This is a genomic window from Martelella mediterranea (assembly GCF_004342225.1).
GTDB classification, from domain to species: domain Bacteria; phylum Pseudomonadota; class Alphaproteobacteria; order Rhizobiales; family Rhizobiaceae; genus Martelella; species Martelella mediterranea_B.
In genome coordinates, this window is the sequence record NZ_SMAR01000001.1 from 1 (window position 1) to 115,343 (window position 115,343).

General features: G+C 55.7%; 103 protein-coding genes and 1 tRNA gene (1 of these 104 running past the window's edge). 57 read left to right on the forward strand and 47 right to left on the reverse strand.

All coding sequences use genetic code 11. The annotated features are described in order from the left end of the window. Positions 1–569, forward strand: a 569-nt coding sequence (locus EDC90_RS00005; protein ID WP_132307224.1) for an IS630 family transposase, incomplete at its 5' end; no start/stop codon positions are given. 12 nt (positions 570–581) lie between these two features. On the opposite strand, the gene EDC90_RS00010 is transcribed toward EDC90_RS00005, so the two are convergent. After that, positions 582–1,094, reverse strand: coding sequence for a MarR family winged helix-turn-helix transcriptional regulator (locus tag EDC90_RS00010; protein ID WP_132307226.1), 513 nt, complete (start codon positions 1,092–1,094; stop codon positions 582–584). Positions 1,095–1,319: 225 nt separating this feature from the next. Here EDC90_RS00010 and ectA point away from each other — a divergent pair, with 225 nt between their 5' ends. From ectA to EDC90_RS00030, 4 genes are read left to right on the forward strand one after another with little or no spacing between them, the layout of a single operon-like run. Continuing rightward, positions 1,320–1,853, forward strand: a complete 534-nt coding sequence (gene ectA / locus EDC90_RS00015) for a diaminobutyrate acetyltransferase (RefSeq protein WP_132307228.1) — start codon at positions 1,320–1,322, stop codon at positions 1,851–1,853. Between the two features lie 55 nt (positions 1,854–1,908). Further along, positions 1,909–3,195, forward strand: a complete 1,287-nt coding sequence (gene ectB / locus EDC90_RS00020) for a diaminobutyrate--2-oxoglutarate transaminase (protein ID WP_207903809.1) — start codon at positions 1,909–1,911, stop codon at positions 3,193–3,195. A gap of 5 nt (positions 3,196–3,200) precedes the next feature. Further along, positions 3,201–3,599 (forward strand): ectoine synthase, encoded by a 399-nt coding sequence (locus tag EDC90_RS00025; protein ID WP_132307230.1) that lies wholly within the window; start codon positions 3,201–3,203, stop codon positions 3,597–3,599. Between the two features lie 4 nt (positions 3,600–3,603). Then, complete coding sequence (locus EDC90_RS00030; RefSeq protein ID WP_132307232.1) at positions 3,604–5,028, forward strand: aspartate kinase; 1,425 nt, start codon at positions 3,604–3,606, stop codon at positions 5,026–5,028. Between the two features lie 281 nt (positions 5,029–5,309). Here EDC90_RS00030 and EDC90_RS00035 read toward each other — a convergent pair whose 3' ends face one another. The 5 genes from EDC90_RS00035 to EDC90_RS00055 all read right to left on the reverse strand — a co-directional run bounded on the left by EDC90_RS00035 (position 5,310) and on the right by EDC90_RS00055 (position 9,173). After that, positions 5,310–6,368 carry a porin gene (locus EDC90_RS00035; protein ID WP_165972692.1) on the reverse strand — a complete coding sequence of 353 codons (1,059 nt, stop codon included), beginning with the start codon at positions 6,366–6,368 and terminating at the stop codon, positions 5,310–5,312. A 419-nt stretch (positions 6,369–6,787) separates the two neighbouring features. After that, on the reverse strand, positions 6,788–7,216 hold the full coding sequence (locus EDC90_RS00040) for a DUF1178 family protein (RefSeq protein WP_132307236.1): 429 nt from the start codon (positions 7,214–7,216) through the stop codon (positions 6,788–6,790). After that, the gene (locus tag EDC90_RS00045) at positions 7,216–8,076 is read right to left on the reverse strand and encodes a carbon-nitrogen hydrolase family protein (protein WP_132307238.1); all 861 of its coding nucleotides are present in this window, start codon (positions 8,074–8,076) and stop codon (positions 7,216–7,218) included. The genes EDC90_RS00040 and EDC90_RS00045 overlap by 1 nt, the downstream gene beginning before the upstream one ends. A 2-nt stretch (positions 8,077–8,078) precedes the next feature. After that, positions 8,079–8,342, reverse strand: a complete 264-nt coding sequence (gene grxC, locus EDC90_RS00050; RefSeq protein WP_132307240.1) for a glutaredoxin 3 — start codon at positions 8,340–8,342, stop codon at positions 8,079–8,081. Positions 8,343–8,387: 45 nt separating this feature from the next. Further along, entirely contained in the window at positions 8,388–9,173 is a 786-nt protein-coding gene (locus tag EDC90_RS00055; protein WP_132307242.1) for a ComF family protein, read from the reverse strand. A gap of 80 nt (positions 9,174–9,253) precedes the next feature. Between EDC90_RS00055 and EDC90_RS00060 the strand changes: the two genes are divergently transcribed. Next, on the forward strand, positions 9,254–10,138 hold the full coding sequence (locus tag EDC90_RS00060) for a methyltransferase domain-containing protein (RefSeq protein ID WP_132307244.1): 885 nt from the start codon (positions 9,254–9,256) through the stop codon (positions 10,136–10,138). A gap of 13 nt (positions 10,139–10,151) precedes the next feature. Here the strand turns inward: EDC90_RS00060 and mutT are convergent, their stop codons facing one another. The 5 genes from mutT to EDC90_RS00085 all read right to left on the reverse strand — a co-directional run bounded on the left by mutT (position 10,152) and on the right by EDC90_RS00085 (position 14,723). Continuing rightward, on the reverse strand, positions 10,152–10,565 hold the full coding sequence (mutT, locus tag EDC90_RS00065) for an 8-oxo-dGTP diphosphatase MutT (protein WP_132307246.1): 414 nt from the start codon (positions 10,563–10,565) through the stop codon (positions 10,152–10,154). Continuing rightward, the gene (locus tag EDC90_RS00070; protein WP_132307248.1) at positions 10,562–11,371 is read right to left on the reverse strand and encodes a GNAT family N-acetyltransferase; all 810 of its coding nucleotides are present in this window, start codon (positions 11,369–11,371) and stop codon (positions 10,562–10,564) included. Before EDC90_RS00070 ends, mutT begins: the two co-directional genes overlap by 4 nt. A gap of 137 nt (positions 11,372–11,508) precedes the next feature. After that, positions 11,509–12,750, reverse strand: a complete 1,242-nt coding sequence (argJ, locus tag EDC90_RS00075) for a bifunctional glutamate N-acetyltransferase/amino-acid acetyltransferase ArgJ (protein ID WP_132307250.1) — start codon at positions 12,748–12,750, stop codon at positions 11,509–11,511. 56 nt (positions 12,751–12,806) lie between these two features. Further along, positions 12,807–13,667 (reverse strand): peptidylprolyl isomerase, encoded by an 861-nt coding sequence (locus tag EDC90_RS00080; protein ID WP_132307252.1) that lies wholly within the window; start codon positions 13,665–13,667, stop codon positions 12,807–12,809. A 189-nt stretch (positions 13,668–13,856) separates the two neighbouring features. Beyond that, entirely contained in the window at positions 13,857–14,723 is an 867-nt protein-coding gene (locus EDC90_RS00085; RefSeq protein ID WP_132307254.1) for a peptidylprolyl isomerase, read from the reverse strand. A gap of 272 nt (positions 14,724–14,995) precedes the next feature. Between EDC90_RS00085 and secA the strand changes: the two genes are divergently transcribed. Next, a complete protein-coding gene (gene secA / locus EDC90_RS00090; protein WP_132307256.1) occupies positions 14,996–17,782 on the forward strand; it encodes a preprotein translocase subunit SecA in 2,787 nt (928 codons plus the stop codon). Positions 17,783–17,883: 101 nt separating this feature from the next. On the opposite strand, the gene EDC90_RS00095 is transcribed toward secA, so the two are convergent. Continuing rightward, on the reverse strand, positions 17,884–19,575 hold the full coding sequence (locus EDC90_RS00095; protein WP_207903811.1) for an alpha-glucosidase: 1,692 nt from the start codon (positions 19,573–19,575) through the stop codon (positions 17,884–17,886). 399 nt (positions 19,576–19,974) lie between these two features. On the opposite strand from EDC90_RS00095, the gene EDC90_RS00100 reads away from it, so the two are divergent. The 5 genes from EDC90_RS00100 (at position 19,975) to leuA (ending at position 27,242) form a co-directional block, all read left to right on the forward strand. Then, on the forward strand, positions 19,975–22,182 hold the full coding sequence (locus tag EDC90_RS00100) for an anthranilate synthase (RefSeq protein WP_132307260.1): 2,208 nt from the start codon (positions 19,975–19,977) through the stop codon (positions 22,180–22,182). A 115-nt stretch (positions 22,183–22,297) separates the two neighbouring features. Continuing rightward, positions 22,298–23,212, forward strand: coding sequence for a cation diffusion facilitator family transporter (locus tag EDC90_RS00105; protein ID WP_245510874.1), 915 nt, complete (start codon positions 22,298–22,300; stop codon positions 23,210–23,212). A gap of 99 nt (positions 23,213–23,311) precedes the next feature. Beyond that, entirely contained in the window at positions 23,312–23,893 is a 582-nt protein-coding gene (locus EDC90_RS00110; protein WP_132307262.1) for an ATP-dependent Clp protease proteolytic subunit, read from the forward strand. A 117-nt stretch (positions 23,894–24,010) separates the two neighbouring features. Beyond that, on the forward strand, positions 24,011–25,204 hold the full coding sequence (locus EDC90_RS00115) for a benzoate/H(+) symporter BenE family transporter (protein WP_132307264.1): 1,194 nt from the start codon (positions 24,011–24,013) through the stop codon (positions 25,202–25,204). A gap of 331 nt (positions 25,205–25,535) precedes the next feature. Continuing rightward, entirely contained in the window at positions 25,536–27,242 is a 1,707-nt protein-coding gene (gene leuA / locus EDC90_RS00120) for a 2-isopropylmalate synthase (protein WP_132307266.1), read from the forward strand. A 65-nt stretch (positions 27,243–27,307) separates the two neighbouring features. Here the strand turns inward: leuA and EDC90_RS00125 are convergent, their stop codons facing one another. Next, entirely contained in the window at positions 27,308–27,883 is a 576-nt protein-coding gene (locus tag EDC90_RS00125) for a hypothetical protein (protein ID WP_132307268.1), read from the reverse strand. A 369-nt stretch (positions 27,884–28,252) separates the two neighbouring features. Here EDC90_RS00125 and EDC90_RS00130 point away from each other — a divergent pair, with 369 nt between their 5' ends. After that, positions 28,253–28,912 carry a CerR family C-terminal domain-containing protein gene (locus tag EDC90_RS00130; RefSeq protein WP_132307270.1) on the forward strand — a complete coding sequence of 220 codons (660 nt, stop codon included), beginning with the start codon at positions 28,253–28,255 and terminating at the stop codon, positions 28,910–28,912. Between the two features lie 14 nt (positions 28,913–28,926). Here the strand turns inward: EDC90_RS00130 and EDC90_RS00135 are convergent, their stop codons facing one another. Then, positions 28,927–29,844 carry a metallophosphoesterase family protein gene (locus EDC90_RS00135; protein ID WP_132307272.1) on the reverse strand — a complete coding sequence of 306 codons (918 nt, stop codon included), beginning with the start codon at positions 29,842–29,844 and terminating at the stop codon, positions 28,927–28,929. Positions 29,845–29,942: 98 nt separating this feature from the next. Beyond that, positions 29,943–30,920 (reverse strand): glutathione S-transferase family protein, encoded by a 978-nt coding sequence (locus EDC90_RS00140; RefSeq protein WP_132307274.1) that lies wholly within the window; start codon positions 30,918–30,920, stop codon positions 29,943–29,945. Positions 30,921–31,206: 286 nt separating this feature from the next. Between EDC90_RS00140 and EDC90_RS00145 the strand changes: the two genes are divergently transcribed. Continuing rightward, the gene (locus EDC90_RS00145) at positions 31,207–31,704 is read left to right on the forward strand and encodes a GNAT family N-acetyltransferase (protein WP_132307276.1); all 498 of its coding nucleotides are present in this window, start codon (positions 31,207–31,209) and stop codon (positions 31,702–31,704) included. 43 nt (positions 31,705–31,747) lie between these two features. Here the strand turns inward: EDC90_RS00145 and EDC90_RS00150 are convergent, their stop codons facing one another. Genes EDC90_RS00150 through EDC90_RS00165 form a run of 4 tightly spaced genes read right to left on the reverse strand, consistent with a single transcriptional unit; the run spans position 31,748 to position 38,561 of the window. Then, positions 31,748–33,820, reverse strand: coding sequence for a hypothetical protein (locus EDC90_RS00150; protein WP_132307278.1), 2,073 nt, complete (start codon positions 33,818–33,820; stop codon positions 31,748–31,750). Then, on the reverse strand, positions 33,820–36,621 hold the full coding sequence (locus EDC90_RS00155) for a DUF4159 domain-containing protein (protein ID WP_132307280.1): 2,802 nt from the start codon (positions 36,619–36,621) through the stop codon (positions 33,820–33,822). Before EDC90_RS00155 ends, EDC90_RS00150 begins: the two co-directional genes overlap by 1 nt. Further along, positions 36,621–37,535: a DUF58 domain-containing protein gene (locus tag EDC90_RS00160; protein WP_132307282.1), complete on the reverse strand. Its 915-nt coding sequence runs from the start codon at positions 37,533–37,535 to the stop codon at positions 36,621–36,623. Before EDC90_RS00160 ends, EDC90_RS00155 begins: the two co-directional genes overlap by 1 nt. 12 nt (positions 37,536–37,547) lie before the next feature. Continuing rightward, a complete protein-coding gene (locus EDC90_RS00165; RefSeq protein ID WP_132307284.1) occupies positions 37,548–38,561 on the reverse strand; it encodes an AAA family ATPase in 1,014 nt (337 codons plus the stop codon). 163 nt (positions 38,562–38,724) lie between these two features. On the opposite strand from EDC90_RS00165, the gene EDC90_RS00170 reads away from it, so the two are divergent. From EDC90_RS00170 to EDC90_RS00180, 3 genes are read left to right on the forward strand one after another with little or no spacing between them, the layout of a single operon-like run. After that, positions 38,725–39,345 (forward strand): DUF1285 domain-containing protein, encoded by a 621-nt coding sequence (locus EDC90_RS00170; RefSeq protein WP_132307286.1) that lies wholly within the window; start codon positions 38,725–38,727, stop codon positions 39,343–39,345. After that, on the forward strand, positions 39,342–39,980 hold the full coding sequence (locus tag EDC90_RS00175) for a CoA pyrophosphatase (RefSeq protein ID WP_132307288.1): 639 nt from the start codon (positions 39,342–39,344) through the stop codon (positions 39,978–39,980). The genes EDC90_RS00170 and EDC90_RS00175 overlap by 4 nt, the downstream gene beginning before the upstream one ends. Then, a complete protein-coding gene (locus EDC90_RS00180) occupies positions 39,977–41,242 on the forward strand; it encodes a CCA tRNA nucleotidyltransferase (protein WP_132307290.1) in 1,266 nt (421 codons plus the stop codon). The genes EDC90_RS00175 and EDC90_RS00180 overlap by 4 nt, the downstream gene beginning before the upstream one ends. Positions 41,243–41,364: 122 nt before the next feature. Here the strand turns inward: EDC90_RS00180 and EDC90_RS00185 are convergent, their stop codons facing one another. Beyond that, positions 41,365–41,550, reverse strand: a complete 186-nt coding sequence (locus EDC90_RS00185; protein WP_132307292.1) for a DUF1059 domain-containing protein — start codon at positions 41,548–41,550, stop codon at positions 41,365–41,367. Positions 41,551–42,209: 659 nt separating this feature from the next. Continuing rightward, a complete protein-coding gene (gene hemF / locus EDC90_RS00190; protein WP_132307294.1) occupies positions 42,210–43,121 on the reverse strand; it encodes an oxygen-dependent coproporphyrinogen oxidase in 912 nt (303 codons plus the stop codon). A gap of 112 nt (positions 43,122–43,233) precedes the next feature. Between hemF and EDC90_RS00195 the strand changes: the two genes are divergently transcribed. Next, positions 43,234–43,485: a hypothetical protein gene (locus EDC90_RS00195; protein WP_132307296.1), complete on the forward strand. Its 252-nt coding sequence runs from the start codon at positions 43,234–43,236 to the stop codon at positions 43,483–43,485. Here EDC90_RS00195 and EDC90_RS00200 read toward each other — a convergent pair whose 3' ends face one another. Next, complete coding sequence (locus EDC90_RS00200) at positions 43,486–43,980, reverse strand: tRNA (cytidine(34)-2'-O)-methyltransferase (protein WP_132307298.1); 495 nt, start codon at positions 43,978–43,980, stop codon at positions 43,486–43,488. It abuts the gene before it with no gap. 156 nt (positions 43,981–44,136) lie between these two features. Here EDC90_RS00200 and EDC90_RS00205 point away from each other — a divergent pair, with 156 nt between their 5' ends. After that, positions 44,137–44,961, forward strand: a complete 825-nt coding sequence (locus EDC90_RS00205) for an AraC family transcriptional regulator (protein ID WP_132307300.1) — start codon at positions 44,137–44,139, stop codon at positions 44,959–44,961. A 53-nt stretch (positions 44,962–45,014) separates the two neighbouring features. Here EDC90_RS00205 and EDC90_RS00210 read toward each other — a convergent pair whose 3' ends face one another. The 6 genes from EDC90_RS00210 to EDC90_RS00235 all read right to left on the reverse strand — a co-directional run bounded on the left by EDC90_RS00210 (position 45,015) and on the right by EDC90_RS00235 (position 52,010). Further along, on the reverse strand, positions 45,015–47,027 hold the full coding sequence (locus EDC90_RS00210; RefSeq protein WP_132307302.1) for an FUSC family protein: 2,013 nt from the start codon (positions 47,025–47,027) through the stop codon (positions 45,015–45,017). A 132-nt stretch (positions 47,028–47,159) separates the two neighbouring features. Continuing rightward, the gene (locus tag EDC90_RS00215) at positions 47,160–47,675 is read right to left on the reverse strand and encodes a gluconokinase (protein ID WP_207903813.1); all 516 of its coding nucleotides are present in this window, start codon (positions 47,673–47,675) and stop codon (positions 47,160–47,162) included. An 828-nt stretch (positions 47,676–48,503) separates the two neighbouring features. Further along, the gene (locus tag EDC90_RS00220) at positions 48,504–49,739 is read right to left on the reverse strand and encodes a cysteine desulfurase-like protein (protein WP_132307304.1); all 1,236 of its coding nucleotides are present in this window, start codon (positions 49,737–49,739) and stop codon (positions 48,504–48,506) included. Between the two features lie 22 nt (positions 49,740–49,761). Beyond that, positions 49,762–50,511 carry an amino acid ABC transporter ATP-binding protein gene (locus tag EDC90_RS00225; RefSeq protein WP_132307307.1) on the reverse strand — a complete coding sequence of 250 codons (750 nt, stop codon included), beginning with the start codon at positions 50,509–50,511 and terminating at the stop codon, positions 49,762–49,764. 2 nt (positions 50,512–50,513) lie between these two features. After that, positions 50,514–51,182: an amino acid ABC transporter permease gene (locus tag EDC90_RS00230; RefSeq protein WP_132307309.1), complete on the reverse strand. Its 669-nt coding sequence runs from the start codon at positions 51,180–51,182 to the stop codon at positions 50,514–50,516. Between the two features lie 87 nt (positions 51,183–51,269). Continuing rightward, positions 51,270–52,010: a transporter substrate-binding domain-containing protein gene (locus EDC90_RS00235; RefSeq protein ID WP_132307768.1), complete on the reverse strand. Its 741-nt coding sequence runs from the start codon at positions 52,008–52,010 to the stop codon at positions 51,270–51,272. A 316-nt stretch (positions 52,011–52,326) separates the two neighbouring features. Here EDC90_RS00235 and EDC90_RS00240 point away from each other — a divergent pair, with 316 nt between their 5' ends. Continuing rightward, complete coding sequence (locus EDC90_RS00240; protein ID WP_132307312.1) at positions 52,327–53,016, forward strand: FadR/GntR family transcriptional regulator; 690 nt, start codon at positions 52,327–52,329, stop codon at positions 53,014–53,016. Between the two features lie 207 nt (positions 53,017–53,223). Here EDC90_RS00240 and glyA read toward each other — a convergent pair whose 3' ends face one another. Genes glyA through EDC90_RS00265 form a run of 5 tightly spaced genes read right to left on the reverse strand, consistent with a single transcriptional unit; the run spans position 53,224 to position 59,655 of the window. Continuing rightward, positions 53,224–54,498 (reverse strand): serine hydroxymethyltransferase, encoded by a 1,275-nt coding sequence (glyA, locus tag EDC90_RS00245; RefSeq protein WP_132307314.1) that lies wholly within the window; start codon positions 54,496–54,498, stop codon positions 53,224–53,226. A 27-nt stretch (positions 54,499–54,525) separates the two neighbouring features. After that, complete coding sequence (locus EDC90_RS00250; protein ID WP_132307316.1) at positions 54,526–55,086, reverse strand: sarcosine oxidase subunit gamma; 561 nt, start codon at positions 55,084–55,086, stop codon at positions 54,526–54,528. Position 55,087: 1 nt separating this feature from the next. Continuing rightward, the gene (locus EDC90_RS00255; protein WP_132307318.1) at positions 55,088–58,090 is read right to left on the reverse strand and encodes a sarcosine oxidase subunit alpha; all 3,003 of its coding nucleotides are present in this window, start codon (positions 58,088–58,090) and stop codon (positions 55,088–55,090) included. Then, a complete protein-coding gene (locus EDC90_RS00260; protein WP_132307320.1) occupies positions 58,087–58,389 on the reverse strand; it encodes a sarcosine oxidase subunit delta in 303 nt (100 codons plus the stop codon). The genes EDC90_RS00255 and EDC90_RS00260 overlap by 4 nt, the downstream gene beginning before the upstream one ends. 12 nt (positions 58,390–58,401) lie before the next feature. Further along, positions 58,402–59,655, reverse strand: a complete 1,254-nt coding sequence (locus tag EDC90_RS00265; RefSeq protein WP_132307322.1) for a sarcosine oxidase subunit beta family protein — start codon at positions 59,653–59,655, stop codon at positions 58,402–58,404. Positions 59,656–59,752: 97 nt separating this feature from the next. On the opposite strand from EDC90_RS00265, the gene EDC90_RS00270 reads away from it, so the two are divergent. After that, on the forward strand, positions 59,753–60,793 hold the full coding sequence (locus EDC90_RS00270; RefSeq protein WP_132307770.1) for a GlxA family transcriptional regulator: 1,041 nt from the start codon (positions 59,753–59,755) through the stop codon (positions 60,791–60,793). Between the two features lie 8 nt (positions 60,794–60,801). Here the strand turns inward: EDC90_RS00270 and EDC90_RS00275 are convergent, their stop codons facing one another. Then, entirely contained in the window at positions 60,802–61,425 is a 624-nt protein-coding gene (locus EDC90_RS00275; protein WP_132307324.1) for a TetR/AcrR family transcriptional regulator, read from the reverse strand. Between the two features lie 115 nt (positions 61,426–61,540). Between EDC90_RS00275 and EDC90_RS00280 the strand changes: the two genes are divergently transcribed. The 3 genes from EDC90_RS00280 (at position 61,541) to EDC90_RS00290 (ending at position 64,417) form a co-directional block, all read left to right on the forward strand. Continuing rightward, positions 61,541–63,577 (forward strand): NADH:flavin oxidoreductase, encoded by a 2,037-nt coding sequence (locus EDC90_RS00280; protein ID WP_132307326.1) that lies wholly within the window; start codon positions 61,541–61,543, stop codon positions 63,575–63,577. A gap of 250 nt (positions 63,578–63,827) precedes the next feature. Further along, on the forward strand, positions 63,828–64,016 hold the full coding sequence (locus tag EDC90_RS00285) for a hypothetical protein (RefSeq protein ID WP_132307328.1): 189 nt from the start codon (positions 63,828–63,830) through the stop codon (positions 64,014–64,016). A gap of 158 nt (positions 64,017–64,174) precedes the next feature. Further along, on the forward strand, positions 64,175–64,417 hold the full coding sequence (locus tag EDC90_RS00290; protein ID WP_132307330.1) for a hypothetical protein: 243 nt from the start codon (positions 64,175–64,177) through the stop codon (positions 64,415–64,417). Here EDC90_RS00290 and EDC90_RS20785 read toward each other — a convergent pair. Further along, entirely contained in the window at positions 64,414–64,563 is a 150-nt protein-coding gene (locus EDC90_RS20785; RefSeq protein ID WP_165972694.1) for a hypothetical protein, read from the reverse strand. The two genes, EDC90_RS00290 and EDC90_RS20785, sit on opposite strands and share 4 nt — an antisense overlap. Positions 64,564–65,319: 756 nt before the next feature. On the opposite strand from EDC90_RS20785, the gene EDC90_RS00295 reads away from it, so the two are divergent. From EDC90_RS00295 to EDC90_RS00320, 6 genes are all read left to right on the forward strand, one after another. Further along, positions 65,320–66,558, forward strand: coding sequence for an ABC transporter substrate-binding protein (locus tag EDC90_RS00295; RefSeq protein WP_132307332.1), 1,239 nt, complete (start codon positions 65,320–65,322; stop codon positions 66,556–66,558). A 104-nt stretch (positions 66,559–66,662) separates the two neighbouring features. Next, positions 66,663–67,556: a carbohydrate ABC transporter permease gene (locus tag EDC90_RS00300; protein WP_132307334.1), complete on the forward strand. Its 894-nt coding sequence runs from the start codon at positions 66,663–66,665 to the stop codon at positions 67,554–67,556. A 9-nt stretch (positions 67,557–67,565) separates the two neighbouring features. Next, positions 67,566–68,462 carry a carbohydrate ABC transporter permease gene (locus tag EDC90_RS00305; protein ID WP_132307336.1) on the forward strand — a complete coding sequence of 299 codons (897 nt, stop codon included), beginning with the start codon at positions 67,566–67,568 and terminating at the stop codon, positions 68,460–68,462. A 4-nt stretch (positions 68,463–68,466) separates the two neighbouring features. Beyond that, positions 68,467–69,573 carry an ABC transporter ATP-binding protein gene (locus EDC90_RS00310; protein WP_132307338.1) on the forward strand — a complete coding sequence of 369 codons (1,107 nt, stop codon included), beginning with the start codon at positions 68,467–68,469 and terminating at the stop codon, positions 69,571–69,573. A gap of 203 nt (positions 69,574–69,776) precedes the next feature. Next, positions 69,777–70,541, forward strand: coding sequence for an electron transfer flavoprotein subunit beta/FixA family protein (locus tag EDC90_RS00315; RefSeq protein ID WP_132307340.1), 765 nt, complete (start codon positions 69,777–69,779; stop codon positions 70,539–70,541). After that, positions 70,538–71,464, forward strand: coding sequence for an electron transfer flavoprotein subunit alpha/FixB family protein (locus tag EDC90_RS00320; RefSeq protein WP_132307342.1), 927 nt, complete (start codon positions 70,538–70,540; stop codon positions 71,462–71,464). The genes EDC90_RS00315 and EDC90_RS00320 overlap by 4 nt, the downstream gene beginning before the upstream one ends. 69 nt (positions 71,465–71,533) lie before the next feature. Here EDC90_RS00320 and EDC90_RS00325 read toward each other — a convergent pair whose 3' ends face one another. Together EDC90_RS00325 and EDC90_RS00330 are read right to left on the reverse strand one after the other, a co-directional pair. Continuing rightward, positions 71,534–72,466: an NAD(P)H-dependent flavin oxidoreductase gene (locus EDC90_RS00325; RefSeq protein ID WP_132307344.1), complete on the reverse strand. Its 933-nt coding sequence runs from the start codon at positions 72,464–72,466 to the stop codon at positions 71,534–71,536. A gap of 29 nt (positions 72,467–72,495) precedes the next feature. Next, positions 72,496–73,092, reverse strand: a complete 597-nt coding sequence (locus EDC90_RS00330) for an acyl-CoA thioesterase (protein WP_132307346.1) — start codon at positions 73,090–73,092, stop codon at positions 72,496–72,498. Positions 73,093–73,276: 184 nt separating this feature from the next. On the opposite strand from EDC90_RS00330, the gene EDC90_RS00335 reads away from it, so the two are divergent. The 6 genes from EDC90_RS00335 to EDC90_RS00360 all read left to right on the forward strand — a co-directional run bounded on the left by EDC90_RS00335 (position 73,277) and on the right by EDC90_RS00360 (position 81,382). Next, positions 73,277–75,058, forward strand: coding sequence for a long-chain-fatty-acid--CoA ligase (locus EDC90_RS00335; protein ID WP_245510875.1), 1,782 nt, complete (start codon positions 73,277–73,279; stop codon positions 75,056–75,058). Positions 75,059–75,072: 14 nt separating this feature from the next. Continuing rightward, positions 75,073–75,501 carry a MerR family transcriptional regulator gene (locus EDC90_RS00340; protein WP_132307348.1) on the forward strand — a complete coding sequence of 143 codons (429 nt, stop codon included), beginning with the start codon at positions 75,073–75,075 and terminating at the stop codon, positions 75,499–75,501. Between the two features lie 211 nt (positions 75,502–75,712). Then, entirely contained in the window at positions 75,713–76,849 is a 1,137-nt protein-coding gene (locus tag EDC90_RS00345; RefSeq protein ID WP_132307350.1) for a thiolase family protein, read from the forward strand. Next, complete coding sequence (locus EDC90_RS00350) at positions 76,849–79,170, forward strand: 3-hydroxyacyl-CoA dehydrogenase/enoyl-CoA hydratase family protein (protein WP_132307352.1); 2,322 nt, start codon at positions 76,849–76,851, stop codon at positions 79,168–79,170. The genes EDC90_RS00345 and EDC90_RS00350 overlap by 1 nt, the downstream gene beginning before the upstream one ends. A gap of 17 nt (positions 79,171–79,187) precedes the next feature. Next, positions 79,188–80,978: an acyl-CoA dehydrogenase C-terminal domain-containing protein gene (locus EDC90_RS00355; RefSeq protein ID WP_132307354.1), complete on the forward strand. Its 1,791-nt coding sequence runs from the start codon at positions 79,188–79,190 to the stop codon at positions 80,976–80,978. An 86-nt stretch (positions 80,979–81,064) separates the two neighbouring features. Further along, the gene (locus EDC90_RS00360) at positions 81,065–81,382 is read left to right on the forward strand and encodes an SCP2 sterol-binding domain-containing protein (protein ID WP_132307356.1); all 318 of its coding nucleotides are present in this window, start codon (positions 81,065–81,067) and stop codon (positions 81,380–81,382) included. 265 nt (positions 81,383–81,647) lie between these two features. Here the strand turns inward: EDC90_RS00360 and EDC90_RS00365 are convergent, their stop codons facing one another. The 3 genes from EDC90_RS00365 to EDC90_RS00375 form a co-directional block, all read right to left on the reverse strand. Beyond that, positions 81,648–82,064: a DUF2147 domain-containing protein gene (locus EDC90_RS00365; protein ID WP_132307358.1), complete on the reverse strand. Its 417-nt coding sequence runs from the start codon at positions 82,062–82,064 to the stop codon at positions 81,648–81,650. 114 nt (positions 82,065–82,178) lie between these two features. After that, a complete protein-coding gene (locus EDC90_RS00370; protein ID WP_132307360.1) occupies positions 82,179–83,480 on the reverse strand; it encodes an OmpP1/FadL family transporter in 1,302 nt (433 codons plus the stop codon). Positions 83,481–83,740: 260 nt separating this feature from the next. Next, the gene (locus tag EDC90_RS00375) at positions 83,741–84,793 is read right to left on the reverse strand and encodes a LacI family DNA-binding transcriptional regulator (protein ID WP_132307362.1); all 1,053 of its coding nucleotides are present in this window, start codon (positions 84,791–84,793) and stop codon (positions 83,741–83,743) included. A gap of 213 nt (positions 84,794–85,006) precedes the next feature. Between EDC90_RS00375 and EDC90_RS00380 the strand changes: the two genes are divergently transcribed. The 5 genes from EDC90_RS00380 (at position 85,007) to yicI (ending at position 91,534) form a co-directional block, all read left to right on the forward strand. After that, positions 85,007–86,233, forward strand: a complete 1,227-nt coding sequence (locus EDC90_RS00380) for an ABC transporter substrate-binding protein (protein ID WP_132307364.1) — start codon at positions 85,007–85,009, stop codon at positions 86,231–86,233. A gap of 99 nt (positions 86,234–86,332) precedes the next feature. Next, complete coding sequence (locus EDC90_RS00385; protein ID WP_132307366.1) at positions 86,333–87,235, forward strand: carbohydrate ABC transporter permease; 903 nt, start codon at positions 86,333–86,335, stop codon at positions 87,233–87,235. Continuing rightward, on the forward strand, positions 87,232–88,062 hold the full coding sequence (locus EDC90_RS00390; protein WP_132307368.1) for a carbohydrate ABC transporter permease: 831 nt from the start codon (positions 87,232–87,234) through the stop codon (positions 88,060–88,062). Before EDC90_RS00385 ends, EDC90_RS00390 begins: the two co-directional genes overlap by 4 nt. Then, entirely contained in the window at positions 88,059–89,126 is a 1,068-nt protein-coding gene (locus EDC90_RS00395; protein ID WP_132307370.1) for an ABC transporter ATP-binding protein, read from the forward strand. The genes EDC90_RS00390 and EDC90_RS00395 overlap by 4 nt, the downstream gene beginning before the upstream one ends. An 86-nt stretch (positions 89,127–89,212) precedes the next feature. Next, on the forward strand, positions 89,213–91,534 hold the full coding sequence (gene yicI / locus EDC90_RS00400) for an alpha-xylosidase (RefSeq protein ID WP_132307372.1): 2,322 nt from the start codon (positions 89,213–89,215) through the stop codon (positions 91,532–91,534). Positions 91,535–91,592: 58 nt separating this feature from the next. Here yicI and EDC90_RS00405 read toward each other — a convergent pair whose 3' ends face one another. Further along, complete coding sequence (locus EDC90_RS00405) at positions 91,593–92,789, reverse strand: PQQ-dependent sugar dehydrogenase (RefSeq protein ID WP_132307374.1); 1,197 nt, start codon at positions 92,787–92,789, stop codon at positions 91,593–91,595. A gap of 371 nt (positions 92,790–93,160) precedes the next feature. Here EDC90_RS00405 and dnaK point away from each other — a divergent pair, with 371 nt between their 5' ends. The 3 genes from dnaK (at position 93,161) to recF (ending at position 97,631) form a co-directional block, all read left to right on the forward strand. After that, a complete protein-coding gene (dnaK, locus tag EDC90_RS00410; protein ID WP_132307376.1) occupies positions 93,161–95,089 on the forward strand; it encodes a molecular chaperone DnaK in 1,929 nt (642 codons plus the stop codon). 91 nt (positions 95,090–95,180) lie between these two features. Beyond that, the gene (dnaJ, locus tag EDC90_RS00415; protein WP_132307378.1) at positions 95,181–96,329 is read left to right on the forward strand and encodes a molecular chaperone DnaJ; all 1,149 of its coding nucleotides are present in this window, start codon (positions 95,181–95,183) and stop codon (positions 96,327–96,329) included. A 177-nt stretch (positions 96,330–96,506) separates the two neighbouring features. Next, positions 96,507–97,631 (forward strand): DNA replication/repair protein RecF, encoded by a 1,125-nt coding sequence (gene recF / locus EDC90_RS00420; RefSeq protein ID WP_132307380.1) that lies wholly within the window; start codon positions 96,507–96,509, stop codon positions 97,629–97,631. Positions 97,632–97,648: 17 nt separating this feature from the next. Here recF and EDC90_RS00425 read toward each other — a convergent pair whose 3' ends face one another. After that, positions 97,649–97,852: a SlyX family protein gene (locus tag EDC90_RS00425; protein WP_132307382.1), complete on the reverse strand. Its 204-nt coding sequence runs from the start codon at positions 97,850–97,852 to the stop codon at positions 97,649–97,651. A gap of 104 nt (positions 97,853–97,956) precedes the next feature. On the opposite strand from EDC90_RS00425, the gene moeB reads away from it, so the two are divergent. Next, positions 97,957–98,718: a molybdopterin-synthase adenylyltransferase MoeB gene (moeB, locus tag EDC90_RS00430; RefSeq protein WP_132307384.1), complete on the forward strand. Its 762-nt coding sequence runs from the start codon at positions 97,957–97,959 to the stop codon at positions 98,716–98,718. Between the two features lie 226 nt (positions 98,719–98,944). Here the strand turns inward: moeB and EDC90_RS00435 are convergent, their stop codons facing one another. The 4 genes from EDC90_RS00435 to EDC90_RS00450 all read right to left on the reverse strand — a co-directional run bounded on the left by EDC90_RS00435 (position 98,945) and on the right by EDC90_RS00450 (position 104,197). Continuing rightward, the gene (locus tag EDC90_RS00435) at positions 98,945–100,840 is read right to left on the reverse strand and encodes a PhoX family protein (RefSeq protein ID WP_132307386.1); all 1,896 of its coding nucleotides are present in this window, start codon (positions 100,838–100,840) and stop codon (positions 98,945–98,947) included. A 78-nt stretch (positions 100,841–100,918) separates the two neighbouring features. Beyond that, entirely contained in the window at positions 100,919–101,257 is a 339-nt protein-coding gene (locus EDC90_RS00440) for a beta-lactamase hydrolase domain-containing protein (RefSeq protein WP_132307388.1), read from the reverse strand. A gap of 82 nt (positions 101,258–101,339) precedes the next feature. Beyond that, positions 101,340–102,233: an MBL fold metallo-hydrolase gene (locus EDC90_RS00445; RefSeq protein WP_132307390.1), complete on the reverse strand. Its 894-nt coding sequence runs from the start codon at positions 102,231–102,233 to the stop codon at positions 101,340–101,342. Positions 102,234–102,421: 188 nt separating this feature from the next. Next, positions 102,422–104,197, reverse strand: a complete 1,776-nt coding sequence (locus EDC90_RS00450) for a sugar phosphorylase (RefSeq protein ID WP_132307392.1) — start codon at positions 104,195–104,197, stop codon at positions 102,422–102,424. Positions 104,198–104,915: 718 nt separating this feature from the next. Here EDC90_RS00450 and EDC90_RS00455 point away from each other — a divergent pair. The 3 genes from EDC90_RS00455 (at position 104,916) to EDC90_RS00465 (ending at position 106,118) form a co-directional block, all read left to right on the forward strand. After that, complete coding sequence (locus tag EDC90_RS00455; protein WP_132307394.1) at positions 104,916–105,209, forward strand: ArsR/SmtB family transcription factor; 294 nt, start codon at positions 104,916–104,918, stop codon at positions 105,207–105,209. Between the two features lie 140 nt (positions 105,210–105,349). Continuing rightward, positions 105,350–105,425: transfer RNA gene (locus tag EDC90_RS00460), tRNA-Phe, on the forward strand. Between the two features lie 132 nt (positions 105,426–105,557). Next, positions 105,558–106,118 carry a type 1 glutamine amidotransferase domain-containing protein gene (locus tag EDC90_RS00465; RefSeq protein ID WP_132307396.1) on the forward strand — a complete coding sequence of 187 codons (561 nt, stop codon included), beginning with the start codon at positions 105,558–105,560 and terminating at the stop codon, positions 106,116–106,118. 55 nt (positions 106,119–106,173) lie between these two features. On the opposite strand, the gene EDC90_RS00470 is transcribed toward EDC90_RS00465, so the two are convergent. Beyond that, a complete protein-coding gene (locus EDC90_RS00470; RefSeq protein WP_132307398.1) occupies positions 106,174–106,638 on the reverse strand; it encodes an Lrp/AsnC family transcriptional regulator in 465 nt (154 codons plus the stop codon). Between the two features lie 163 nt (positions 106,639–106,801). On the opposite strand from EDC90_RS00470, the gene EDC90_RS00475 reads away from it, so the two are divergent. The 9 genes from EDC90_RS00475 to EDC90_RS00515 all read left to right on the forward strand — a co-directional run. Continuing rightward, positions 106,802–107,527, forward strand: a complete 726-nt coding sequence (locus EDC90_RS00475; RefSeq protein WP_132307400.1) for an aspartate/glutamate racemase family protein — start codon at positions 106,802–106,804, stop codon at positions 107,525–107,527. A gap of 224 nt (positions 107,528–107,751) precedes the next feature. Continuing rightward, a complete protein-coding gene (locus tag EDC90_RS00480) occupies positions 107,752–108,882 on the forward strand; it encodes an ABC transporter substrate-binding protein (protein ID WP_132307402.1) in 1,131 nt (376 codons plus the stop codon). A 144-nt stretch (positions 108,883–109,026) separates the two neighbouring features. Next, complete coding sequence (locus EDC90_RS00485; RefSeq protein WP_132307404.1) at positions 109,027–109,941, forward strand: branched-chain amino acid ABC transporter permease; 915 nt, start codon at positions 109,027–109,029, stop codon at positions 109,939–109,941. Beyond that, entirely contained in the window at positions 109,934–110,944 is a 1,011-nt protein-coding gene (locus EDC90_RS00490; RefSeq protein WP_245510877.1) for a branched-chain amino acid ABC transporter permease, read from the forward strand. Before EDC90_RS00485 ends, EDC90_RS00490 begins: the two co-directional genes overlap by 8 nt. Then, positions 110,941–111,696, forward strand: a complete 756-nt coding sequence (locus EDC90_RS00495) for an ABC transporter ATP-binding protein (protein WP_132307406.1) — start codon at positions 110,941–110,943, stop codon at positions 111,694–111,696. The genes EDC90_RS00490 and EDC90_RS00495 overlap by 4 nt, the downstream gene beginning before the upstream one ends. Further along, complete coding sequence (locus tag EDC90_RS00500; protein ID WP_132307409.1) at positions 111,693–112,403, forward strand: ABC transporter ATP-binding protein; 711 nt, start codon at positions 111,693–111,695, stop codon at positions 112,401–112,403. Before EDC90_RS00495 ends, EDC90_RS00500 begins: the two co-directional genes overlap by 4 nt. Continuing rightward, positions 112,396–112,896: an L-2-amino-thiazoline-4-carboxylic acid hydrolase gene (locus EDC90_RS00505; protein ID WP_132307411.1), complete on the forward strand. Its 501-nt coding sequence runs from the start codon at positions 112,396–112,398 to the stop codon at positions 112,894–112,896. The genes EDC90_RS00500 and EDC90_RS00505 overlap by 8 nt, the downstream gene beginning before the upstream one ends. Positions 112,897–112,919: 23 nt before the next feature. After that, positions 112,920–114,392: an NAD(P)-binding domain-containing protein gene (locus EDC90_RS00510; RefSeq protein WP_132307413.1), complete on the forward strand. Its 1,473-nt coding sequence runs from the start codon at positions 112,920–112,922 to the stop codon at positions 114,390–114,392. 169 nt (positions 114,393–114,561) lie between these two features. Next, positions 114,562–115,343, forward strand: partial view of a DUF4422 domain-containing protein gene (locus tag EDC90_RS00515; RefSeq protein WP_132307415.1) — the beginning only. The gene runs 1,000 nt beyond the window's last position; 782 of the gene's 1,782 nt are visible here — the first part of the coding sequence; its start codon is at positions 114,562–114,564; its stop codon lies off the right edge, out of view.

Below are 115,343 nucleotides of genomic sequence, written 5' to 3' on the forward strand. Positions count from 1 at the left end.
CCGAGCGCGATGCATGGCAAAAGCATCGATTGCCGGCTATGCGTGCCGAGCCGGCAAGGCTTGTCTTCATCGACGAGACCAGTGTGAAGACCAACATGACGCCGCTCAGGGGACGCAGCCGGACGGGACAAAGACTTGTTGCCGACGCGCCTTTCGGCAAGTGGAATACCCAGACCTTCATCGCCGGTCTGCGGTGTGACGAACTGATAGCGCCATGGGTGATCGAGGGCGCCATCAACGGCCTGGCTTTCGACACCTATGTCTCAACCCAGCTTGCCCCGACGCTGTCACCCGGAGATGTCGTCATCTGGGACAATCTCAATGTTCACAAGAGCCCACGCGCTGCCGAGGCGATCAGGGCGCGCGGCGCGTGGGTGCTGTTTCTCCCGCGCTATTCACCGGACCTGAACCCCATCGAGAAGGCGTTCTCCAAGCTCAAGGCCCTTCTCAGGAAGGCAAAGGCGCGAACCTATGACGACCTGTGGAGAGCTGTAGGCCACGTGTGCGCACTGTTCTCACCACAGGAATGCTGGAACTACTTCAAATCAACAGCATGCGTTGCAGACTAATCGCCCGATGCTCTAAGGTGCGCCGGGTTGCGCCTTCTTTTCAGGATAAATCTCGCCGGTTGTCAGAACCGGTGAAGCATCAATGGTCTGGGCATCCAGCATGGTGGCAACACGCTCAAGCGATGCGATCAGCTGAGCCTGCTCCCAGTCTTTCAGCTCTTCAAAAGCCTGGACGTAGCGTTGCTGCAGCGCATCCGGCGCGGCTTCCACCATGGCACGGCCTGCATCTGTGACGACGATATTGGTCTGGCGACGGTCGGTAATCGACGGCACCCTGTGAACCATGCCGCGAGCGACGAGCTTGTCGACCAGCGAGGTGACGGAAGCCTGGCGCACGCCCATCTGGGTTGCCAGCGCCTTCGGCGTGGCGCCGCCGCGCTCTTCGACAATCTGGAGGACGCGCAGTTGCGCGGGCGTCAGGCGGGCAGCCTGCGCCAGATCTTTGGCGTAATTTTCTGTTGCACGCAGAATCCGTCTTAACGCAATCAGGCTCTGGTCAACGCGATTCAAAGGTTGTGTCGACATCAACCAATTATTGCATAAAGCATGAAATACCTTCAATGGCCGAATAAAATCAAAAAATAATTAGAAAAGATGAAGCTTTTTTAGGGGTAAAATGCCGTGAAGCCTATGTTTCACAAGGGGTATGGGCCAATATCGTGTCGGTTCTGGATAATTCAATCTAAGGGTTGATGTTCTGAGAGAGCTGAATTATTTAGGAAGCCTAACTAAATTGAACGAGGTCTTAACATGTCGCGGACTGTTACCAAACCCCGAACTCTTGTGCCCCGCCTGCGCAAACCGAATGCGGCGGACGGGGCTGAAATCTGGGCGCTTGTCAAAAGCTGCAAGCCGCTCGATGAAAATTCAATGTATTGCAATCTCATCCAGGCTGAGCATTTTCGCGACACCTGTGTGGTCGCTGAACTGGATGGAAAGATTGTCGGCTGGATTTCCGGTCACCTGATTCCGGCAAAGCAGGAACTTTTCGTCTGGCAGGTTGCTGTCAGCCCGCTTGCACGCGGTCTCGGTCTGGGCAAGAAGATGTTGTCCGATCTGATTGAGCGCGACGTCTGTGAGGATGCAACGCATCTCAAGACGACGATTACAGAAGATAACGACGCCTCATGGGCGCTGTTCAAGAGTTTCGCACGGGCCATTGGCGGTGACATCACCGACAGCCCGCATTATGAGCGCGAAACCCATTTCGACGGGCATCATGATACCGAGCATATGGTGACGATTACGCTGCCTGAAGCGCGCGCGCTGGCACGCGCAGCCTGATCGCGAACGATCCCGAGAATTTTCCCTGAAATCGCTTTAAGCGAAAGGATGACTCATGCCTATGGACATGATGGACCACGACGTTTTCGAACGCCGCGAAAGTGCGGCACGCTCCTATTGCCGCAGCATGCCTGCCATATTTACCCGGGCCAGCGGCTCGGAGCTGATGGATGACGAAGGCAACCGCTGGATCGATTTTCTGGCTGGCTGCTCGTCGCTGAACTACGGTCACAACGATGCGGATATGAAAACCGCTCTGATTGAGCATATCTCTTCCGACGGCGTTGCCCAGGGACTTGATCTGCATACCAATGTGAAAAGTGCCTTTCTGAACGCGTTCGAGAGCTATATTCTGGCACCGCGCAAGATGGACCACCGGGTCATGTTTACCGGCCCGACCGGTGCCAATGCCGTCGAAGCCGCAATGAAAATTGCGCGCAAGTCGACCGGCCGCACGAATGTGATTGCCTTCACCAATGGCTTTCATGGTGTCACTGCCGGCGCCTTGGCTGCGACAGGCAATGGCTATCATCGCGGTGGTGCAGGCATGGACACCAATGGTGTGACCCGTCTTCCCTTCGATGGTTATGCCGATGGTGTCGACAGCGCCGAGCTGCTTGAGCAGATGCTCTCCGATCCATCCAGCGGTGTCGATGCGCCGGCTGCGATCCTGTTTGAAACCGTGCAGGGCGAGGGTGGTCTGAATGCCGCATCGCCTGAATGGGTGCGCCGTATGGCGGACATTGCCCACAAGCACGGTGCGTTGCTGATCATTGACGACATTCAGGCTGGGTCCGGTCGCACGGGTCACTTCTTTTCTTTCGAGGAAATGGGCGTGACGCCGGATATCGTCACCATGGCGAAGTCCGTTTCCGGTTTTGGCCTGCCGATGGCGCTGGTTCTGGTGCGTCCGAAACATGACATCTTCGGCCCTGCCGAGCACAACGGCACGTTTCGCGGCAACACGCATGCCTTCGTAACGGCGCGCGTCGCGATCGAAAAGTTCTGGTCCGATGACAGGTTCGAAAAGGAGCTGGCCGATAAGGCTGAAATGCTGACCAAAGCTTTGAAAAAGGTTGCCGCCGAAGTTCCGGGCGCGACGCTGAAGGGCCGTGGGCTTATGCAGGGCGTCGACGTGGGCACAGGTGAGCTGGCGTCGGAAATCTGCGCGCGTGCCTTTGAGAACGGCCTCATCATTGAGACATCCGGCAATGAAGATCAGGTGGTCAAGGTTCTGGCCCCTCTGACAACGTCGGAAACAACTTTCAGGAAGGGCTTCGATATCCTTCTTTCGGCAACGCGTGAGACGATGGCCGGTAAAACACAGATTGCAGCGGAGTAACCAGAATGATTGTACGTGACCTGAACGAAATCATGAAGAACGACCAGGACCGTGTGGTTGCTGATGCAAAGTGGAAATCGATCCGCATGCTGCTGGCCAATGACGGAATGGGATTTTCCTTCCACATCACAATTCTGGAAGCCGGTTCGGAGCATACGTTCGAATACAAGCACCATTTCGAAAGTGTCTACTGCATGAGCGGAAAAGGCTCGATCACCGACATTGCAACGGGTGAGACCCATGCGATCAAGCCCGGTGTGATGTATGCCCTGAACAAGCATGACCGCCATATTCTGCGTTCGGAAGAAGAGCTTGTCATGGCTTGCTGCTTTAACCCGCCGGTTACAGGAACTGAAGTGCATCGTGAAGACGGTTCTTATGCACCGGCGGAGGAGAATGCCTGACCCGATGGCCCATACTGTTGAAAAGATTGGCGGGACATCGATGTCCCGCATCGATGAACTGCGCGACACGCTGATTATCGGTGGGCGCAAGGAAAAAGACTATTATGGCCGTGTTTTTGTGGTCTCCGCCTTTGGTGGCATTACGAACCTCCTGCTGGAGCACAAGAAGTCCGGGGAGCCTGGTGTCTATGCGGCCTTTGTGAACGATCAGACCGGACACGGCTGGCACGACCGCCTCGATACCGTTGCCACGGCGATGACGGAAGCGCACCACAAGGTGCTCGATAATTCAGCCGATTTGGAGCGCGCCGATGCTTTCGTTCAGGATCGTATTCTGGGGGCCAGAAACTGCCTGATCGATCTTCAGCGTCTGTGTTCCTATGGTCATTTTCGCTTGTCGGAACATATGAGCCAGATCCGCGAGCTGCTTTCAGGGCTGGGCGAGGCGCATTCGGCTTTCGTCACCACATTGCTGCTTCAGCGCTCTGGCGTTAATGCCCGTTTTGTCGACCTTTCCGGCTGGCGCGATGAAGGCAATGTGAGCCTGGAAGAGCGCATTCGCGAAGGCATGAACGGTGTCGACCCTGCCACTGAAATGCCGATCGTAACCGGTTATGCACAATGCGAAGAAGGTCTGATGAATGAATTCGATCGCGGATATTCCGAGGTTACATTCTCGCGGCTTGCGGCTTTGACCGGTGCCAGCGAAGCGATCATTCATAAAGAGTTTCATCTGTCTTCGGCAGATCCGGCGCTGGTGGGGGCGGATGCCGTTCGCAAACTGGGACGCACCAATTACGATGTGGCTGACCAGTTGTCGAACCTCGGCATGGAGGCAATCCATCCGAAAGCGGCCAAGACGCTGCGTCGTGCTGCTGTGCCGTTGCGCGTCACCAATGCGTTTGAACCGGATGATCCGGGCACGCTGATTGACGATCAACCGGCAGAAGCGGCGGGCGTTGAAATCGTCACCGGCCTCGATCTCTACGCGCTTGAGCTGTTTGAGCAGGATATGGTCGGAGTCAAAGGATACGACGCTGCTATCCTTGAAGTGCTGACGCGCCATGGTGTGCGCATCGTGTCCAAGGTGTCGAACGCCAACACGATCACACATTATGTGGACAGTTCTTTGAAGGTGCTGCGCAGGGTCGAGAAAGATCTGAAAGATCGTTATCCTTCGGCGGTCATCTCATCGCGGTCGATTGCTATGGCATCGGTTGTAGGGCGGGACCTTGCAGGCCTTTCGGTGCTGACGCGCGGCTTACAGGCGATTGCCGATGCCGGTCATGAGGCCATTGGTGCCACCCAGGGGCCACGCAATGTCGATGTGCAGTTCATCGTTGACCGCGATGCCCTGAACCCGGTGATTGTCGCACTGCACAGGGCGCTTTCCGAACGCCCGCGGCCGAAATTGTCGCGCGCGGCTTAGAGCGCCGTGCATCCATTCGGATGCACAAAGGTCGCTCTAACTAAATCTACGCATCGTGCTTTCCGAAAATCGATTTCGATTTTCGGGCCGATGCTGTAAGGAACGCCGGCTGAAAAAAAAGAGGCACGCTTTCGGAGGGGAAACGTGTCTGAAAGAAAACCCTTCGTGCTGAATGGCGCGAAGGGTTTTCTTGTTTCTCATGGCAACGACCCGATTGAAAAAAGCCTTGTATCAAAACGGGTCGTCAACTGAAAACTGTCTGATCAGCAGATGTCTATGCTTTAGAAGTCACGTTCAAGACGGAACCAGCCAAAGACGTTCTGCTGATTCCAGTCCTCATCGATAAAGGCATAGTTGAGGTTGGTCCGCAGGTGCAGGTCATCGACCATTTCCCAGTCTGCCGTAAAGCCAGCTTCCCAGAACGCTTTGTCGTTGCTAGCCACATTATATTGTGCCTGAGGCGCGAGAACGAAGTTCTCTGAAAGATTGAAATAGTAGTTGGTCGCGACTGCGTATTCCAGATACGTGCCGGCAATCGGCGAGTCGTTCCAGTTGGCGGCCGTGAAGTTTGGCGCGTAAGCGATCTCATCGCTGGCGTAGAGGCCGGCAATTTCAAATGTACCGCCGAAGATTCCGAACCCGGCCCACGGGCGCAGAGCATAGGCTTCCGTATCGGTATCGTATGCTGCGTCGAGCTTCAGGTAATGGCCGTCATCAACAACATAACCAAGGCGGGCGGAAAGCCCAAGCTTGTTCATCTTGCTGGTTCCGGTGTCGTCGGGGGAAATGGCATCGACGGAGAGCGCTGCCTGAAGGTGGTCGGTTCCGTAATAGCCAAGACGAATGGAATTGAAACGGCTTACATTGTCGATATTGTCCAACTCGCCCCAAAGGTCCTGGTTCCAGTAGCCTTTGACATAACCGGCACGAAGCGCGACCGCCCCTCCGATGTCAATATAGGCTTCATCCAGCGTAAACGAATCGCCACTGCCATCAGAATAGTAATAAAACTCCGGCGTAATGTTGGAGGTTAAAACACCGAGCTCGGTGTCGGTTTTGGCTATGAAGGCGATATTGGCTTTCGTGTAGGGCGACCAGTCGCCGTCAACCGTCGAACCGGTCTGAATGCCGCCGAATTTGGTTTCAAAACGCGCATAGCCGGTGATCGTGAGGCAGGTTTCTGTGCCGGGAATGTAAAAGTAACCAGCGCCGAACGCATCGCAAACTTCAACATAGTTTGGTGCGGTGGGTTCAACCATCACCATGTCAGCTGCTTCAGCGCCGGTTGTTGCCATCACGGCGGCAGCTGCAGTGCTTATAAGCAGATATCTGGAACGCATCAAAATCATCCTCTGGTCGGAATATGAGATCATCAGACCCTACACAATATTGCCGCATGAGTTCTTGATCCGCCCTGCTGGCAATACGAGGAAGGCTATCACGGGCCGTAATTCAAACACAATCATTGATAGTGTTAAAACCAGAACGTGATTTCTCTTTAACCGGAATTGTTGTGATCTGGCAACGGTTTTCGTGGGTCTTCGGCAGCAATATTTTCTATTTAAGTATATGATAGATTTATAATTATTCTATGTTTCACGATTTTTGATCCATAGATAGCGGTCAGGCAAAAGAAAGGCTGTCCACGGCTCTGCGTTGTGTCCGTTGTCTGATGGTATGACATTTGCGATACAATGGGACGTTTTAAGGCGGCCAGGAAGGCCGCTTTGAAACTCTGGTTAAAGACAGGGATGCTTCTTCAGTTCTTGTCTTCTGGCAGGCTGGGCAGCGGCATGATTTCAATGCCCTCTTCAAGAAGGTCAATCACTTCTTCGGCTTTTGCTGACCCGAAAATGCCACGTTCTTGCGTCTCGCCGTAATGGATCTTGCGCGCCTCCTCGGGAAAGCGCTCGCCGACATCCTCAGCATTTGCGCGGATTTCAGCAACGGCTGATTTAAGCTTTTCCAGTGCCGCTTTCCGGGCACCATCCATCATCAGGGCTTTGCGCTCATCCTGCTTTCTGGCTGTTGAAACAGACGGTGCCATCAGCCCCTTGGCGACTTTTGCGGAATTGCAGACGGGACAGGTGAGAAAGCCGCTTTCAAGTTGCCGGTCAAAATCTTCACTGCCGGCGAACCAGCCGTCGAACTCGTGGCCGTTATCGCAGAAGAGCGCATAGTGGATCATTATGCGCTCTTCCCGACAGGAACCCGTGCTTCAACCTCTTCAAAGCGGAATGGCCGGATATTTTTCAGGTTCGGGACTTTTCCGCGGGCCGCTTTGACAGCATCCGTGTCCACATCTGCAAGAACCACCGCGGGGCCTTCGCCACCTGCTTCAGCCAGTACCTTCCCCCAAGGATCTACGATGATCGAGTGACCATAAGTTTCACGACCGTCTTCATGAACGCCGCCCTGTGCCGCAGAGATCATATAGGCGTTGTTCTCGATGGCGCGTGCGCGCTGTAATGCGTGCCAGTGTGCCTCGCCAGTCTGCCGGGTAAATGCTGCCGGTGCAGTCAAAATGTCCGCGCTTGCCAAAGCCTGCTGACGGAACAGGTCAGGAAAGCGAACATCGTAGCAAATGCCCAGACCCAGTGCCGCAAATGGCAGATGCGCCAGAACGGCTTTCTCGCCAGGGCGATAGACGGCGCTTTCGCGCCAGCTTTCACCATTATCCAGGTCAACATCGAACATGTGGATCTTGTCATAGCGCGTGACGATGCTTCCATCGGGCGAAAACAGGAACGCACGATTGGCGATCATGTCCTCTTCGGTTGCGATTGCTGTCGAACCGATATGCAGATAAATACCAAGCTCGGCCGCAAGCCCTGATGCTGCCGAAACAATCAGATCGCAATCTTCGCTTTTCAGCACTGCTGTCAGGCCAGCACGGTCTTTCTGCACTGCCCCTGTCATTTCGGGCGTCTGGATATAATGTGCGCCGCGCGCCGCTGCTTCACGGACAAGACTGTCCAGTGTCTCCGCATTCTTTTCCGGGGAGATGCCGGATAGCATCTGAATGGCGGCAACTTTGGTTACGGTCATGATCAGGCCTGTCCCGAGAGCATTGGGTCCAGCTTTCCAGCACGTTCGAGTGCATAAAGCTCATCGCAGCCACCAATATGGGTTCCATCGATGAAAATCTGCGGAAAGGTTGCGGCGCCATTGGCACGCTGGATCATTTCCGCGCGAACGTCCGGTGTTTCAGTGGCGTTGAACTCTTTGAAATTGACGCCCTTATCCGTCAGGAGTTTTTTGGCGCGGCTGCAAAAGCCACAGAATTCGCGTGTGTAAATATCGACGTTGGCCATTATCCTGCCTTTTCTCCCTCGGTTTTCGTCCTTAAAACATAGAGCTCATATAGTTTCGTCGAGCACGCGTGCAAAGGTTAAAACGCTGACTTCGCTCGCTCCGGCCCGTTTCAGGGCTTTGGCGGCGGCTGAAACTGTTGCGCCGGTCGTATAAACATCGTCAATGAGTACGACTTTCTTCCCGAAAATGCTGTTTTCGCGATTTCTCGCAATCGTAAATGCACCGCGAACGTTATCCTGGCGTGCATTCCGTGTCAGGCCGACCTGTTGCTTTGTCGATCGTGTGCGCAGAAGAAGTCCGGGCAGAAAGGGTTTGCCGGTCAGTTGTGCCAGCCTGCGTGCAAGCTCAGCGGATTGATTGAAACGGCGCGAAAGCCGCCGGTTCCGATGCAGCGGAATGGCAACGATTCCGTCACAGTTTTTCAGCATGTCATCTTCAGCCCGCAACATCCAGCGCGCCATCATGATGGCGAGGTGTGTGTTATCCCGATATTTCAGCGACTGAACCAGATTACGAACCGGTCCGGAATAAAAGGCGGCTGAGCGCAGCCGATCAAATTGAGGCGGATTGGCGATTGCCGCGGCGCTGATAATACCTGGGCCAAGATCATGCGAAAAGGGTGTCCCGAGTACCGGGCAATAGGGCTGTTCGATAAAGCGTATATGCCCCCAGCAAGAGACACAGACCGCTGCATGTGTGCCTGTCTGGCGTCCGCATGCAGCACAAACCGGCGGAAAAAACAGGTTTCCGGTCCGGCCTGCAAGCCAAGCCGCAGCAGCCCGCGATTTTTGCGTCAGGCCTTTCCATCTGAATGAGCCGGTTTCTTCCATGTTCTTGACAGTATCGCGTTCAAGGGTGCATTTCGAGCAACAATTGCAGACCGCGAAGAAACAGAAAAGGCTGTAAGCGCGTGGAGCCTATTTTTGATACGGAACTGGCTGAAACCAACCGACTGAACGCTTTCAAAACCGCCAGGCCGGGTGCTGACTTCCTGCTGAATATTGCGGCAGAAGAGATTGCGGACCGCCTTGCCGTTGTTGAACGTCAGTTTTCAGATGCCGCAGAGCTTTATGGCACGACAGGTGCGAGCGCGCGCGCTGTCATGGCAACAGGTAAGGTCGACCGGATCTACCGGGTCGAAACGGCGGTTGATTTTGGTGCGCCAGCCGAAGATCTTCGTGTCGCGCCACTGGAGTTTCCGGGACTTGAGGACCAGTCACTCAATCTGGTGGTTTCACCGCTTGCGCTGCATCTGATCAACGATACGCCGGGATTCTTCATTCAGGTCCGGCGCGCGCTGAAGCCTGACGGGCTGTTTCTGGCGGCCATTCCGGGATCCGGCACACTTTCTGAACTGCGTGAATGTCTGCTGACGGCTGAAACCGAGATTTATGGCGGCGCCAGCCCGCGTGTTATTCCCTTCGCAGATGTCCGTGATGTCGGTGGATTGTTGCAGCGTGCGGGTTTCGCGCTGCCCGTTGTCGATCAGGAAAACTATACGGTGCGCTATGATACGCTTTTCGATCTGATGGCGGATTTAAAGGCGATGGGCATGGCTAACCCGTTGCTGGGGCGCCCGAAGCGCCCGGTGTCACGCGCGTTTTTCCTGCGCGCTGCCGAGCTTTATGCCGAGCGGTTCTCTGATCCGGACGGGCGCATTCGCGCTACGTTTTCCATCATCTACGTGTCCGGATGGGCGCCGCATGAAAGTCAGCAGAAGCCGTTACGGCCTGGTTCTGCCAAAACCAGGCTGGCCGACGCGCTCAACACAGAAGAAATCAAGCTGAAACGCTGAGCCGCAGGAAGCTTTATAACAGATCCTGAAGGATCGGGATGAGTGGCTCATCTGCAGGCGGCATCGGAAAATCCCGGAGATTGCGGGCAAGTGTCCATTTGATGACCTGACCTTCGCGTCCCTCAGGGATGCCTTCAAACCTGCGGCAAACGTAAAGCGGCATCAGCAGGTGAAAATCATCATAGGTGTGGCTGGCAAATGTCAGCGGTGCAAGGCAGGCCGCTTTGGTGGTGATGCCGAGCTCTTCTTCCATCTCGCGGGTCAGGCACGCCTCTGGTGTTTCGCCTGGTTCCACCTTGCCGCCGGGAAACTCCCAAAGACCGGCGAGCGCCTTGCCTTCAGGTCTCTGGGCCAGAAGAATACGGCCGTCGCTGTCAATCAGGGCACAGGCGGCCACCAGCAGGATTTTGAAATTCTCGTCTGTCATTGTTCTCTTTTCTGCCGCCAGTAACGATAGCGATAGGCTTCTTTAAAGCCGAAGCTTTCGTAGAGTTTAAGCGCGGCTTCGTTGTTCGCAGTAACCTGCAGCCAGGCTGTGCGCGCGCCGCGAGTCTTTGCCCAGCGTAACATGCTGCCGGTGAGGCTGCGGCCATGGCCAGCGCGTCTTGCATTTTCGGCAACAGCCAGCGCCTCGATGCCAGCCATATCGAAATCATGCACGCAAAGCCCCGCCGCCAGCGGGTTTCTGTCATCCGTCTGGCTGATGAAAAAGCCATGGGCCGGTTTAATGGCCGTCACAACTTCTGCCAGTCCGGCTTTTGTCAGGCCTTCGGCCGGGTTCAGCGCAAGCGATGTCTCGACAAAGCGGCCGACATCCTGGCTGGGTAAACGTTCAATGGCGTTGTGTGGCTCAAAACCTTGCAGGTTAAGCGTCATCACAATGGTTTCGTCAAAGGGGGCGGCGCCATTGTCTTTGAGGAAATCCAGCAGGGCAGGTGGCGTCAGCGGCGTTTCGCGCACAGTGACCGGGCGCCCGAAGGCTTCATAACGGCGCGATGCTTTTTCAAACCTGATTTCGATATCGGAAATGTCCGAAAGGTCGAGCACCGTGATGCTGTTCAGTCTTTTGGAGGGGTGCCCTGCTGTCAGGCGCAGCTGCCATGCTCCATCGTAGAGAACATCTCTGGCAGGCCATGCGCGCAAAGCCATTGCTTCCAGCCGGCGCACAAGTGGTAGATCTGTGCTCACAGTAATTCCGATTCCGTCGTGACCCTTAGAGCGCCATGCATCCATGCGGATGCACAGAGCACGATGCTATAGTTTTATGAAAGGGACTATAGTCGGCGGTCCGAGGGTGTAAACACGCCCTGATGTCTTGTTTTGGATGGTGTGGCCGAGCGGCAACGCACATGCTGCCCGGCCGTTTGCATTCAGCTGCGATAATCGCCGTTGATGGCAACATATTCCTTGGTCAGATCGCATGTGTAAATCGTCGCCTGCCCATCACCAAGGCCAATATCAGCGCGGATGGTGATCTCATCCTCACGCATCACCGCAGAGGCATGTTCTTCGGAATAATCCGGATCGCGTTCACCGTTCACGGCCACACGAATATCGCCGAACCATATGGCCAGACGGTCTCGATCCGCCATTTCTCCGGCCTTGCCGACGGCCATGACGACACGACCCCAGTTGGCGTCCTCACCGGCAACAGCGGTTTTAACGAGCGGCGAATTGGCGATGGAACGTGCGATCCGGTCTGCGGCCCGGTTGTCCTCAGCGCCGGTGACCTGAACCTTCACCATTTTGCGGGCGCCTTCACCATCGCGCACGATCTGCAGCGCAAGGTCTGTCATCAGCGCATGAAGGGCGGCTCTGAAATCGTCGAGGCGCGGGTCGCTGGCAGCCGTGACAGGCTCCTGACCGAATTGAGCGGCCTTGCCCGTGGCAAAGGCCAGAACGGTATCAGATGTCGATGTGTCGCTGTCGATGGTGATGGCATTAAAGCTGCTGCCAACGCCTTCTGAAAGCAAGTCCTGCAAAGCCTGAGCGGAAATTGCCGCGTCGGTGGCGATGAAGGAAAGCATAGTGGCCATATCCGGCGCAATCATGCCGGCGCCCTTGGCCATGCCATTGAGCGTTACCGAAACACCGTCAATGGTCGCGCCACGCGTGGCGACCTTCGGATAGGTATCGGTGGTCATGATCGCTTTTGCTGCGGCAAGCCATGCATCGGGCCGCGCATCACGGGCCATGCCGTTCAAGACGCCATCGAATTTCGATGCATCGAGCGGTTCGCCAATCACACCGGTGGAAGCGAGAAAAACGTCAGCCGTATCGCAGTTGGCAGCCTTTGCAGCACTGCGGGCAGTCAAAGCTGTGGCCTCAGCGCCCTTCTTTCCGGTGAAGGCATTGGCGTTTCCGGAGTTGACCACCAGAACGCGCGCACTGCCATTCTCAAGATTGGTGCGGCAGAAATCGACCGGTGCAGACGGGCATTTGGATTTTGTGAAAAGTCCGGCGACGTTCGCATCGCCATCAAAGATCATCATCATGACGTCTGTGCGGCCCTTGTATTTGATGCCAGCCGCAGCGGTCGCAAGGCGGACGCCATCAATAGGCGGCATGGGGGCAAATGATTTGGGCGCGAGCGGCGAAATGGCAGACGACATGAAAACCCCCTGATATGGGTCCGGCCCGCTGAATGTGCGGGCCGGATAGATGTTGCTTACTGCTGCTGTTTATTGATCGCCTGATAGGCGTCTTGCAAGCCCTCATCTTCGATAACGACGGTATCGCCGTCTTTCATGTTACCAAGTACCTCATTGTACTTCTCGCTGATGATGAGCTGACGCAGCTGGTCCTTGATCTGATCGAATGGAACCGGTGCCTTTTCGCGTTTGTCCTCAACCTCGATCACATGAAAGCCGAATTGAGTCTTGACCGGTTCTTCCGTGTGCTGACCGGGTTCGAGAGCGAACGCGACCTCTTCGAATTCAGGAACCATCTGGCCCTTGCCGAAATAGCCGAGGTCCCCGCCTTTCTCGCCGGACGGGCCGGTGGAGTGTTCTTTTGCCAGCTCGGCAAAGTCAGCACCATCATCAAGCTGCTTGATGATGTCTTCGGCTTCTTCCTTGGTGTCGACCAGGATGTGGCGTGCATGGACTTCATCCTGCTTCGGCGCTTTGGCGATTTCCTCGTCATAGCGCGCTTGCAGCATATCGTCGGTGATCTTGTTGCCGATCTCTTCATCGAAATAGGCGTTGTAAAGCTCCTGCTCACGAGCCTGATCCATGCGCTTCTTGAAAGTGTCTGTTTCATCGAGGCCCTTGGCTTCGGCGTCGGCGACGATCAGCTTCATATCGATGAGGCTGGAAAGTGCGACGGCTTTCAGTTGCTCTTCGGAAAGCTGGCCGAACTGACCTTTGAACTGATCAACGGTTTCGTTCAGTTCAGACTGATAAACGGGTTCACCGGCAACCGTGGCAACGACGGTCTGGCTGGCATCCGTGTCCTGCGCAAAAGCCGGCGCGCTGAAGCCAACGACCGTTGCGAGAAATGCTGCCGCCGCAAACTGTCTTTTATGCATATGATCACCTTTATAGCTGAGAATACGTGTTTAAAGTGCAAGTCCGCTGAAAGCGGTAGCACAGGTTACAAGCCGGATGGAACCGCCTTTCGGAACATGTAAGGATTACAGTATTGTAATGAAACACACTTTGGCAGCGCCCCGTCCAGGCAGCTGGCCCGACAGATATGACAGGCCAGCGCTTCGTTTTTACTGCTGCTCTTCATTGACGGTGTCGTAGGCCGTCTGCAGCGTCTTGTCCTTGATCGAAATTGTGCCGTCGTCTTTCAGCGTCTTGAGCTGTTTGACATACTCTTCCCGCAGGAGCATCTGCCGGATTTGCGGTGCGACCTGTTCGAAGCTTGCCGGAGCCTTGTCGCGCACATCTTCCACTTCGATAATATGATAGCCGAATTCTGTTTTTACCGGCTGTTCGGTATATTTGCCGGGTTTCAGGTCAAATGCGGCTTTTTCAAAGGCCGGAACCATCTGACCTTTGGTGAAGTAGCCGAGATCGCCACCGTCTTTGGCGCTGGGGCCGGTTGAATATTCTTTGGCCAACCGGGCGAAGTCAGCGCCATCATCAAGCTGCTTGATGATCTTCTTTGCCTGATCCTCGTCATCGACGAGAATTTGCCGGGCATGAATTTCCTTCTGCTGCGGCATTTTCTTGATGTCCTGATCATAGCGCTCTTTGACCATGTCATCCGTCACCTGGCTGGCAATGTGTTCATCATAGAACTCATTATAAAGCGCCTGCTCGCGGGCTTCGGCCATGCGGGTCTTGAAGTCCGACGTTTCATCCAGTCCTTCCGCTTTTGCAGCCATGCTGACAAGCTTCATGTCGATCAGGCTTGAAAGTGCCAGGGCATCGATCTGCTGTTCCGGCATCTTGCCGAACCGGCCTTTGAACTGTTCGACCGTTGCATCCAGCTCCGACTTGTAAATCGGCTGATCGGCGACGGTTGCGATGACGGTTTTGGTGGTGTCTTCACTGTTTGCCTGAGCAAAAGCCGGGGCACCAGTTGCGATGAATGCAGCCAGAAGCGTGGCTGATGCGAGATGTCTTTTCTGCATGAATAAAGTCCTTCCTTCCTGCCGAAAAGTTGACGAACGACTGTTCGCCAGAGCTAAGCGGGACCACAGGAATGTGGCCAATATGGAGCAGACAGAAACGCGCGTCATTTCTGGCACGTTGACATCCATTGCCCCCCCTCTTATCTGTCTGCCATCTGCCGAAAGGTCTTCACCCGGTAGATGAGACAGAATGCATTCCCTTTGCGTTGCTTTGTCTGAACCGGCAGGCGGCGTGAAACGAACAGGAAAATTTTCAGAAAGAAGCTTTTGAAATGGTCTCTCTCGGTGGCGTAGCCCGCAAGTTGTTCGGATCGGCCAATGATCGCCGGATCCGCTCCTTTAAACCTCGTGTGGCTGCGATCAACGCGCTGGAAGAAAAAATTAAGGCGCTTTCGGATGAAGAGCTGAAAGCAAAAACGGAAGAGTTCAAAAAGCAGCTTGCCGAGGGCAAAAACCTGGACGATCTGCTTGTTGAAGCCTTCGCTGTTGTTCGTGAGGCGTCTCACCGTGTTCTGGGGCTCAGGCCTTTCGATGTGCAGCTGATCGGTGGGATGATCCTGCATGAAAACGCGATCGCCGAGATGAAGACCGGTGAAGGCAAAACACTCGTCGCGACGCTTCCGGTTTATCTGAACGCACTTTCCGGCAAGGGTGTTCATGTGGTGACTGTGAATGACTATCTTGCCCGGCGTGACAGCGAAGGCATGGCGCGGCTTTATGGTTTTCTCGGGCTCACGACGGGCGTCATCCATAATGGCCTCAGTGACGAACAGCGCCGCGAAGCCTATGCCTGCGACATCACCTACGGCACCAACAACGAACTGGGTTTCGACTTTCTGCGCGACAATATGAAAATGCAGCGCACCGAAATGGTGCAGCGCGGTCATAATTACGCAATCGTCGACGAGGTCGACTCCATCCTGATCGACGAGGCGCGTACGCCCCTGATCATTTCCGGCCCGCTGGATGACCGCTCCGACCTTTATGTCGCGATGGACAAGGTTATCCCCACTCTGGATGAAGAGGATTACGAGCTGGATGAAAAGCAGCGCTCGGCCAACTTCTCCGAACAGGGGATGGAAAAGCTTGAGCAGATGCTGACGGCCTCTGGTCAGATGAAGGGCGAGTCACTTTACGACATCGAAAACGTCGCGCTGGTTCACCATCTGAACAATGCCCTGAAGGCGCACAAGCTTTTCACCCGCGACAAGGATTACATCGTCCGCAACGGCGAAGTTGTTATCATTGATGAATTCACAGGCCGGATGATGCCGGGGCGGCGTTATTCCGAAGGTCAGCACCAGGCGCTGGAAGCCAAGGAAAACGTCAAGATCCAGCCAGAGAACCAGACACTGGCATCGATCACCTTCCAGAATTACTTCCGCATGTATGACAAGCTGGCCGGTATGACCGGTACGGCTTCAACGGAAGCCGAAGAATTCGGCAATATCTATGGCCTCGATGTGGTCGAGGTTCCGACCAATCTTCCGATCGCACGTCTCGATGAAGACGATGAAGTCTACATGACCGTGCATGAGAAGTATCTGGCTATCGTTGAAGAGATCAAGGTCGCGAAGGAAAAGGGTCAGCCGGTTCTCGTCGGTACGACATCGATTGAAAAATCCGAGCTTCTGGCCGCAGCCCTGAAGCGCGACGGAATTACCGACTTCAAAATTCTGAATGCGCGCTACCATGAGCAGGAAGCCTTCATTATTTCGCAGGCCGGTGTGCCGGGCGCGCTGACAATCGCTACCAATATGGCCGGTCGCGGTACCGACATTCAGCTTGGCGGCAATGTGGATATGCGTATTCAGGCAGAACTTGGCTATCTCGAACCGGGCACGGATATCGTCACCAATGAGAAGGGCGAACGCGTGGAGGTCGAGCGCAAGTTCACGCCGCCCGGCCCGGAGCGTGATGCAAAAGAAAAGGCGATCCGTGAGGATGTCGCGAAACTGAAGCAGCAGGCTCTTGCAGCCGGCGGACTTTATGTGATCGCAACCGAGCGTCACGAGAGCCGCCGTATTGATAATCAGCTGCGTGGTCGTTCCGGCCGGCAGGGCGATCCGGGGCGTTCTAAATTCTATCTTTCGCTTCAGGACGATCTGATGCGCATTTTCGGTTCCGACCGGATGGAAAGCATGCTGCAGAAGCTTGGTCTGAAAGAAGGCGAAGCGATCGTCCATCCGTGGATCAACAAGGCACTGGAACGGGCGCAGAAGAAGGTCGAAGCACGTAACTTCGATATTCGTAAGAATCTTCTGAAATACGATGATGTCCTGAACGACCAGCGAAAGGTTGTTTTCGACCAGCGCAAGGAGCTGATGGATTCGGATGATATCTCCGATCTGGTCGCCGATATGCGTCAGGATGTGATCGAAAATGCTGTGAAGCGCCGCATTCCGGAACGCGCCTATGCCGAGCAATGGGATGTCGAAGGTCTTAAGGAAGACTGCAGCCAGTTTCTGAACCTTGATCTGCCGATTGAGGCATGGGCTGCCGAGGACGGCATTGCCGAGCCGGAAATCGAGCAGCGCATTTCAGAGGCCGCAGAAAAGGCGGCGGAAGAACGCGCCAGACAGGCAGAGCAGTTTGGTCCCGATGTCATGAAATATGTTGAGCGCCAGATCGTGATGCAGTCGCTCGATAACCTCTGGCGCGAGCATATCGTCAATCTGGACCATCTGCGTTCGGTTGTCGGTTTCCGCGGTTATGCCCAGCGGGATCCGCTTCAGGAGTATAAGGCAGAAGCCTTCGAGCTGTTCCAGCATCTTCTGGGTAATATGCGTGAACTTGCGATCTCGCAACTTTCGCGGGTTCAGCTTGTGCGGGAAAATCCGCCACAGCCGGAACCGGCTGTTGATCCTTCAAAGCTGCAGGCAAGCCATATCGATCCTGAAACCGGTGAAAACGAAGTGGACGGCGCTGCATCACCGCAGGCTGCAACGGCCGCCGGACTGGCAGCCCTGCCTGAAGAGTGGAAGAACACGGGCCGCAACGAGCTTTGCCCCTGTGGTTCGGGTAAAAAGTTCAAGCATTGCCACGGGCGGCTTGCCTGATTTTTGGTTTTGCTTTTTCCTGAATTTGAAAACGGCGCCCGGTGAGGCGCCGTTTCCGTCTAGAACAAGGCCTGTTGACGTGAGGTCGTATCCGCTGCCGGTTATTGAGCCGGACGCAAGACCACCGCTTCCCAAGGCAGAAGCGTCAACTCGACGCCCGGTATGGTTTTATCGCGACGCTGGTCATTGCTGATCAGCACCTCAGCACCCTCGACTGTTTTTTCATCCCACATCACCGGTTCGCCGGAAAAATTGATGATCGTGATCAGGCGTTCATCGCCGAGCACGCGTTCAAAAGCGAAGATCTGTTCGTCTTCGGGGGCGATGTCGCGGTAGCTGCCGTAGACCAGAGCAGGTGTGGCATGGCGTAACGCAATCAGCTTGCGGTAATGATGATAAATCGAGTTTTCATCTGCACATGCGGCTTTCGCGTTGATATCCTTATAGTTGGGATTGACGGCCAGCCAGGCGTTTTCAGCCGTCGTGAAGCCGCCATTTTCGCTTTCATCCCACTGCATTGGCGTGCGTGCGTGATCCCGGCTGGTCTTGTTCAGATGCCAGAGAAGGTCTTCTTCGCTCACCTTGCCGGTGGCAACAAAATCTTCCCGTAGCCCGCGCACTTCAATGTCATCAAACTGATCGAGGCTGGTGAAGGGGAAATTGGTCATGCCGAGCTCTTCACCCTGATAGATGAAAGGTGTGCCGCGCATGGTCAGCATCATGGTTGCCAGTGCCTTGGCTGAAAGTTCGCGGAATGCCAGGCGGGCATCACCGAAATGATTGACCGCACGTGGTTGATCGTGATTGCCGAGAAAAACCGTGTTCCAACCGGTTTCACCGACAGCCTGATCAAGCCGTGCGAACGTTGCCTTCATGTCGGTCAGCCTGCGCTCCTTCCAGCGCCAGCCATCGCGGTCGAGCATGACGACGGCAAAGTTGAAGATCATGTCGAGTTCTTTGCGGGCTTCATCCACGAAAAGCGGCGTCTGCGCTTCAGAAACGCCTGCAGCTTCACCGACAGTCATGCAGTCATAATGGGAAAGAACCTTGCGGTTCATATCCTGCAGATATTCATGCAGGCGCGGGCCGGATGCATAAACAACGGCCGGGTCTTTCAGCTCGTCTTCGCTCAGGTCGGGAAAGTCAAAATTCTTGGAGATGAACGGGATCACATCCATTCGGAACCCGGAAACACCCTTATCGAGCCAGAAGCGCATCAGATCGTAGACTTCGGCACGAACTTCATCATTGTCCCAGTTCAGATCCGGCTGTTTCTTAGCGAAATAATGAAGGTAGTAATCACCGGTTGCCTCATCCTTTTCCCAGGCAGAACCGCCGAAGAAGGAGGTAAAATTATTGGGCACGCCCTTCGCGCCGTTCCGCCAGATATAGTAGTCGCGTTTCGGGTTGTCTCGGGAGGCGCGGCTTTCCACAAACCACTCATGCTCGTCGCTGGAATGATTGACGACCAGATCAATGATCAGACGCATGTTTCGCTGCTTTATCTCTGAAAGCAGGCGGTCAAAGTCAGCCATGGTGCCAAACTCGTTCATGACCTTGCGATAGTCCCGGATATCATAGCCATTATCGGCATTCGGACTGTCGAAATGCGGTGATAACCAGATCACATCGATTCCCATATCTGCAATGTAATCGAGCTTTTCGATAATGCCGGGAATGTCTCCGATGCCATCGCCATTGGAGTCTGCAAAAGAGCGCGGGTAGATCTGGTAGGCGACGGCCTCTTTCCACCAGCGCTTTGTCTGGCCGGCAGTGTCAACGGTTTCCGACATATCGGTCTCCTGTCTCAATTTCAGGTAATGTATTTGAAGCAGCCGAATATAAGTGCGCAGGCAGGCGGACAAGTAACACGGCTGAAAAGGGTATTTCATCCATGGACTGTCCGGTCGTTTTCCCGCTGCGGTTTTTATCTTAACACGCCTTCGTCTTTGCGGCTTGTCAGTAGTTGCGGCTTGCGGTAGAAAGTTTCCATGATCAAGATGATGAACATTGCAAAGTGGTGGTGGGCACGCTGACAGCGGCCACGATCACGTATGTTTTCTGATCTGATGAAGCCGCCCGAAATCTGAGGCGGCTTTTTTATTATAAGGACCGCCTGAGTTGTCGGGCAAGAAAAACCAAAGGTGCATCGCCGGAGGCTTTGCATGAGACGACGGTGGAGCTGAGTTCAAATGAACCTTCATGAACGGTCCGGGGACGGAGAACACTACAAAACCAAGGGTGGCATCGCGATCACACGGACGCGCCGATATGTGCCCTACGATGATTCCGTTACCAGTTACATCGACCGGCTGGACGAGCGTCGCGGTGCTGTTTTTTCTTCCAACTACGAGTATCCGGGCCGCTACACGCGCTGGGATACGGCCGTTATTGATCCGCCCGTCGGCATTTCATGTCATGGCCGCACCATGTGGCTGGAAGCGTTCAATGAACGCGGTGAGGTGCTTCTGTCGCTCATGCTTCCCGTTTTAGAGGATCTCGACGAGGTTTCGATCACAGCGAAAGCGCCTCGTCGCATCGATCTTCAGGTCTGCGAACCACACCGTCAGTTCACCGAGGAAGAGCGCTCAAAAGCGCCGACTGTTTTCACCGTACTGCGCGCCATTGTCGATCTGTTCTATTCCGATGCCGATGCAAGTCTCGGCCTTTACGGCGCTTTTGGTTATGATCTGGCCTTTCAGTTTGATGCGGTCAACCTGAAGCTGAAGCGCCCGGATGACCAGCGCGATATGCTGCTTTATCTGCCTGATGAAGTGCTGATGGTCGATAACCATGCTGCCGAAGCCTGGATTGATCGCTATGACTTCGCACGCGACGGGATGACGACTGAAGGCAAGGCCGGTGACATCGCGCCTGAGCCATTCAGGGCGACGGATCGCGTACCGGAAAAAAGCGACCATAAGCCGGGCGAATATGCCGATCTGGTTGTCAAGGCGAAGGAAAGCTTTGTGCGCGGTGACCTGTTCGAGGTTGTGCCGGGACAGAAGTTTATGGAGCGCTGTGCGACCAGACCGTCGGCCATATCCAAACGGTTGAAATCGACAAATCCGTCGCCCTATTCCTTTTTCATCAATCTGGGTAATCAGGAATATCTGATCGGTGCGTCACCGGAAATGTTTGTGCGTGTGACTGGCAGGCGGATCGAAACTTGCCCGATTTCCGGCACGATCAAGCGTGGTGAAGACCCCATTGCCGACAGTCAGCAGATCCTGAAACTTCTGAATTCGCAAAAGGATGAGTCAGAGCTGACGATGTGTTCCGATGTGGACCGTAACGACAAGAGCCGGGTTTGCGAGCCAGGTTCGGTCAAAGTGATCGGGCGCCGTCAGATCGAGATGTATTCCCGCCTTATCCATACGGTTGACCATATCGAGGGTCGGTTGCGCCCGGACATGGATGCCTTTGACGCTTTCTTGAGCCATGCCTGGGCCGTGACGGTTACCGGCGCGCCAAAGCTCTGGGCAATGCGGTTTATCGAAAACCACGAGAAGAGCCCGCGCGCATGGTATGGCGGCGCAATTGGCATGGTCGGCTTTAACGGTGATATGAACACCGGCCTGACGTTGAGAACCATTCGCGTGAAGGAAGGCATTGCCGAGGTGCGGGCCGGTGCCACGCTGCTTTATGATTCAAACCCGCAGGAAGAAGAGGCAGAGACAGAGTTGAAAGCTTCAGCCATGCTGGCGGCCATTCGCGAAGCGGATGCGGCAAAACTGGAACCGGCAACCCGGGCGGTCTCAAGAATTGGTGCCGGGCTGAAAGTACTTCTGGTCGATCACGAAGACAGCTTCGTGCACACGCTGGCAAACTATTTCCGGCAGACGGGGGCTGAGGTTTCCACCGTGCGTTCGCCGGTTGCCGATGAAACGCTGGATCGGATAGCGCCGGATCTGGTTGTGCTTTCTCCCGGACCGGGTAGCCCAAAGGATTTTGACTGCAAGGCCACCATCCAGAAGGCGCGTAAGCGGGGATTGCCGGTCTTCGGCGTCTGCCTTGGTTTGCAGGCGCTGGCCGAAGCCTATGGCGGAACACTCAGGCAGCTTGCTGTTCCGATGCACGGCAAGCCATCGCGTATCCGGATTCTTGAACATGGCCGTCTTTTTGACGGTCTTCCGGGCGAGATCACCGTTGGCCGTTATCACTCGATCTTTGCAGATGCGGTCGAGCTGCCGCCGGAGTTTATGATTTCCGCCGAGACCGATGATGGTATCGTCATGGGGATCGAACACGTCAGTGAGCCGGTTGGCGCGGTTCAGTTCCATCCAGAGTCGATCATGTCGCTCGGGGGAGATGCCGGAATGCGGATCATCGAGAATGTGGTCGGAAAGCTTGTCGGTTCCGGGGGCGCTGCTGCGTCGGCTAAAAGAGCTGCGGGATAAGCTGCGCCTGTCTTGCCGATGTTGCATCTCTGGCGTAGCAAAGCGCCAACATGATTCTGCGCGCCGGTTCATCCGGTCGGCGTGCTGACCCGCAAGGGAAAAGACGGAGATCCCCATGAGTGCAGGGCATAGCCACGGACATGCGATGCCAAAAAAGCTGGCATTTTATACGATTCCGCTTTCTCTTCTGGTTCTGGCGATCAAGCTTTTTGCCTGGCGCGTCACCGGTTCTGTGGCGCTTTTGTCAGATGCGCTTGAGTCCATCGTCAATGTCGTTGCCTCCGTCGGCGCATTCATCGCGATAGTTTATGCGGCTAAACCGGCGGACCACGATCATCAGTTTGGCCATCACAAGGCTGAATATATCTCAGCTGTGATTGAGGGCGTGGCGATTGTTGTCGCCGCGCTTCTGATCTTCAGAGAGGCCATTGTCGAGCTGTTTCATCCGACGATGCCGAAGGATATTTTCATCGGCCTGGCTGTCAATGTGGTCGCAAGCCTGATCAATGGGGTCTGGGCTTATACGCTGATCAAGGCTGGCCGTGCTGCGCGCTCGCCGGCGCTTGTCGGCGATGGCCAGCATATCCGCACGGACGTCATTACATCGATTGGCGTGGTTATCGGTCTCGGCATCGCGCTCGCCACCGGCTATCCGATCTTCGACCCGCTGCTGGCCTTGCTGGTGGCAGCGCATATCCTCTATGCAGGCTGGCAGCTGATTGCCGAATCTGTTGGTGGGTTAATGGATACGGCGCTGACCGGGGATGAAGAAGAGGCAATCCGCAAGGCGATTTTTGACAATGCCGATGGTTCGACAGGCGTTCATGATCTGAAGACCCGCCGCGCCGGATCCGCCGCCTTTATCGATTTCCATCTGGTGGTGAGGCGGGATATGCCCGTCGGCGAGGCGCATGATATCTGTGACCGGCTGGAAGGGGCCATCAAGAAGGCCATTCCCGGATCCACGCTTGCCATTCACGTTGAGCCTGAAGGTGTCAAACCGCATGGTGTGAGAGTTCGCATCGATTAGCGCATGACGTTTTACCGCTCAGCTTCTGTCTCGGTCATTGTCTTGCGGCTTTAATACCATTAAGTCGGGTATCACGACGTTTGAATTCTGGAGAAGCCGATGAGCGACGAAGACGACGACAAGAAAACAGAAATGCCGCTGGGTAAAGAGGCTGAAACAAGCCTGTTTAAATCGCGCTCGATCTTCATTTACGGGCCGATTACGCAGGAGCTGGCGCAGCGTGTCTGCTCACAGCTCGTTGCCATGTCGGCTGTCAGCGATGATGATATCCGCGTATTTGTGAACTCACCGGGTGGCCATGTCGAATCCGGTGATTCCATTCACGATATGATCAAGTTCATCAAGCCGAACGTGGTGATGATCGGTTCCGGTTGGGTCGCATCTGCAGGTGCGCTGATTTATGCCGCCGCCGACAAGGAACGCCGTGTTTGCCTGCCGAACACCCGCTTTCTGCTGCATCAACCCTCCGGTGGCACGCGTGGCCCTGCTTCTGATATCGAGATTCAGGCCCGTGAAATCATCAAGATGAACGAACGCCTGATCAAGATCTTTGCCGATGCAACTGGCCAGTCGCATGAAAAGATTGCGGCCGATATTGACCGTGATTACTGGCTGTCCGCCGATGAAGCGATTGAATACGGGCTGGTTTCGCGCAAGGTGACATCGCACAGCGATATCTGATCCTTTGCAACCGCAAGACCGAAAAGCCGGACAGGGCACTTGCCTTGTCCGGCTTTTTCATGCTTCCAGTTGAACTCTGTGCGCTTAAACAAACGAATAAAAGGGACACAGAGGGGAATGCTGAAAGATTTTTCGCTGCAGAGCCTGTTTATGGGCCTGCTGGTGGCTTTTGTCGGCTTTGCCAGCTCGTTTTCCGTCGTTCTTCAGGGGCTGGAAGGTGTCGGTGCGACACCCGCTCAGTCCGCTTCCGGGCTGATGGCCCTTTCGGTGGCGATGGGGCTTGCCGGAATTGTCTTATCAGTGGCCACCCGGATGCCTGTTTCGATCGCGTGGTCGACGCCGGGCGCAGCGCTTCTGGCCACTGCAGGCGTGCAGGGTGGAGGCTTCGCTGCTGCTGTCGGCGCGTTTGTGCTCGCCAATATCCTTATTGTCGCGGCCGGACTGATGCGTCCGGTCGGCCGCGCGATTTCCGCCATTCCCGCGCCATTGGCCAACGCTATGCTGGCAGGCGTACTGATGGGGCTTTGTTTTGCGCCGGTTCAGGCCGTTGCCTTCAATCCGTTCCTCGGCCTGCCGATCGTGATCGCCTGGGCTGTTGTCGGCGCCTTTAACAAACTACTGGCCGTCCCTGCCGCTCTGGTCGCATTTGTGCTGGTGCTGATTTTTGGTGTCGATATTGCGCCGGATGCCTGGTCAGGGCTGGGAGAAGCCATCATCCCACGCCTTGAATGGGTGACACCGCATTTCAGCGTTCAGGCTGCGATTTCCATCGCACTGCCGCTTTTCATTGTCACAATGGCATCGCAGAATATACCTGGCGTTGCGATCCTGAACATCAATCATTATCGCCCGAATGCGGGACGGTTGTTTTCCTTAACGGGGCTGTTTTCTCTGCCCGCTGCCTTTTTCGGCGGGCATGGCGTGAACCTTGCAGCGATCACCGCTGCCATGTGCGCGGGTGAAGATGCCCATGCCGATCCGAAGCGTCGATACTGGGCGGCGATCATTGCCGGTATCGGCTATGTTCTTCTTGGCCTTTTGAGCGGTGTTGTCGTTGCGGTGGTAATGCTGGCGCCGCCAATCCTTATCGAAGCTGTGGCGGGGTTGGCTCTGATCGGGGCTTTCACCGGCTCAGCTATGGCAGCGTTCAAGGATGCTGACACGCGCGAGGCGGCAGCTGCGACCTTTCTCGTTTCCGCCTCCGGGGTTTCGTTTTTTGGCATTTCAGGAGCATTCTGGGGATTGCTCTCGGGGCTGGCGATCTTCGGATTTCAGCAATTGTATGCATTCCGAAATTCGAAAGAGAAATAATCGAAATCGATTGCACGTCATTTATTGTTGATTCATGCGCTGAATGTCGCTAAATCGAAACCCATGACACGTTTGGCTGAACACGAAATCAAGACAGATGCACGCGCTTTTGCTGCGCGTCCTGTAGCTGTGTCTGCGCTAAACTCGCTACTTATCCTCGGCCTTAACAGCGGTTGCCGGGTCCTTTAAGGAGCGCCCGGCGGCCGAAAAAAAAGCCGTTTGGCCCAAGCGCTCCTTCACCCTGAAAACTGAAGTAAAACAGATATCCTGCCGCAATCCATCCTCATTCGGGTGAGAGAGGTTGTAGTGCAGGTCGCCAAGGATAAGACAAATGGACGCGAAGAATTCACAGACGAAACCGGGCATGCCGATTGCCGGAACAAAATACCAGCCATACCCGCAGGTTGATCTTTCCGACCGGCAGTGGCCATCAAAGCGCATCGAGAAGGCGCCAATCTGGTGCTCGGTTGACCTGCGCGACGGCAATCAGGCGCTGGTTGATCCGATGGGGCATGATCGCAAGGCCCGGATGTTTCAGCTGTTGCTGGATATGGGTTTTAAAGAGATCGAGATTGGTTTCCCGTCAGCCTCGCAGACAGATTTTGATTTTGCCCGCTGGTGCGTGGAGAACGACCAGCTCGAAGATGATGTCTCCCTGCAGGTGCTGGTGCAGTGCCGTCCGGAGTTGATTACCCGCACATTTGAAGCCTTGAAGGGTTCGCGCCGCCCGATTGTGCATTTTTACAACTCCACCAGCGAGCTTCAGCGCCGCGTTGTGTTTGGCAAGGATGTCGCTGGCGTCAAGCAGATTGCCGTTGATGCGGCCAAGATGATCACGGATATGGCCGAAGCGGCAGGCGGTGGCTATCGCTTCGAGTATTCGCCGGAAAGCTTCACCGGCACTGAGCTGGATGTGGCAGCGGAGATCTGCAATGCCGTCATCGAAGAGATGAAGCCGACTGCGGACAACAAGCTGATCATCAATCTTCCTTCAACCGTGGAAATGTCCACGCCCAATATCTACGCTGATCAGATTGAATGGATGTGCCGTAATCTCGATAACCGCGAGAACCTGATCATCTCCGCACATCCTCACAATGACCGGGGTACAGGGGTTGCCGCTGCCGAAATGAGCGTTATGGCCGGGGCTGACCGGATTGAAGGGACGTTGTTTGGCAATGGTGAACGCACCGGTAATGTTGATCTCGTCACGCTGGCCTTGAATATGTTCACGCAAGGCGTGGACCCTGAGCTGGACTGCTCTGATATCGAGCGGATGAAAGCGGTCTATGAATACTCGAACCAGATGGTGATCCCGGAACGGCATCCTTATGTCGGTGAACTGGTTTATACAGCTTTCTCAGGTTCGCATCAGGACGCGATCAACAAGGGTATGAAGGCCATCCGCGTTGCAAACAAACCGGTCTGGGAAGTGCCTTACCTGCCGATTGATCCGCGCGACGTCGGGCGCAGCTACGAGGCGATCATCCGCATCAATTCGCAGTCCGGCAAGGGTGGCATCGCCTATATCATGCAGAGCGACTACGGCATAAACATGCCACGTGGGCTGCAGGTTGCATTCCGCGAATATATCCAGAAGATCACAGATGATGAAGGCCGCGAACTGCCGTCAAAGCGCATTCATGAGGCTTTCATGGCGCATTACGTTGATCAGCCAGAGGGCCGTATCAAGTTTGTTGATCATCACACATATCCGCAGGGTGATACCAAGGGCGTTCGCGTGGTGACTGCCGAGATTACCGATGGTGGCGAGACAAAGCGAATCGATGCCAAGGGGAATGGTCCGGTTGATGGCTTCACCAATGCTCTGTCGGCCTATCTGGGTACGAAGATCACGGTTGAGAACTATTCAGAGCATTCGCTCTATCAGGGCTCGGATGCCAAGGCGATTGCCTATGTTGAGGTCTCTTATGAAGGCGGGCGCATGTTCGGCGTTGGTATCAACACCAACATCGTGGCTGCTTCGCTGGAAGCCATCGTCTCGGCGGCCAACCAGATCATTGGCAGTCAGAGTTGAGGTTTTGGCTCTGATCTGAACGGGATCGAAGACCGGTTGTTATGAAGACAGCCGGTCTTTTTCGTTCAGAGTTTCAGATAGGCCGACTGGGCCATATCGGTAAGGCTGGCGTTTGATGATGGTCCGACCACGGCAAACAGCGCCTGCTCACCCTGCCACCAGGCAACACTGAGATTGTCGCGGATTGTCTCTGTGACTTCGGTCAGTGGATTGTTGATCGACTGTGGGCGCGCCAGAATAAAGATTGAAACAAGCTCACCGGCGCTTGTGCGGTAGAACAGCTCGACACCGGGGGTGCGGTCGATCACAACAATCCGCGCGCCTTCAAACAATTGCTGCGTTTCAGCGAAGGTCGGAACTTCGACCTGCAATCCTGTTGTACGGTTGATCAGTTCCGAGACCGCCTGAGGATCGTCAGAGCCGATATCGACCAGCGGCTGATACTTGCGTCCGAATACCCTGAACGTCGCGCAAAGATCATCAATCCAGTCGTGGCTTTGTACGAGCGGCAGGTCGACCGTCTCGACATTCGATGCATACTGCCCGCGCGAAAGCGCAAAGCCTGAGGCCATGCCAATACCCACGAGCGCGCAGCCGATGACAGCGACCACAACTGGCCGTTTCTTCAGTCCATGTGACATGGAAGTCTTTTTATTCTTAACGGCGATGTCCATGATCTTACTTAGTATCCGTATACGCGCCTGATCCGGCTCCGGTCAGGTTCTGCGTGAAAATGTGCGCTGGATAATGCCTCTTAAGGATTGCTTAAACAAGGCATGGCGATACACTTTTTCCAGCCATAGAGCGCCATAAAAAGAGATGAAACAATTCGTAAAGAAAAAAATGTGTCAAAAATACGATCTAATTGATTTAGCGGGTTGCGGTCCGGACGCGATCAAAGGAAACTGAAGGCTTGAAGACTACAGCGCCCGTAAAATTAATGCGGGTCTGGCTGCTTTGTTCAGATCGCCAACCCTTTGACAATGAAACTGGATTTTTGACGAAGTAACATGACAGAAACATTAAAAGGGGCAGCGGCGACACGTCAGGCGCTAATCTCAACAGCGCTCAGACTTTTCGGTGAGTATGGTTATAATGCTGTTTCTACCCGCAAGATTGCTGATCTGGCGGACGCAAACATCGGCAGTATAGCCTATCATTTTGGCGGCAAGGTTGGCTTGATGCGCGCTTGTGCCAGATATGCTATCGAATCGATCGAAGATAGTTATGGAAAGTCTATCCTCGCCCCCATGCCACCGGATCTGACGCCGGCTGAAGCGCGTCAGGAGCTCATTCAGGCTGTGCCGATCTTTGTATCACCACTTATTCGCGGGCCGGATGCGGAAGAGGTGCATATCTTCGTGATGCGGCACCTTTCGAATGACAGCGAGGCCTTCGATCTTCTGTATTCAGAGTTCTTTTGTCCGCAGCATCGGCGTGTCCGGCAGTTGTTTGCACGCGCAACCGGGCGTGATCCCGAAAGCGAAGAGACGCGTGTTGTCGCCTTTACCATTCTGGGGCAGTGTCTTTATTTCCGGATCTGGCACAAGGTTGTCAGGCGCAATATGGGTTGGGACGCCGTGAATGACGAGCAGCGCAATCTGGTGGTTTCTGCCTTGCAGATCAGCCTGACAGCGATGCTGGATGCCTATACCCGGCATAACCTCTGATTACGCCCTGTAACTCAGTCATTGCCGTAGCTGAACTGAAATATGCCCTGAGGCACAAAAAGTCCTGATGTGTTGAGTGTGTGGCGTTCGCACTCGATCTGCCACTGGCCGGGACGACCGCTGATTTCGATCATGTTGAAGCCGGATGCGGGCTTTTTGGCTCCCGTTGCCTGTCCGGCTGCTGCGATACCGATTACAGGAACCTTGCCTTTCGGCGTTTCGATGAAATTGATCGTATTGAGGTGGGTGTGCCCATGCAGCACCAGCTCGCAGCCACCTGTCGAAATTGCAGCCTTGAAGCGACGGATGCCAAGCAGCCGCTTGTGCCGGGCGGCTGCATTGCGCACGGGCGGATGGTGAATCATGACCACTCGGAACAGGTCTTGTTCACCGGCTTGGCGAAGAAGTTCGGCGGTGGCGCGGGCCTGTCGTTTTCCGAAATTGCCGATCGCCAGAAAGGGTGGAGAGGCAACGGCTGATGAGCAGCCGACGAGTGCAACACGGTCGCGTTTGCGCAGGTAGGGAAAGCTGTGGATTTCCGCGCCTTTGCTGGGTGGTCGCGGTGTATCGCCCTGCATATAGTCTCGCCAGGCCTTGTTGATCCGCGCATAAGCGCCGCCGACATAGGCATCATGGTTGCCCGGAACCAGAGAGACTTCGCTGGGAGGGCCAACGCTTTCCAGCCACTGGGCTGCGATTTCAATCTCTTTGGCCGTTGCCAGGTTCACGAGGTCGCCCGTTACGGCCAGATGATCCGGTGACTGAGCCGCAATCGCCAGCAACAGTTTATCCAGTGTGTCTGTGCCGATGTGTTTGCTGCGGTTTCGGTGCCAGTTTACAAAACCGGTGATGCGCTTGGAAAAAAGCTCACGCGGCGAAACGCGCGGCAACGGGCCAAGATGAATATCGGAGATATGGGCAAGCCTGAACATAGATCACACATAGCCGCCTGCCGGGTTGTCGGCAAGCGGCCAGCGCATCAGCTTGAAAATCGAAGTTGATTTTCGAAAAAAAGAGCGGCCTTCTTCAATTAGATGGCATCGCGCCCATGTGCTGCGTCGAGGTCCATAAGCGGCCCCTTCGGAACAACACCGGTCGGGTTGATGGTTTTATGGGACCCGTAATAGTGTCGCTTGATGTGATCGAAACTCACGGTCTCGGCTATACCCGGCATCTGATAAAGTTCACGCAGAAAATTCTGAAGGTTCGGATAGTCTGCAATACGTTTCAGGTTGCATTTGAAATGGCCGACATAAACCGGGTCGAATCGCACTAGGGTCGTGAACAGGCGCCAGTCGGCTTCCGTCAGTGTCTCCCCCATCAGATAACGCTTGTCTGATAACCGTTTTTCCAGCTTATCCAGCGTCTCGAACAGGCGAGTCACATGTTCCTCATAGGCTTGTTGCGTGGTTGCGAAGCCGGATTTGTAAACGCCGTTATTGACGTTATCATAAACCAGCGCATTGATCTCATCGATGCCCTCGCGCAGGGCCTCGGGGTAGAAGTCGCGGTGGTTGCCGGTCAGGTCGTCGAAGGCACTGTTGAACATGCGGATGATTTCCGCTGACTCGTTCGAAACGATCGTCGCCTGCTTCTTATCCCACAAGACCGGAACCGTTACGCGGCCGGTATAGTCCGGGTCCGCTTTGGTATAGACCTGCCACAGATAGTCAGCGCCGCTAATCGGATCATCCGTCCCGCCATCCCGATTTTTGAATTCCCAACCGTTCTCCAGCATGAGCGGGTCAACGATCGAGACATCGATGAACTCTTCAAGACCCTTGAGTTTTCGGAAAATCAGCGTGCGATGCGCCCACGGGCACGCGAGCGAGACATAAAGATGATAGCGGTCTTTTTCAGCGGCAAAGCCGCCCACGCCAGTGGGGCCGGCGCTGCCATCTTTCGTCAGCCAGTTTCTGAACTTGGAGCTCTCACGTTTGAAATGCCCCTTCGTCTTGTCGGTGTCATACCAGACATCTTTCCAGACACCGTCGACCAGCATACCCATCGGATGCTCCTTTTTTTTGGCGTTTCCTTTAAATATAGATACGGCAGTTGCAGAGATTTGCCAGCCGTCAATCGCTGAACAGTGTGTTGAAGCCGGAAACGCGTGCTGGTTTTCAGGGGAAGTGACTGGACGGGCTGTATTTTTCCTGCTACTGGCCTTGTCACTGAAAAATTTGGATTTGTTATGCGGACTTTGCGACGACGCTGATTTTGAGACACGATACCGGTCAGGCCCTCCTGTCACCGTCCACTCTCTTTTGCGTTTTCGTTTTACAGGTTCCGACATCATGACATCCGAACTGTGCTACCTTCAGGAAGCCGCCTCTCACGACAGCATCATCGAAGAAATCAATGCCGAAGCGTTCGGTCCTGGCCGGTTTGTGCGCACTGCCAGCCGGATTCGTGAACAGGGGCCACATGATATGGCCTTATCCTTCGTGTGTCTGGATCAGGATCAGGTGATCGCGTCTGTGCGGATGACGCCGGTCTGGGCGGGCAAGGCAGCCGGCCACATGCTCGGGCCGCTGGCTGTCCGGCCGACGCATAAAAACCGCGGCATTGGCCGCCATCTTGTCAGGATTGCGGTTGAAGCGGCGGAGAAAGCCGGTTCGCAGACTGTGATCCTGATTGGCGATGCGCCGTATTACAGCCCTCTTGGTTTCAGACCCATCGTTCCGCCGACGCTGAAGCTGCCCGGGCCGGTGGATCCACGCCGGATACTTGCGCACCCCATCGTCGAAGGTGTGGAAACAAAAATGATTGGCATGATGCGCTGGCGCGGCTGAGGTGCCGCCTGAACAGGCTTTGCGCAATCAACGCAGATAGTCATCAGGAGCGGCCTTCGCGCCACCATGTTGCAGACATTATTGCCAGCAGCACAGCAATCGCAATCAGGCCATTGAAAAGCGGAACCGAACGGATGCTCTGAAGCTCTGTGTCCGCTGTTGCGACGATCGGCATCATACCATTGTTTCCTGTGCGCAGCGGTCCTTCGGATACGCGGACAGGAGGAAGAATGCGCCCGGTATCGGTATTCATACGGGCCACCATTCCGCTTGTTTCAGCGGCCAGCGGCGTCAGCGTTTGATTGGTTGAGATCATCGCCTTGAATTCCGGCGCATTGGGGTCGCCCACATTGACCAGACGTTCCAGCACTCCATTTTCAATGGTGAAAAGCCCCATCTCGTTCACGTCGATAAAACCCCGGAAAAGCCCTGGCTCATCTTCTTCCAGTCCAACGCTTAACGTCTGTCCCGATGGTGTGCGGATCGTGGCTTCTTCCGGCGCATCGCCCATGGTCTGACGGGTAATTTCGATGGTCTGACCATTCGATGAGGCCCGTAAGGCTTCTTCTTCCAGCGCCGGTTCCTTCATCAGCCAGTGTGCAATCCGGCGGTAAAGCGGAACGTAAGGTCCGCCGCCTTCAAACCCGCGGGCCCAGAGCCAGCCCTGATCTGACAGAAACTCTGCCACCCGCCCCTGTCCCTCGCGCGAAAGCACAAGCAGGGGCGCATCGTTGGCCGTCATCACAGCTTCGCCGTTCACGCTGGATACATCAATCGAGCGGAACCAGCGCCCCCAGTCTGCAGGTGTTTGTTCGGAGCCCGGAAGGTCTCGGGTCACGGGGTGCCGTGCGCCGGTCTCAGAGACCTGCGGTTTGAAACCACCTTCGGAAATGTCGCCCGTCGGAAGCGCTGGCAGAACGGCAGAAAGCGGTGTGCTCGCTATGGACTCCGCCCCGGCAATTTCAGGCCCTGCTGCCACCAGCAGCGCGCCGCCATTCAGCACGTACTGGGCGATGTTGTCATAATAGAGCAGAGGCAGAACGCCACGGTTCTGATAGCGATCCAGGATGATCAGATCGAAATCGTCAATCTTTTCGACAAACAGTTCGCGCGTTGGAAATGCGATCAGCGACAGTTCGTTGATCGGGGTTCCATCCTGTTTTTCCGGTGGCCTCAAAATGGTGAAATGCACCAGATCGACAGATGCGTCAGACTTTAAAAGATTACGCCACGTTCGCTCGCCATTGTGAGGCGACCCGGAGACAAGAAGGACGCGCAGATTTTCCCGAACACCTTCGACAATCTGGATGGCCCGGTTGTTCACCTCTGTCAGCTCGCCGGAAACCGGTTCGACGGAAAGAGCGATGATATTTTCGCCGCCGTTTTCAATATCAAACTGGATCGTATTCGAGGTTTCAGGTGAAACCTGCATCTGCTGAACAACTTCGCCATTCAGACGGGCTGTCACCGTTACCGCAGTATTGCCGCCGGGAACCGGTCCGTCATCGATGACGGTGAAGACGACAGGCAGGCTTTCGCCGACAAGACCGAAACGGGGCGCATCTGTGATTTCGATGCGGCGATCATATTCATCTTCACTGCCGGTGATGATCGCGTTCAAAGGTACCTGCGCAGGCAATCCGGATGCCGTATCCGGAATGTCATGTACTTGCCCGTCTGTGATGAAAAACGCTGCGCCAAGCCGGCTTGGCGGGACATCGCGCACGGCATCATTGAGTGCGGCGAAGGCAAGGGTTTCTGCACGACCATCTGCATTCGCGGTCTGAACGTCGACAATGCGCGGCTCGATGCCGGGTTCCGTAGCCAGGCGTGCCTGAAGCGCGGCCAGTGCTGTTTCGGTCTGACTGGTGCGCTCGCCGGTCAATTGGCTCTGGGACCGGTCAACGACGATTGGCACAATGGTGGAAAGTGGCGCGCGTTCTTCGTGGCTGAGAGTGGGGTTCGCGATGGCAGCGATCACCAGAAAGCCGGCAAGGCCGCGCAAAACCGTTCCCCGCATCCGCGTTACAAAACCTGCAACGGACAGAAGAAGAATGGCGGCAAGTGCAGCATAGACCGCCCAGAGCGGCAGAAGTGGAGCAAAACTGATTTCCATTATTGCCCCAGCCTTTCCAGCAGAGCCGGAATATGCACCTGGTCCGCCTTGTAGTTGCCGGTCAGCATATACATCACAATGTTGACGCCGGTGCGGTAGGCAAGCTGCCGCTGGCGTGGGTTTTCAGGTACGGTTGGTAGCATTGGCGTGCTGTCTGCATTGATTGCCCATGCCCCGGCGAAATCATTGCCGGTAATGATAATCGGGGAGACTCCGTCACCGCCGCTCATTTGCAGGGCGGAAACGTCGTCACTTCCCGCCCGCGCCTCGACCCAGAGCGGCGAGCCGTCATACCGCCCCGGGAAATCCGACAGCAGATAAAAAGATCGTGTCAGAACATGGCCTTCTGGAACCGGCTCAAGTGGCGGCACATCAATGCCATTCAAAATGGCTCGCAGGCGTTCTGTGTTGGGGCTGACAGCGCCGCTGCCAAGAGGGGAATACTCATCCCGTGTATCAAAGAGGACAGTGCCGCCATTGCGCATATAAGCTTCGATCCTGGCAATGGCTTCTTGTGAAGGCATGGGCGCTGAGGCCGAGACCGGCCAGTAGATCAGAGGATAAAAGGCCAGTTCGTCTGTTGCCGGGTCAACACCGATCGGATCTCCCGGTTCAAGGGCGGTACGATAGGCGATGAAATTGGAAAGCCCTTTCAGGCCGCGTTCTGAAATGCGGTCTACGTCAGCTTCACCGGTTTCAACATAGGCCAGATGTGTTTCGTAAAGAAGTTCGGCAATTTCGCTGTCGGACATCTGTGCGCGTGCATTTTCCGGTATGATCATCAGCATGGGCAGACTTGCGAGGATTGCCAGCAGAAACATCAATGTTGCACTGCGGCGTAGCCTGAGCCGTGTCAGTGCGCCGTTCATCAAGAGGATAATGATTCCGTCGACGATCAAAAGCACCAGTGCGGCGGCAAGCAACCACGGTTTAAGGCTGATGGCTGCGGTTTGTCCGATTGCCTGCTGGCGGACATTGTTTCCAGGTGCATTGATGTCGAAAGGCGATAGCTGATCGTCAGGCCCGAAAAGGTTCAGGGCGACAAAGCCGTCGGCTGTGCCGTAAAGACCGGGCGGATGTTCGTAATCCGCTGTTCTGCCGTCGCCTGCGCGTTCGGCAAATGGTTTTGCGTCACTCACATCACTTGCCAGCGTACCGCTGGCATCGAGCATTCGGTAGGGCGGCAGCAGGGCCGCACCAACGCCGTTGCCGTTTGAGATTGTGCTGGCACGCGAAAGATTGACGATCCGGCGCAGCATCTCGACGAAATAGCCGGAAATCGGCAGGTTCGACCAGTTGGCATCCGAAGACGTGTGAAACAGCACGAGCTGACCATCACCAAGCCGTGCTTCCGTCACCAGTGGCGTGCCATCGGCAAGGCTTGCCCAGGTATGTTCAGAAAGCGAGACCGAAGGTTCGGCCAGAACCTGACGTGTCACGGCGATATCATCCGGCGCCGGAAGGCCATAAAACGGGCTTTCCGGCGGAAATGGCGCCAGTGATTGCGGTGCACTCCAGCTCATCGCTCCGCCAAAGGCGCGTTCACCCAAACGCAGCCGGACAGGAAGCAGGCTGTCATCGCCTCCGCTTGCAGCAAGGCGAGGGCCGGCAAAGCGGATAAGTGTACCGCCACTTTCTACCCAGCTTTCAATGGCAGCATGGGTCTCTTCAGGCATAGTGCCGACATCGCTCAGCAACAAGACCGATGGGTTTTGCTCAAGCAGTTCGTCCGCTTTTTCCGGCATTGTTTCGGCATCGCTGGTGATGAGGTCGGCATAAGGCGCGATTGCTTTCTCCAGATAGTAAGCAGGCGTCAGAAGCGGCTGGGCTTCATTGTCCGGCGCACCGCCCACAAGTGCCACCCTTCGACGGCGAAAACCATCATCGAGCAGTTGGACAGCGCCTGCATTTTCGGCGCTATCGATTGCGATGCGTGCAAAATCATTGCGCACTTCAAACGGCGCGCGGATTTCAGTTGAGGCTGTGTTTACACCGGTATCAAATCGCAGGGGAGCGCTGGCGATGGCCCGGCCTTCAATATCGTAGGCGTTCACCGTCATATCAGCGGCTCGTCCTGTGTCAGCGCGTGTCGCAAAAATGCGCGTGGCATCGGCATCGTTTTCAACCCGGGTGAGGGCGGCCGGCGGCTCGCCTGGTGCCGTTGAAACTACGATTTCCGGCGCGCCTGAACCGGCCAGCAGGTTCATGGCCTCAGCATCGCCTTCGGAGGTCAGCCCGTCGCTAATCAGTGCCAGTGTGCCCGGCGGCGTCTGTTCAAATGCCTCTGACAGTGCTTCGGCTGCGCGCGCACGCTCCGGTTTCAGTGGTCTGGGCTGGCTGGCCGCCAGGCGCTCGCGGGCCTGACTGACGGAGACAGGCCGGGCGGCATGCGCCTTATCGGCTGTGAAGACCATCATCACCGGCTGGCTGGCTTCGTCTGCTGCATTGATCAGGTTTTCGGCCGCGTGGACACGGTCATCCCAGTCTTCCGCGCTCGCCCATCCATTATCGATCATCAGTGCGAGAGGCTTTCCTGCGACGATCTCGGTGCGGTCCGGATTGATGATCGGGTTGGCAATGGCCAGTATAACCAGAGAAGCAAGCACCATGCGCAGAAGCGTCAGCCACCATGGGCTTCTGGCCGGTGTTTCATCGCGTTTCGTCAGCTTCAGGAGAATGGCAAGCGGTGGAAAAACCTCGCGCTTCGGGCGGGGTGGCGTCAGCTTCAAAAGCCACCAGATCGCCGGAAGCACGACAAGCGCAATCAGCACAAACGGGCTTGCAAAAGCCAGAGCACTCATCAGCGCCGCCCCCCTGCGGCCGTTTCGCCGGAAAGGCGCATGTGAACCGCTGTGAGCGCTTCAGAGGCCGGGCGGTCTGTGTGGTGGGTGACGAAAGACCAGCCGGATTTGACTGCGCGCTCAGAAATGGCGCGGCGTCTTCCCTGATAAAGTTCAAGATAGCGTTCGCGCAAAGCCTCAGCCCGGCCAATCGTCAGTTCCTGGCCTGTTTCGGGATCGCTGAAGGCCGTGCGTCCGGTATAGGGAAAGCTTTCCTCTGCCGGATCGGCAACCTCTACGAGGTGCGCTGTAAGCCCGCGTGCTGAAAGCGGCGCAATCCGATCAAAAAGCGCTTCAGGCCGATCCAGAAAATCGCCAATGACGATCAGTTCTGAGGGGCCGCGCATCATCGCTGTATCCGGAATTTTTGGTAAATCGTCTGGCGCTGCCGCCAGCATATGGGCCAGTGTTTCGGCACCATTACGGCTTGAAACCGGCTCCATCAGGCCGGGATAGCCAACCCTTTCGCCCGAACGCAGCAGCATCTCGGTCAGAGCCAGAAGCAACACCAACGCACGATGCTCTTTGGATACCGGAGCAAGACGGGACTGAAAAAGCATGGAAGAAGAAAGGTCTGCGAACAGCCACACTGTATGCGCGGCCTCCCATTCCATATCCCGCACGTAAGTGTGGTCGTCGCGCGCAGAACGCCGCCAGTCGATCCGCGCCAGCGATTCACCGCTGACATAGGGCCGGAACTGCCAGAAGTTTTCACCCGGCCCGCGCCGTCTGCGTCCATGCCAACCAGCGGTCACCGTGTTGGCAATGCGGCGGGCCTCAACCAGACAGTCCGGCAGAAGCGCTGCGCGGTGCTTGGCGTGCGAAAGCGCCTCATTGCCGGTTGTGCGTAAAATGCTTTCTCCGATTGAAATCAAGGGCAAATTCCGTCAGTTCAGGTTGCGCGACGCGATGGCGGTGATCACGTCTGAAAGCTTAATGCCTTCTGCACGCGCGGAGAAATTCAGCGCCATACGATGCTGGAGAACAGGTCCGGCCAGCGCCCGCACATCGTCAATCGAAGGTGCGAGGCGGCCCTGATAAAGCGCCCGTGCACGCGCGGTCAGCATCAGAGCCTGTCCGGCACGCGGGCCGGGGCCCCAGGAAACATGACGGTCGGTCTTGTCAAAGCCATGCCCCGGACGCGCCGCGCGCACCAGCGAAAGGATTGCTTCAACGACGGTTTCACTCACAGGCATCTTGCGAATCAGCGTTTGAATTTCCATCAGACGTTCAGCGGTGATGACCGGGATTGCCTGTTCTTCTGTGGCACCTGTGGTTTCCAGAAGAATGCGGCGCTCGGCATCGATATCCGGGTAGCCGACATCGACTTCAAGTAAAAAACGGTCAAGCTGTGCTTCGGGCAGCGGATATGTGCCTTCCTGTTCCAGCGGGTTCTGCGTCGCCAGAACGTGAAACGGCTTTGGCAGATCATAATGCTGCCCGGCAATCGTCACCGAATATTCCTGCATAGATTGCAGAAGTGCCGACTGGGTGCGCGGCGATGCGCGGTTGATCTCATCGGCCATCAGAAGCTGGGCAAACACAGGCCCCTTGATAAAGCGAAAGGAACGGCGACCCGTGTCGCTTTCTTCCAGTACTTCCGATCCCAGTATATCGGAAGGCATCAGATCAGGTGTGAACTGAATGCGGTTGCCATCAAGCCCCAAAACGGTGCCGAGTGTTGTGACAAGTTTGGTCTTGGCAAGTCCGGGAACGCCGACCAGCAGGGCATGCCCACCGGACAGGATAGCCAGCAAAACGCTCTCCACCACATCGTCCTGACCATAGATAACCTTGGAGACTTCCGTGCGTATTTTCTGAATGTCTTCCAGCGCTGTTTCAGCCTGAGCGACAATTGCACGTTCATCGGCGCCCGTGTCTTTTGCTTCGGTCAGCCCCATATATGTTGTCTCCGCAGACTTGAAAAAACGTTGATGGCAGATCGGCCGGATTGCGTTCCGGAGTTTCGAGGTGAAGGATAATCACCTGTGGGCGGCTGACAAGCCGGTTTGGAATGACTATTTCGAGAGTGGGCCTAATTCGGACTGAAAACTGGACAGAACGATGGCAGAAAACGGTGAAAGCGGAAAAAATGATGCCTCAGGGCTGGCAGCTTCTATCGCGCGGCAATCGGGCGGAGAGAAGGCGGGCAAACGTGGGCCTGCGCCGGTGGAGAAATGGGATCCGGCCTTTTGTGGCGACATTGATATGGAAATCCGTCGTGATGGCACATGGTTTTACTGTGGTACACCGATCGGCCGTGCGTCGCTCGTTCAATTGTTTGCAACGGTCCTGCGTAAGGACGAAGATGGCGAAACCTATCTCGTGACGCCTGTTGAAAAGGTGCGTATTCGCGTTGAAGATGCGCCTTTTCAGGCCGTTGGCATGACCACGGAAGATCATAACGGCGAACCGGTTTTAGCAGTCAGCACCAATGTCGGAGATACGGTCAGTATTGATGCAGACCATCCGCTGCGCTTTGATGTTGTCGGTGAAAATGCCGAGCTGAAGCCCTATGTTCTTGTGCGTGGCCGGCTGGAAGCACTGTTCTCGCGGGCTCTGACCTATGATCTGATGGCGCTTGGTGAGGCCGCCACGATTAAGGGTGAGGAGATGTTCGTCATTCGCTCTGCAGGTCAGGTCTTCCCCGTGATGGCGATGAGCCAGCTGGAGCAGAACCGTTGAGTGTTGCGGAGCATGTGCTGAGTGCGGCCGATTTTAAGGAAAGGGCGCTTTCTCAAAACGGGCGTTCCCTGGCCGATGCCTGGCGCGATCACGGCGACCACAGGCTCAATCCTGATCTGTTCGCCTATTATGAAGATCTGGATATGCGCGCGGCTGCGGTGCTTGTGCCGGTTGTCGATTATCCGGATGGGGCGAAGGTGATTCTGACCCGCCGCGCCAGCAAACTTCGCAAACACTCCGGGCAGATCGCCTTCCCAGGCGGCTCTGTGGATGCCGATGACATATCGGCAGAAGACACCGCGCTGCGTGAGAGCGAAGAAGAAATCGGCCTTGATCGTTCCTTTGTCGAACCCGTTGCCCGGTTGCCGGTTTACCTTGCCGGAACCGGATTCAGGATTACGCCTGTTCTGGCTGTGGTCAGGCCCGGATTTGAACTGACAGCCAATCCGGATGAGGTCGATCACATTTTCGAGGTGCCGCTCGGTTTCATCATGGACCCCGCGCACCATTTGCGAAAAAGCGCCGAACTGGCTGGCAGGCAGAGGCGTTATTATGAAATCAATTTCGGCGATTACCGGATCTGGGGCATTACTGCCGGGATCGTCAGAACCATTTACGAAAGGCTTTATGCGTGACATCGCTGAAAGAAGAGGACTGGTTCAATGAGAAGCGCTTGCAGAAGGTGCTGGCTCTGCTGAATGGCGGTGGCGGTGAAACCCGGATTGTCGGGGGCGCTGTGCGCAATGCACTGATGGGCATGGCCGTCGGCGATATTGATATGGCAACCACGCTGACGCCTGATGAGGTGAGCAGGCGCGTGAATGAAGCTGGCCTGAAAGCGGTGCCGACAGGCATTGAGCACGGAACAGTCACGGTCGTCTGCGATAAAAAGCCTTTCGAAGTGACGACGTTGCGAAGGGATGTGGAGACTTTCGGGCGTCATGCAACGGTGCAGTTTGGAACCGACTGGGCGGAAGATGCTGCCCGACGCGACCTCACCATCAATGCCCTTTATGCCGGACAGGACGGCGAAGTGGTCGATCTGGTCGACGGTCTTCAGGACATCGATACAAAGACTGTGCGTTTTATCGGTGAAGCAGCGACGCGAATTGAGGAGGACTACCTGAGAATTCTGCGGTTCTTCCGTTTTTTCGCCTGGTATGGCGGTGGAAGACCAGATGCAGAAGGCTTACGCGCAAGTACGAGATTGCGTGACGGATTAAAAACGCTGTCGGCCGAGCGCATCTGGGCAGAGACCCGCAAGCTTTTGGCAGCAGATGATCCATCGCGTGCACTGTTGTGGATGCGTCAGACCGGTGTGCTGACCATCATACTGCCTGAAACGGAAAAATGGGGCATTGATGCTGTTCCGGGTCTCATCGCGGCTGAGCGGGCATTGTCCTGGCAGCCGGATTCTTTCCTGCGGCTGGCAGCAATGGTCCCGCCCGATCAGCAACGGCTTGGCGAGATGGCAAAGCGTCTCAAAATGGCCAATGCCGAACGCGATCAGATGCTGGCATTTGCCCGTGTTCCAGCCATTGCACCGGAGACCACAGGAGCCGAGCTGCGCCGGATGCTCTACTGGAAGGGGCGTGAAGGTGTTTTAATGCGCCTGAGGCTGGATCTGGCGGCAGCAAGAGCCCGCGCCGAAAGTGGGGATCTGAAATCTACCGCAGCATCTGCCAGTCTTAAGCAGCTTGAGGAAATTGCTGTGTCCTGGAATAAACCCGTTTTCCCAATCAAAGGCAGTGACGCGATTGCAGCTGGCCTCAAGTCCGGGCCGCGCGTCGGTGCTGTTCTGTCAAAGCTTGAAGCCTGGTGGGTTGAACGGGAGTTTCAGGCTGAGCGCGCTGCCCTTCTTGGCAAGCTGGACGAGATAGTCCGCTCCGAAGCCTGATCATGGGTGTGCTGTGTGACGGGAGAGTTTGGGGCCGGACCCAGGTTTCAGTACTTCTCGACACAGCAAAATGCCCGGCCAGATGGCCGGGCATTCAAATGGCAAGGAAATCACCGGAGACATCAGTTGACCGGCTCTTCATCCTTGATCCGTTCCTTGATGTTTTTCACCATGTTCTCGCGAATAAAGGTCTCGCCATGTGTGGTTCTCATGTGCTCCACGGCGCGGCGAACAACTTCTGCCTCCTCATCGGCGCTTGTGTGCCAGGGGCATCCGGGAACAAGTGAACCGCATTCAAAACGTTTCATCATTTCCTCCTTTGGTTACTGGACCATCAGACGAATATTAAAAGCCGTCCGATGTTCTGGCTATTTGCCTTGGTGCGCCGGGTTTATCGCAAAGCCGGATTCAGCTTTTCGCCCAACGCTCCGGAGCGTTTCCAGAGCGGCAGATCGCTAAGGATCTGCCTTGACTGCTGTCTAAGTAAAACGCGCCGGAGCGATGATTGTTCATGAAACACCAGCGCATTTCGCTGATCTGTGTGCATACCCGTCAAACGAAGGCCTGCTTTCAGAGTTTCGCGTCAATACGGGTATGCAAGCAAAAGTTCCGAGACATGCGGTTAATGCTGAGCCCAGGCCTCGAACACAGCTGAGGATTCGCATGGCCGTCCATTTCTGTGAGCCATATCAGCTGCATATTTGCTGTCATCTGTCGGTGCGATTTTATGCGGATGCGGTTTAACACGCGCCGAAACAGTTTTCTTTTCCGGGGTATTTACTGTCTGTGCCATTTTCCCGCTCCTCCCGAGCAAGTTCTGGTTTCCAGTGTTACTTCCACTTGGGAAGTGAACCACTGACATGCAAGGAGAACAAGGCGAATCTTAGGAGAAAATTAATTATATCGTTTCAATCGCTGATCGTTGATCAATGAGGAACGTACCCGTTTATTTTGTCCGTGTTTTTGCTTAAGGCCAGCGCACAACAGGTGGCATGGATGAAAGAATAGCATCTACATTTCCGCCCGTTTTAAGCCCGAAAACAGTGCCGCGGTCGTAAAGCAGGTTGAATTCGACGTAGCGCCCGCGCCGGATGAGTTGTTCGTCGCGGTCTTCCGATGTCCACTCGCGATTGAAATTGCTGCGCACAAGGCGGGGATAGACCATGTTAAACGCTCGCCCGACATCCTGAACCAGTGCTAAATCGGCATCAATGCCGCCTTTTTCGTCGGGCGAATGCTGCCAGTCGAAAAAGATGCCGCCGACGCCGCGTGGCTCATTGCGGTGGTGAAGATAAAAATACTCGTCACACCACTTCTTGATGGCCTTGTAATCGATGGTCGCACTATGGCGATTGCACGCGATTTCCATGGCACGGTGAAACAGGATCGTGTCCGGGTCTTCCTGTTTGCGACGGCGCGTCAACACGGGCGTCAGGTCGGCGCCGCCGCCAAACCACCAGGTCGACGTCACAATCATCCGCGTGTTCATGTGAACTGCCGGAACATTCGGGTTCACAGGATGGGCAATCAGCGAAATACCGGAAGCCCAGTAGCGCGCATCCTTGTCTGCGCCGGGCATGTTCTTCGCGAATTCGTCAGAAAACGTGCCTTCGACGGTTGAGGTATGAACCCCGACCTTTTCAAAAACACGGCCATGCATGGTCGACATGCAGCCGCCGCCTTCGCCATTGTCGCGCGTCCAGTTTTCCCGCTGAAACTGGCCGGGTTCATAGTCACTCAGGGGACCGGTGAGTTCCTTTTCGATGGCTTCAAAGCCAGAACAGATGGTATCGCGAAGCGCCTCGAACCAGGCCCTGGCCGCAGCCTTCTTTTCATCGATATCGTCCGGCAGGCCTTCAGGCAGTTGCGGCCGTTCCATTTAGCGCTTCCTCGTCTTTTTTGCCGATCCGGGGCGACCGGTCCGGCATTTGATTTGACTCGCAATTCGTAAGCAAAAACCTTATCTTTTTTAGAAGATGAAGGATAGCGGGATGCCCGATCTTCCAAAGCCGCCTTCGATGGATGGGTTGAAACGCCGCATCGAACATCATCGTAATCGCAAAGGTGATGATGGTTTCGTGCGGGAGCACTATTGCCTTGACCATGAGGATGCGCGGGCCAAAGCGCGCGAATGGTTCAAAAGCTATCCCAAGGCAGCCTACTGGACGACGGTTGAAAGCTGGCGCGTTGTGCCAGACGGTCGCATTGAATTCACGATGCGCCGGCTGTCGACCGCGGACTGATCAGAAATCGGCTGGCGCGCCGCCAAGTGCCTCGAATCCGCCGGTCTGCCGCATTGCTTCGCCCGCAATCATAGCCACAGAGACGGCGAGATTGATGGACCGCTGGCCGTCTGCCATCGGAATGGTGATGCGGTGATCCGCAATTTCATGAACGTTTTCCGGCACGCCGGCACTTTCACGGCCAAAGAGAATGATGTCATCCTTTTCAAACGGAAACTTGGTATAGCCGATATTGGCCTTGGTTGAGGCCAATATGAGGCGTTTGCTGTTTTCCTGGCGCCATTTTTCAAATGCGTCCCAGTCGACATGACGTGTCATGGCAGCTTTGGCGATATAGTCCATACCCGCACGCTTCAGATTCTTGTCTGATAGGGCAAACCCTGCGGGCTCAATAATATCTACTGCAAGACCAAGACATGCGGCGAGCCGCAAAATCGTGCCGGTGTTCCCGGCAATATCGGGCTGATAAAGCGCAATGCGAAATGGGTGTGTCATGCGCTTCACATATGGCTAAGCCGAAATTTCATCAAGTGTTGTGATCGACAGCTGCTGCACCGAAGCGGTCTATGTTTAACCTGTGGTGTCACCCCGATTTGATTTTTGACGTCTGTTATCCTATTGCAGGATTGTTGATTGCAGAATTGCTATACTATGACGAGTGATGTCGAAAATCTGTCAACTTTAGAGCGGGGCAATCCGGGCTGTATCTGCGATCCCCTGAAGCCGGTCCTTGTCCGGTCTCTTGAAACACACGAACCCGGCCTGCGCCGCAATGTGCGTGCGCATCCGCGTGGACAGCTTTTATGGGCTGAGAACGGGATACTGCGTGTTCATGCCTGCGGCGCACACTGGCTGGTGCCGACCAGCCATGCCGTCTGGATCAGGGGCGAGACAGAGCACGAAGTGATAGCAGAATCAGGTGTTTCTGCGTGCTTTATCTATATCGATCCTTCCGTGTTGCGTGGTCGCGCCAGTGCCTGCGAGGTCGTGCATATGACGCCGCTGATGCAGCATCTGGTGCGCCGTTTTCGTCAGATATCAGAGGACGAGCCGGAAAGCGCGCGTGCGCAACGCATGGCGCAAGTCATCATTGATGAGCTGACGACGCTGCCTGAAGCGCCGCTTCGGCTTCCTGCAGGTACGGACCCACGACTTCAGCGCGTCACCAACCGGCTGATGGCCAGACCGGAAGATCGTTCGGGTCTTGAAGAAATGGCGCAGTTCTCCGGCACGGGTGCGCGAACGCTTGAACGATTGTTTCAGCGTGAAACCGGGCTGAAGTTCTCAGAGTGGCGCAGTCGGCTGCGGCTGATGGAAGCCGTCAATCACTTAAGTCATGGCAAGAGCAGTGCCGAGATCGCTGCGCGGCTGGGGTATCGCAGTGCCAGTGCTTTTGTCGCAGCCTTTCGGCGCAGTTTTGGTGTTCCGCCGCAGTCCTATCTGAAGGCAGGCCGCGGCGTACAGGCAGGCGCCTGAGTGCCTGTTTATAAATAGAAGTGTGCAGGTCTGAAAGCCACTTGAAAGCTGCTTCAGCGTGTTTTCGTTCCGAAATTCTCTGAGCTGTTTTCTGTGCTCCGGCGTTCTTTCAGGTAGTCAAAAAGCCAGGCGATTTCGGCTTCCACATCGCCAAACCGGTCATCCTTTTCACGTCCGCCAGCGTTGTGAAACGCGACAGAGCCGCCTTGCTCGTGCCCTGCCAGCCAGGCAAGCGCATTGGCGGCACGTTCGGCCCGCTTTGTATCCGGTGGCGGGTCTCCGAGGCTTCGCCCGCCGGCATAGGCCGCAATCCGGTCACAGAGCCGCTCGGCACCTGCAACGGCAGGAAACCACGATGCCGCTTCACGTCCTGCCGGCGGTGGTTCCGCGACAAGTTTTTGCAGTTGCGTGCGAAGATCGGAAAGGCGGCGGTAAGCGGAAAACTCGCTGTCTACTGCGGTTTTCTGGAATGTGGCTATGGCCGCGTTTTCATCCGGCACAACGCTGGTTGCCGCTTTAAGAAATGTTCCGACAGCATCAATGGCGCGTCCGAAGGATGTATTCAGGTTGGTGCTCTGCGAACGCGGCCAGATCAGGTAGCCAAAAATGAGCGCGATGGCTGCGCCGATCAGTGTGTCAAAGAGCCGTTGTTCGGCATAATTCTCTGCAGCACCCGGCACAGCAAGAGCGATCATCAGCAGGATAACCGGCGTTAACAATGTCACCATAGCGGCATAACTGCGCAGGCCTGCCCACGGGATAAAGGCGCAGAACAGCGTTATCAGGGCAACAATGCCGATATCCTGGTGAACCAGCATCATCACAAAGGCGGCGATGGCAACGCCCGCCAGCGTGCCGATGCTGCGGTGAATTGCGCGCACGAACACAGAGCCAAAATCCGGTTTCAGCACGATCGCGACCGTCATGGGTAGCCAGTAGGAGTGGTTGCCGCTGATAAACTGGCCAGCCACAACGGCAACACCCATTGAGACTGAAAGCCGAATGGCCGACTGGATGACCTCCTGCCCGAGAATCAGGCGCCTGCCAAGGGCTGTGAGCGTGGTTCTGGAAAAAACAGGTGCCCGCTTCTGTGCATCCTGCTCCGGCGGAGGCGTATCCGGGGCTTCTGACCAGATCGTGTCGACAAGCCGTCCGATAAGCCTGAAAATCTCGCTGTTGGCCGTCTGACATGCGCTGTCAGGTAAGTGGTACTTCACACCCTTGCTGTAGCACTCGGCGATGGACTGAATCTGCTGTGCTGCAGTTTTGAGACTGTCACGGTCAGAGGTTGTCGCCATGATGGCCATGTTCAGTTGGTTGATGAGGCTCAGAATGTCGGCTGCGCGCAGACTGTACCGTGTTCTTGCGCGCCCATGGGTCCGTTTCTCGATCAAAGATGCATAGGCTGCTTTTGTCTGATCCGTGACAACCCTGCGCCGGGCCTCCAGTTCTGCACGTTTTTCCGGGTCGCGATTATCCGGCGGCTCTGTCGCCGCCATTGCCAGCGCCGATATGGCTTCAAGAAGCCGCGCGAGCATGCGGCGTTCAGGCCGGTCACGATCGATCAGCGCAGCCAACGCCAGCATGGCGACCACAAGCATCGTCCCTGAAAGAAAGTGCGCGATCATTATCCAGGGAGAGCCGATATGGGTGAAGTGCGATGTAACGACCGCCAGCACCAGCATGTTCATTGCCCCGGTGGAAAAAGCCGCTCCATATCCGCTAATCAGCCCGGAAAACAGACCAAGAGCGGCAAGCATGACCAGTGTCATGACGCCATGACCGGCGACCGCCGGGCCTATGAGGCAGCCAAGCACGCCCACAGAGGTGGAGATGGCGATTTGCCGAAAGCGTTCGCGATAGGGATCAAGACGCACTGTAACGGCTGTCAGAAAAGCCCCGAGCGCAACATAGATCAGTGCTGCGGGGTTTCCGGTCAACACGCCGTAGAGCAGCGGCGCGCCAGTGCCAATTGCAAGGCGCAGCGAATGCCGCCACGGCTTATAGGGTGCGGGCTTGAGCAGAGCGAGATTGTGAAACCATGCTCTGGCATCAACTGTCCGCATCTTGATCCTGCCCCTCAAATGTTTCGCAAAAGTGCCTCAAGAATGATCTAGCCATGTTCGCTGCCGGTGCACAAGATCGGCCTGTGGCTTTCCAGCACCTTGTAAGAGACGACTTAGGGCAGGGGACGGGACTTAATCCTGTTTGATCTGATCAAGGCCTGACACAGCCTTTTCGCAGATTACGTCCAGCGTCGCATCAATATCGATGGTGATGACACCCGGTTCGCCGGTCGGTTCTTCAAGTGTCTCAAGCTGAGTTTTCAGCAGTGAAAGCGGCATGAAGTGCCCTTCGCGCTGGCCCATGCGTGTGTTCAAAAGTTCTGCGCTGCCTTTCAGGTAGATAAAGGCAAGAGGGCCGCCTGTCGTATCTCTTAAACGCTCCCGATAGGTTCTCTTCAAAGCTGAGCATGTGAGGACGACCGGGTTTTTGTTGATTTCCGCGTCATGCAGGACCCGGCCGATCTTATCGAGCCATGGCCAGCGGTCTTCGTCATTCAGCGGAATGCCTCTGGTCATCTTATCGACATTGGCTTGCGGGTGCAGCTCGTCGCCCTCAACGAAGCGGTAGCCGCGCTTTTCCGAGACCGCGCGGGCAACGGAAGACTTTCCGCAACCGCTAACCCCCATAACGATGATGGCGTTGACCATGTATTATGCTCCTCCGCATCCTGGTTTTTCGTTGTTGTGTCAGTCTCCCGGCCTACAGGCAATCGTTTGCCGGTTTCGATTTGCATTTAGTGCGGGAGACAAATTGAGCTTAAAGGCGAAATATACTGTTCCGGCTGCATGAAGATCTGTGCGGTTATGGTTGGCGCATGAGCATATCTGTGCGGTGCCGGATCCATGTACTGACTGATTGCATGACCTCTGGCATTCATCTGGATCATTACCCTGCGAGCCCAAAAATAACTCACCGCATTCGGGGCAGGTGTCGGTTTGTTCTGTCGAAAGCATTGTCCGTTTTCGATGAAGGATGTCATCGCGGTCTTGTCTGTTTCGTGTTTGAAGAATGAGTTTTCAGGCGGGCTGCGCCGTCAGACACCGCAAAGTGGGGTTTGGCGTGAGTGCTTCTGCAAGGGCAGATTCAGGCCGCAGGTGGGGCTGAGTTGACGATTTGCCTGGTGATCTCTGCTGTCGATTTATTGTAAAAGGAAGCGTTTCCAAAAATAACATATAATATCATTCCGGCGCTAGCGCTGGCCAGCTTCATCCCACCTTTGATTTTTGGCATTATGGAGTTCTCATTCAAGTAGCTGTTAATATGTACAAATTTATATCCATAGCGTTAGTGATCGATCTGCTTCGCTCACAAGAGTGACACCGGAGGAGCAAGATATCAAGGGTCTTCTTCTACTATTTGGAACCGATTCCACATTATTGAATGACTTCGTTCGAACGCATCGGTCATTCCTGCAAGAAAAACCCGGCATTCAAAAGAACACCGGGCAGATCAGGCGGGTGAGGATATGAATTGTATCAGAGGATAAGGTCAAACGCGGCTGTCAGCCGATCGATTTCTTCAACCGTGTTGTAGTGCACCATGGATACGCGCAGAACGCCGCCATCTTCGGTCAGATCGAGATACTCGGCCAGTCGACGCGAATGGAAATCTCCGTGCCGTATGGCAATCCGGTGTTCATCTACTGCCTTGCAGATTTCGGTGGAATCGCGCCCGTCGAAGCGGAAAGCGATGGTGGGAACACGAATGGCACTGTCACTGACCGTGGTACCGATAACACGGCAATTGTTGCGTGCCCGCAGATAGCTCAGGAGGCGTTCTGAAAGCTCAGCCTCGTGCGCACTGATGGCTGCAAAAGCAGCTTCGATTTTTGCGCGTGTATCACCGGTTTCGCCGGCCTGTTCACCCAATGTACTCAGATAGTCGACGATGCCGCAGGTCGCATAGGCCAGTTCATAGTTCGGGTTTCCCGGCTCCAGCTTTCCCGGCACTTTGTCCTTGCCGTAGAAGTAATGGTAAAGCGTGTCGAGTTCTTCCAGAAGCTCGTGTTTGCCATACATCAGAGCATAATGTGGCCCGTAGACCTTGTAGAGACTGAAGACGTAGTAATCCGCATCGAAGGCCTGAACGTCGACGGCGCGGTGCGGTGCATAGGCCACGGCATCCACGCAGATCAGCGCATCGCGCGCGTGCACGAAATCGGCAATTGCACGGATGTTGTTCACAGAACCTAGAATATTGGAAACATGCGTGACGCAGACCATTTTTGTCCGTTCGCTCATCAGCGGGGCAAGGTCGTCCAGCTCAAGGTGAAGGGTCTCCTTGTTCAGCGGCCAGAACTTCACATTGACGCCGATGGCCTGCAGCCTATCCCATGGACCGATATTCGATTCATGATCGCTGTTGGTCACGATGATTTCATCGCCGGGTTTAAGCTGGCTCTGCATCGCGCGTGCGAGGTTTTGCAGCAAAGCTGTCGATGAAGCGCCGAAGACGATTTCTTCCGGTCGTCTGGCATTGACCAGATGCATGGCCGCGGTTCTGGCTTCCATCAGTGCGGCGGCTGCAGACTTTGAGAGGTCATAAGAGCCGCCAATCTGGACGTTCTTCTCAAATAAAAACGCGTTGATGCGCTCAACCGCACCTTTGAGGATCTGGGAGCCGCCGGCATTGTCAAACAGCGTCCAGCCCTGTTGAAGGCCGGGAAACTGGCTGCGTACAAACGCAAGGTCAAGGGAAGGGGTTTCGGTCACGGCATCTGCCTCCGCTGGTCTGTCAATGATTGAGGACGGCGCGCAGAAAGCCGCGGGTCCGTTCTTCTTTTGGTGTATCGAAAATTTCGGCTGGTGTTCCCGCTTCGATTATGCGTCCGCCATCCATAAAGATCACGCGGTCAGCCACCTGCCGGGCAAAACCCATTTCATGGGTGACGACGATCATGGTCACCCCGGTCCCGGCAAGATCCCGCATCACATCCAGCACCTCGCCGACCATTTCCGGATCAAGGGCCGAAGTCGGCTCATCAAACAGCATCACCCGCGGTTCCATGGCGAGTGCACGGGCTATGGCCACGCGCTGTTGCTGTCCGCCTGAAAGTTTGCTCGGATATTTATCCGCCTGCGCGACAATACCCACTCTGTCGAGCAGTTTAAGGGCCTGTTCGCGTGCCTTTGTCTCCGGTGTTTTGCGCACCCGCATCGGCGCCAGCATCACATTGCGAACGACACTCATATGGGGAAACAGGTTGAAATTCTGAAATACCATACCGACTTCGGCGCGCACCTGTGCCAGTTCCGGACCACGCTGAACCGTCAGGCCGTCGATCTCAATGGTGCTGTTTTCAGAAAAATCCTCCAGCCGGTTGATGCAGCGGATCAACGTCGATTTGCCAGAGCCGGACGGGCCGACGACACATACGACCTCACCTTCAGCGATATCGAGGTCGATGCCATGCAGAACTGTGAAGTCACCATATGCCTTGACGAGGTCACGAATGGTGATCAGCGAACGTTTTTTTTCTGCCATCATTATCTCCCCTTGCTGTAGTGACGCTCAAGCCTGGAAACGACGGCAACCATCGGCCACAGCATGACGATATAGATAATCGCGGCACCGATCAGCGGTGTCGGGTTTGCAGAAAGAGCCTGAGCCTGGGTCGCCTGTTTGAGCAGGTCCGGCATGGCGACAACGGAGGCGAGCGCGGTATCTTTCAGCACGTTGATGCAGTTGTTGGTGAGCGGGGGAATAACGATCCGGACGGCCTGCGGCAAAACGATGTCGACCATGGTGTACCGGTCGGAAAGCCCAAGGGCGGCAGAGGCTTCAAACTGGCCGCGCGGGATGGCTTCGATCCCGGCACGGAAGATTTCAGCCGTATAGGCAGCAGAAACCAGTGACAGGGCCGTTACCGCAGAGAGAAAGGCTGAAAGCCGTATGCCAACAAACGGAAGTGCGTAGTATACAACGATCAGCAGAACCAGCAGCGGGATTGAGCGGAAGATATCAATATAAAAACGGATGAACAGTTTGATGGCCGCTGGCGCATAAAGTCTGGTGACGGCCAGAAACAGTCCGCCTGCAAGGCCAATCACGATGCTGGATATGCCGATTTCAATGGTTACCAGCAAGCCGCGCAGAAGCTGCGGCAGACTGTCGAGGAAAACCCCGACGTTTAGAAATGTATTGATCAGATCCATGGGAAAGACACGGCTCCGGTGCCGGGTCAGCAAGGCCTGAATATCAGCCTGCTGACCCTGAAGCTTCAGAAAAACTGGTCGTAAAGTTTACTTGGCCGTTGGCATGTCCAGAACTTCAACGGTGGAAGTCCCGGCCTCCGGGGCTGCGCCGAACCAGTTTTCATAGATTTCAGCCAGAGTTCCGTCTTCCTTCAACGTCGAGATGACATCGTTCACTTCGCTGGCCAGTGGCGCGCCTTTGTCGAACATGATCGAATATTTTTCACCGGTGGGAATGCGTTCGACGACATGCAGTGCTGGCTTGTCTTTTACATAGTAAAGAACGGCAGGAATGTCGGAGATATAGCCGTCAATGCGCCCGGCCTGCAGGTCGAGCATGGCCGGTGCCAGTCCTTCATAGCGGCGGATGTCGGAAAAGCCGTATTCATCCTTATTGGCTTCAGACCACATGTCACCGGTTGAGCCGGTATCAACACCGACGATCTTGCCCTTCATGTCTGAAAGGCCTTCAACACCGGATGACGTCGCGGAAGACAAAGACTGGTCGCTGTCATAGTAGGGCTGGGCGAATGATACGGATTCCAGGCGCTTGTCGGTGATGGTGATTGAAGAGACGGCCATATCAATACGCCCGGACTGCACCGCCGGAAACAGGCCGTTAAAAGGCGTGTTGACAAATTCGACCGTCTTTCCCATGCGGTCAGCGATCTCTTCAACGAGGTCGACTTCAAAGCCGGTTACCTTGCCATCGGCGTCTTCAAATTCCCACGGAACATTGCCGATATTGGCTCCGACGGTCCAGTCGGCAGCGTGGGCGCTCAAGGCCATGAAAGAAGCAGCGGCCGAAAGAAGTGTGATTTTTAGAACATGTTTCAATGTGGTTCCCCTTGTGTTTTTTTCAGAACTGGGACTAGATGGACTGTCGGTCCAACTGGTCAGACCAGTTAGACCGATGATGCACGGGTTTTTCCACTTTGCAAGTGCCATTGTGAAAAATACACTGAGGTGCGTTGGAGCGCCGTGCATCCATTCGGATGCACAAAGGACGCTTTAACCTATTGAATCTACGCATCGTGCCTTCCGAAAGTCGATTCCGATTTTCGGGCCGATGCTGTAGCTCCAATCGGAGAGGGGACACGATTACATGCTGAATAAAACGCTTCTTCCGCACTCGGTTGCGCGGCAGCTGCAAGCCATGATTCAGACGGGCGATTGGAAGGAGGGGCAAAAGATTCCTTCACAGCGTGATCTGTCTCACACGTTCGGCATCAGCCGTGCATCCCTGCGCGAAGCATTGCTGACACTGGAATCGCTTGGTCTGGTGAAGACCGAACCCGGACGCGGAACATTTGTCACAAAACCGGGCAGCGTGGCGAAGGATGATGCCGGGAGCTGGCGCTATGCTGACAGCTATTCCGTGTTTGATGTGTTTCAGACCCGCGTGCTTCTTGAAGGGGAGATTGCCCGGCTGGCCGCTGGCCGCCTGACTCACTATCAGTTTGATGAGATGGAACAGGCCAATGTGGCGATGGAGGAAAGCTGGGCGAAGCAGGATCTTGTTGCCAATGTCGAGGCTGATCTTGCCTTTCACGCGACAATTGTTTCAGCATGTTCCAATGCGGTTTTGCGTGATCTTTATGATGCTGTGCGGGACAAACTCACAGAAACACAGCGCCAGCCCATCCCCAGAACGGACCCTGAGCGCATGAAAGCCTCTGTTGGCGAGCACAGAAAGATTGTGGCGGCGCTGAGGGCAGGTGATGCAAAGGCTGCGAGAGAGGCCATGGAGGAGCACATTCGCAACACTGCGCAATGCGCCGGGCTTGAGCCATAAGGCATCTCCTGCCTGATGAGGGACAGCAACGCGTCGATGCGCCAGCGATAAAGCAGGCTATTGAGGCGCCACAACATCCGGCTTCGGCCAAATGATCCGAATCCGCGCGGCGGCGATCATCGGCCCCATCATATCAGAAGAGGATGGTGCCGATGCCGATCTTGGACACATCGAAGACGCAGAGAAACATGGCCGTTTGCCTTCAGATCAGACGACCGCGCCATAAAGCGGATAGGTCCTGCAAAGCGCCATCACCTCTTCATGAACGTCCGCCTCGACGGCCCGGTCGCCTTCCGGGTTGGTTGCCAGCGCATCGATGACCTTCAGGATCAGCGAACCGATCTTTTCAAACTCGGTCTCACGGAAGCCGCGCGTGGTGCCGGCGGATGTGCCGAGGCGAACGCCGGATGTGACGAAGGGCTTTTGCGGGTCGTTGGGAATGGCATTCTTGTTGCAGGTCAGGCCGGCGCGTTCCATTGCGATTTCGGCGGCCTTGCCGGTGACGGACTTCGGCTGAAGATCGACGAGGACGATATGCGAATCCGTGCCGCCGGAGACGATGCCAAGACCGCCGACTAGAAGCACATCGGCAAGCGCCTTCGCATTGTCGACAACCTGACGGGCATAGTCGGAAAATTCCGGCTTCAGGGCCTCGCCGAAGGCCACGGCCTTGGCCGCGATCACATGCATCAGCGGGCCGCCCTGATTGCCGGGGAAAACGGCGGAGTTCAGCTTTTTCGCCAAAGCCTCGTCATTGGTCAGTATGACGCCGCCGCGCGGGCCGCGCAGTGTCTTGTGGGTGGTCGAGGTCACGACATGGGCATGGGGCACGGGGTTTGGATACTGGCCGCCCGCTACGAGCCCGGCATAATGGGCCATATCGACCATCAGATAGGCGCCCACCTCATCCGCTATCGCGCGGAAGCCTTCAAAATCAATCCGGCGCGGATAGGCGGAGGCGCCGGCCAGAATGAGCTTCGGCTTCGTTTCCAGCGCCTGCTGGCGCACATTGTCCATATCGATCAGATGGGTCTTGGCATCCACCTCATAGGAAACGACATCGAACCATTTGCCGGACATGGTCACCGGCGAGCCGTGGGTAAGGTGACCACCATGGGCCAGCGACATTCCCATGATCCTGTCGCCGGGCTGAAGCAGCGCCAGAAACACGGCCTGATTGGCCTGCGCACCCGAATGCGGCTGAACATTGACAAAGGATGCGCCGAAAAGCTGCTTCAGGCGATCAATGGCGATGGCCTCGACCTTGTCGACGAATTCGCAACCGCCGTAATAGCGTTTGCCGGGATAGCCCTCGGCATATTTATTGGTCAGGACCGAGCCTTGCGCGGCCATCACATCCGGCGAAACGATATTCTCCGACGCGATCAGTTCGATCTGGGTTTTCTGGCGGTGAAGCTCCTCGGCAATGGCATCGGCAATCGCGCTGTCGGAAATCGGCATGGTATTAAGATTGTCGTACATCGTTCAGTCCTCGAAAAATGAAGGGCGTCAGAGGCTGGCTTCGGCTGCTATTTCGGCAGCGCCCGTTGCCAGAAGCGATAGCGCGAAAGGCGCAAAGGAGTGCCACATATCCATGGCAAAACGGTTTGCTTCCTCGCGGCGGATGACGACGGAGACGCCGTCGAAAACGGTGCGTCTGCCTTCACCGATAGCGATGGTCTCCGGGTCACGCGGGCAGCCAAGCGTCAGAAGATCGGTGGCTTTTTCACCTGAAATCTCCACCGTGATTTCACGGCCCGAGATATCGACGAGACTATGCGGGTGCCGATCGTAAATCGCGGCACAGGCCGATATGGCGGAAGCGGCATCATCTTCCCTTGTCAGGATCAGCCACTCATCCGGTCCCAGGCAAAGCGCCTCGCGCGTATCGGCGCGGCTGCGTTTGCCGATCCGGTCTGACAATTCCAGGCCGAGTGCGTCACAAAGCGGCGCGACTGCGGCGGCGCGGGCGCGAAGGTTCAGCCGCGCGCAGGGTTGGGCGATGGAAACACGCACCAGACTGTTTTCGGCAATCGGGCCGGGCGTGATTTCAGACGGTATGGCGTTCATGTCAGCCTCCGCTTGCTATTTTGAGACGGGTGTTTTCCGGATCGTAGAACACGGTCGATGTGATCTGTGCGGCGATGGTGCGGTCCGGCATCGGAATATGGACGGTCTCGCCCATCCGCTCATGACCGCCTTCAACAAGCGCCAGAGCGATCGGCCGGCCCGCCGCATCCGAGTGATAGGACGAGGTGACGTGGCCAATCATCTTCATGGGAACCTGTTGGTTCGGGTCGAAGACGATATGCGCACCTTCTTCCAGCTTTGTCCGGTCCTCGGTCAACAGGCCGACGAGCTGTTTGCGGTTTTCCGCCACAAGGTCGGGGCGGGCAAGGCCGCGCATGCCGACAAAATCGAGCTTTTTCTTCGCAACGGCCCAGCCCTGTCCGGCATCATAGGGCGTTACCGTGCCGTCGGTATCCTGTCCGACGATGATGAAGCCTTTTTCCGCGCGCAGCACATGCATCGTTTCCGTGCCATAGGGCGTGATGTCGTATTGTTTGCCCGCGCGCATGAGAATGTCCCAGAGCGTCCGGCCCATCGGTTGTGCAACATTGACCTCGAAGCCGACCTCGCCGGTGAACGAAACCCGGAAAAGCCGGGCGGGGATGCCCGCCACCTTGCATTCAATGCAGGACATGTGCGGAAAGGCGTCGTCGGTCAGTTCAACGCCCTCGACCAATGGCGCCAGAAGACGCGCGGCATTGGGGCCGTTGAGCGCAATCGTCGCCCATTGTTCCGTGGTCGAGGTCAGCCAGACGTTTAGGTCGGTCCATTCGGTCTGGAGATAGTCCTCCATCATGTTGAGAACCCGCGCCGCGCCGCCGGTTGTTGTAGTGACGTGAAAGCGGTCCTGCCCCATGCGTCCGATCACGCCGTCATCGCGGATATAGCCGTCATCGCCGAGAAGCAGGCCATAGCGGCAGCGTCCCGGCTGCAGCTTGGTCCATGGATTGGTGTACATGCGGTTCATGAATTCCACCGCATCCGGGCCGACGACTTCGATCTTGCCGAGGGTGGAGGCATCGAAGATGCCCAGACTTTGCCGCACGGCCCGGCATTCGCGGCCGACGGCGGCATCCATGTCCTCGCCGTGTTTCGGGAAATACCATGCCCGCCGCCACTGGCCGACCGGCTCGAAAACCGCGCCGTTTGCCTCAGCCCATCCATCAATGCCGGTCTTGCGCACAACCTCGAAATGGCTGCCGCGATGATAGCCTGCAAACGCCCCAAACGAGGTGGGCGTGTAGGGCGGGCGAAATGTGGTCAGCCCCACTTCCGGCTGGGGTTTTCCAAGCGCATCGGCGGCGATGTTCAGGCCGTTGATGTTGGACATCTTGCCCTGATCCGTCGCCATGCCGTTGGTGGTGTAGCGCTTGACATGCTCGATCGAGCGCATGCCCTCGCGCACGGCCAGACGCAGATCCTTCGCCGTCACGTCATTCTGGAAATCGACAAAGGCTTTGGCCTTGCCGGGATTGCCATCGGTGGGCAGTTCCTTGTGGCTGGTCCCGGTGCCCGTCCGGTCGCCGGTAACGCTGTATTGCACGTCCGAAGCGCTTGCCGACAGGGCCGAGACGACTTCGCGGCCCTTCGCCACGCCGTCTTCCAGTGCGGCGGCGATGCCCCAAAGCCCGCGACTGGCTCCGGCGATGACGCAGTCTTCCGGCGTTTCAGAGGGAAGAAAGGTCGTGCGGTTATCGTCCCAGGCAAGCTTGCCTTTGGTATGGGAGAAAAGATGCAGCGACGGCGTCCATCCGCCGGACATCAAGACGGCATCGCAGGAAAGCGTGATCGCGGAACCGACCTTGCCGTTCGAGAAAGGGTTTATCCGTATGCCGCTGACACGCAGCCGCCCCGATGTGCCGGTTGCCGTGTGCGACAGAAGAACCCTGATGCCGCGTTTTTTTGCATCCGCCAGAAGGTCGTCGGCCACGCTGGCGCGCGTGTCGACGATGGCTTCGATCTTTGCGCCTGCATCGGCGAGATCGAAGGCGGCATGCCAGGCCGAATCATGACTGGTGAGAATGACCGGTCGCTTTCCGGCCAGAACGCCGTATCGATTGAGATAGGTCTGGGCGGAACCGGCCAGCATCACGCCGGGGCGGTCGTTGCCGTTGAAAACCAGCGGCTTTTCCAGTGCGCCCTGCGCCAGAACCACCTGTTTCGCCCGCACCCGCCAAAGCCGCTCGCGCGGCAGGTCTTGCGGAAGCGTGCCCAGATGGTCGGTCAGCTTCTGGCAAAGGCCGATCATGTTCTGATGATAATAGCCGAATGCGGTCGTGCGGGTCATGATCGAGACGCCGCACGCTTTCAGCTCTTCAATCTCGGCATCCAGCCATTGCCACGCGGGCTGGCCGTTGATTTCAGCCTGTGGCTCGGAAAGGAGCGTTCCGCCGGCCTCGCTGTTTTCATCGACAAGGACGACTTTCAACCCGTCGACAGCGGCGGCGCGCGCGGCTGCAAGGCCCGCCGGCCCGGCCCCCACGATCAGAACATCGCAATGCAGATAGCGCGAGGCATAGGTGTCCGGGTCTTCTTCCTGCGGGCTGATGCCCAGACCGGCGGCGGCCCGGATGAACGGCTCATAAACCTTGTGCCAGAAGCTCTTCGGCCACATGAAGGTTTTGTAGTAAAAGCCCGCCGAAAACAGCATATAGGCGGCATCGTTGACCGCGCCGATATCGAATTTCAGGCTCGGATAACGGTTTTGCGAATGCGCTTCCAGTCCCGGCCAGATTTCCTGAACGGTTGCGCGGGTGTTCGGCTCGAAACGTCCCGGACCGCGCCAGGTTCCGATCAGCGCGTTCGGCTCCTCCGAGCCAGCGGCCACGGGGCCACGCGGACGGTGATATTTGAACGAGCGGCCCATAAGGTGCTGGCCGTTCGCCAGAAGTGCCGAGGCAACAGTGTCGCCTTCAAAACCCCGATAGGATTTTCCGTCGAATGTGAAGGTGACGGGCTTTCCGGCGTCGATCCGTCCGCGACCTGAAACGCGAAAGTCGTTCATGTCCGCTCCTCCGTCAGCGAAGAGAGGTCGGGGCGTGGTTCGTCCGCCTTGTAGGTGCTCAGAAAACGGTCACTCACCGTGTCGCGCACGGCATTGAAGAACCGGCCGCAGCCATGGGCATGGCGCCAGCGCTCGTAATGCGGTCCTTTGACATTGGTGCGGATGAACAGGAAGCTTTCCCATTGTGCGTCGGACTGATCGGAGGGCAGCGTGGCGCGTTCGATATGGGCTTCACCGGCATAGGCGAATTCGGCTTCCGGCAGGGTTTCATTGCAATAGGGGCAGCGAATAAGAAGCATGGCGGCAAATCCTCAATGCGCAACGGCGGCGGCAGCGGCTTCGTCAATCAGACGGCCATTGCGGAAGCGCTCAATGGTGAAGGGGGCGTTGATCGGGTGTGGGTCATCCTTTGCAACGGTCCATGCAAAGGTGTGAGCTGCGCCGGGCGTCGCCTTGAACCCGCCGGTGCCCCATCCGCAATTGACATAGAGGCCCTTGACCGGCGTCTTTGCGACGATGGCCGACCGGTCAGGTGTTACATCGACAATGCCGCCCCATTTTCTGAGCATGCGCATGCGGTTGAAGATCGGGAAGATTTCGGTGATTGCCGCGACCGTGTGTTCGATCAGCGGCAGACCGCCGCGCTGTGAATAGGATGTATACTGATCGGTGCCTGAGCCGATCACCAATTCGCCCTTGTCGGACTGACTGATATAGGCGTGAACCGCATTCGACATGACGACACAGGGAAAGATAGGCTTCACCGGCTCGGAGACGAGCGCCTGCAATGGGTAGCTTTCCAGCGGCAATTGCACATCCGCCGTCTGCATCAAAACCGAGGTGTGACCTGCCGCTGAAACCGCGACTTTTTTTGCGCCGATGAATCCTTTCGCGGTTTCGACTCCGGCCACCGAACCGTCGGCATTGCGCCGGATCGCCGTGACCGGGCAGTTCTGGATGATGTCGACACCGCGCGCCGCCGCGCCACGGGCATAGCCCCAGGCAACCGCATCGTGACGCGCCGTTCCCGCACGCAGCTGCAGGGCGCCGCCCATCACCGGATAGCGGGCGTTTTTCGAAAGGCTGAGCGGAGGGCAGAATGCCTTGCATTCTTCCGGCGTCAGCCATTGATTGTCGACGCCGTTCAGCCGGTTGGCGTGAACATGGCGTTTGAAGCTTTGAACATCGTGCACGGTATGCGCCAGCATCAGGCAGCCCCGGCGCGAATACATGACGTTGTAGTTCAGCTCCTGCGACAGGTCTTCCCAGAGATCCAGCGCATGGTCGAACATACGCGCGCTTTCGTCATAGAGATAGTTGGAGCGGATAATCGTTGTGTTGCGGCCGGTATTGCCGCCGCCAAGCCAGCCCTTGTCAATCACCGCGACATTGGTGATGCCGTGCTGGCTGGCCAGATAATAGGCCGTGCCAAGCCCATGGCCGCCAGCACCGATGACAATGACGTCATATTCCCGCTTCGGCGCGCTGTCTGGCCATTGTTCATCCCAGTTCTTGTTGCCGGTCATGGCCTGCTTTAGCAGGTTGAGAGCGTTAAAGCGCATCATGGTTCCCCGGTTTGATTGTCGGCAATTTGATAATCGTTAGGGATGAATGTGCATTTCCGGCTGGACATTCGCGTCGGCCTGGCTGAATAATCGCGTCATGAAGCACGGCCCTTCCAGAAAACGCCTGACTGTGGGCTTCCTGCTGGCGAACAGGTTCACCCTGTCGGCCTTTGCGAACTTCGTCGACGTGTTGCGGCTTGCCGCCGACGATGCGGACCGCTCCCGGCCGATCCTGTGCGAATGGAATGTTCTGTCTGCCGATATGATGAGCGTGCAGTCCAGTTGCGGCGTCAAGATCCAGCCGGATACGCGGCTTTCGAAGCGTGCGGAGAAGTGCGATTATGATTATATCGTCGTCGTTGGCGGCCTGATCGGCGACCACAGTGCGTTGCCGGATGAGGCGATCCGGTTTTTAAAGACGCAGGCCGCCGCCGGGGTGCCGATGATCGGGCTTTGCACCGGCGTTTTCATCCTGCAGGCTGCCGGGCTTCTGGATGGCTATCGCTGTTGCGTCAGCTGGTTCCACCATCAGGATTTTTTGGACCGTTTTGACAGTCAGCAACTCGTGTCCGATCAGATTTTCGTGGTCGATCGGGACCGGCTGACCTGTTCCGGCGGCCATGGCGCAGCGCATCTGGCGGCGTTTCTGGTCGAGCGCCATGTCGGTCAGTCAGCCGCGATCAAGAGCCTCAACATCATGATGATCGACAACGCGCTGAGTGGCGAGAAACCACAGCCGGGCCAGTTAAGCGGGCGCAGCGCAACGGACCCGCTTGTCAAAAAGACAATCCTGAGAATGCAGCAGAGCGTTGAAATGCCGAAGACGATTTCGGCCCTTGCGAAGGATCTGGGTGTGGGGCGACGCAGCCTTGAACGGCGTTTTCTGGCCGATCTCGGCGTATCGCCGTCGAAAGTCTATATCGAACTGCGCCTCGACCGCGCGCTTTCGCTGCTGCGCAAGACCAATGACAGCGTGACGCGGATTGCGCTGGCAACCGGATTTTGCGATGCGCCCCATCTTTCGCGCACGCTGAGGGCCGAGCATGGTTTGAGCCCGATGGAATACCGGAAAGCTCAGGTGAACCATAGCGGAACGCAGGATGAATTCGCTGTTGGGGTGTTGCTACCGCCGTCGTGATGGTCTGGCTATGCACTGTGACGTGCGCGAAAGCGCGCCAGCTCCCGTTCGTCCGGTGCCTGGCCTGTATAGGTTCTGACATATTCCGCGGCACGGTTGACGCGGGTCTGTGTGTCCTCGGTGACTTGCAGCGAGATATAGCCGATCTGCACCAGGTAAACCGCATGCGCACGAACATCGGCTTCTTCCGCTGCAAAGCCAAAACGCGTGAACAGCGCCTTGATGGCGGCCAGCCTTTTGCGGTCTGCGCTGGCAACGCGCGCCATCACTGCAGAAGATTGCGCTGCCCAGCCGCGAATGGAGAAATCGAGCCGCGGATCGAAGGCGTCTTCTTCGATGAAAACGCTGATCAGGTTCAAAATTCCTTCTGTCAGCGTTTCGGCATAGGCCGCGCAGGCATCTGTCAGAGCGCCGGTGTTAGTCTCCTCCCAATGCTCCAGAAGGGCATCAAGCAGCGCTGACCGATCCTTGAAGAACCAGTAGAAGCTGGTTCTTGAAAGAGACAGGTGATTGGCAAGCGGCTGGATCTTCACCGCATCGAGGCCATTTTCGACAAAGGCCTGCCGGGCTGCTTCGAGCCATAATGCGCGTGAACCGCGCCAGCCTGCGTTCTTCTCTGTTTCGATATCCATAAAGAACAACCTAGCCAAAATGCATGTCTGAAACAAGAAAAATAGACGCTGGTGATCATTAACTTGACAGTATTGTACATTTATGCCGAACTCTGACCAATCAGAGGAGAACACCATGAAAAATGACCCACTGCTTCAGCCTTACCAGCTCAAACATCTGCGTTTGAAAAACCGCATCATGATCACGTCGCATGAGCCGGCCTACCCGGAAGACGGCATGCCGAAAGAGCGTTATCGCGCCTATCACGTCGAGCGCGCTCGCGCGGGTGTCGCGCTGACAATGACCGCCGGTTCGGCATCGGTCGCGCGTGATAGCCCACCCGTCTTCAACAATATTCTCGCCTGGAAGGATGAGGTTGTCGGCTGGATGAGAAAGCTCACCGATGAATGTCATGAGCATGACTGTGCGGTGATGATCCAGCTGACCCATCTTGGCCGCCGCACCCGCTGGGATAAAGCCGACTGGCTGCCGGTGGTCTCTGCCGGGCACGAGCGAGAAGCGGCCCATCGCGCCTTTCCGAAGAAGGCGGAAGACTGGGATATCGCCCGAATGATCGCTGATTATGCCGATGCCGCCGAACGCATGAAGGCGGCCGGGCTGGATGGGATCGAAATCCAGGCCTATGGCCATCTGATGGACCAGTTCTGGTCGCCGCTCACCAATGAGCTGGACGCCCCCTATGGCGGCTCGCTTGATAACCGTCTGCGTTTCACCTTCGACGTGCTGAACGAAATCCGCAAGCGTGTCGGCCCGGATTTCCTTGTCGGTGTGCGTTATACCGGCGACGAACAACTTGAAGGTGGTTTCGACCGCGATGAAGGCATCGAGATTTCGCATCGGCTGAAGGATAGCGGTCTTGTCGATTTCCTGAATGTCGTGCGTGGGCACATCGATACCGATGCCGGGCTTACCGATGTTATTCCGGTGCAGGGCATGGCCAGCGCGCCGCACCTTGATTTCGCCGGTGAAATTCGTGCGGCCACGGATTTCCCGACTTTCCACGCGGCGAAAATTCAGGATGTCGCGACAGCACGCCATGCAATTGCCAGCGGCAAGCTCGACATGGTGGGCATGACGCGCGCTCACATGACGGACCCGCATATCGTTGCCAAGATCATCGCCGGTGAGGAAGAGCGCATTCGCCCCTGCGTTGGCGCGAATTACTGTCTCGACAGGATTTATCAGGGCGGTCTGGCGTTTTGTATTCATAACGCCGCCACAGGCCGTGAGGAGACAATGCCGCAGACCATTCCCCCGGCTCAAAAGAAGCGCCGCGTGGTCATCGTCGGCGCGGGACCGGCTGGCATGGAGGCTGCGCGTGTCGCCGCAGAACGCGGCCATGAGGTGATCGTCCACGAAGCGGCAAACGATCCCGGCGGGCAGGTGCGCCTTGCTGCCCAGAGCGAGCGCCGCCGCGAGATGATCTCGATTATCGACTGGCGTTTTTCGGAATGTCAGCGGCTGGGCGTGACCTTCAATTTCAACAGTTTCGCCGATGGCGAGAGCGTGATGGAAGACAGGCCGGATGTGGTGATCATTGCCACGGGCGGGCTGCCCCACACAGAAGTTCTGAGCGAAGGCGACCCGCTTGTGGTTTCCGCCTGGGATATTCTGACCGGGGATGTCAAGCCCGGCGAAAATGTTCTGATCTATGATGATGCGGGCGACTATCCCGGGCTGCAGGCGGCTGAGAAAATCGCGGAGGCCGGCGCCAGGGTTGAAATCATGACCCGCGACCGCGCCTTCGCTCCGGAGGTGATGGCAATGTCGCTTACGCCGTTCATGCGCGCCTTGCAGAAAGGCGATGTCACCTTCACCGTGACATGGAAGCTGCGCAGTGTTCAGCGTGACGGGAACCAGCTTCTGGCCACCATCGACAGCGATTATGGCGGGGTGACGCGCACGCGGCTGGTTGATCAGGTGATTGTCAACCACGGCACACGCCCGCTGGACGATGTCTACTTCGAGCTGAAACCCGGATCGTCAAATCTCGGTGCGGTTGATTACGAAGCTCTGGTTGCCGGTACTCCGCAAAAGGTCAACACCAATCCGGAAGGCACCTATCAGCTCTTCAGGATCGGGGATGCCGTTTCGGCGCGCAACACCCATGCAGCGATCTATGACGCATTGCGGCTGGTGAAGGACCTGTAAGGGCTTAACTTAAACCTAAAACGGCACGCGCCTTAAGAAAGATGTAGGCCGTTTTGCTTGTCAGAAAATCAGAGGTTTTAATAGCGGAAGGCGGAAAAGCTCGCGGCGAATTCACCGCTGGCCACATCGGCCAGAAGGTTGGTTTCGGTATCCGTCCCGAACATATCGCAACGCCGGAAAGCGCTGCCTGCGCCGCAATGAGGATGCCGTCATTGCTGAGGCGACGGGGCCTGTCCGGCTGGTCGAACACATGGGCAATGAAGTTTACGTCCATTGCGACATCGAAGGCCTGCCCTTTACCCGCCCGCTTTCCAACCGACGACGCACGGATCGGATGCTGGATGACAGCATGCGCGGTGAGCCCTTCCGGTTCAGCTTCATCATGGAAAAATCGCACGTCTTCGCCGATGGCGAGGCTGGTATCAATCTGACACTTTAATCGCAATCATGTGCGCCGTATGGCCGGATGTGGAAACATATCCGGCCAATTTGCATGTCAGTCCGGTTCTGGTCCATTGTTCCTGCGAAACGTGCTGGTGCGAAAAGCCATGATCTGGCATGAGTATTTGTGAATGCGTGTGCCAAGGGGAGTTGGAAATGGCCGATAATTCAGGCTGGCGGCAGATGTTCGATCTGAAGCATCCGTCTTTAAAGCCGCTCTGGGTCAGGGTTTTACTGGTTGCGGTCTGCCTTGGCTGGGCGGTCGTGGAGCTGACAATGGGCTCGCGCGCCTGGGCCGCTGTGTCCGGTGCCATCGGCCTCTTCATGCTCTACTCCTTCTTTTTTTCCGCTGATAAGGACTATTTTTCGCGGTCAGAGGACGAAGAGAAGAAGGATTAAGCCCTGCGATTTTCTTTCGCCGTCAGGATGGTACCCAGAAGTTCAAGGCGTGCTGTCTGTGTCAGGCATAACCTGTCACCCTGATCAATCAATGGCAGAACATAGCCCACCAGAAACTGGAAACTTAATCCGCCATTCTGGCTCATGAAGCTTGGCAGGGCTGCGGTCAGTTTCGTGAAACGCGACTTTTTCGCAAGATCGAGTTGCGCACCTGCCGCCTCGACGAGCAGATTTTCCAGTCGTTGATTGCCGGACTGTGCAAAGCAAAGCTCGCCATTGCCCGACTGTGCCTGCGGAAAGTCGGCACGTGCCGGTGTGCTGACGATAAACCCGAAGAGTAGTCATCTCTGTCATTATAGCAATCAAGGCCGGTGTCAGAGCAGGCTGCCAGAAATGCAACCGGCAGCGGGCAAGGAAGATGTTTGGAATGAGACATGGGTTGTCCCTCGTACAGTCATTGAAGCCTAAAGTTTTTGGTCAATTGGATCCGCGCGCAGCCCTCACCACGCGCAACTGAGTTTTTGATAAATGATCAGCCGCATGCGAGCGCCCCCCCCCCCCCCCAATAGGGGGTATGTCAAAGATCGTTGACTGATTGTGGTGGTAATAATCGCAAAAGTTGTTTTTAACGATTGGACAGGTTTACCTGTGTTGCTCAGTAGAGTGGTCTGTAGCGTTTTCGCTGTGAGGTATGTTCCGGTATCTGTTCAACCGTCTCCAAGCGATGCTCCACCTGCACGGCCTGCGATGAGGACGGGGTGACACATTTCTGTTCAGCGGCTCTTAAGAGGCTGTTTTCGATGATGGAATTATTTTCCTTATTCAAAATCAACAAATATGGTTGCACGCATCAGGCGCTTAACGTACCGTTTCCCGGTAACGTTTCAGTTTGGGAGGACATTATGAAACGCGTACTGATTTCGGCTGCACTTGCGGCCGGTGTGGCTATGCCGCTGGGAGGCGCGAATGCCACCGATCTCGAAGTCACGCACTGGTGGACATCCGGCGGCGAAGCTGCTGCTGTGAAGGTGCTGGCTGACAACTTTAATGCGATGGAAGGCTACAACTGGGTTGATAGCGCAATCGCAGGTTCCGGCTCCACCGCAAACCCGATCATCATCAGCCGTATCATCGGTGGTAACCCGATGGGTGCGACCCAGATGAACACGGGTCGTGACGCCGAAGAGCTGATCCAGGCGGGTCTGATGCTGGATCTGACAGAGCTTGCAGAAAAGGAGAACTGGGCGGAAAAGATCCGCCCCGCAAAGCTTCTCGGGGCCTGCGAGTTTGAAGGCCGCATCTATTGCGTGCCAATCAATATCCATTCCTGGCAGTGGATGTGGCTCAACCGTCATGTGTTTGAAGACAATGGCATGGAAGTTCCGGCCAACTGGAATGAGCTGGTGGCGGCCGCGCCAAAGCTTCGTGAAGCTGGCGTTATCCCGCTTGCCACTGGCCAGCCCTGGCAGGTTGATGGCATTCGTAATGTGATGCAGAGCGCGATTGGCGGTGTGGATAACTACATGGCGGTCAACGGTGAGAAAGATCCTGATGCCGTCATGAGCGATGAAAACCGCGCGATCTGGGAGTCCTTTGCTGATGCTCGCAGCATGGTCGATGATGCCTATTCCGGTCGTGACTGGAACGTTGCCACCAATATGGTGATCCAGGGCGATGCGGCAGCGCAGGTGATGGGCGACTGGGCGCAGGGCGAGTTCGCCATGGCCGGTCAGAAAGCCGGTGTCGACTATGACTGCCTGCCCGGGCTTGGACTGAACCCCGTTCTGGATACGAGCGGTGATGCTTTCTACTTCCCGAAAAACAGCGATCCGGAAATCACGGAAGCGCAGCTCGCGCTGGCTTCCATGCTGGTTTCACCGGAAGTGCAGGTGGAGTTTAACCTGACCAAGGGCTCTTTGCCGGTTCGTGGTGATGTCGATCTTGAGGCTGCCAATGCCTGCATGAAGAAAGGTCTGGAGATCCTTAAAAATCCGGACAACGTGCTGGCATCGACGGAAATGCTGCTTGATTCCGATACGCAGGGACAGATTACAGATCTGGCGCTTGAGTTCTTCTCTTCCGACATGCCGGTTGATGAGGCACTGGAACGCCAGCAGGAGATCATCGAACAGGCCAGATAACAGGCTGCATGGAGAAGGTTGGAACCGGCGGCTTTTCGTTTCTTAAAGACCGCCGCCGGTTTCCCGTTGCATCCATTATCTGAAGACCAGCGAGGAACGCTGCAATGACTGCTGCTGCTCGCCGTCCGTTTGGCCTGTTCAAAAACATGAACGCCAAGATCGCGGCCATTCCGATGATGCTGACCTCTGTGGTCATCTTCATCGGCTGTACCGCCTGGACGGTCATTTACTCTTTCACCGATTCCCGGCTGTTGCCGAGTGAGAATTTTGTCGGTTTCGCGCAATATGAACGCTTGTTCGATACGACGCGCTGGAATGTCGCGATCATCAATCTGTTTATCTATGGCGGGCTGAGCCTTGTATTCTCATTCGTGGTCGGCTTCTTTCTGGCTACGTTGCTTGACCAGAAAATCCGGTTTGAGAACACGTTTCGAACGATTTTTCTTTACCCGTTCGCCCTTTCCTTCATCGTCACCGGACTCGTCTGGCAATGGATTCTCGATCCGGCGCTCGGGGTGCCGAAATTTCTTGATGGTCTGGGCCTGCCGGGAGGTGAACTCGCACTGCTCGGCAACAAGAATACGGTGATCTATGCCCTGGTGATTGCCGGATTGTGGCAGGGCACCGGGCTTGTCATGGTGCTGATGCTGGCCGGCTTGCGCGGCATTGATAACGAAATCTGGAAGGCCGCCCGCGTCGACGGCATTCCCGCCTGGCGAACCTATCTCTTCATCGTCATTCCCATGATGCGCGGTGTGTTCGTAACGACGCTGGTGATTGTCGCATCCGGGATTGTCCGCGTTTACGACCTTGTTGTCGCGATGACGCAGGGCGGGCCTGGCTTTGCTTCCGAAGTGCCTGCCAAATACGTCTACGACCTGATGTTCCAGCGCGGCAATATCGGGCAGGGGCTTGCGGCTTCAACTGTCATGCTGGTCACGGTTTTCATCATCCTTGTGCCCTGGGCCTGGATGGAATTCCGGCAGAAGAAGCGGTGAGGGATGACAATGGCTGATACAGCAATCAATGAACCGCATGGTCCTCGTCCAAAGCGCCGTTTCGCACCGTCCCGGATCATACTTTACAGCGTACTTTTCGTCGCCGCTGTCTATTACCTGATCCCGCTTTACGTGATGGTCGTCACTTCGCTGAAAGGCATGCCGGAAATTCGTATGGGGAATATCTTTGCCCCGCCGGTGGAAATTACCTTTGAACCGTGGGTAAAGGCGTGGAGCCAGGCCTGCACGGGGCTTTACTGCGAAGGCATTCGCGTTGGTTTCTGGAATTCGGTGAAGATCACCGTGCCGGGCATTATCGTCTCAATCGCTGTCGCCTCGGTCAACGGCTATGCGCTGGCAAACTGGCGTTTCAAGGGCTCGGAATTCTTCTTTACCGTGCTCTTGTTCGGGGCCTTTATTCCCTATCAGGTCATGCTCTATCCGCTGGTAATCATCCTGCGCGAGCTGCACCTCTTCTCGACGCTTCCGGGCATTGTGCTGGTGCATACGATTTTCGGCATGCCGATCCTGACGCTCCTTTTCAGAAACTATTTTGCCTCGCTGCCAGAGGAGCTGTTCAAGGCGGCGCGTGTCGATGGGGCCGGGTTCTGGCAGATTTTCTTCCGCATCATGCTGCCAATGTCACTGCCGATTTTCGTCGTGGGCATGATCATTCAGACCACAGGCATCTGGAATGACTTCCTGTTTGGCGTGATTTTTGCCGGTCAGCAAAACTATCCGATGACGGTGCAGCTGAACAATATCGTTAACGCTGTTCAGGGCGTGAAAGAATATAATGTCAATATGGCGGCCACACTTCTGACCGGCATCGTCCCGCTCATCGTCTACTTCGTGTCTGGCCCGCTTTTCGTTCGCGGCATCGCCGCCGGCGCGGTGAAAGGGTAAACTCATGAACAATGAAATCACCAACCCGAGCGTATCGATTAAGGACCTGTCTTTGTCCTTCGGTGCGATTGAAGTGCTGAAGAACCTCAACCTGGATATTGCCGATGGCGAGTTTCTGGTGCTTCTGGGGTCTTCCGGTTGCGGAAAATCCACATTGCTGAACTGTATTGCCGGGCTTCTGGAAGCAACCGAGGGGCAGATCTTCATCAAGGGCAGGAACGTGACCTGGATGGAGCCGAAAGACCGTGGAATCGGCATGGTTTTTCAGTCCTATGCGCTTTACCCGCAAATGAGCGTTGAGAAGAACCTTTCCTTCGGGTTGCAGGTTGCGAAAATGCCGAAGGCGGAAATCGCGAAACGCGTTGAGCGTGCCGCCGGTATCCTGCAAATTGAACCGCTTCTGCAGCGCAAGCCAGCTGCGCTTTCCGGCGGTCAGCGGCAGCGTGTTGCCATCGGCCGGGCGCTGGTGCGTGATGTGGATGTGTTCCTGTTTGATGAGCCGCTTTCCAATCTGGATGCCAAGCTGCGATCAGAACTGCGCGTTGAGCTCAAACGGCTACACCAGTCTTTGAAGAACACGATGATCTACGTGACTCATGACCAGATTGAGGCGCTGACGCTGGCGGACCGCATTGCAATCATGCGTAATGGCATCATCCAGCAGCTGGCTGATCCGGTGACGATTTATAACCGGCCAGTCAACAAGTATGTGGCTGGGTTTATCGGTTCACCTTCAATGAATTTCATTGATGGCGCACTCGTGGAAAAAAACGGTGCAGTCGTGTTTCAGTCCAATGGCGTGGATTTCAGCCTGACGAACTATGACGCCAATGGCACCCTGACGGCAGGCAGGAAGGTCACACTCGGGATCAGGCCAGAGCATGTCATGGTCGATGAGGAAGTGCCGGATGGTCATGAAGTGCATGAAGCAACCGTTGATCTGGAGGAGCCGATGGGGGCTGATAACCTCATATGGCTGAAACATGCCGGCCATCTTTTCTCGGTTCGGGTGGGCGGCAATCGGCGCTGCGCGACGGGCCAGACCCTCAAGCTCGGCTTTGATATGGAGCTTGCATCGCTGTTTGATGCGGATACCGAAAAGCGGCTCTGAGACTTTTATATATTTACAAGGCGATATTTTCAGATGCCCCGCAACAGTCATTGCTGCGGGGCATTTTTGCGTATTTGTTGTAATTACCTATACGTCATTTAATTGACGAATATGTTATGCTCCGGTATAGGAACTTGCAGGAACGGTGGAAGCAGCACGGGAGGTTTGCTGTCTCCGCCGGTTGAGTGAGGAGGAGCTACGCCATGAAGATACTCGTGCCTGTAAAACGGGTGATCGATTATAACGTGAAGGTGCGGGTCAAGCCGGACGGTTCCGGCCCTGATCTTTCCAACGTCAAAATGTCGATGAACCCTTTCGATGAAATTGCGCTGGAAGAGGCGATCCGGCTGAAAGAAAAGGGAGACGCCAGCGAGATTGTTGCCGTTTCCATCGGCGTGAAACAGGCGCAGGAAACACTGCGCACAGCGCTTGCCATGGGGGCGGACCGTGCGATCCTGATTATTGCAGCAGAGACGGCCGAAACCGACATCGAACCGCTTGCCGTCGCCAAACTTCTCAAGGCGGTCATTGACGAAGAAGAACCGGCGCTGGTGATTGCCGGAAAGCAGGCTATCGACAACGATATGAATGCCACTGGCCAGATGCTGGCGGCACTGCTTGGCTGGCCTCAGGCAACATTTGCGTCCAGACTCGAAATGGCTGACGGCAAGGCGACAATCACGCGTGAGGTCGATGGCGGTCTGCAGACAATCTCGGTTTCGCTGCCTGCCATCGTTACAACAGATCTTCGGCTGAACGAGCCGCGCTATGCCTCACTGCCAAATATCATGAAGGCAAAGAAAAAGCCTCTCGATCAGAAAACACCGGAAGATTTTGGCGTCGACATTGCGCCCCGTCTGTCTGTCGTCTCGACCCGGGAACCGGAAGGACGCAAGGGCGGCATCAAGGTGTCGTCAGTAGATGAGCTCATTGAGAAACTGAAAACAGAAGCGGGAGTACTGTCATGAATATTCTTCTTCTGGCAGAAGTCAGCGGTGACGCACTTTTGCGCGATGCAACGGCCAAAGCTGTCAGTGCTGTGTCCGGTCTGGGTGACGTGACGGTGCTGGTTGCAGGCTATGGCATTTCCGGCGCAGCGCAACAGGCCGCAACGATCGATGGTGTCTCGAAAGTGCTGGCGGCCGACTCCGAAAGCCTTGGTCATCGGCTTGCAGAGGCCATGGCTGATCTGATCGTATCGATTACCGACGACTATGATTTGATTGCGGCGGCAGCCACCAGCGACGGCAAGAATATCATGCCGCGCGTCGCTGCACTTTTAGATGTCATGATCATTTCGGATGTGACGGCTGTCGTTGATGCAGAGACGTTTGAACGGCCCATTTATGCCGGCAACGCCATCCAGACGGTGAAAACTGCTGATAAGAAGAAGGCTCTCACCATCCGCACATCCGGGTTCAGTGCAGCCGGTGAAGCTGCAGCGGCTCCGGTTGACATGGTCAACTATGCTGAGAGCGATCACGCTTCAGAATGGCTTGGGGATCAGGTGGCAGAAAGTGATCGCCCGGATCTGACCTCGGCGCGTGTCGTGGTCTCCGGCGGGCGTGGTGTCGGCTCGAAAGAGCAGTTTGCCGTCGTTGAAGGGCTTGCCGATAAGCTGGGCGCTGCCGTGGGCGCGTCGCGGGCTGCCGTGGATTCCGGGTATGCGCCGAATGACTGGCAGGTTGGCCAGACCGGCAAGGTTGTCGCACCGGAGCTTTATGTGGCCTGCGGCATATCCGGAGCAATCCAGCATCTGGCAGGCATGAAGGATTCCAGGATCATTGTGGCCATCAACAAAGATGAGGAAGCGCCGATTTTTCAGGTGGCCGATTATGGCATCGTCGGAGATTTGTTCGACATCGTGCCGGAGATGACTGAGAAACTCTAGAACAAGCCGATAGAGCGGGTTTGCGCTTCAGTGAAACGCCAGGCCCGCTCTAAAGCCGCTCGTCATATTTTAGGCCTCCCGGCCAAGCCGTTTGCAGGTTTCGTGATATTCTGACTCCAGCCTTGCAACAAGCGCGCGCACGGTCGGGATATCCTCCACGCAACCGACACCCTGACCGGCCGACCAGACCGTTTTCCACGCCTTTGCTTCTGAGCCCAGATCCATTTTTCCGTGGTCAGGAAGGTTATCAGGGTCCAGACCAGCCGCAAGCATGCTCGGCCGCATGAAGTTTGCCGGAACGCCGGAAATGCGCGGCGTGTAGAGAATATCAGCCGCGTGGCCCTCAACGATCATCTGCTTGTAATCCGCATCGACCATAGCTTCCTGCGTCGCGAGAAATCGCGTTCCCAGATAGGCAAAATCAGCGCCCAATGCGCGGGCTGCCACGATGTGTGCGCCGGTGGACATCGCGCCTGAAAGGATCACGGGTCCATCAAAAATTGCGCGAATTTCACTGACGAGAGCGAAGGGGCTCAGCGTGCCGGCATGGCCGCCAGCCCCAGCGCAAACGGCGATAATACCATCTGCGCCCGCTTCAATGGCCTTTTCTGCGTGGCGGCGGGTGGTGACATCATGAAACACCAGGCCGCCATAAGAATGCACGGCATCGACCACATCTTTCACAGCACCAAGCGAGGTAATGACCAGCGGCACTTTATGCGCAACACTCAGCTCCAGGTCGGCTTTCAGTCTTGTATTGGTCTTGTGGACGATCAGATTAACACCGAACGGTGCTGCCTCAGAATGCGCGCCGAGCCTGCTTTCGATCTCACTGAGCCATGTGGCATAGCCCTCGCTCGTGCGCTGATTAAGCGCCGGGAACGTGCCGCAGATGCCGGCCTTGCAACATTCGACGACCAGATCCGGACCCGAGGCCAGAAACATCGGCGCTGCAATGACCGGCAGTTTCAGTCGCCGGGCGAAACTTTGGGGTGTTGGCATGCATGCTCCTCCTCATGGATGCAATCGGTCTATTGTGCGTTGACAGCGATGGCTTCCGCCATTGGCTTTTCATGCTTTTCAGCAAGTTTGCTTCGCTCTTCCGCTGAAAGCAGAACCGTGCAGGTTTCCGGCAGTGGCGGGCTTTCGGGCAGGGGGCCTAACGGGGCGAACAGATCGGCTGTTCTGACCTTTCTTGACTTTGCACCGGGTTCCAGCATGACAGCGCGCACGACAGCGGTAACAGCAATCTCGCCCTTGCTGCGTCCTGAAAGCGGGATAATGCGGTGCTCCATGAAGAGCGACTGTTCCGTCCAGCCAACCACCGCCGTTTCCATGCGAAACCGCTGAAAGAGGCCAAGCGGGCGGCGATAGCGTGCGTTTAGGCCCGTCAGAACCGGTTGCCACTTCTTCCGGCGCATATGCTGACCGAGACCTGAGCGAAACAGGAGGTCCATGCGGCCAATATCCATGAGTGTCAGATAGCGGCCATTATTGACGTGTAGGTTGAGGTCGAGATCATGCGGCCAGACCCGCATTGTGATCGCCGAGATATCTTCCGGTGGTCGCAATGGCGGTGCAGATTTGGTCTTGATCAGGGTTTTGAACAGTCTCAGCCAGACATACATGGCGCTGCGAAGCCTTTGGTTCAGAAGTAAAAATTCGTTTTGTCAGTTGCCGTTTGACGGCAATCAATAATTTCCCTTGAAAAGGGGTGACGTATACGTATAGTATGTTTCCTTATAGTCATGTCCAGTAAAAATTACCGGATCAACCGCCTTTGAGGAGAGGCGCCGGTGAGGAGGAGGCGACGTGAAGCAGGATATGCATGCACAGGCGGCAGAAGATGCCGCATATGGCGGGGCTGAAGCATCGCCGACAAAAGGTGGGGTCCTACGCCCGTTTGATCCCGATGAAATTTTGCCGACTTTGCCGGCGTTTCTCGATGAATCGGTGGCACGTTTTGCAGACAAGGCTGCGATTGAATTCTTCGGTCGCAGCTGGTCGTATCGGGATATTGGCCAACTGGTGGACAAGATGGCTGCTGGCCTTGCTGCTCTTGGTGTGGAAAAGGGCATGCGGGTTGGGCTTTGTCTGCCGAATTCGCCCTATTCGGTAATTTCTTTTTTCGCCGTTTTAAAAGCCGGCGGTACGGTCGTTAATTACAATCCGCTTTACACCAGTCGCGAGTTGGCTGCGCAGATTGCCGATTCCGGAACAGAGCTGATGATCACGCTTGATCTGAAGGCGGTGTATCAGGGGCTGGGTCCCATCATTGCCGAAAGCGGGCTGAAACGTGTGGTCGTCTGCCCGATGGCCGATGCTCTGCCGCCTGCCAAGGGGCTGCTGTTCCGTATCTTCAAACGATCAGAGCGTGCCGATATTCCGGCAGATGATCGCCATATCGCCTTTGATGCTGTGATAAAGCGCGGCAGTGCAAGCAGGGTGCCAGGTGTCCATATCGAGCCGGAAGATATTGCCGTTCTGCAATATACCGGCGGCACCACCGGTGTTCCCAAAGGGGCGATGCTCTCACATCGCGCCCTTGTGGCCAATGCGCGCCAGCTTGTTGCCCAGCCAGGATGTGATGTGCTGATCGAGGGCGAGGAGAGTATCGTCGGCGTTTTGCCGTTTTTCCACGTTTTCGCGATGACGGTTTGCATGTTGTTTGCCATTGAGATCGGTGCCGTCATGGTGCTGGTTCCGCGTTTCAACAAGGAAGAGCTGATCGGGCTTATGGAAAAGCGCAAGCCGACGCTGTTTCCAGCCGTTCCGACCATTTACGGCGCGATCAATGCCCTCGCCGAAACACGAAAGCTGCATCTGGAATCGCTGAAGATCTGCATCTCCGGAGGCGCGCCGTTGCCGCTTGAAGTGCGGGCAGACTTTGAGGAACTGACCGGCTGCAAACTTTCTGAAGGTTATGGTCTGACGGAATGCTCTCCGGTTGTTTCAGTGAACCCCTTCGACGGACGTCCTGTCCGGGCGGGTTCTGCAGGATTGCCGATGCCCGGCACGAGCCTTGAAATTCGTGACTCAGAAAACCCGGCTGTGCTGCTGCCCAGAAGTGTCAAAGGCGAGCTTTGGGTACGCGGGCCGCAGGTTATGTCCGGTTACTGGAACAAGCCGGATGAAACCGCCCATGTGCTGCGCGATGGCGCTTTGAGGACCGGTGATGTCGGTTATGTCGATGAAGACGGCTATCTTTTCCTCGTCGATCGCCTGAAAGACATGATTATCTGCTCGGGATACAATGTCTATCCGCGTGTGATTGAGGACGCGCTTTACGAGCATGATGCGATTGCGGAAGTGATCGTGATCGGCGTGCGTGATGCGTATCGCGGCGAAACGCCGAAGGCCTTTGTGACGCTGCGTGAGGGTGCGAGCGTTTCGATTGAAGATCTTCATGCATTTCTGGTGCCGCGTCTTTCAAAGATCGAATTGCCACGTGAAATCGAAATCCGTGACAGCCTGCCGAAAACCATGATCGGCAAGCTTTCGAAGAAAGAGTTGATCGAGGAAGAACGGCGCTCAACACATCACAAGACCGGTGCGTCCGAAGATGAGGAGGCACGTCGTCATGTTGACGCATAGGGCAGGAGACCGCTATGGTAAGCCGTTCGAAAAAAAGAAGGTTTCCAGTGTCGGATCAGTTCTTCACAGTGACCCAGCTTGCCGAGGAGCTAGGGATGACGCCACGGGCCGTGCGGTTTTACGAAACCAAAGGGCTTATCAATCCCGGTCGTGCGGGCAAGACGCGGATTTACACGCAGCGCGACCGTGCGCGTCTGATCCTCATTCTGCGCGGCAAGCGGCTTGGCTTTTCGCTTCAGGAGATCAAGAATTTTCTCGATCTTTACGAAATCGACCGGACACAGCAGGAACAGCTGACAGCGCTGATTGCGGCGGTGCGCGAGCGCATGGGCATGCTTATCGAACAAAGAGAAGCGCTGGAACTTACGCTGAAAGAGCTGAAAGCCGTCGAGCGCGAGGCAGAGGAGCGCCTTTCACAAAAGGCAGGGAAACTGGCCAGCTAAACGGCGCGGGATCGCCGCTCGGTGGTTTTGAACAAACTGGCACCCCGTCAGTCGAAACAAACAAGTATCGCGGCAATGCTCCGGCTTGTCAGCGCCCTTGGTCGCATCTTTTTATCTATTCAGGGCATGCAAGTGCAGTCACTCACGTGGCTGGGCAGCCTGGCTGCATGCCTTTTTCATCCAACAGCATTCAGGTTTTCGGGAGGATGCCATGACGAATGTCGTCATCGCGGGCTATAAGCGCTCGCCATTTGCACTTGCTCACAAGGGTGAACTCAAACGGGTCCGCCCTGATGATCTGGCCGCACAGGTGGTCGGCGGACTGGTGGAGCAGTCCGGGGTTAATCCGGAAGATATTGAAGATCTGATTCTGGGCTGCGCGTTCCCGGAAGCCGAGCAAGGCCTCAATCTGGCGCGCCTGGTTGTTTTGCTTGCCGGTCTGCCACAGTCGGTCGGCGGCGTTACAGTCAACCGTTTCTGCGGCTCGTCGATGCAATCGATCCACATGGCTGCCGGACAGATCCAGCTTGGTGCCGGTGAGGTGTTCGTATGTGCCGGCATCGAAAGCATGAGCCGCGTTCCGATGATGGGTTATAATCCGCTGCCTAATCCATCGCTGCATGCCAGGATCCCCGGGGCCTATATGGGCATGGGCGACACGGCAGAAAATGTCGCGACGAAATGGCAGATTTCGCGTGAAGAACAGGAAAGCTTTGCCGTCAAAAGCCAGGAAAAGGCAGCGGCAGCTCAAAATTCCGGGAAGTTTTCCGATGAGATCATACCGATCAAGGTGAACGGTTCTGCCGTCAGCGAAGATGGATGCATCCGGCCAGAAACGACGGCAGAGGTGCTGGCTGGGTTGAAATCTGCGTTTTCTGAAGACGGAACGGTGACGGCGGGCACGTCCTCGCCGCTTACAGATGGTGCTTCGGCAGTGCTGGTCTGCTCGGAAGCCTATGCAGAAAAGCACGGGCTGTCGCCGCTGGCACGCCTGACATCCGTCGGGATTGCCGGCTGTGCTCCGGAAATCATGGGCATCGGCCCGGTCGGTGCGACACGCAAGGCCTTGTCGCGCGCCGGTCTCGAAGCCGGGGCAATGGATGTTGTCGAGCTGAATGAAGCCTTTGCCAGCCAGTCGATTGCCTGCATGCGCGAGCTCGGGCTTGGCGCAGATAAGGTCAATCTGGACGGCGGTGCCATCGCTCTTGGCCATCCGCTGGGTGCCACCGGTGCCCGCATTGTCGGCAAGGCCGCATCACTTCTGAAGCGTGAAGGCGGCCAGTATGCACTTGCCACCCAGTGCATTGGCGGCGGGCAGGGTATTGCAACCATTCTGGAGCGTGTCTGATGAGCAAGATCAACAAGGTCGCGGTTATCGGCGCCGGCGTCATGGGGTCCGGCATTGCCGCTCAGGTCGCCAATGCCGGTCATTCCGTGCTGCTTCTGGATATCGTGCCGGAAGGGGCTGAAAACCGGAATATCATTGCCGAAACCGCGTTGCAGAAAATGATGAAGGCCGACCCGGCGCCGTTCATGTCCAAACGGGCGGCGAAGCTGGTTGAAACCGGTAATGTCGAAGATGACCTTGAAAAACTGGCGGATGTCGACTGGGTTATCGAGGTTGTGATCGAAAAGCTGGACGTCAAGCAGGCCCTTTACCGCCGGATCGACACCGTCAGAAAGCCGGGCACAGCCATCTCATCCAACACCTCGACAATACCGCTTGAGAAGCTGGTTGAGGGGATGCCGGAAGCGTTTCAACGTGATTTCATGATCACGCACTTCTTCAATCCACCGCGTTACATGCGGCTGATGGAGCTGGTGCTGGGTGCAAAGACGGATAAGGCGCTGGCTCAGTCAGTGGAGGATTTTGCCGACCGGAAGCTCGGCAAGAGCGTTGTCCATTGCAATGATCGTCCCGGCTTTGTTGCCAACCGTCTCGGAACAACATGGATCCAGCTCGGTGTGTTGAAGGCGCTTGAAGAGGGCTTGAGCGTTGAAGAAGCTGATGCCGTTATGGGCAAGCCGTTCGGTATTCCTAAAACCGGCATTTTCGGGCTGATTGATCTGGTCGGGCTGGATCTGATGCCGCATATCGGTGCCAGCCTGAAAAGCACGCTGCCGGAAGGTGATCTGTTCCATGAAACCAACCGTGATCTTCCGCTCGTCAATCGCATGATTGAGGAGGGCTATACCGGCCGCAAGGGGAAGGGCGGTTTCTATCGTCTCAACCGCGCAACAGGCCAGAAGATCAAAGAGGGCATCGATCTTGAAACTGGTGAATACCGTGTTTCTGTCAAACCAGACCACCCGAAACTCAAGGCGGCGAAGAAACCGCGTCAGGTTCTGGAGATTGATGGGCCGCTGGGCCGTTATGCGCTCGGTGTGATGACCAATACACTTGCCTATGCGGCGCGTCTTGTTGGCGATGCGGCCGATGACATTGCCTCGATCGATGAGGTGATGCGTCTCGGCTATAACTGGCGCTGGGGGCCATTTGAGCTGGTCGACCTAATCGGTAGCGAATGGCTGGTTGCGAAAATGCGGGAAAACGGTATCGACGTGCCGGAACTTCTCGACAATCTGGGCGACAAAACCTTCTACCGCATCGAAGACGGTCGCCGTCAGGCTCTGCAGCCTGATGGTTCCTACCGCGACATTGCACGGCCGGAAGGCGTTATCATGCTTGAGGATTTCAAGCGCACGCAAGAACCGCTTCTGAAAAACGGCTCGGCTGCTGTCTGGGATATCGGCGATGATGTTCTGTGCTTTGAGTTTACATCCAAGGCCAATGCCATGGATGACCAGATCATGGACCTGCTCAACAAGACCATCGGTCTGGTCAAGCGTAAATACAAGGCACTGGTGATCTATAATGAAGGCACGAATTTCTCGGTTGGCGCCAATCTGGGGCTGGCTTTGTTCGTGGCCAATATCGCGGCCTGGGGGGAAATCGAGAAGCTCGTTTCCAGCGGTCAGAGCACCTACAAGAAGATGAAATATGCGCCATTCCCGGTTGTGGCAGCGCCGTCCGGCATGGCGCTTGGCGGCGGCTGCGAAGTCCTCCTTCATGTCGATGCCGTTCAGGCACATGCGGAAAGTTATATCGGGCTCGTCGAATGCGGTGTCGGTCTGGTTCCGGCATGGGGCGGGTGCAAGGAAATGCTGACCCGCTGGCAAAAAAGCGGCAAGCTGCCAAACGGCCCAATGCCAGCGGCATCCAAAGTTTTCGAGATGATTTCGACCGCAACCGTTGCCAAATCGGCGGAAGAGGCTCGTGAGCTGATGTTCCTGAAAACAGATGACGCCGTGACCATGAACCGCTACCGCCTCCTGGCCGATGCCAAGGCGAAGGCGCTTTCATTGGTCGATGGCTACCAACCGCCCGAACCGGAGGAGGTCTATCTGCCGGGGCCGGCAGGCAAGGTTGCCTTCCAAATGGCTGCTGAAGGATTTGCGAGGCGTGGAATCGCCACCCCGCATGACCTGACAGTGGCGGATGAACTGGCAACGGTTCTTTCCGGCGGCCAGACCGATATCTTCGACACGATGGATGAAGACGCGATCATGGAGCTGGAACAGGACAGTTTCATGCGTCTGGTGAAGAACAACAAAACACTGGCCCGGTTCGAAAGCGTTGTTGAAACCGGAAAACCTTTGAGGAACTGAGGCGAGGAGCTTTACCCATGCAAGTATACAATGCACCGCTCCGGGACATGCGTTTCGTTCTGCATGAACTGATTGGCATCAGCGATTACGCCGAGCTTCCCGGTCTTGAAGATGTCAGCCCCGATCTTGCCGACGCCATTCTGGAGGAGGCCGGTAAGTTCTGTACCGAAGTGCTTCTGCCTCTGAATGCTTCCGGCGATGAGGAGGGTTGTGTGCTGGAAAACGGGGTTGTGCGCACACCTAAAGGCTTCAAGGAGGCCTATAAGGCCTTTGCAGAAGGTGGATGGACGGCCATGGCCTCTGATCCGGAATGGGGTGGGCAGGGCCTGCCGGAAACCATCAACAAGCTGGTCGAGGAGATGAGCTGTGCCGCGAACCTGTCTTTCGGGCTTTATCCGGGACTGACACACGGGGCTTATCAGGCGATTGCCGATCATGCCACACAGGAGCTGAAAGAGCGCTATCTGCCGAAAATGGTCGACGGTACCTGGTCCGGCACAATGTGCCTGACCGAAGCCCATTGCGGCACGGATCTGGGACTGCTGCGCACCCGCGCAGAGCCGCAGGATAACGGGTCTTACAAGATTACCGGCTCAAAGATCTTCATTTCAGCCGGTGAACACGATCTGACTGAAAATATCATCCATCTGGTTCTTGCCCGTATGCCTGATGCACCGAAGGGTGTGAAAGGTATCAGCTTGTTTCTGGTGCCGAAATTCTTGCCGAATGAGGACGGAACGCCCGGTCAGCGCAATGGCGTTTCCTGCTCGGGGCTTGAGCACAAGATGGGTATCAAGGCTTCGGCAACCTGCCAGATGTCGTTTGATGATGCCACCGGATGGCTGGTCGGAGAGCCGCACAAGGGCATGCGCGCCATGTTTACGATGATGAACAGCGAACGGCTTTCCGTCGGAATTCAGGGCCTGGGTGCTGCCGAAGCGGCCTATCAGGGCGCGGTTGCCTACGCTAAAGAGCGGCTTCAGGGCCGTTCGCTTTCCGGCGCGAAACATCCTGACAAGGCCGCCGATCCGATCATTGTTCATCCCGATGTTCGCCGGATGCTGATGACCATTCGTGCCTACACCGAAGGTTGCCGTGCGTTTGGCGGCTGGGTGGCCCGCAATCTGGATATGCTGAAACACCATCCGGACCCGGAAAAACGGCAGGAGGCGGAAGATTTCACGGCTCTGATGACGCCAATTGTAAAGGCTCTCTTCACCGATCTTGGTTTTGAGTGTGCCTCGATCGGTATGCAGGTCTATGGTGGTCACGGCTTTATTCGCGACCATGGGATGGAACAGTATGTGCGCGATAGCCGCATTTCGATGATCTATGAGGGGACGAACGGCGTTCAGGCGCTCGATCTGGTTGGGCGCAAGATGCCTGCCCATATGGGCCGCTACCTGCGTTCGTTCTTCCATCCGGTGCTGGCTGAAATCGATGCGGCTGTCGATGATGACCGTCTGGCCGAGCTTGTGCAGCCGCTGTCCAAGGCGTTTGGCGGGCTTCAGCTCTGCACCGGTGAGATCGCCCAGAAAGCGATGCGCGACCCGGAAGAAGCCGGTGCGGCTGCGACCGAGTATCTGAGGCTCTTCGGTCTGGTGGCGCTTGGCTATATGTGGCTGAGGTCGGCCAAGGTTGCCCATGCCGCTCTGGACGAAGGCTGCGATGATCCTGGGTTCTACAAGGCAAAACTGACCACTGCGCATTTTTACATGAAGAAGATCCTGCCACAGGCCGCCGGCCTTGTTGCTTCCATTCGTTCCGGCAAGGAAACGATGATGGCGCTGGATGAAATGGCATTTTGAGAAGCTTCCTGGCGGGTCTGGAGGCCCGTCAGGAAAACGACGCGATGTATCATAATACTTGTCTGTGCTGGTTATGAGGAGAAGAAATGTCCGAGATTGACGACGTTATCGCCAGAATGAGGGAGCGGGAAGACCGGCTTGAAGAGCTTGGGTATCGAATCCGATTTGACATCAAGGGTTCTGGCTCTATTCTACTGGATGCAACAGGTAGTGATCTTGAGATTTCAGAGGATCAAAGCGGCGAAGCGGATGCTGACACCGTATTGGTGATATCCTATGATAACCTTATCAAGCTGGTTTCAGGCAAGCTTAGCCCGATGCTGGCCTTCTCAACGGGACGGTTGAAGGTTCGCGGGTCGCAGGGTGTGGCGCTGAAGCTGGCCGGTCTGCTGGATGCCGACTAATCGGTTTGCGTATCGTTCGGAAAACCGGTCACGGTTTTGGAAATGGCGATATGGAAATTGAATTCGACGAAGCAGGCTATGTGCGTTTGAACAGGCACAGGGCGGTCGCTCGACGAAGACAGGAAACAGTTTCGAAGCAGTACGGCGCACTCAGTTCTGCTTCTTTTTGCGCGATCGGGAGGATTTCCTGATCGCGCTTTTTTGTGGGCGCTCCAATGAAGCCGGTGTTCGGGAAATGTGATGGACACCGGCTGAATTGGTTTTGTTATTTCACTTTTCGCCAAGTCTGGCTTTTACAGATAGCACCGCCAAGAATGCAGCCTGAAAGCCTGAGCGTGTTCGTGCTCATCATCTGCATTTTCCCGGTATAGGTTTTGCCGTTTTCAAAATTGTAGAGTTTGCCCTTCCACGTATTGTCGCCTTCGGCCTTTAGGTTGTAGAGCATCTGGCTGCCCACGAGATCGCGGCTTTGCCTGGCGGGATCCGGGTTCTCGGTATCTTTGGCCGGCGTCTTCATCCAGACGACGGTTCCGCAGTAGTTACCGCCGCAAGGTGCGATTCGAACCTGCGTTTTGCCGCTTTCCGTCAGCCATGTTCCATCTGGTGAAGCTGCGTTAGCAAGCGAAGCTGAAAGCGAAAGTGCAGCTATCGCAGCCAGAGTGGTTGAAATTCGTTTGAGCATCGTTCCTCCTCCTTCAGATGAGCGCACTCCATCCTCCGGGGGGGCTGCATCTGATTGCTTTTTTCACACTGGTACAAAAAAGCCCCGGATCTTCTCCGGGGCGATTTTCCGTTATCAGAAGCGGTAGCGCAGACTTGCCGAAACAATATCGACGCGTGAATCGACATCGCCGAAATAGGGCAGTCCGGCATAATGCGGGTTATCACTGTCCAGCTTGATGTCTGTGTCGCCGGTCGTGAAGATGTGTTCATAGGCGAAATCAAGCGACAGGTTTTCTGTCCAGTTGTAGCTGCCGCCAATGGAGGCGTGAATACGGTTGCTGTCGGGAAGTCTCAGGTCGCGGTTTCGTGTCGAAATCGGTGACCATTCATAGCCAAGACCGCCGCGAATGGTAAACTGCTGTGTCCAGTCGTATTCGAGGCCCAGCGAAACATAGTATCCGTCGTCATATTCAAACGGCAGATCTGTGATCTCAACGCCATTGGTTATGCCGGACGTTCCGACCACCGGGAAATTGTTGAACACACTCCAGTTGGTCCACTCAAAACCTGCATTCAGTGTCAGGTCATCGGTCAGATCCTGACTGAGGCCGACCGTGATCTGGTCGGGCAGGGTCAGGTCGGATTTCACGTCATACCGTCCGGCTGGAAGTGTTCCAAGACTGGTTGAAACCGGAGCACCGAAATTGATGTCACCGGTCAGGCTCTGTTTGATCTGCGAGCGATAGCCGACACCGATTGTAGTGCCGTCCATTGGCGTTAAAGTGAAGCCGAGCGTGAAGCCGACGCCCCAGGAATCCCCCTGAAGATCAGCGCTGGCTGCATTCGGCATGATGCCCATGGCCTGTGTCAGCCGCGTTTTGAAATACATCGCTTCAATTCCGGCACCCAATGCCAGCCAGTCATTCACCTGCCAGGCAATCGTCGGCGTAATATTGTAGCTGATCACTTCCGAGGTTCGTGCATAGATTTGGCCCGGGGCATTGGGTGGGTTCTTCGTCTCAAGGCCGAAGGGGGTGTTAAGACCAAGGCCAATCCAGATATCGTCATCCAGCTGATAGCTCACATATCCGGCAGGCAGTGCTGCATCGAGCGCAATGTCACCGGTTGAAGCCGTGCCGCCAGCGCCAAGCAGAAACGGGCTTGTTCCGGTTGTCGGGGTGATGTCGGAATAGGGAAAGATACCGGAGAGGTTCATTTCCACCTGAAAGCCTTCAAAGGCTGCCATTGTGGCCGGGTTCCAGTACATCGAGCCGAGCCCTGCCTGCCCGGCCGCCGCACCGGCAAACGCCTGCCCCTGTCCGCGCGCGCTTTGTTCACGCAGTGCAAATGATCCGGCTGAAGCGGTTCCCGCCGTCAGCGCAGCCGCTGCGGCCGAAGCCAGCAGTAGCAGGCTTGTCCTGTTCAGAAATGGCATTATGTCCTCCTCTTTGCAACAAACGCCAGTTACAGAACGTCAGATGTTTCCGAACTCCCATTTAGAAATATAAATGACGTTTAGGTCATTTAATATTCGAAAACGACGGAGGTCCAGTCGCTTTTGTGATTTAAGGTGAATTTAGCATGACATTACGCAAGTCTCTGTGGCAGGTCTGCAACGCAGGGTCGAGGATGCCGCCGTCACTTTTCGCGTTGATCTGCCGGCCGGCGCAGCGGACTTAAAAGCTTCTGTCGCCTTTAAAGCAGACCGCTCTGTTTTTCCGGCGGTGGATCGCTTTCGCCTTCAACAAGTTCCATTGGCCAGATTTTGGTCGTTGGTACGTCGGAATAGAGATCCGCAAAGGCGGGTAGCTGGGAAAGCAGCATTTTACCAAGCATCTGTCCAACTGCTATCGGGTCAAGGCGGAAGCATGTCAGCCGGGGAAGCAGGAACCGTCCGACCGGACTTTCGCGTTCCGCGATGATTGCAAGATCTCGACCCGGCTGCAGCCCGGCTTCTCCAAAGCTGCGATAAAGTCCGACTGACATCATTTCAGCGTTCAGCAGAATAGCCGTTGGCCGGTTCCTCAGGCCGATGATGCGCTGACCGACCGCATAGCCACCTTGCTCATGGGCTTCCGCGCGGAAAACCAGGTCAGGATCGTAATCCAGCCCGCAATGCGCAAGACCGCGTCGGTAGCCATCGAGAAAAAGCTCGGCGAGCTGAACGTCGGTGTCCGGGGCGGCGACGGCGATCTTTCTGTGTCCGTGCTGATACAATCGCTCAACTGCCCGTTCAGCAATGCCTTCGAAATCAAGGTCAACCCAACGATTGTCTGCTGTGGCCGAATGGCTGCGCCCGAGCGAAACAAAGGGCATCCCGGCCTTATTCAGGAAGGGAAAGCGCGGGTCCTCAAGGCGTGTCGAAGAGATCACCATCGCATCGACAATACGCTGTGCGACCATTCTGCGCAGAAAGTCATCCGGCGCTTCGCCCCGCTGACACAGAAGCAGGATAAGGTCCAGGCTATGGACGCTGAGCGCTTCCTGCAAACCGTTGATGACGAGAGGAAAAAAGGTGTCGCTGGCTCCACCTACCATCGAATCATGGCTCAGCATCAGGCCGATTGTCCGGCTTCGGCCCTGCCTCAGGCTGCGTCCGGCCTGATTGGGGACATAGCCAAGCGTTTCTGCCGCTTCAAGCACACGCCGCCGGGTCTCCGCGTTTACGTCAGCCTTGCCGTTCAGCGCCCGCGAAACCGTACCTGTCGAAATTTGCAGATGCTCTGCAAGCTGGCGAATGCCTTTCATGTTATTTCCTTTGATTTGCGTACCTCTATTGACACTTCACATTCTGCAGGTCTAATGTCGTAAACGTTTACGGTGCTTGTTTTTAGCGTTTTCCATCGGAAATTGCCAATATGGTCCTGTCCTGGACTATAGAGCGAGAGTTGAAGGGAATGCCTGAACAAGTGCTAAATCGCCGCTTTTCTTTTTAGGAAAGATCTATTCGGGAGGTTATCAATGAAACATTTTCGCGCTGTCGCCTGCGCTTCCGTTGCTGCTGTGAGCCTGTCGCTTGCTGCCCCGGCGCTAGCTCAGGATCCGGTCACCATTCAGCTTTGGGCGGTTGACCGTCCGGATCAGCCTGCGCCGCAGCTGGTTGATGAGTTCAACGCCAGCCAGGACGAGATCCACGTCGAATATCGTCAGTTGCAGTTTTCCGATCTTCTCAGCGACGTGATGCGTGCCTACGCCGTTGGCAAGGCGCCGGATATCTATGCCGTGGACGTGCCCTTTAATGCCATGATGGCTTCGAAGGGTGCGCTTCTGGACCTCACCGATATGGTTGAGAGTTCTGACGTCATTCAGATTGACGATTATTATCCAGGCCCGGTCGAATCTGCGACATGGGACGGGAAACTTTACGGTGTTCCGAAATCGACCAACACCATTGCGCTCTATTACAATGCTGACATGCTTGAAGCCGCTGGCATCGAAGAGCCTCCGAAAACCTGGGACGAGCTTTATGAAGACGCGAAAGCTCTGACCAACAAGGATGAAGGTGTTTACGGTCTGGCCTTTTCTGCGCAGGCCAATGAAGAGGGTACTTTCCAGTTCCTGCCCTGGATTCAGATGGGCGGTGGCTCATGGGATAATGTCAACACGCCCGGCGCCGTTGATGCTCTGACGCTCTGGAAGACGTTCCTTGATGAGGGGCTTGCTTCTCCTGATACGATCAGCCGCTCGCAGTGGGATTCGACATCGACCTTCATCAGTGGCAATGCCGCCATGGCGATTTCCGGTCCTTGGGAGCTCGACCGCATGGTGCGTGAAGCTGACTTCAACTGGGATGTTGCGCTTCTGCCAGTTCCGGAAGAAGGTGCCAAGCGTTCTTCGGCCATGGGCGACTATAACTGGGTGATGTTCAAGTCAACCAAACACCCGGAAGAAACCTTCAAGGTTCTTGAATATATCGCGTCTAAGGATCCGGAGATGTTTGAGCGCTTCGGCCAGCTTCCTCCCGAGGAAAATGTCGAAATCGAGCCAACCGGTAATGCCGAACTCGACAGCGCTCTGGCCACGTTCCAGGAGCAGTTGAAATATGCTCAGCCGCGTGGTCCGTCAGCCAACTGGCCTCAGGTTTCCAAGGCTGTTCAGGACGCGCTTCAGGCTGCTCTGACCGGCTCAAAGACGCCGCAGCAGGCCCTCGACGATGCTCAGTCTCAGATCGAGCGTGCTACCAACTAAATCCCAAGGCGTGACCGTCACGCAAAGCCCGACCCGCACCCTGTTTCAGGGGTGCGGGAACGGCGAAGCTTATCCGGCGGCCCCAAGGAGTTCCTCGTCATGCGTAACCGACTTTCCACATTATGGGACGGGCGCGGATTCGACCTCATTCTGATCGGCATACCGCTTGCCTTTCTGATTGCGATCTCCGGTGCCGCGATCCTTTATAATGTTCTGATGAGCTTCCAGGCGGTTGATATGTTCAGCCTCGGACAGCTCATACGCCCGTTCGTCGGGTTTGAAAATTACCGGCGGATCCTGTCTGATCCGCAGACTTGGCCGATTTTTGGCAACACCTTGATTTTCGTCGTTGGCTCAATCGTTGGCCAGTTTATTCTTGGGCTTGGGCTGGCGCTTTTCTTCCAGCAGCGCTTTCCCGGATCGACTTATCTGCGCGGCCTGTTTCTGGTGTCGTGGGTCATGCCCGGCCTTGTTGCAGGGGCGATCTGGAACTGGCTGCTTTCGGGCGACTTCGGTGTCATCAACTTCTTTCTGTCGCAGATGGGTATCATCGATGCGCCGATCTTCTGGCGTTCAAACCCGGACTTTGCACTCTGGAGCGTTGTCATTGCCAATATCTGGCTTGGTACGTCTTTCAACATGATCCTGCTCTCAGTTGGTCTGGCTGCTATTCCGCAAGATCTTTATGAGGCTGCTGCGCTGGATGGTGCTGGTCCGCTGCGCCGTTTCTTCACCATCACTCTGCCGATGATGCGCGCAACAATCGGTGCGCTTCTGTCGCTTGGCCTCATCTTCACGCTTCAGCAGTTCGACCTGTTCGCCTCGATCACCAACGGCGGACCAAATAACGCATCTAACGTTGCCCAGTACTGGGCATGGCAACTGTCGTTCCAGGAGTTTGATTTTGCAGGCGGTGCCACCGTATCGGTCATGATGATCGTGGTCGTGATTGTTGCCGCGGCCTATTACGTCCGCTCCACCCGCGGGGAGGTAAGAGGATGACCCGTTACGCCTCAAGAAATACCGTTCTGGTTCTCGTCGCGATTGCTTTTGCAATTATCTATCTGTTTCCGCTTTACTGGATGTATATCACGGCGATCAAAACCTCTTCAGAGGCTTTTGCAAATCCGCCGATCTTCATTCCCACCCATGCGCAATGGTCCAATTTCGTCGATGTCTGGGTCAGCCGCGGCATGGGCCGGTATTTGTGGAACTCGTTTTACATTGCCACCGGTTCCGTGATCCTGATTGCGGCGCTGGGTTCGGGCTGTGCCTATGTTCTGGCACGCTATCGCAGCATCTGGATCGATATCGGCCTGTTCCTGATCCTCATGCTTCAGGTTCTGCCGCCATCGCTGATGGTGACACCGATCTTTGTTGGCTTTTCGCAGCTTGGCATTCTGGAATATCCGCGCTTTGCGACGATCCTTGGGATTACCGCCAAGAGCATGCCGTTCTTCGTTGTGCTCGTGCGAGCCACTTTCATGAGTGTTCCCATGGAGCTGGAAGAGGCCGCGCTTGTCGATGGCAATTCCCGTATCGGTGCATTCTTCCACATCGTTCTGCCTTTGGCCAGAAACGGCATCCTCGTCAGCGCGATTCTGATTTACATGCAGGCTTTCGGTGAATTCGTCTATTCCAAGACCTTCATAGCCGACGCCATCTATCAGCCGGCAAGCGTCGGGCTGAACACCTTCATGGGGCCGAACACGGTCGAGTGGGACAAGATCATGGCGTACTCGTCGATCTATGTAACCCCCATCCTCGCTGTCTTTGTGCTTCTTCAGCGCAAGATTGTCTCCGGCCTGACCTCGGGAGCTTTGAAATGACAACCCAGATCGAATTCAACGCGGTTGAGAAATATTATGGCCGCTTCCATGCCCTCAAAAACATCAGCCTGGAGATTGAAAAAGGGGCGTTTGTCGCTCTTGTCGGGCCATCCGGCTGCGGGAAGTCGACGCTTCTGAGGTCTCTGGCCGGGCTGGAGAAAATCTCCTCAGGCGAGATCAAGATTGCCGGTGAGAAGATGAACCACATGCCGCCGCGCAAGCGCGATATCGCGATGGTGTTTCAGTCTTACGCGCTCTATCCGCATATGTCGGTGGAGGAGAACCTGACCTACAGCTTGCGCACCCATGGCGTGAAAAAGAAAGATGCCCAGGCAAAAGCCCGTGAAGTGGCCGACACCACAGGCCTTTCCAATCTTCTGACGCGTTACCCGCGTGAGCTTTCCGGCGGACAGCGCCAGCGTGTGGCCATGAGCCGTGCCATTATTCGTGACCCGAAGGCATTTCTGTTCGACGAGCCACTTTCAAACCTCGATGCGGCGCTGCGTGTGCATATGCGCAAGGAAATTCGCACGCTTCATGATCGTCTTGGTGCCACTTCGGTTTATGTCACACATGACCAGATCGAGGCCATGACGATGGCTGATCGTGTGGTTTTGATGAAGGAAGGCCGGATCGAGCAGGAAGGTGCGCCACTTGAACTTTACGATAAACCGGTCAACCAGTTTGTCGCTGGCTTCATCGGCTCTCCGGCGATGAACTTCATTCCGGCAACAGTGGGTGAGGATGGTCAGTCGCTGAAACTCGACATCGGTGAAGGCCAGACACTGCCCTATCCGGGACGGCTGGAGGCTGGAAAGGCCGTCACAGTCGGTCTTCGCCCGGAACATCTGATGCTGGTTTCAAAAGAAGAAGCACAGCTGAGCCTGAAGCTGCGCATTGGCGAGGCGACCGGTGCGACCACCTATCTGTTCACCGATAGTGACCCGGAAGTGGCTGTTGTTGTCAATGACCGTACGACGGTGACACCGGGCGAGACGTTCCATCTGCGCATCGATCCTGAGCGCATTCACCTCTTCGACCGCGAAACCGGCGTTCGCCTGTAACGCCTTTTCGCAACGGTCGCACGGCGCGGAAGAGGGGCGACCTCCCGCTTCCTCTTCCGCCCGTGCTGCAACAAAGGACTGATACGATGAAATTTTCTGACGGCAACTGGCATGTGCCGGAACACCTCCACCTGCTCAATCCGGTCGAAGTTTTTGACGCTCGTGATGAAGGTGACAGCCTTCTCATTCTCGCGCCGACCACGCCGCAGCCGGATCGCGCCAACCAGATCAACGCCAAGCTTTTGCGCCTTCGCTTTTTCTCCCCGATGGAGGGCGTGATCGGCGTGCGCTTTGAGCACTTCCGCGGCGGACTCGACAAAGGCCCGCATTTCGAACTCTATCCGGACGCTGCTTTCAAGCCGGAAATCTCGATTGGCGAAAAGGCGGCCGAGCTGAAAAGCGGTAATCTGACGGTTCGCGTTTCGACCGCTGAGGGATGGCGCATTGACTTCCTGCGGGATGGCAAGGTGATCTCCGGCTCCGATTATAAGGCCGCCGGTCACTGCACCGATAAATCCGATAACGACCAGACTTACATGTTTGAACGCCTCGATCTTGGTGTCGGTACAAAGGTTTACGGTCTTGGTGAACGCTTCACCGATTTCGTCAAAAACGGTCAGATGGTGGATATCTGGAACCGTGATGGCGGCGCCAATACCGATCAGGCTTACAAGAACATTCCATTCTTCCTCACCAACCGTGGCTGGGGCCTGTTTGTTAACGATCCGGGACGTGTTGAATTCGAAATCGGCTCTGAAAAGGTTTCCAAGGCCACCTTCTCGGTGCCCGGCGAAGCGCTTGAATACTATTTCATCGATGGGCCGGATCCAAAGAGCGTGATCGACCGCTACACGCAGTTGACCGGTCGTCCGGCACTTCCCAAACAGTGGTCCTTCGGCCTTTGGCTGACCACATCTTTCACCACGGAATACGATGAAAACACGGTCACCGGTTTCCTGGACGGGATGGCTGAACGCAATATTCCGTTGCATGTCTTCCATTTTGACTGCTTCTGGATGCGCGGCCTGCACTGGTGCGATTTTGAGTGGGATCCTGAAACTTTCCCCGATCCTGAAGCGATGCTGGCGCGCTACAAGGAGCGCGGTCTGCATATCTGCGTCTGGATCAACCCTTACATTGCGCAGGAATCCAGACTGTTTGATGAGGGCAAGGAAAACGGCTACCTGATCAAGCGCGAAGACGGTTCAGTCTGGCAGTGGGATATGTGGCAGCCGGGTCAGGCCGTGGTCGACTTCACCAACCCTGAGGCCTGCGACTGGTATGCGGGTTACCTGAAGGGTCTTGTCGGCCAGGGGGTCGATTGCTTCAAAACCGATTTTGGCGAGCGCATTCCGACCGACGTTGCCTATCACGATGGTTCCGATCCGGAGACCATGCATAACTACTACACTTTCCTTTATAACAAGGTGGTGTTTGACGCGCTGGAAGAAAGCAAAGGCAAGGGTGAAGCCGTCCTGTTCGCCCGCTCTGCCACGACCGGCGGTCAGCAGTTTCCGGTTCACTGGGGCGGCGACTGCTATTCCGATTACGATTCCATGGCAGAAACGCTGCGCAGCGGTCTTTCGCTGGGGCTTTGCGGCTTTGGTTACTGGAGCCACGACATTGGCGGCTTCGAGGCGACAGCTGCAGCAGATGTCTACAAGCGCTGGTGTGCTTTTGGTCTGATGTCCAGCCACTCGCGTCTGCACGGATCGAAGTCCTATCGCGTGCCGTGGCTTTATGATGACGAGGCCGTCGACGTTCTGCGGTTCTTTGTCAATCTGAAGTGCACGCTGATGCCGACCCTTTATGCTTCTGCTGTTGAAGCGCCGAAAACCGGCCTGCCGATGATGCGCCCGATGATGCTGGAGTTCCCCGAAGACCGGGCCTGCGATCCGCTCGACCGCCAGTATATGCTGGGTGACCGGCTGATGGTTGCGCCGGTGCTGGATCAGTCCGGTGATGTGGAATTCTATCTGCCGAAAGGGCGCTGGACCCATCTTCTTTCCGGTGATGAAGTCGAAGGCGGTAGCTGGCGTGTTGAAAGCCACGGCTTCATGAGCATGCCGCTTTACGTTCGTCCAAACAGTATCATGGTCTTTGGTGCCAATGATCAGCGCCCTGATTATGACTATGCCGATGGTGCCACATATGCGCTTTATGCGCTGGAGGATGGCAAGACCGCAGAAGCAGTGGTCTATGCCGAAGGTGGTGCTATCGAGCAGAGCGTTTCGGTTTTACGTTCCGGTAACAAGCTGGCTGTCAGTGTTGCTGACGCGGCACGTCCTTGGAAGCTGCTTCTGACCAATGTCGTCTCGATTGAAGGCGCCGGCGAAGGCGTAACAATCTCCGAAAGTGCCGAAGGCGTTGTTCTGGAAGGCAAGGGCAATACAGAAATCACGCTCTGATTTCTGTTCAAAGATATGAGAAGGGGACCGGTCGTTTGGCCGGCCCCCTTTTTTATGCCTACTCGCCCGGCGTGAGCCGGATCAACTGGCCGTTGCTGGCATCTGTCAGCACCATGATGGCTCCGTCTTCGGCATTGACATCAACGTCGCGGATGCGATCGTCGCCCTGAAGATAACGCGCCTCACCGCGGACACGGCCTTCTTCCAGTTCGAGACGCACAAGCGCCTGACCGGCCAGTGCCCCGATCAGAGCGTCGCCCTGCCATTCAGGGAACATCTCACCGTCGTAAAACACCATGCCGGATGGGGCGATCACAGGATCCCAGTAATAGACCGGCTGTTCAACGCCTTCGCGCGCGGTGATGCCTTCGCCAATCGTCGCGCCTGAATAGGCAACGCCATAGGTGACGTCTGGCCATCCGTAATTCTTGCCAGCCTCAGGGCGGTTTAGTTCATCGCCGCCACGCGGGCCATGTTCAACAATCCACAGGTCCCCATCCGGTCCAAGCGCGGCGGACTGGATATTGCGGTGGCCGTATGACCAGATTTCAGGCGCACCACCTTCGATCTCAGGGTTGCCATCGGCAGCCCCACCCATCGGGTTAATCCGCAGGACCTTGCCGATATGCGTGCTGACATCCTGCGAAAGCGGCCGCGATTCCGGTGTGGAGCGTTCACCCGTCGTTATATAGAGTGCACCATCGGAGCCAAAGACAAGCCGTGAGCCGAAATGCTTTGTCGAGCGCCAGGCGGGTTGCTGCTGAAAGATGACTTCAGAATTTTCAATGCGTGTTTCATCGTCTGAAAGCGTGCCGGTTGCCACAGATGTTGCGTTGCGCCCATCGCCGTGCGGCTCCGAAAAGCTCCACCAGATCCGCCGTGTCTCATCAAAATCACTGCGAACGACAACATCAAGCAGTCCGCCCTGTCCGCGGTCATCAACCTCGGGCAGTCCGGTGACCGGCTCTGAAACACCATCGGCAGAAACAATGCGCATGGTTCCGGCCTGTTCTGTGACGATCCAGCGGCCATCAGGCAGCTGATCCATGCCCCATGGGCTTTGCAGCCCGTCTGCAATGACTGTTTTTTCCAGTGTGCCGGTATCCTTGATGGCCGGAGCGCGGGTCTGGTTTTTAAAGGCGGGTGTCTGACCTTCGGCATTTGGCGGCGCAGCGTTGAAATTCTGGGCGCTGGCATAGGAAAATCCGGCCAGAAGACCGGCGGCTGTCAGGCTGAGGCGAAGAGATGCAGGCATTTTTAAAACTCCCGTCTTTTGATGTCGGTTTTAATGCGTGACACTGAGATGGGGCAGGGCGCTGCGGCATGAAGGTGCCGAGCGCTTCACGATTATGTGTGAACGCCGTGCAAATAGCTGTATGATCGGGTCTGCCTGCTGATCGCCTGGCGAGCGGGTGGACGGATCATTTGCTGTTTCATACACACGAAAACGTGATGAATGGTGGTTTTCGGGCCGTTCTCCGCCTTGCAGAGCTATTTCACCCTCATTATATAGCGCTCACCACGGTGTAAAAAGACCGCGAAGTTTTAAACAAGACCATCGCTCAAGGGGCCGTCACGGAATGCCTGAAGGGTTCGGACGGTCTGCTTAAAAGGAGAGAAGATAAAATGGCAAAAGTTATTGGTATCGACCTGGGAACGACCAACTCCTGTGTGGCCATCATGGATGGCAAGGATTCCAAGGTGATCGAAAACGCTGAAGGTGCACGCACGACCCCTTCCATGGTGGCCTTCTCTGAAGATGGCGAGCGTCTGGTCGGTCAGCCCGCCAAGCGCCAGGCCGTCACCAACCCGACCAACACGCTCTTCGCCGTTAAGCGCCTCATCGGCCGCCGGTTTGAAGATCCGACTGTCGCCAAGGACAAGGGACTTGTGCCCTTTGAAATCGTCAAGGGTGAGAACGGCGACGCTTGGGTGAAGGCTTCGGGTGAAACCTATTCACCGTCGCAGGTTTCGGCGATGGTTCTTCAGAAAATGAAGGAAACCGCAGAAGCCTATCTCGGTGAAAAGGTCGAGCAGGCTGTTATCACGGTTCCCGCATACTTTAACGATGCGCAGCGTCAGGCAACGAAGGATGCCGGAAAGATTGCCGGTCTTGAAGTCCTTCGCATCATCAACGAGCCGACAGCTGCTGCTCTGGCCTATGGTCTCGATAAATCCGAAGGCAAGACGATTGCCGTTTATGACCTTGGCGGTGGTACTTTCGACGTATCCATCCTCGAAATCGGCGATGGCGTCTTTGAAGTGAAGTCGACCAATGGCGACACCTTCCTTGGCGGTGAAGACTTCGATATGCGTCTGGTCGAATATCTTGCCGATGAGTTCAAGAAGGAAAACGGCATTGATCTGCGTTCCGACAAGCTGGCTCTGCAGCGTCTGAAGGAAGCTGCCGAAAAGGCCAAGATCGAGCTGTCTTCTGCTCAGCAGACCGAAGTCAACCTGCCGTTCATCACGGCTGATGCTTCCGGTCCGAAGCACCTGACGATGAAGCTGACGCGCGCCAAGTTCGAAAGCCTGGTTGCCGATCTCGTCAAGCGCACGATTGATCCGTGCAAGGCCGCTTTGAAGGACGCTGGCGTTTCTGCAAGCGAAATCGACGAAGTCGTTCTCGTTGGCGGTATGACCCGTATGCCGAAGGTTCAGGAAGCTGTTAAGCAGCTGTTTGGCAAGGAAGCGCATAAGGGTGTGAACCCGGATGAAGTTGTTGCCATGGGTGCTGCCATTCAGGGCGGCGTTCTGCAGGGCGATGTCAAGGACGTTCTCCTGCTCGACGTCACACCGCTGTCACTCGGTATCGAAACACTTGGTGGTGTCTTCACCCGTCTGATCGATCGCAACACGACGATCCCGACCAAGAAAAGCCAGACCTTCTCGACCGCCGAAGACAATCAGTCTGCCGTGACCATCCGTGTTGCGCAGGGTGAGCGTGAGATGGCTGCCGACAACAAGATGCTTGGCCAGTTCGATCTCGTTGGCATTCCACCGGCTCCGCGCGGCGTACCGCAGATCGAAGTCACCTTTGACATCGACGCCAATGGTATTGTGAACGTTTCGGCCAAGGACAAAGGCACGGGTAAGGAACATCAGATCCGTATCCAGGCTTCCGGTGGTCTTTCCGACGATGATATCGAACAGATGGTCAAGGATGCGGAAGCCAACGCAGAAGCCGACAAGAAGCGTCGCGCTGCTGTGGAAGCCCGCAACCAGGCTGAAAGTCTGATCCATTCGACGGAAAGCTCGCTCAACGAGCACGGTGACAAGGTTTCGGAAGAAGATCGCAATGCCATCACGGCTGCGATTGAAGAGCTGAAAACAGCAGTTGCTGCCGAAGAGCCGGATGCTGATGACCTGCAGGCCAAGACGCAGACTCTGATGGAAGCTTCGATGAAGCTTGGTCAGGCCGTCTATGAAGCACAGCAGGCTGATGAGAATGCTCAGGCCTCTGCCGATGCTGAGAAGGATGCCAAGGCCGAAGACGTTGTTGACGCTGATTTCGAAGATGTCAGCGATGATGACGACGGCAAGAAATCGGCCTGATCTGATTTTTCAGACAGCATCATCACTCCTTAAAAATGCCGGTCGTCCCATATGTGGCGGCCGGAAAATCCTGTAAGAGGTTGGCATCTCCATGGCAAAAGCGGACTATTACGAGACACTCGGCGTTGGCCGTTCGGCTGACGAAAAGGAGCTGAAAAGCGCCTTCCGCAAGCTGGCGATGAAGTACCATCCGGACCGCAATCCCGACAATGCTGAAGCTGAGCAGAAGTTCAAGGAAGTCAACGAGGCCTATGAAACGCTGAAGGACCCTCAGAAACGGGCAGCCTATGACCGTTTCGGTCATGCCGCTTTTGAAAATGGTGGCGGTGGCGGACCGGGCGCCGGTGGTTTCGGTGCTGGCGGATTTGGCGGCGCCGGTGGTTTCTCCGATATCTTTGAAGATATTTTTGGCGAAATGATGGGTGGTGCACGCGGTCGCCGGTCTTCCGGTGGACGCGAGCGTGGCGCTGATTTGCGTTACAACATGGAAATCAGCCTGGAAGAAGCCTTCGAAGGTAAGACAGCACAAATCCGGGTTCCGACATCTGTAGTCTGTGACGAATGTTCAGGCTCGGGCGCCAAACCCGGTTCAACGCCGAAAACCTGCACGACGTGTCATGGCGCTGGTCGCGTGCGCGCTGCTCAGGGCTTTTTCTCGGTTGAGCGCACCTGTCCGACCTGTCATGGACGTGGCACGATTATTTCCGATCCGTGCACGAAATGCCATGGTGAAGGCCGTACGGTTGAAGAGCGTTCGCTCTCCGTCAATATTCCCGCAGGCATTGAAGACGGCACCCGTATCCGCCTTCAGGGCGAGGGGGAAGCAGGCCTTCGTGGCGGTCCGGCTGGTGATCTTTATATCTTCCTTTCGGTTAAGCCGCATCCCTTCTTCCAGCGTGATGGTGCGGATCTGCATTGTACCGTTCCGATTTCGATGACGCAGGCGACGCTCGGCGGCAAGTTCGAAGTGACCACGCTTGATGGATCGAAGTCGCGGGTTTCCGTGCCGGAAGGTACGCAGACTGGCAAGCAGTTCCGTATGAAGGGCAAAGGTATGCCGGTGTTAAGGTCGTCACACAAGGGCGATCTCTACATTCAGGTTCGTGTGGAAACACCGCAGAAGCTCACCAAACGGCAGCGCGAGCTGCTGCAGGAATTCGATGAACTTTCATCCAATGAGAACAATCCCGAATCCAACGGTTTTTTCTCCCGGATGAAGGACTTTTTCGGTTCCGAGTAAACGCATCTGACTGCGGTCAGAGTTGATTGAAGAAAAGGCACTGGATCACGTCCGGTGCCTTTTTGCTGATATTCCAATGCAAGGTCATCAATCCGTGCGCTTCATTGGTCAAAAAACTTTTTTCGGGTGACGTTTTGGCCCATAAGAGGCAAACGTGATTTGAACCGAAACCTCGATATGTCATCTTCCATTTTCCTGACAGCACTGAAACTGACCGACTTCCGGAACTATTCGCAGGTGTCACTTGCGTTTGACGGGCGTCATGTCGTGCTGACGGGCGAAAACGGATCTGGCAAGACCAACCTGATGGAAGCGGTTTCGTTTCTTTCTCCCGGGCGAGGTCTGCGTCGGGCTGCCTATGCACAGGTTGCCCGCAAAGACGCTGCCGCCGGTTTCACGATTTTCACAGAGCTTGAAGGCATGTCCGGTGATGTGGCTATCGGAACCGGAACCGATGGCAGTGAAGGTTCGGGACGCAAAGTGCGGATTAACGGCACGCCTGCGGGCTCCAGCGATGAACTTCTGGATCACGCGCGTGTTGTCTGGCTGACACCTGCGATGGACGGGCTTTTCACCGGGTCTGCGGGGGAGCGCCGCCGGTTCCTTGATCGAATGGTTTTGTCCATCGACCCGGCACATGGGCGGCGGGTGGCCGATTTCGAGCGGGCGATGCGTTCACGAAACCGTCTGCTTTCCGAGCGGCGAATGGAGCCGGTCTGGCTTTCAGGCCTGGAGGAGCAGATGGCCGGCCTCGGTGTGGCAATGGCGCTGGCGCGGCGCGAGCTGCTGTCTCTGCTGACAGGGCTGATCGCGGAGGCTGACGGTGAAGGCCCGTTTCCTGCGCCTGAAGTTGCCTTGAGCGGCTTCTTTGCCGATCGGGCCGAGGGCCCGGCTATTGATCTGGAGGATCGCTACCGTGCCATGCTGGAAGAAGGACGCCATCGCGATGCTGCGGCCGGTCGCACCCTTGAAGGTCCGCATCGCAGCGAGATGGCTGTGCGCCATGCTCAAAAACAAATGGATGCCGCACTTTGCTCCACCGGAGAGCAGAAAGCGCTTCTTCTGGGGCTGGTCCTGGCTCATGCGCGGCTTACAAACCGGATCAGTGGACATCCGCCGATCATGCTGTTTGATGAGGTCGCAGCACACCTTGATGCCGGACGGCGTGCGGCGCTTTTCGAGCGGATCGACGAGATCGGTGGTCAGGCCTTCATGACCGGGACTGACCGCTCCCTCTTTGAGGCGCTTGAGGATCGCGGCCAGTTTTTCAATGTTTCAAATGGTGCTATCCGCGAAAACTGACGCCAGGTCCGGATGGTTCAGTAATGCGGTGGCTTTGTCACTTCCGGCTTGACGCTGGCCTGTTCTTCCAGCTCAAGGAACTGTTCAGCCAGTGATTTAAACTGTTTTTGCAGCCGGTCGATCTGCTTCCACTGTTCGGCGACCTGCTCGGACAATTCATCGATTGTCTTTGTCTGGTAGGCGACGGTTTCCTCGAGTTTGACGATACGCTCTTCACTCATATCTGGCCTCCTTTCGTTCATAACGATTTTGTATTTGTGATAAAATTTTCAAGTCTGGTAGGTGTGGTATCCACATCAGAAACAGGGATTTCGGCAGACCGCCCATGAGCGACCACGAACCATTTTCGAAAGAAGAAATTGACCGGTATGCGCGCCATATCGTTTTGCCTGAAATCGGCGGTGAAGGCCAGCAGGCATTGAAAAATGCGCGCGTTCTGGTGATTGGGGCGGGCGGGCTTGGCAGTCCGGTTCTGCTTTATCTGGCTGCGGCAGGCGTGGGTACCATCGGCATAGCCGATGATGACGGCGTCAGCCTTTCCAATCTGCAGCGTCAGGTGATCCATGATATTGGAACCGTGGGCGAGGCGAAAACCGAAAGTGCGGCGCGCGCCATTGTTCAGATCAACCCGCATGTGACCTGCCGCCGCTATCATGAGCGGCTGAGTCGTGAAAACATCGGCGGGATTCTGAGCGGGTATGACCTGCTGCTTGATGGATCGGACAATTTCGAGACCCGCTATATGGCGGCAGATGCGGCGGAGGCCGCAACTGTCCCGCTCGTGACCGGTGCGGTTGGTCGCTTCGATGGATCTCTGACCGTTCTTAAACCGTATGAGAAGAATGCGGATGGTAAACTCAACCCGCGCTACCGCGATCTCTATCCCAAGGCCCCGCCGCCCGGTCTGATACCAAGCTGTGCCGAAGCCGGTGTGATCGGCCCTGTAACAGGGGTGATCGGTACGCTGATGGCCATGGAGGCGGTTAAACTGATCACCGGCGCCGGTGAGCCGCTGGTTGGGCGCCTGCTGCTTTATGATGGCCTGAACGCGCGCTTTGATACAATCTCATATGCGCGCAAGATCTAGTGTGGAGAATTTGAAATTCACCGCATTGTTGCAGTAACCTCAAGTACGAATTTCAAATTCGAAAACCACAATAGAAACAAAAACCTGCTAGTCACGCTCCTTGAATCTGACGTTCATTCAGAGCAAGCGGAGCAATGAAACGAACTTCATATTCGGGTGACCAGTTCAAACGGATCCACCCCCGGTTCAGTGGCGAGGGTGGGATTTTGGCGATCTTGGCAACTGGTCAGCCAATCAGGTCGTTGTCGTCACGCTTGATGGCGACAACAGATGACCGCGGCAAGCCGGCTTCTGCAGGCCATGAGCCACCCGGATGCTGAACGCCGACAAACATGGTGCGCCGGTCAGCCGACCAGCAAAGGCCGGTGATTTCCGAACCATAGGGGCCGGTCAGAAAGCGGACGATTTCACCTGTCGCCGGGTCACCGGCAAGCTGCTGGTTGTTGCCCATTCCGGCAAAATCACCCTCGTTTGAGTAATTGCCGTCGGTCTGGATCCAGACAATGCCGCTGGTATCAAAGGCCATACCATCGGGTGAATTGAACAGGTTGCCTTCGTTGATATTGTCCGAGCCAGCCTTGAGGCCTTCGTGCACGGTCGGGTTTCCGGCCATGACAAACAGGTCCCAGTTGAATGTTTCAGCGGCATGATCTTCATTTGCCGGATACCAGCGAACAATCTGTCCGTATTTGTTGGCCTCGCGCGGGTTGGGGCCACCCACTGGCGTCTCGTCGCCACCGGCATTGGTTTTGATGCCGCGGTTTTTGTTATTGGTGAGACAGCAATAAGCCTCGACGGCATAGGGGTTGGTTGCGATCCACTCCGGACGGTCCATTGTTGTCGCGCCGACCTTTGATGCGGCCATACGGGTGAAGATCAGCATTTCGGCCTGATCCATGCCGGTTGTTTCCGGTGTCAGAGCCAGCCATTCGCCGGTCTGATCATCATTGAATTTGGCAACATAGAGGGTGCCGTCATCCAGAAGGTGATCGGTGTTCTCACCGGGCACATATGGATGCGTCGACACGAAGCGATAGAGAAATTCGCCACGCTCGTCATCGCCGAGATAGACGACAACACGGCCATCGGGAGCCAGTGTTGCTTCAGCATTTTCATGCTTGAAGCGGCCAAGGGCTGTACGTTTGACCGGCGTGCTTTCGGGGTCTGTCGGATCGATTTCGACAACCCAGCCGAAGCGATGTGGCTCGTTCGGATCTTTCGACGTATCGAAACGGGGATCGAATTTTTCATAGCCGTAGCGACCTTCCGGGGCTATGCCATAGCGCTCATAGCCTGCCTTCACGGTATCGCTGTACCGCGCATCCGAGGTGGCGCCGAAATAGCCGTTGAAGTTTTCCTCACAGGTCAGATAGGTGCCCCAGGGCGTTTTGCCTGCGCCGCAATTGCCCATCGTGCCGAGAATGTGCTTGCCGTCGGGATCAGCCGAAGTCTTCAGCAGGTCATGACCGGCAGCGGGACCGGAAGCCGTCATCGGTGCATTGTGATGCAGGCGTCGATTAAACGGGCTATTGCGGACAATGCGCCAGCCATCGTCATCTTCCGTGATCTCCATCACCGTCACGCCTTGCAGGTTCTGGAGTTTCAGCACATCGGCTTTACTTTGCGGAATGCCGTCTTCGGTCTGTGGCAGGTTGATATCGCTGTTGACATACTCATTGTTGATCGCGATCACCTGATGACCGCGGATCTGATAGGTTTCCATGCCATCGGTGTTCTCGCCGAAAACCTTGTCCGATTCCTCAACTGAGCCGCCGGTCTCATGGTCGAACTCGGAAACGCCGTCAAAAAGCGGGTCGCCCCAGCTTGCGAGGATTTTCCAGCTATAGCCTTCAGGCACATGAATATCGAAGTCGGTGTGTGGCGGGATCGGCTTGAACGGGAAGCGTGATGCTGACACAGTCTGCGCTTTGGCAAGGCCGGGTGTCATCAGGCCGGAACTCATGGCCACTGCACCCGAACCAAATGCCACTACGCCGCCCAGAAAGCCGCGGCGGGGAATGGCGCGTTCAACGACGCGGTCGAACTCGCTTTCATCCGGACGCGGGAAGTGCAACTCATCCCATTCGTCATCAGACATCTTGCTCGGCGGAATCTTCGTCATATTGTCACTCCCTGATCTATGACGTTGTCATGCGCCGCGAAGTCTAGGGTGAAAATGACGAATGTTATGTGACAGAAATCAGGCACCTGCCTGTAGTGCAAGCTGATAGAGGCTGGCGCAACGGCCACCGGAGGCGCAAAAGGCCAAAACCTTGCCATCCGTCACACTCAGTATTTTTTTAAGCTTCGGTGCCTGGGTGATCGGAGAGTGAGAACCACCGACAGGCAGGTAGTGACACGTCAGGCCCGCCGCTTTGGCGGCTGTCTCGATTTCTGCATATTTCGGCTGAAAGAAACCTTCCCCATCAGGGCGCATGCAGATAACGGCAGAAAAGCCCTCGCGGGCCACGTCTGCCATATCTTTTGCTTTCAGCTGGCCGGTGACATGGTAGTTGCCGGTGATTGCTCGTGCGCGCATTTTCCTCGAACCTCATCCAGGTGCGCCGCCTTCTGCAGGAGGTACGGGCGGCGACATATTGCATATTATGATATTGCTATAGCTATAGAGCGTTGATCGGCAGCTTCAGCATGGGGCGTCCGTCTTCATCCTGCGGAATTTCACCGGCACGCATGTTGACCTGCAGCGAGGGCAGGATCAACCGCGGCATTGAAAGCGTTGCATCGCGCGCTTCGCGCATATTGACGAATTCGTCTTCATCGATGCCATCACGCAGGTGAATATTGTGCTGACGTTCTGCGCCGACCGACGTTTCCCACTGGATTTCACGACCGTTTGGTCCATAGTCGTGACACATGAACAGACGGGTTTCTTCCGGTAGCTGCAGAACGCGTTTTGATGAACGATAGAGCGTGCGGGCATCGCCGCCGGGAAAATCAGCACGCGCCGAACCGCCATCAGGCATAAACAGCGTGTCGCCTACAAAGGCAGCATCACCGATTACATGGGTCATGCAGGCAGGTGTATGGCCCGGCGTATGCATGACACAGGCTATCATTTCTCCGATCCGATAGGTGTCACCATCGCTGAAGAGCCTGTCAAACTGCGAGCCATCACGCTGAAATTCCGTACCCTCGTTGAAAACCTTGCCGAAGGTTTCCTGCACGATGGTGATGTTCTCGCCAATGCCGAGCTTTCCGCCCAGCTTCTCCTGAATATAGGGCGCACCGGACAGATGGTCGGCATGAACATGTGTTTCAATGATCCATTCAAGCTGCCACTCGTTGTCACGAATAAAGGCAATCAGCCTGTCGGCGCTTCGATAGGTTATGCGGCCTGCGGCGTGATCGATATCCATCACGCTGTCGATGACGGCGCAGGCGCTGGAGGCCGGATCCCTCACGACATATGAGATCGTGTTGGTATCCGGGTCAAAAAAACCGTGAACCTCGGGCTTGATATCCGGCGCCGGTTTAAAGGGCAGGGGCGGAACCATGCGATATCCTCCTCAGACTGTTTATCTATAACGTAAATGATAATACGTATATACGCAACTATGAATTATAGATAGATGAAGCAACGCCATCGGCATGATCGATAAATCAGAAACCGGCTGATACTGTGACAGGCCGTGCAAGCGCGGCCTGATGCCTACCTGTTTAAGTTTTGCCGGCAGACCTGATGTCAGGTGCGGTTTGTGATCCAGCGACACTGATACGGGGCAAAGCTGATCTTTTTGTCACCGGCGCTGATTGGTTCTCCGGTAATGAGATCATACCAGCTTTCACCACCAATCAGATTGAGCGACATGGCTGGAATTTCCATGTCTTCGTCGGTCACATTGTTGATTGCAAAGATACTCTGCGAGCGATCAACACTCTGGCGCCAGAAGCCGAACAGCTTTTCGCCAAGGTGAAGCGTGAACTGCGTTGCATTGGGGTGAAAGGCCGGCTGCTGCGTGCGGATAGCAATCAGCTTGCGCATTGCGTCGAAAACCTGAGCGTGCTGGCTGGTTTCGTCCGCCAGAGCGTCCTGCAGGGCACCATAGTTCCAGCGATGGCGGTTGATTGCCCGGTTATGACCAGTTTTCTCGACGCCCTCATAGTCATTGCTCGTTGCCAGAAGAGAGTGAATATAAAAAGCGGGAATGCCTTCAAGTGCCATGGCTATGGTCTGGCTGCAAAGGAAGCGAGCAATGTTGTGATTGTCTTCGCCCCTGACGGTGCCTTTCAGTGCATCAAACAGTGAAACGTTCATTTCATAAGGCCGCATCGTCCCGTCGGAGAGCTGACGCATTGACACCTTCCCGCCGAAGCCCTGAACCGTTTCCACCATTTCAGAAATGGCATCGTCGGAAAGCAGGCTTTCTGCCGGGCGCAACCCAATGCCGTCATGGGATGCGGTGAAATTGAAATAGGCGCACCCCATCTGCGCTGGCGGCATCGCCATCTGCCAGGCGTTTAGGAATTGCGAAGTTCCCGTCAGCAGCGCATGGACGATCAGCGGCGGCAGCGAGAAGTTATAGATCATATGGGCTTCGTTGCGATTGCCGAAGTAACTCAAATTCTCGATATTCGGCACATTGGTCTCTGTGATGAGCACAATGCTTTCTTCGCTATAGTCGGCCAGAAGCCGCATCAGACGGATGATTTCATGCGTTTGCGGCAGATGAATGCAGGATGTTCCGATTTCCTTCCAGATAAACGCGCAGGCATCGAGACGAATGGTTCGCACGCCGCGGTCAATGTGGAAGCGCATAATCTTCAAAAATTCCAGCAACACATCCGGATTGGAGAAGTCGAAATCCACCTGATCGTGGCTGAAAGTGCACCACACATATTTTTCGCCATCGGCAGTTTCCACTTTCCGCAAAAGCGGGTGAGCACGCGGGCGGACCACATCGGTGAGATCGTCTTCCGGAGAGGCCGTGAAGAAGAAGTCCTTATAAGGCTTGTGTCCCATCCGGAATTCATTGAACCAGCTGCTCTGGCTGGAACAGTGATTGAGCACCAGATCCGACATCAGCCGGAATTCGCGACCGATGCGTTCGATATCTTCCCAGCCACCGAGGCCGGAATCAATTGCTCGGTAGTCGGTGATCGCAAAGCCGTCATCCGAGGTGTAGGGAAAATAGGGCAGAATATGCACGCCCTTGATCACCCCTTTGAGATTCTCGGTCAGAAAATCCTGCAACAGCGAAAGCGGCTTGTGCTCGCCATCGACAATCGAATTGCCATAGGTGATGACATAAGCATTATCGGCGCTCCACATGCCGTTTCCGGCCACGCGGCCACGCCGTCTTGGATGCGTTTCGCCGGACCAGAAGGCCTCCAGAACCTGACGCGTCAGAGCGCGTGAGTCCTTTTCCGGGTAGATGTTTTCGAGATGAAGCCGGATGCTTTCGCGAAGCCGGCGCGGAATCGTCGTGCCTGTTTGCGGCGTTTCTGATAGCGTCGTCATTATATCCTTCTTTCCCCACACGCTGAAGTTAGCATGTCGAGTCCATTTAGCAATTGCGAATTGCCCCGGTGGAAATGAAAGCATGAGAGAATTGGTGCACTGCCGCATCGAACACTGTCTTGGAATTCAAAGCGGGGTTAAGGCGTATGGCTTAAGCGCCGTGGCTTGCGATTATGCTGGACCTGTCAGCGCAACTAGCCGCCTGGCTGATGCTCAAGATGCGTTGATGTGCTTTTGTGTGCTTACGATCTTACAGTTTATCATGCGTGTGCCGGAGGGGCGATACGATTGAAGGCATGGGGCCGAGATCAATATTGCGAAGACTGAAGGTGTGCTACCGGCCGCTTAAGATCACAGTCACCCGATATGGTCGCAACATCGCCTCCCGCTGAGTGGATATGAATATTCTATTTATATACATATTAAAAATTTAACTCTGCATGAATATTTATGACTGAATATAAATGAAAATATCATCCTTGATTTATTATGTAAATTACTTTAGGTTGTAGTTGGTTGAATATTAAATAATTATTTTTTGATGGTTTTTATTTATTTTTATATAAAAATAAGTATCAACAAATTTGCAGGCGTTCATGATGGTGAAGATATTTATATTATGAACCACTAATAAATCAAATGGAGATATTTAATGAGCTGCGTTGCGTCGTCGCATTTTCCTATATTCGCTCCGAAAAGGAGTAAGCGTTTCAATTCAATGTCTGTGTTGCTGGCTGCTCTGGCTGATGAAAATCGTCTGGCGATCGTGAGAGCGTTATCGATGGGTGCCCGCACGTTGGCTGAGTTATGTTCGTTGACAGGGCAAACCCAATTTCTGGCTATGCGCTGTTTGCGCGTTCTGCACGATGATGGCGTTGTCATCTCCTGGTCGACGCAATCCGGCCGTCTTCATCAGTTGTCGCATCCGTCCATGCGAAAGGTTGCCGATATTGTTGCCGCCATGGAACAGGACACTCAGTCTGACCTGAACACGGCTTGCGAGGTTGAGTGATCCGGGCAGACATCCGGTGGCGTGTGGATAGTGTGAAAAAACTGACAATTTCTCGAAATTGCCGCTGGACTTGAAAAAACAAGATGCTATAACCGCGCTCACTTGAGGGGGGACCTCCTCACCGCCATCTCAACGGCGATGCCCAGATAGCTCAGTTGGTAGAGCAGCGGATTGAAAATCCGCGTGTCCGTGGTTCGAATCCGCGTCTGGGCACCACTCATCTCCTACGGAATTTCAGTGAAATATCAAGTTTTGCGGAACGGTCAGTTGCCTCTTGCGTTCCAGTCATCGAAGGCGCTTGCAAAGAGCCAGCGCCAGTTATGCCGGAAACACGAACAGGAGGATATGATGACTGCGATCAATCAATCCAAGATTCTGATTATGGCAACGGATGGCTATGAACGCTCAGAATTACGCGTCCCTTACGACGAGCTGATGAACCGTGGGGCCGACGTCAAGATCGTGTCCTTCGAGAAGGGACAGATAGCCAGCTGGGCCGGGAAAGACTGGGGTGACAGCATTGATGCTTCGCTGACGCTCGAAGACGTCAACGTTTCCGATTTCGACGCGCTCGTTATTCCCGGCGGTCAGATCAATCCGGACGTTTTGCGCACCAGCGAAAAAGCCGTTGGTATCGTCGATGCATTTTACAAATCGGGCAAGATTATCGCTGCCATTTGTCATGCCCCATGGCTTTTGGTTGAGGCGGATCTGTTAAAGGGGCGCGATGCAACATCCTATCATTCGATCAGGACGGATGTGAAAAATGCCGGCGCCAACTGGGTCGACCGTGAAGTGGTTGCCGATAATGGCATTATCACATCGCGCTCGCCGAAGGACCTTGACGCTTTCGTCAATAAGATCGTCGAGGAAGTGGAAGAGGGGCGTCACCAGCGTAAAGCGGCCTGATGCCGCCAGCCTCTCATTTGGTCATGAGGCCGTTCGGTTTCGCCGGGCGGCCTCTTTATATGAGATAATTCATCGGGACAGCTGTTGTGTATTTCAGCTCTTCCATGCCGATGAACGATGAGATGTCGGTAAAGTCCAGCCTTGCGATCAGCTGCTTGTAGACAGCGTCGTAGACTTCCACATCCGGTACGACCATGCGCAGCAGATAATCCATGTCACCGGTCAGCCTGTATGCTTCAACGATTTCGGGAATATCGGCGATGGCGCTGCGAAAGCTCTCCAGCCACTCGATCGAATGGCGCGAGGTGCGCACAGCCACAAACACGGTCATGCCGACATTGGCTTTTCTGCGGTCAACCAGCGCGACACGCCGGGTAATCAACCCGCTTTCCTCCAGGCTTTTGATCCGCCGCCAACACGCGGATGCTGATAATCCGACAAGGTCAGCCAAGTCTGTCACCGGCATATCGGCGTCATGCTGAAGATATTCGACGATTCTGCGGTCGCGTTGATCGAGCATCTGCAATAATCTCGCTCTTTATAATTTATTAGTGAGAAAATAATGCGTAAATAGCCGATAATGCAATAAAAAATCGCATTATGGATCGACAAACGTTCATAATTCAATCTGATTTTGCAGGCCACCCAGCTTATCCTCCTGACAAAAGATAAGGAGAAAGACCTTGCAGAAAACAATCGGTCTGATCGGTGGCATGAGCTGGGAATCCACAGCCGTCTATTACAAGGAAATCAATGAAATCGTCCGGCGCCGGTATGGCGGTTTGTCATCGGCAGACGTGCTGATACACTCTGTGGATTTCTCGCGGATTGTGGCCTGGCAAAAGGCCGGGGAATGGGGCAAGGCAGCCGAATATCTCGGTGATGTCGGCAAAAAGCTTCAGGATGCTGGTGCTGATTGTACGCTCATTTGCACAAACACAATGCATATTATCGCAGACGAAGTCTCCGCGCATTTCGATATCCCGCTGATCCATATCGTGGATGTAACGGGCTCAGCGCTGAAAGCTGCTGGTGCCAAAAAGCCGCTTCTTCTGGCTACGCGTTACACGATGGAGCAAAGCTTTTATCGCGACCGTCTGAAAGCGGAATATGGTATTGAAGCGATCGTCCCGGATGAGGCAGATCGCGCCGGTGTACATAATGTGATCTTCGAGGAGCTTTGCTGCGGCGTTATCAGAAAAAGTTCGCATGATCTTTATTGCCAGGCGATTGAAAAGGCGAAGGCTTCCGGCTGTGATGCCGTTATTCTTGGCTGTACGGAAATTGGTCTCCTGATCGGCCCCGATGATACAGATCTTCCGGTTTTTGATTCCACCAAGCTGCATGCTGCTGCTGCCGTCGATTTTGCGTGCGGTGTTGATGACAATCAGCTTCTGGCGACCGGCTGAATGCCGGCGTCTGCCGAAATGGCACATCGCTTGCTTGATTTTTTAAAGGAATGAACTTTTAGGAAAAGTTTTTACCAGACGGGGGTATCGCGCAAATCACGAACTCATAACGGAGCACGAAAACTGCTAGCAGCATGAAGGACTGCAACAGACAAAAGCAGGTGTTTGCCGTGACTAAAGATCATTCACATAAAAATATAAGAATGACCTCAGAGGAGAACGAAATGAACAGTTTCCACAAGACCGCGCTTGCCCTTTCGGCAGGTCTGGCGGCCATGATGCTTTCGGCTGGCATGTCGCTCGCCGCAGATGGTGATCCGATCAAGATTGGCTATCAGCTTCCGCTGACCGGCAACACCGCGCAGTACGGGCAGGATTTCGAAACAGCGTCACAGATTGCGCTTAAGGCGTTTAACGCCTCCGGTCAGTTACCGGTTCCGGTCGAAATCATTTATGAAGATTCGCGCTCGGACGCGAAGGAAGGCGTGACAATCGCTCGCAAATTCGCCGACAATGACGAGATTGTCGGTGTGCTGGGTGATTTCACTTCAGGCGTCTCGATGGCTTCGGCTCAGGTGTATAAGCGTGAGGGCATTCCGCAACTTTCACAAACTGCCTCGCATCCTGACTATACCAAGATCTCGCCCTACCAGTTCCGCAACATCACCACCCAGGCGCAGGAAGGCCCGTTTAATGCCGACTGGATGAATGCGCTGGGCTACAAGAAAATCGCCGTCATCTCAGAACAGACCGACTGGGGACAGACTGTCGTTGATAATTTCACCGATGAGGTGAAGGCCAATGGCGGTGAAATCGTGTTTTCGGAATATTTCAACCGTGGTTTGCCGGATTTCCGTTCGATCATCACCAAGATTGAACGTGCTGAACCGGATGCGATTTATACCGGCTTCTTCTATGAAGACGCCGCCAATTTCCTGAAACAGGCCCGTCAGCTTGGTCTGGATATTCCGATCTTCTCCACGTCTGCTGCCTATAGCCCGCAGCTGATTGAACTGGCGGGTGAAGATGCCAACGGCCTGCATCTGACGGCGACTTTCATGCCGAATGATGACCGGCCCGAAGTGCAGGAATTCGTGAGCGCCTGGGAAGAAGAGCGCGGCGACAAGCCGGGCCAGTTCCCGGCACAGGCTTATGATGCGACCAATATCATGCTGGATGCCATCGTCCGTGCCTATCCTGATGTCACGCGTGAAAGCCTTCGCGATGCGCTGGCGGAAACGAAGGATTTTCCCGGCGTGACCGGTGTAACCACCTTTGGCCCCGATCGCGAGCCGCAGAAGGTTCTGACAAAGGCAGTCGTTGAAAACGGCGCATTTGAACCGGTCAGCAACTGATCCTGAGAAACTCAGAAGGCGGTGGTTGCTCTTGCTACCGTCTTCAACAGTTGTCGTTTCCCTTAAAAAACGGATGACAATTTCGCTGCCCGCTCTTTGATGCAAAAAAAAGGCGGGTGCGGCGACCTTGCGGAGACCTGCATCTTGCTAGATCCATATTACCTGCAGCAATTGCTGATTGGCCTGTCACTCGGCGTTACCTACGCTCTGATGGCTATCGGCTTTACGCTGATCTTCGGTGTTTTGAACGTCGTCAACTTTGCGCATGGCGAAGTATACACGCTGGGCGCGTTTGCCGGTCTTCTGGCCATAACCACCTTTGCGCCGCCATTGCTGATCGTTCTGTTTATTGCGCTGGCTGTTGGCGCGCTCGCCGGCTTTGGGCTGGAGCGGATCGCTTTCAGACCCTTTCGCCGGTTTTCGGATGAAGCCTCCTTGAAATCACGCGCGATGCGGGAAGCAACCCTGATGTCGTCGCTGGCTGTCTCTATCGTCGTGCGTGAGGCGCTGGAACTGGTCTTCGGGTCGCAGATGCAGAGCATTCCTTTTGACTACATGATCAACAAGCCGATCCAGATCGGCGAAGTCACCATTTCGAACGGCGATATCATCATCCTGGCGGTCGCCATTATCATGCTGGTTGGCCTGCAATATATTCTCAGGAGAACCCGGATCGGGCTTGCCATCCGCGCCGTCTCCAACAATCCGCTTGGCGCAAAATATGTCGGTATCAACACCGACAGAACCATTGTTTCGACGTTTGTCGTCGGCTCGATGATGGGCGCTGCTGCCGGGCTTCTGGTTGGGCTCTATTATGGTGTGATCTTTCCGGCGATGGGTTTTGTGCCGGGTATCAAGGCCTTCGTCGCAATGATTATGGGTGGCCTGACCTCCATTCCCGGTGCAGTGATCTGTGCATTGCTTCTCGGTGTCTCTGAAGGTCTGGCAACCACATTCATTTCTGCCAACTGGGCGGATATGGTGGCTTATGGCTTCTTGATCGTGACGCTGATTTTCTTCCCGCGTGGCCTTTTCGGCGGAAGGAGGGAGCGTGTTTAATATCCCTTCGTCCCGTCTTTTTTCGGTGGCTTTGCCGCTGGTCTTTCTGTTCGTGATCGTCCCGCTCGCCCTTCATGGCTTTGACCGTGGTTACTTTTACCAGATCGCCAGTCTTGTTCTGATCTTCGTGCTGCTGGCTGCCTCGCTGAATCTCGTCGCCGGAACAGCAGGATTGCTCCATCTCGGTCACGCTGCCTTTTATGGTGTAGGCGCTTATACGGCGGCCCTTCTGGGCGCTGATTATGGCGTTGGATTTACGCTAGGGCTACCGCTTGCCGGTGTTGTCGCCGCGTTTCTGGCGTTTCTGGTGGCACTTCCAACCATGCGTCTGGTGTCGATCTACTTTGCGGTTGCCACGCTTGCTATCGGCCAGATGCTTTATCTGATCATGTTGAACTGGGTTGGTTTTACCAAGGGGCCGAACGGCGTGATGCTGTTCGATGGCATGAACCTGTTCGGCTTTGACATCACTTCCGACAATGGCATCTATTTCGTGGTGGCAGCGGTCGTGACAATCTCGATCTACCTCATTCACCGGATCAGTCATTCCTATTATGGCAATGGGCTAAGGGCGCTCAGAGAAGACGATCAGTGCACCGATGCGATGGGCGTCAATACGGTGCGTCTGAAGATTGAGGTGTTCACGCTTTCCGCTTTCTTCGCGGGCCTTGCCGGTGCGCTCTGGAGTTATACCACCGGCTATATTTCACCGAAGGATTTCGACTTCTCTGTTTCAATCCAGATCCTGGCGATGGTTGTGGTTGGCGGGCTTGGCTCCTTGCCGGGTGCCATCATCGGGGCGGCGCTGCTGATTCTTCTGCCGGAAGTGCTGCGCGATGTCGGTGATTTCCGCAATATCGCTGTCGGGCTTGTGATGTTCTTTGCCATTCTTTTCTTGCCGAAGGGCCTGTTCGGCGAAGTGTCTGCCCTGTCACTTGTCCGCCGTCATATCGGCGATCGCTGGCAGCATGCTCCGGGCGATAAGAAGGTGGGCTGGCGATGAATATTCTGGAAATTGAAAATCTGTCCCGCTCCTTCGGCGGACTGAAAGCCGTTGACAATATCACCACTCATGTCGGTGAAGGCGAACTGGTTGGCCTGATCGGACCGAATGGTGCCGGCAAGACAACTCTGTTTAATCTGATATCCGGTTTTACGCCGGTTTCCGGCGGGCGTGTCCGCTTCAAAGGTGAGGATATCACGGGCCAGAAGCCCTTTAAAATCGCCAAGCATGGTATGTCGCGAACATTTCAGAACCTGCGTATTTTTCCGAACATGACGGTATTTGACAATGTTTCGGTCGGCGCGCTGGGCGACACAGGCATGAATTTTTTCCAGTCCCTTGTCGGCGGCGGGATGCGGGCTGAACGCATTTCCGAACAAAGCTGGAAAGCACTGGAAATGACCGGCCTGACAGATGTGGCGGATGATCTGGCGGCGAACCTTTCCTATGGGCGTCGCAAATATCTCGAAATCGCTCGCGCATTGGCCATGGAACCAGATTTTCTGATCCTCGATGAACCGGCCGCCGGGCTGAATGATACTGAAACCGCAGAGCTTTCCACCTTCGTTCAGAAGCTGAATGCTGATGGTTTGCCCATCATGCTGGTGGAGCATGACATGAACCTTGTGATGGGAATTTGCGAGCGCGTCGTCGTGATCGCCTCCGGGCGCAAGATTGCCGATGACGTGCCCTCGGTCGTGCGCATTGACCCGGTCGTTCTGGAAGCATATCTCGGAGGGGATGACGAATGAGTGCTGTTCTCGAAATCGAAAACCTCACCGTGTCGATGGGCGTTCAGGAAATTCTGCATGGCGTTTCGCTGAACGTTGAGGAAAAGGGCATTTTCGGCGTTTTGGGCTCAAACGGCGTTGGCAAGACAACGCTGATGCGGGCCATCTCAGGCATCTATACGCCAGCATCCGGGACCATCCGTTTCAAAGGTGAGGTGGTCAGTGGTCTGCCGAGCCATGCTGTGGTCAGGGCCGGCATCAGTCAGGCTCCGGAAGGTCGGCAGATTTTCTCCAACATGTCGGTGCGGGAAAATCTTCTGATCGGTGGCGGTCCGCATGGCCTTTCGGAGCTGGACCATGTCTGCCACCTGTTTCCAACGCTGAAAGAGCGGATCAATCAGGAGGCTGGCTCACTGTCAGGCGGTGAGCAACAGATGCTCTGTATTGGCCGGGCACTGATGGGCAAACCGGAAATACTGCTTCTGGATGAACCATCGCTGGGTCTTGCCCCGAAAATTGTAAAGGCGATTTTTGACCTCGTGGAGACGATCCGCAATGAAGGGTTGTCGATTCTGATTGTGGAGCAGAATGCCAAATCAGTACTGCGTATTGCCGATCAGGCCGCAGTGATGGAAGGCGGGCGGATTGTATTGAGCGGACCGGCTAAGAACCTCGCTGCGGATCCGCGTGTCGCAGAAGCCTATCTAGGAGGTCACGTCCATGTCTGAAGCCACATCGAAAAAGAAAGAACGCCTGCCGGTTATCGAACAGCGCCGCATCGAGGCCAATGTCCTGGCGAGTGTCTATGATGAGATTGAGGCGCGTCACGGCAGAGATGAAGCGCGGAAGATTATCGGCGATGCCGTGACCCGTGCGGCTATCCGTCAGGGTGAAAGTTTCGCCGAAGAACTGGACCGCCCGGCGGACTTCTTCGACTTTGCCGACTCTTTGAAATACTGGACAGCCAATGGCGCGCTCGAAATCGAGGTGCTGGAGACAACAGAAAAGAGCTTTGCCTATAATGTCACGCGTTGTCGCTATGCGGAAATGTACCGCGACATGGGGCTGGGCGATATCGGCGATATCCTATCCTGCAATCGCGATGGCGCTTTCTGTCAGGGGTTCAATCCGAAAATGACGCTCACACGCAATCAGACAATCATGTCTGGCGCAAGCCACTGTGATTTTCGTTATTCAATGGAAGAGGGTGCTGAAAAGTAGCGCCGATAAGGAACTGAAACGCAATGTCCACGCTTTTAAAGTCCACTGAAAACCGCAAATTCTCTGAAAGCGGTCTGTCTGCACTGAATGAGAAGGTCAAGGCTGATATGGCGGTTTTGAAGCTGCCTCCAGCGGAGTGGACAGCCCCCAAAACAGGTGGTGACGGTGAAAAACTGCTGGACGTTGTGATCATCGGGGCTGGCATGTTCGGCCTGTCAGCGGCAGGCAGCCTGATGTTTAAGGGCGTTCAGAATATAAAGCTTCTTGACAGGGCGGCAGAGGGGCAGGAAGGCCCGTGGGTGACCTATGCCCGAATGCTGACACTGCGCTCGAAAAAGGATCTACCCGGCTCACCTTTCGGTATTCCCTCGCTCACATTCCGTGCGTGGTATGAGGCCTGCTTTGGGCTGGAAGCATGGGAAGAGCTCTACAAGATCCCCAATGCGGTCTGGCAGGATTACCTGCTATGGCTTCGCAAAATGCTGGCGCTTCCGGTTGAAAATGACTGCGATGTGACTGCCGTTGAGCCGTTGAGCGATCACGTCAAGGTCACGACGGCTGATGGCCGTATTTTCCGCGCAAAGCGGGTCGTGGTCGCCACCGGGCGCGCGGGCGCTGGCGGCTTCAACAGGCCGGAGGGTATTGCAGCAGATCTATGGCAGCATCTGGCTGCGCATACCAGCGAGATGATTGATTTTAAGCGCCTTGAGGGCAAGCGCGTCGCTGTTATCGGCGCAGGTTCATCCGCGTGGGACAATGCTGCAACCGCGCTGGAAAATGGCGCGCAATCGGTCGATATGTTCTGTCGCCGCAAAGCGCTGCCGCAACTGAACAAGGGGCGCGCCAATGCCAATCCGGGCTTTTTTTCCGGCTGGCGCGGTCTCTCGGATGCAAAACGTTGGGAAATGGCGGTCTATCTGGAGCGGGTACAGACCCCGCCGCCGCATGAAACTGTGCTCAGAACCATCGCTCACGATTGCTTCAGTGTGCATTTCGGCATGCCCTTCGAAACAGTCAGGCAGGCCGGTGACAAAGTGTCGATTACCTTCACCAATGGTGATATGCAGGTTTTCGACTTTCTTATTCTGGGCACGGGTTTTGCCGTCGATCTTTCCAAAGAACCGATGTTCTCCGGAATTGCGGATCGTATCGTGACCTGGGGAGATTGTTACCAGCCGCCGGACAACCTGCAGAATGCGGGCCTGTCGCGTATGCCATATCTTGGCGAAGGCTTCGAACTGGCTGAGCGTGGCTCGAAAACGAGCCCACTTAATCGTATCCATATCTTCAACACCGGATCTTACTTGAGCTTTGGAACGCTTTCTCTGGATGTGCCAAGCGTCAATCCGGCGGGTGAACGCCTTGCCGCGCATATCGCCAGCCATTTGTTTGTCGAAGACTTCGATGTCCTGTTTGAGCGTCTGAAGGACTGGGATGAGGAACATGAACTCGAACCAACGCCCTTTTATGCACCCGATTATGTGAACCGGGTATGATTTCACCCTGCCGGAAAGCCACCACAGGTTTTCTGCTTTTCCACCGGTGATATCCGATGTGAAAAGGCCTTGAGAAATTGCACACTCGACGGATGCGGCTGTTTGCGTAATAACGTGACTTTATTTCAAAGAAGAAAGCCGGTCACGTTTCGGCATTGGTGCAGCGTCTATGATTTCGAAGAAGATCTTTATCTCGGTTGTCTATTTCAAGCCCGCGCCATTGGTCCAAACGGAATACCTCAACCCTGTGCAGGCCGGCAAAGCGCTTGGCCGCTATGACGTTGAAGGTGCGATTGGTGATGATAACGGGAAAAATATCTCGGAAAAGAATGTCAGCTGGAACGAACTGACGGCTCTCTACTGGATGCGTCATAACGTTGACGCGGACTATTACGGCCTGATGCATTATCGCAGGCTCATGGTTTTTGCCGAGAAAAAGCCGAAAGCCGTTACATTTTCAGATATTACCGAGCGTGAATTTGAGCGATACGGCTGGAACGACGCGCTGATCGAAAAGGCTTGTGAAAGCGCGGACATTCTCACGCCGCCGGTTCGGGATATCTATCTGCCGGGCATGCCGGAAGTTTTGATGACGGCCGGTGAATTTTACGCGCATCAGCATCATAGCCGGGATATGGATATTCTGGAGGCGGTCGTCAAAGAGCGTTCGCCGGAAATCTATCCCTATTTTGTCGATATGCTGGTGGGGCGGAAGATTTTCTTCAACAGCATCACGGTTATGCGAAAGCCCTTCTTTGAAGAATACAGCGACTGGCTTTTTGATATTCTGGAAGAGGTGGAGAAGCGGAGCGACACAAGCGACTACGACAGTTATCAGTCACGTATCTGGGGTTTTTTGGCCGAGTATCTTGCAAATGTTTACGTCTCTTATGCCAAGTTCGTCCACGGAGCAAAGGTGCGTGAATGCCCTTTGACATGGGGTGTAAGGCA

Excerpts from the sequence above, each read along its gene's own strand:
- EDC90_RS00440 (WP_132307388.1), bottom strand. The coding sequence starts at position 101,257 with ATGCGCGCACGAGCAATCACCGGCAACTACCATGTCACCGGCCAGCTG.
- EDC90_RS00195 (WP_132307296.1), top strand. The coding sequence starts at position 43,234 with ATGCCCGATCTTCCAAAGCCGCCTTCGATGGATGGGTTGAAACGCCGC.
- EDC90_RS00230 (WP_132307309.1), bottom strand. The coding sequence starts at position 51,182 with ATGGATCTGATCAATACATTTCTAAACGTCGGGGTTTTCCTCGACAGT.
- EDC90_RS00270 (WP_132307770.1), top strand. The coding sequence starts at position 59,753 with ATGAAGCACGGCCCTTCCAGAAAACGCCTGACTGTGGGCTTCCTGCTG.
- EDC90_RS00380 (WP_132307364.1), top strand. The coding sequence starts at position 85,007 with ATGAAACATTTTCGCGCTGTCGCCTGCGCTTCCGTTGCTGCTGTGAGC.
- leuA (WP_132307266.1), top strand. The coding sequence starts at position 25,536 with ATGGACGCGAAGAATTCACAGACGAAACCGGGCATGCCGATTGCCGGA.
- EDC90_RS00085 (WP_132307254.1), bottom strand. The coding sequence starts at position 14,723 with ATGCAGAAAAGACATCTCGCATCAGCCACGCTTCTGGCTGCATTCATC.
- EDC90_RS00240 (WP_132307312.1), top strand. The coding sequence starts at position 52,327 with ATGCTGAATAAAACGCTTCTTCCGCACTCGGTTGCGCGGCAGCTGCAA.
- EDC90_RS00100 (WP_132307260.1), top strand. The coding sequence starts at position 19,975 with ATGAACCTTCATGAACGGTCCGGGGACGGAGAACACTACAAAACCAAG.
- EDC90_RS00325 (WP_132307344.1), bottom strand. The coding sequence starts at position 72,466 with ATGCCAACACCCCAAAGTTTCGCCCGGCGACTGAAACTGCCGGTCATT.
- EDC90_RS00255 (WP_132307318.1), bottom strand. The coding sequence starts at position 58,090 with ATGAACGACTTTCGCGTTTCAGGTCGCGGACGGATCGACGCCGGAAAG.
- EDC90_RS00095 (WP_207903811.1), bottom strand. The coding sequence starts at position 19,575 with ATGTCGGAAACCGTTGACACTGCCGGCCAGACAAAGCGCTGGTGGAAA.
- EDC90_RS00500 (WP_132307409.1), top strand. The coding sequence starts at position 111,693 with ATGAGTGCTGTTCTCGAAATCGAAAACCTCACCGTGTCGATGGGCGTT.
- ectB (WP_207903809.1), top strand. The coding sequence starts at position 1,909 with ATGCCTATGGACATGATGGACCACGACGTTTTCGAACGCCGCGAAAGT.
- EDC90_RS00495 (WP_132307406.1), top strand. The coding sequence starts at position 110,941 with ATGAATATTCTGGAAATTGAAAATCTGTCCCGCTCCTTCGGCGGACTG.
- EDC90_RS00360 (WP_132307356.1), top strand. The coding sequence starts at position 81,065 with ATGTCCGAGATTGACGACGTTATCGCCAGAATGAGGGAGCGGGAAGAC.
- EDC90_RS00510 (WP_132307413.1), top strand. The coding sequence starts at position 112,920 with ATGTCCACGCTTTTAAAGTCCACTGAAAACCGCAAATTCTCTGAAAGC.
- EDC90_RS00225 (WP_132307307.1), bottom strand. The coding sequence starts at position 50,511 with ATGGCAGAAAAAAAACGTTCGCTGATCACCATTCGTGACCTCGTCAAG.
- EDC90_RS00105 (WP_245510874.1), top strand. The coding sequence starts at position 22,298 with ATGAGTGCAGGGCATAGCCACGGACATGCGATGCCAAAAAAGCTGGCA.
- EDC90_RS00145 (WP_132307276.1), top strand. The coding sequence starts at position 31,207 with ATGACATCCGAACTGTGCTACCTTCAGGAAGCCGCCTCTCACGACAGC.
- EDC90_RS00140 (WP_132307274.1), bottom strand. The coding sequence starts at position 30,920 with ATGGGTATGCTGGTCGACGGTGTCTGGAAAGATGTCTGGTATGACACC.
- EDC90_RS00235 (WP_132307768.1), bottom strand. The coding sequence starts at position 52,010 with ATGGCCTTGAGCGCCCACGCTGCCGACTGGACCGTCGGAGCCAATATC.
- EDC90_RS00185 (WP_132307292.1), bottom strand. The coding sequence starts at position 41,550 with ATGAAACGTTTTGAATGCGGTTCACTTGTTCCCGGATGCCCCTGGCAC.
- EDC90_RS00280 (WP_132307326.1), top strand. The coding sequence starts at position 61,541 with ATGAAAAATGACCCACTGCTTCAGCCTTACCAGCTCAAACATCTGCGT.
- EDC90_RS00250 (WP_132307316.1), bottom strand. The coding sequence starts at position 55,086 with ATGAACGCCATACCGTCTGAAATCACGCCCGGCCCGATTGCCGAAAAC.
- EDC90_RS00405 (WP_132307374.1), bottom strand. The coding sequence starts at position 92,789 with ATGCCTGCATCTCTTCGCCTCAGCCTGACAGCCGCCGGTCTTCTGGCC.
- EDC90_RS00010 (WP_132307226.1), bottom strand. The coding sequence starts at position 1,094 with ATGTCGACACAACCTTTGAATCGCGTTGACCAGAGCCTGATTGCGTTA.
- EDC90_RS00035 (WP_165972692.1), bottom strand. The coding sequence starts at position 6,368 with ATGCGTTCCAGATATCTGCTTATAAGCACTGCAGCTGCCGCCGTGATG.
- EDC90_RS00115 (WP_132307264.1), top strand. The coding sequence starts at position 24,011 with ATGCTGAAAGATTTTTCGCTGCAGAGCCTGTTTATGGGCCTGCTGGTG.
- EDC90_RS00215 (WP_207903813.1), bottom strand. The coding sequence starts at position 47,675 with ATGGTCAACGCCATCATCGTTATGGGGGTTAGCGGTTGCGGAAAGTCT.
- EDC90_RS00205 (WP_132307300.1), top strand. The coding sequence starts at position 44,137 with ATGACGAGTGATGTCGAAAATCTGTCAACTTTAGAGCGGGGCAATCCG.
- EDC90_RS00285 (WP_132307328.1), top strand. The coding sequence starts at position 63,828 with ATGGGCAATGAAGTTTACGTCCATTGCGACATCGAAGGCCTGCCCTTT.
- EDC90_RS00340 (WP_132307348.1), top strand. The coding sequence starts at position 75,073 with ATGGTAAGCCGTTCGAAAAAAAGAAGGTTTCCAGTGTCGGATCAGTTC.
- EDC90_RS00390 (WP_132307368.1), top strand. The coding sequence starts at position 87,232 with ATGACCCGTTACGCCTCAAGAAATACCGTTCTGGTTCTCGTCGCGATT.
- EDC90_RS00055 (WP_132307242.1), bottom strand. The coding sequence starts at position 9,173 with ATGGAAGAAACCGGCTCATTCAGATGGAAAGGCCTGACGCAAAAATCG.
- EDC90_RS00135 (WP_132307272.1), bottom strand. The coding sequence starts at position 29,844 with ATGTTCAGGCTTGCCCATATCTCCGATATTCATCTTGGCCCGTTGCCG.
- glyA (WP_132307314.1), bottom strand. The coding sequence starts at position 54,498 with ATGTACGACAATCTTAATACCATGCCGATTTCCGACAGCGCGATTGCC.
- EDC90_RS00395 (WP_132307370.1), top strand. The coding sequence starts at position 88,059 with ATGACAACCCAGATCGAATTCAACGCGGTTGAGAAATATTATGGCCGC.
- EDC90_RS00425 (WP_132307382.1), bottom strand. The coding sequence starts at position 97,852 with ATGAGTGAAGAGCGTATCGTCAAACTCGAGGAAACCGTCGCCTACCAG.
- EDC90_RS00290 (WP_132307330.1), top strand. The coding sequence starts at position 64,175 with ATGGCCGATAATTCAGGCTGGCGGCAGATGTTCGATCTGAAGCATCCG.
- EDC90_RS00265 (WP_132307322.1), bottom strand. The coding sequence starts at position 59,655 with ATGATGCGCTTTAACGCTCTCAACCTGCTAAAGCAGGCCATGACCGGC.
- EDC90_RS00125 (WP_132307268.1), bottom strand. The coding sequence starts at position 27,883 with ATGTCACATGGACTGAAGAAACGGCCAGTTGTGGTCGCTGTCATCGGC.
- EDC90_RS00370 (WP_132307360.1), bottom strand. The coding sequence starts at position 83,480 with ATGCCATTTCTGAACAGGACAAGCCTGCTACTGCTGGCTTCGGCCGCA.
- recF (WP_132307380.1), top strand. The coding sequence starts at position 96,507 with ATGTCATCTTCCATTTTCCTGACAGCACTGAAACTGACCGACTTCCGG.
- EDC90_RS00130 (WP_132307270.1), top strand. The coding sequence starts at position 28,253 with ATGACAGAAACATTAAAAGGGGCAGCGGCGACACGTCAGGCGCTAATC.
- EDC90_RS00150 (WP_132307278.1), bottom strand. The coding sequence starts at position 33,820 with ATGGAAATCAGTTTTGCTCCACTTCTGCCGCTCTGGGCGGTCTATGCT.
- EDC90_RS00345 (WP_132307350.1), top strand. The coding sequence starts at position 75,713 with ATGACGAATGTCGTCATCGCGGGCTATAAGCGCTCGCCATTTGCACTT.
- dnaK (WP_132307376.1), top strand. The coding sequence starts at position 93,161 with ATGGCAAAAGTTATTGGTATCGACCTGGGAACGACCAACTCCTGTGTG.
- EDC90_RS00330 (WP_132307346.1), bottom strand. The coding sequence starts at position 73,092 with ATGTATGTCTGGCTGAGACTGTTCAAAACCCTGATCAAGACCAAATCT.
- EDC90_RS00165 (WP_132307284.1), bottom strand. The coding sequence starts at position 38,561 with ATGGGGCTGACCGAAGCAAAAGACACGGGCGCCGATGAACGTGCAATT.
- EDC90_RS00210 (WP_132307302.1), bottom strand. The coding sequence starts at position 47,027 with ATGCGGACAGTTGATGCCAGAGCATGGTTTCACAATCTCGCTCTGCTC.
- EDC90_RS00155 (WP_132307280.1), bottom strand. The coding sequence starts at position 36,621 with ATGAGTGCTCTGGCTTTTGCAAGCCCGTTTGTGCTGATTGCGCTTGTC.
- EDC90_RS00470 (WP_132307398.1), bottom strand. The coding sequence starts at position 106,638 with ATGCTCGATCAACGCGACCGCAGAATCGTCGAATATCTTCAGCATGAC.
- EDC90_RS00040 (WP_132307236.1), bottom strand. The coding sequence starts at position 7,216 with ATGATCCACTATGCGCTCTTCTGCGATAACGGCCACGAGTTCGACGGC.
- EDC90_RS00445 (WP_132307390.1), bottom strand. The coding sequence starts at position 102,233 with ATGGTTCCGCCCCTGCCCTTTAAACCGGCGCCGGATATCAAGCCCGAG.
- EDC90_RS00170 (WP_132307286.1), top strand. The coding sequence starts at position 38,725 with ATGGCAGAAAACGGTGAAAGCGGAAAAAATGATGCCTCAGGGCTGGCA.
- EDC90_RS00305 (WP_132307336.1), top strand. The coding sequence starts at position 67,566 with ATGGCTGATACAGCAATCAATGAACCGCATGGTCCTCGTCCAAAGCGC.
- yicI (WP_132307372.1), top strand. The coding sequence starts at position 89,213 with ATGAAATTTTCTGACGGCAACTGGCATGTGCCGGAACACCTCCACCTG.
- EDC90_RS00320 (WP_132307342.1), top strand. The coding sequence starts at position 70,538 with ATGAATATTCTTCTTCTGGCAGAAGTCAGCGGTGACGCACTTTTGCGC.
- EDC90_RS00300 (WP_132307334.1), top strand. The coding sequence starts at position 66,663 with ATGACTGCTGCTGCTCGCCGTCCGTTTGGCCTGTTCAAAAACATGAAC.
- secA (WP_132307256.1), top strand. The coding sequence starts at position 14,996 with ATGGTCTCTCTCGGTGGCGTAGCCCGCAAGTTGTTCGGATCGGCCAAT.
- EDC90_RS00030 (WP_132307232.1), top strand. The coding sequence starts at position 3,604 with ATGGCCCATACTGTTGAAAAGATTGGCGGGACATCGATGTCCCGCATC.
- EDC90_RS20785 (WP_165972694.1), bottom strand. The coding sequence starts at position 64,563 with ATGAGCCAGAATGGCGGATTAAGTTTCCAGTTTCTGGTGGGCTATGTT.
- EDC90_RS00110 (WP_132307262.1), top strand. The coding sequence starts at position 23,312 with ATGAGCGACGAAGACGACGACAAGAAAACAGAAATGCCGCTGGGTAAA.
- EDC90_RS00450 (WP_132307392.1), bottom strand. The coding sequence starts at position 104,197 with ATGACGACGCTATCAGAAACGCCGCAAACAGGCACGACGATTCCGCGC.
- EDC90_RS00025 (WP_132307230.1), top strand. The coding sequence starts at position 3,201 with ATGATTGTACGTGACCTGAACGAAATCATGAAGAACGACCAGGACCGT.
- EDC90_RS00200 (WP_132307298.1), bottom strand. The coding sequence starts at position 43,980 with ATGACACACCCATTTCGCATTGCGCTTTATCAGCCCGATATTGCCGGG.
- EDC90_RS00505 (WP_132307411.1), top strand. The coding sequence starts at position 112,396 with ATGTCTGAAGCCACATCGAAAAAGAAAGAACGCCTGCCGGTTATCGAA.
- EDC90_RS00275 (WP_132307324.1), bottom strand. The coding sequence starts at position 61,425 with ATGGATATCGAAACAGAGAAGAACGCAGGCTGGCGCGGTTCACGCGCA.
- EDC90_RS00480 (WP_132307402.1), top strand. The coding sequence starts at position 107,752 with ATGAACAGTTTCCACAAGACCGCGCTTGCCCTTTCGGCAGGTCTGGCG.
- EDC90_RS00045 (WP_132307238.1), bottom strand. The coding sequence starts at position 8,076 with ATGACCGTAACCAAAGTTGCCGCCATTCAGATGCTATCCGGCATCTCC.
- EDC90_RS00375 (WP_132307362.1), bottom strand. The coding sequence starts at position 84,793 with ATGAAAGGCATTCGCCAGCTTGCAGAGCATCTGCAAATTTCGACAGGT.
- EDC90_RS00260 (WP_132307320.1), bottom strand. The coding sequence starts at position 58,389 with ATGCTTCTTATTCGCTGCCCCTATTGCAATGAAACCCTGCCGGAAGCC.
- EDC90_RS00465 (WP_132307396.1), top strand. The coding sequence starts at position 105,558 with ATGACTGCGATCAATCAATCCAAGATTCTGATTATGGCAACGGATGGC.
- EDC90_RS00435 (WP_132307386.1), bottom strand. The coding sequence starts at position 100,840 with ATGACGAAGATTCCGCCGAGCAAGATGTCTGATGACGAATGGGATGAG.
- moeB (WP_132307384.1), top strand. The coding sequence starts at position 97,957 with ATGAGCGACCACGAACCATTTTCGAAAGAAGAAATTGACCGGTATGCG.
- EDC90_RS00295 (WP_132307332.1), top strand. The coding sequence starts at position 65,320 with ATGAAACGCGTACTGATTTCGGCTGCACTTGCGGCCGGTGTGGCTATG.
- argJ (WP_132307250.1), bottom strand. The coding sequence starts at position 12,750 with ATGTCGTCTGCCATTTCGCCGCTCGCGCCCAAATCATTTGCCCCCATG.
- EDC90_RS00315 (WP_132307340.1), top strand. The coding sequence starts at position 69,777 with ATGAAGATACTCGTGCCTGTAAAACGGGTGATCGATTATAACGTGAAG.
- EDC90_RS00070 (WP_132307248.1), bottom strand. The coding sequence starts at position 11,371 with ATGGATGCATGGCGCTCTAAGGGTCACGACGGAATCGGAATTACTGTG.
- EDC90_RS00080 (WP_132307252.1), bottom strand. The coding sequence starts at position 13,667 with ATGCATAAAAGACAGTTTGCGGCGGCAGCATTTCTCGCAACGGTCGTT.
- EDC90_RS00310 (WP_132307338.1), top strand. The coding sequence starts at position 68,467 with ATGAACAATGAAATCACCAACCCGAGCGTATCGATTAAGGACCTGTCT.
- EDC90_RS00455 (WP_132307394.1), top strand. The coding sequence starts at position 104,916 with ATGTCTGTGTTGCTGGCTGCTCTGGCTGATGAAAATCGTCTGGCGATC.
- hemF (WP_132307294.1), bottom strand. The coding sequence starts at position 43,121 with ATGGAACGGCCGCAACTGCCTGAAGGCCTGCCGGACGATATCGATGAA.
- EDC90_RS00350 (WP_132307352.1), top strand. The coding sequence starts at position 76,849 with ATGAGCAAGATCAACAAGGTCGCGGTTATCGGCGCCGGCGTCATGGGG.
- grxC (WP_132307240.1), bottom strand. The coding sequence starts at position 8,342 with ATGGCCAACGTCGATATTTACACACGCGAATTCTGTGGCTTTTGCAGC.
- mutT (WP_132307246.1), bottom strand. The coding sequence starts at position 10,565 with ATGACAGACGAGAATTTCAAAATCCTGCTGGTGGCCGCCTGTGCCCTG.
- ectA (WP_132307228.1), top strand. The coding sequence starts at position 1,320 with ATGTCGCGGACTGTTACCAAACCCCGAACTCTTGTGCCCCGCCTGCGC.
- EDC90_RS00365 (WP_132307358.1), bottom strand. The coding sequence starts at position 82,064 with ATGCTCAAACGAATTTCAACCACTCTGGCTGCGATAGCTGCACTTTCG.
- EDC90_RS00385 (WP_132307366.1), top strand. The coding sequence starts at position 86,333 with ATGCGTAACCGACTTTCCACATTATGGGACGGGCGCGGATTCGACCTC.
- EDC90_RS00355 (WP_132307354.1), top strand. The coding sequence starts at position 79,188 with ATGCAAGTATACAATGCACCGCTCCGGGACATGCGTTTCGTTCTGCAT.
- dnaJ (WP_132307378.1), top strand. The coding sequence starts at position 95,181 with ATGGCAAAAGCGGACTATTACGAGACACTCGGCGTTGGCCGTTCGGCT.